Source organism: Variovorax sp. GW458-11-26-14-LB1, assembly GCF_059423965.1.
In genome coordinates, this window is sequence record NZ_JBWKYW010000010.1 from 54,012 (window position 1) to 134,902 (window position 80,891).

Here is an 80,891-nt window from a genome sequence, read left to right on the forward strand (position 1 = left end):
TCCTGATGCGCTTGATAATAATGCGGCGTACAAGTCAAAGCTACTAAATCTTAGAGATGATCGTAATCTGTGTGATTACAATCATTTGGCGACAGAGCAAGACCTGTTGATTCCGTTGATCGATTGCGAGAAGATTGTCTCTGACTTCTTGGTTGATGCCAAAAAATTTCTTGATTCGCAAGGTGTTAATTTATGAATAAGCATGTTGATATCACCGATGAGGTAGGGCAAATTGTTGAGGCATTTGCCAATCTTTTGGGTGGAACAACCCCCACATTTTCAATTAAAAATCGACCTGATGGGGATTTTATTGTATTTGAAATGGCGGAGCCATCGCCACAGCATTTTGAGCTTTTAAATGCTGTGAATGAAGAGATCGGGAGTGGGAATGGATTTAAAGACAGAATTGGATTGATCAAGCGTAGAGTCAAGCCCTCGGAGGTTTTGGATTTGCCAGAAACAGTAATGCTTCAAAAGGAGTTGTCAAAAAGCCTTACCGTCGATAAGGACACCTTTGGAGAGGAATTCTTGGCGCGCTATACAGAATCTGTCACCGAACTGGAAAAACAAATCGTTGTTGAGGCCAATCACGCGGTTTATGGACGGCGTGGATCGGGAAAATCAAGCTTGTTGGCATTTGCAATGCATCAACTGCGCAAGAGGCAGCAGCCCTACGCATGGGTAGCGATGCAAGCGTATGCTGGGAGAGATGAGCCGCAAGCGATCGCAGGAGTATTGAGTGAAATACTCGCCGAAGCAGGATCTTCTCTGTCGACGCTAGATTCTGGCTTTCAAGAATTGTCCGAGGAGTTGTTGATTCTTGGTGAAACAGATGACTCGGAAAATGTTCGCACTCGATTGAAAAGACTTGTCCCTCGCATCAGAAAGATGTTTAAGGATGCCCTTCCGAAGAATAAAATATTTACTATATTTTTAGATGATCTTCATGTGGTTGGAAAAGAGCTTCAGCCGGAACTTTTGGGTTCGATCTACGCTATAACGCGGCAAAATAGATGTTATATAAAAATATCTGGTATTGAGCAGTTGACTAATCTTTGGAATGCGGTTTTGAAGCAAGGAGTTGAGCCTGGAAATGATATTCAAACATTGAAGCTGGATCACAACTTGACCGCGCCAGATCAATCCAAGTCTCATATTGAAAGCATTCTCGATCGCCATGCAAAGTTTTGTGGATTTCCAGGAATTCGTTATTTGACGAATGACGATTTTTTAGATCGGCTTGTACTTTCTGCTGCTGCGGTGCCGCGAGATGCGCTTACCTTGTTTTCAAAATCCATCGGTCGGTCATTGCTAAAAAAGCAAAAAACAGTATCGGTATTGAGTTTGAATGCTGCCGCTTCCGAAGCAATCGAAGAAAAATTGAAAGATATTCAAAAGGATCTCGGAAGTGGTGAGCAGGCGGAAATCGCAGAAATGCTCGCACGGGTGAAAAAGTTTTGCATATCAAAAAATAAGACAAACGCTTTTTTGGTGGAAATCGCCAACTCCAGTGTTGAGTATGCCAGTGTGCAAAATCTTGTTGCCCTTCGCTTTATTCATGTGCTGCACGAAGGAATTACCCCTCATAAAGCGGGTGTTCGTTTTGTCGCGTTGATGCTGGATTATGGGTTTTATATCGGTATTCGTGCGGCGAAAAGTGTTACCTTGTTTCCTGAAAAGCCGCGTGTTTTGCTTGCGAAAGAACTGCGGAAATTGCCTATTCTTTCTTTGTAGATTGAATAGTTTTCTTGATTTCTTGGCGCCGAGAGTCTGGGAGCACGTGCAGCGGCTTTCGAGTCATGCGTCTGCACGTCGGTCGTAGTCCACGGCTGCTGCGATGTGGCTCGGGGCTTCACCACGGCTAGCTTGATATCTGTGGGTGCGGTGTAGGTGAGCGTGCCCGATGCGCCGGCGTCTTCGGCTGCGGCGAACGGCAGGAGCTCCGTGCGTGGATGTCGCATAGCCGACGGGCCAAGCCTTTGCCCGATGCTGGTGCGCGTGGCGTTGAACATGTGTTTTGGAGGCAAACCGAGATTTGCATGCGAACCAGATGTACCCTGAGACGAGCGTCGCGCTCGACGACAGGAGCGCATGCAGCGCGGGTAACCAGCCGGTGTTTCTGACGCGCGTGGACGATTGATTGGAGCCTGCGTCTCCCGCTGGGCGCTCTCAAGGGAAGAGGCTAGGCCGAAAAATCAGGAGCTCGAGCGCGGCGCCTCGACCAGGTCGTCGTCGATGTGCGGATCGGCCGGCTGCCCGCGCACCTTGCGCACGGTGCGGCGAATCCAGTGCTCGATGTCGTCCACGTAGGTGAACACCGCCGGCACCACCAGCAGGCTCAGCACCGTGGAGGTGATCAGCCCGCCGATCACCGCCATCGCCATCGGCGAGCGGAAGCTCGAGTCGGCGGTGCCGAAGCCCACGGCAATGGGCAGCATGCCGGCGCCCATGGCGAGCGTGGTCATGATGATCGGCCGCGCACGCTTGTGGCAGGCGTCGCGCAGCGCGTCCCAGCGGCTCATGCCGTGGTCGCGGCGCGCCACGATGGCGTACTCCACCAGCAGGATCGAGTTCTTCGTGGCGATGCCCATCAGCATGATCAGGCCGATCAGCGAGGGCATCGACAGCGCCTTCTGCCCGATCAACAGGCCCACGAAGGCGCCGCCCAGCGCGAGCGGCAGCGCGCACAGGATGGTCACCGGGTGCAGGAAGTCCTTGAACAGCAGCACCAGCACGATGTAGATGCACAGCACGCCCGTGAGCATGGCCAGGCCGAAGCTGGCGAACAGCTCGGTCATCACTTCGGCGTCGCCCACCTCGGCGATGCGCACGCCCGGCGGCAGCTTCTGGATCGAGGGCAGGGCCTCGACCGCGGTCTTGGCGTCGCCCAGGCCCACGCCCGACAGCTCGATCTCGAAGTTGACGTTGCGCGAACGGTCGTAGCGGTCGATGACGGCCGGGCCGCCTTCCATCGTGAGCGAGGCCACCTGGCTCAGCATGACGGGGCCGCGCGCGCCCGGCACCGACAGGCGCCCGATCAGGTCGAGGTCTTGCCGCGCGGAGTCTTCGAGCTTCACCACGATCGGCACCTGCCGCTGCGCGAGGTTGAGCTTGGCCAGCGCCTGGTCGTAGTCGCCCAGCGTGGCCACGCGCAGCGTCTCGGCGATGGCCGAGCTGGTCACGCCCAGGTCGGCGGCGCGCGCGAAGTCGGGGCGCACGGCGATCTCGGGGCGGATCAGGCTCGCGGTCGAGGTGATGTTGCCCAGGCCGGGAATGGTGCGCAGGTCTTTCTCGACCGCGCCGGCGGCAGCAGACAGCGCCACCGGGTCTTCGCCCGTGAGCACCAGGATGTACTTCTCGCCCGAGCCGCCCAGGCCCACGGTGCTGCGCACGCCGGGCAGGGTTTCGAGCGCGGTGCGGATCTCCTTCTCGATCACCTGCTTGCGCGGCCGGTCGCCGCGCGGGTCGAGCTGGATCGTCAGCGTCGCCTTGCGCGTCTCGGGCGTGCCGAAGTTCGCGAACGGGTCGCCGCCGGCGCTGCCGCCCGCCACCGTGGTGTAGACGCTCTTCACGTGGTTGATCTTCATCACGCGGCGGCGCGTTTCCTCGGCCGCGGCCGTGGTCTGCGCCAGCGTGGAGCCCGGCGGCAGCGACAGGTAGACCTGCGTCTGCGAGTTGTCGTCGGCCGGGATGAAGCCGGTCTTGAGCAGCGGGATCATCGCCAGCGAGCCGAAGAAGAAGAGGGTGGCCATCACCATCGTCTTGAAACGGTTGTGCGTGCTCCACGTCACGGCGCGCATGTACCAGCGCAGCCAGCCCGGCTCCTTCTCGGCGCCGACGATGGGCTTGAGGATGTAGGCCGCCATCATCGGCGTGAGCACCCGCGCCACCACCAGCGAGGCGAACACCGCGAGCGAGGCGGTCCAGCCGAACTGCTTGAAGAACTTGCCGGCCACGCCGCTCATGAAGGCCGTGGGCAGGAACACCGCGATCAGCGTGAAGGTGGTGGCGATCACGGCCAGGCCGATTTCGTCCGCCGCCTCCATGGCCGCCTGGTAGGGCGACTTGCCCATGCGCAGGTGGCGCACGATGTTCTCGACCTCCACGATGGCGTCGTCGACCAATATGCCGACCACCAGCGAGAGCGCGAGCAGCGAGATCACGTTGACCGAGAAGCCCAGCAGGTACATGCCGACGAAGGCCGGAATCACCGACATCGGCAGCGCCACGGCCGAGACGAAGGTGGCACGCCAGTCGCGCAGGAAGAGCCACACCACGATCACCGCGAGGATGGCGCCCTCGTACAGCAGGTGCAGCGAGCCGTCGTACTCTTCTTCCACCGGGTCGACGAAGTTGAAGGCCTCGGTCAGCTCGATGTCGGGGCGCTGCACGCGCAGGTCGGCCAGCGCTTTTTGAATGGCGCGGCCCACTTCGACCTCGCTGGCGCCGCGGCTGCGGGCCACCTCGAAGCCCACCACCGGCTTGCCGTTGAGCAGCGCGGCGGCGCGCGGCTCGGCGATGGTGTCGCTGATGCGCGCCACCTGGTCCAGGCGGATGCGGCGGCCGTCGCTCAGTGCGATCTGCATGTCGGCGAGCTGGTCGGCCGACTGCACGGTGGCCATGGTGCGCACCGGCTGTTCGCTGCCGCCCAGGTCGATGCGCCCGCCCGCGCTTTCGGTCTGCACCTGGCGCAGCTGGCGCGAGATGTCGGCGGCCGAGGCGCCCAGCGCCTGCAGCTTGGCCGGGTCGAGGTCGATGTGCACCTGGCGCGTGACGCCGCCCACGCGGTTCACGGCGCCCACGCCGGGCAGCGCGAGCAGCTTCTTGGTGATGTCGTTGTCGACGAACCAGCTCAGCGCCTCGTTGTCCATGCGCGACGAGGCGATGGTGAAGGCCAGCACCGGCTGGGCCGCGAAGTCGAGCTTGGTGACGACCGGGTCGCGCACGTCGGCGGGCAGGTCGGCGCGCACCTTCTGCACGGCCGAGCGCACGTCGTCCACGGCTTCCTGCACGGGCTTCTCGAGGCGGAACTCGACGATCAGCGTGGCGGCGCCGTCCTGCACCTTGGTCGTGATGTGCTTCAGGCCCTGGATGGTGGCGATGGAGTTCTCGAGCTTGCGCGCGACATCGGTCTCCAGCTGCGAGGGCGCGGCGCCCGGCAGCGAGGCCGAGACGGTGACGGTCGGCAGGTCGATGTCCGGGAAGTTCTGCACCTTCATGGCGTTGAACGACAGCAGCCCCCCGAAGGTGAGCAGCACGAACAGCATCACCGCCGGAATGGGGTTGCGTATGGACCAGGCGGAAACGTTCATGGCGTGTTCCTTGTGTTGGCTTACTTGGGCGAAGGCGCGGAGGCCCCCGCCTTCGCCGGGGTGGCGGCCGCGGCGGCCGCGGGCGTGGCGTCCACCACGCGCACCAGGTCGCCATCGTTGAGGAAGCCCGCGCCCTGCACCACGATCTGCACGCCCTCGGGCAGTGCGCTGGTGATTTCGACGCGGTCCTTCAGGCGGCGGCCGGTCTGCACCTTGAGCTGCGCCACGCGGCCGTCGGGCAGCAGCGTGAAGACGTTGTTGAAGCCGTCGCGCGGCACGATCGCGCTTTGCGGCACGGTCGGCGCGGAACTGCGGCCGAGTTCGAAGTCGCCGCGCGCGAACATGCCGGCCTTCACGCCGGTGTTCTGCTGCACGTTGGGCAGGTCGACGTAGACCAGCGCCGCGCGCGTCTGCGGATCGACCGTGGGCGCGATGCTGCGCACCGTGCCCTTCACCTGCGCGCCGCTGGCGCTGACCACGAAGGCCGGCGTGCCCACGGCGACGCGGCCCAGCTCGGCCGAGGTGACTTCGGCGCGCCACTCGAGTCGGCCCTGGCGGATCAGCCGGAACAGCTCGGTGCCGGCGCCCACCACGCTGCCCACCGTGGCGGTGCGCGCGGAGATCACGCCGTCGTCCGGTGCCAGCACCTGTGTGTTGCGACCGCGCACCTGCTGCGCGGCCAGCACGGCCTCGGCCGCCTCGGCGCGCGCCTTGGCGGTCTGCTCGGTGGTCTGGTACTGGTTGATCTGCTGCTGGCTCAGCGCGCCCGTGGCCTGCAGCGTGCGGGCGCGCGCGGCGTTGCCGGCGGCGTCGGCCGCCGAGGCGCGGGCCTCGGCCAGCGAGGCGCGCGCCTGCGCGATGTCGGCCTGCACCGTCTCGGGCGAGAACACCGCGAGCACCTGGCCCTTCTTCACGGTGTCGCCCACGTTGACGCGCACCTCGGCCAGCTTCAGGCCGTTCGATTCGGAGCCGATCACGGCCTCCTGCCAGGCCGCCACGTTGCCGTTGGCGGCCAGCGTGACCGTCAGCTCGGTGGCTTCGGGTTTGGCGACCGAGACGGTCAGCGCGGGGCGCTGGGCGGGCCCTTTTGCCGCAGGCGCGGCCTTGTCGTCGGCCGGCTTGCGGGTGAGCCACAGGCCTGCGGCAACGACGACGATCAGCGCCAGCAGCGCGATGAGAAGGGTGGAACGCTTCATTGTTTTCATGGCGACGTCGCGACCTTGGCGGCCGGGGTGGTGGTCATAGAGGACGATGCTTCGGCGGGGCGGCTCCAGCCGCCGCCCATCGAGCGGTACAGCGAAACCCAGGCTTCGGTGCTCTCGCGCTGCAGCGAGACGCGCGCGGTCTGCGCGGCGAACAGCGTGCGCCGCGAGTCCTCGAGCTCGAACAGGCTGGCCAGGCCGCTGCTGTAGCGGGCCTGGGTGGCGTCGAACGAGGCCTGGTAGTTCTTCACCGCGCTGTCGGCGTCGGTGCTGCGCGCGGTGGTGGCGTCGAGGTTCACCAGCGCTTCCTCGACCTCGCGCACCGCCTGGCGCACGTTGGCGCGGTAGAGCGACACGGCCTCGGCGTAGCGCGCCTTGGCGGCCTCGGTGTTGGCTGCGCGCGCACCGCCGTCGAGCAGCGGCACGGTGAGCGACAGCGGCCCGACCGTCCAGGTGTCGAGCGATTCGCGAAAGCCGCTGGTGCGGATCTGCATGCGGCCGATCGAGCCCGAGAGCGTGAGCTTGGGGTAGCGCTCGGCCTCGGCCGAGCCCACCTCGGCGCTGGCCGCGGCCACGCCCAGTTCGGCCGCGTACACGTCGGGCCGCTGCGAAAGCGCCTGCGCCGGCACGCTGGCGATGGCGCCGACCACCGGCAGCGCGCGCTGAGTGGGCGAGGCCGCGAGCTTCTGCGCCAGCGTGGGCTCGTCGAGCCCGCTGAGCGCCACCAGCGCCTTGCGCTGCACGGCGCACAGGGCGCGCTGTTGCGTGAGGCGGCCCGAGGCGTCGGAGGCGCGGGCGCGCGCCCGCGCGGCGTCGGCCGGCGCGGTGAAGCCGGCGCGCGCCGACAGGTCGGTGAGCCGCGCCGTTTCGCCGCGCGACTTGGCATCCGACTCGGACACGTTCAGCTGCTGCTGGCAGGCGCGTTCGGCGAAATAGGCGTTGGCCGTTTCGGCCGCCACGGCGACGCGGGCGTCGTGCCACTTGGCGGTGGCGCTGTCCAGCTTCTGCTGGGCCGCGTCGCGGTCGGCGCGCAGGCGGCCGAACAGGTCGATCTCCCACTTCGACTGCAGGCCGGCCTGCAGCGTGGTGACCGGCGCGGTGGAGGCGCTGCTGCTGCTGCTCGAAGAACCGCCCGCGCCGAACGACGAGCCCGAGACGCCGCGGCTGGCCGACGCCGTGCCGTCCAGGCTGGGCAGCAGCGCCGCGCCGGCCTGCACGCGCGTGGAACGCGCCTCGGCCACGCGTGCCGCGGCGCTCGCGAGGTTGGGGCTGGCGGTTTCGGCGGCGGCGATCAGCTCGACCAGCAGCGGATCGTCGAGCTGGCGCCACCACTCGGCCAGCGCGGCCAGCGAGCCGCCGTGGGGCAGGGGCGCGTGCCATTGCGCGGGGAAGGGCGCCTGCACCGAGGCGGGCGGGCGCGTCAGGCCGCAGCCGGCAAGGCCGAGGCCCAGCGGCAGGCTCAGAACAAGGGCAATCCGTCGGAGTCGTCTCATGGCTTCTTTCTCTGCTCGGCGGCCACCTGGCGGCGGCGTGCGGTTTCGGCCTGGACCAGCGCCATCGCGTAGCCCGTGAGCCGGTCGGCCCAGGTGTCGATGGCGCGCGGCGTGCGCAGCAGCGACGGGCGCAGGGCCTCGATGAAATCCTGGCTCACGTACAGCTGCATCGACAGCCCGGTGATCGCGAAGGTCAGGCGGTGGATGTCGTCGTCGGCGCGCTCCACCTGCAGGTGGCGGCACAGCAGCTCGACGATGGCGCGGTGCGGGCCCTTGATGTCGCGCTCCAGTTCCTTGGCCCACTGGCTGGTGGGTTCCAGCATCTCGCGCATGTGCAGCTGGATGCACTGGCGCACGATCTCGCCCTGCTTGAGCGGATCGATCATGGCCGCCATGCAGATGCGCAGCGTGTCCTCGAGCGACTGGCCGGGCACGTTGCAGGCGGCCACCAGGTCGTTCGAATCGCTGCCCATCGGCTCGTTGAAGGTGGCGGAGTACAGCCCCTCCTTGTCGCCGAAGTAGTAGCTTATGGCCGAGACGTTCACGCCGGCTTCGCGCGCGATCTCGCGGATCGAGGTCTTGGCGAAACCGTTCTGGGCGAACAGCCGCAGCGCGGTGTGCAGCAGGCGGTGGCGCGCCTCGGCGCCGTCGCTGCGGGGGGCGCGGCGCGGCGAGGGCACGGGCGTTGGCGTGAGGGGATCCCTGGCGTTCATCGGCGCGATTAGAGCATGATTGAAATCAAACGATTGATTTACTTAAGGCTTGCTGAAGGCTTTTGTTTTTGGTTGCATGTGGGCCTGCGCGCGGCAGGGGCGGGGGCCGCACACAGTACGATCCGCGCATGTCCGTCGCTCCCTCCGCCGCCGCACCGCCGCCCGTCTTGCCCCTGGACGCCGAAGGCATCCTCGCGCTCGCCGCGCGCTCGATGTTTCATCTGTTTTCGAGCATCAGCCAGGGCATGTTCCTGGTCGACCGCAGCGGGCGCATCGTCTGGGTGAACGAGGGCTACCGGCGCTTCCTGCCGGCGCTGGGCTTTTCGTCCATCGACGAGTTCATGGGCCACATGGTCGAGGACGTGATCCCCAACACCATGATGCGCCGCGTGCTCGAAACCGGCGAACCGATCCTCATCGACCTGCTGACCAACAAGGCCGGCACCTTCGTCGTGAGCCGCATCCCGCTGCGCGAGGAGCGCGAAGACGGGGAGGGCCTGGGCAAGGTCATCGGTGCCATCGGCATCGTGCTGTTCGACCAGCCCGAGACCACGCTGCAGCCGCTCATCAGCAAGTTCGCGCTGCTGCAGCGCGACCTCGACGACGCGCGCCGCGAGCTGGCCAGTCAGCGCAACAACCCGCTGTACCAGCACGCGCCCGACGGCCAGCGCCGTTCCAAGTACACCTTCGCGAGCTTCATCGGCAGCAGCCCGGCGGCCGTGGAGGTGAAGCGCCACGCGCGCCGCGCCGCGCAGTCCACCAGCCCGGTGCTGTTGCTGGGCGAGACGGGCACCGGCAAGGAGCTGCTGGCGCATGCGATCCACGCGTCGTCCACGCGCGCCAAGGGCCAGTTCGTCAGCGTCAACATCGCGGCCGTGCCCGACACGCTGCTCGAGGCCGAATTCTTCGGTTTCGCCCCCGGCGCCTTCACCGGCGCCGACAAGCGCGGGCGCGAAGGCAAGTTCAAGCTGGCCGACGGCGGCAGCCTGTTCCTCGACGAAATCGGCGACATGCCGCTGGGCCTGCAGGCCAAGCTGCTGCGCGCATTGCAGGAAGGCGAGATCGAACCGCTGGGCTCCAACAAGCTGATTCCCTTCGACGCCCGCGTGATCGCCGCCACCTCGCGCGACCTGCCCGAGCTGGTGCGACGCGGCCTGTTCCGCGAAGACCTGTACTACCGCCTCAACGTGCTGCCGCTGCGCGTGCCGCCGCTGCGCGAGCGGCGCAGCGACATCCCGGCGCTGGTCGAGGCGCTGGGCGAGGACATGGCGCTGCGCAGCGGCGAGGCGCCGCCCGAGCTCACGCCCGACGCGCTTGCGCTCCTGGCCGGCCAGCACTGGCGCGGCAACATCCGCGAGCTGCGCAACGTGCTGGAGCAGGTGACGATGCGCAGCGACTCGCAGCGCATCGACGCGGCGCAGCTCGAGCGCATCCTGCGCGAGGCGGGGCTGGAGCAGATCGAGGCGCCCGACACCTCGCACAGCCTGCGCGACGTCGACCAGGAAGCCGCGTTGCTGCGCCCGCTGTCGCAGCAGGTGGCCGAGCTGGAACGCAAGGCGATCGCCGCCGCGCTCGAAAGCACCGGCGGCAACAAGCTTGCGACCTCGCGGCTGCTGGGCATTTCGCGCGCCACGCTGTACGAGCGCATGACGGGGATGGGCCTGTCATGAGCGTGAAGGCGCTGCGTTCCACCTTCGGCCCGAACTGCCATTGGTGCGGGCTGCCGATGGACTTCGACGAGCCGCATGGCCGCCCCGAGTCGGCCACCATCGAACACCTGCTCGACGCCACGCTGGGCGGCGTGCGCCAGCAGAAGCACCGGCGCCTCGCGCACGCGGTGTGCAACCACACGCGCAACGAGCTGCGGATGCGGGCCGAGCGCGAGTTCGAAAGCTGGCTCGCAGCGCGCCGCGACTCTGCTGGGAAACCCTGACTGATCAGTAGACAGTTGTCTGAAATAAAGACAACGCGAATGCACTGAAATCAGGCGAAACCGGTTGCGCCCGAATGAGGAAGCCTTTGTTATCAATGGCTTAGGCGGGTGGCACGAACTGTGCAATATTCAGTCACCTTTATCAGGAGACAAGACATGCACCGTCGCCACCTCATCGCCCTGGCCGCCCTGGGCGCCACCGCCGCCACCATGCCCGCCTGGGCCCAATCGAACGAGATCCGCATCGCCCACGTCTACAGCAAGACCGGCGCGCTGGAGGCCTACGGCAAGCAGACGCAGACCGGCCTGATGATGGGCCTGAACTACGCCACCGGCGGCACGATGATGGTCAACGGCAAGAAGCTGGTGGTCATCGAGAAGGACGACCAGGGCAAGCCCGACCTGGGCAAGTCGCTGCTGGCCGCCGCGTACTCCGACGACAAGGCCGCGCTCGCGGTCGGCCCGACCGCTTCGGGCGTGGCACTGGCCATGCTGCCGGTGGCCGAGGAGTACAAGAAGATCCTGATCGTCGAGCCCGCCGTGGCCGACTCGATCACCGGCGACAAGTGGAACAAGTACATCTTCCGCACCGGCCGCAACTCGAGCCAGGACGCCATCTCCAACGCCGTGGCCATCGACAAGGCCGGCGTCACCGTCGCCACGCTGGCACAGGACAACGCCTTCGGCCGCGACGGCGTGAAGGCCTTCGGCGCCGCGCTGAAGAAAGCCAAGCTCGCGCACGAGGAATACCTGCCGCCCGCCACCACCGACTTCACGGCCGGCGCGCAGCGCCTGATCGACAAGCTCAAGGACCAGCCGGGCCGCAAGATCATCTGGATCGTCTGGGCCGGTGCGGGCAACCCGTTCAAGATCGTCGACCTCGACCTGAAGCGCTACGGCATCGAGATCGCCACCGGCGGCAACATCCTGCCGGCCATGGCGGCCTACAAGTCGCTGCCGGGCATGGAAGGCGCGGCCTACTACTACTTCGGCATCCCGAAGAACCCGGTGAACGAGGCCATGGTCGCGGCCCACTACAAGGAATTCAAGACGCCGCCGGACTTCTTCACGGCCGGCGGCTTCTCGGCCGCGATGGCGGTGGTGACGGCGCTGAAGAAGACCAACGGCGACACCAACACCAACAAGCTCATCAGCACCATGGAAGGCATGAGCTTCGACACGCCCAAGGGCAAGATGACCTTCCGCAAGGAAGACCACCAGGCGATGCAGTCGATGTACCACTTCAAGATCAAGGCCGACCCTGCGTTCGCGTGGGGCGTGCCGGAGCTGGTGCACGAAATCAAGCCCGAAGAGATGGACATCCCGATCAAGAACAAGCGCTGAACACGGCGCTGATCGTTCCCTGAACCCGCGGCGCGCATGCAGGCGCCGCCCCCTTTTCGCCCCGGATGGCCGCCGGGCGAAGCGCCAGCCTGCGTCCGCGCACGGCGGCGCGCTCCACGGTCGATTCGTCAGTCTGCAAGCAAGCGTTCGATACACAAACCAATAGGAGACAGCGATGCCAGCGATGCGATGGAACAACTGGAAGGGGTTTGCCGCAGCAGCGGTGATCACGGCGGCGGTGCAGGCCGCCACGGCGGCCGTGCCGCTGCCGGCACTGGGCGCCAACCCGGCGGAGGTGAGCGTGTCCGGCCTGTCGGCCGGCGGCTTCATGGCGGTGCAGCTGCACGTGGCCTACTCGGCCACCTTCAAGCGCGGCGCGGGCGTGGTCGCCGGCGGTCCGTACTACTGCGCCGAAGGCTCGGTGGTCAATGCCACCGGGCGCTGCATGACGCACAGCACCAGCATCCCGGTCTCCACGCTCGTGAGCACCACCAACAGCTGGGCCGCCAGCGGTGCGATCGACCCGGTGTCGAACCTCACGAACTCCAAGGTCTACCTGTTCTCGGGCACCTCCGACAACACCGTCAAGCAGCCGGTGATGGACGACCTGAAGACGTACTACCAGAGCTTCGTGCCGGCCGCCAACACGGTCTACAAGAACAACCTCGGCGCGGGCCACGCGATGGTCACCGACGACTACGGTGGCGCCTGCAGCACCACGGCCGCGCCGTACATCAACAACTGCGGTTTCGACCTCGCGGGCGAGATCCTCACGCAGCTGTACGGTCCGCTGAACCCGCGCAACAACGGCGCGCTGGGCGGCACCTTCACCGAGTTCAACCAGTCGGAGTTCGTCTCCGGCCACGGCGTGGCCGCCACCGGCTGGCTCTACGTGCCGCAGGCCTGCACCACCACCTCGTGCCGCGTGCACCTGGTGCTGCACGGCTGCAAGCAGAACTACACCGACGTGAGCGACCAGTACGTCAAGAAGACGGGCTACAACCGCTGGGCCGACACCAACAACATCATCCTGATCTACCCGCAGACCAGCACCGCGGCCACCAACAGCTGCTGGGACTGGTGGGGCTACGACAGCGCCAACTACGCCAAGAAGTCGGGCCCGCAGATGGCCGCCATGAAGGCCATGATCGACCGCGTCACCGGCTCGGCCGGCGGCGGCGGGCTGCCGGCGCCCACCGGCGTGGGCACCTCGGGCGCGACCAGCAGCAGCATGGTGATCGGTTGGGCCGGCGTCTCGGGCGCTTCGGGCTACAACGTGTACCGCGGCGGCAGCAAGGTCAACGCCTCGCCGGTGGCCGGCACCAGCTACACCGACACCGGCCTGGCCGCGTCGACCACCTACAGCTGGACCGTGGCCGCGCTGAACGCGAGCAACGTCGAGGGCGCGATGTCGGCGGCCGCCACGGGCGCGACCACGGCGGGCCCGGGCGGCGGGGGCACGTGCTACACCGCGAGCAACTACACCCACACCATCGCCGGACGCGCCTATGCGCTGTGGGGGCTGACCTATGCCAACGGCTCGGGCCAGTCGATGGGCCTGTGGAACATCTACGCCATGACCACGCTGAAGCAGACGGGCACCAACTACTACGTGATCGGCACCTGTTGAGGCCGTTCACCCTGCACTGATTTTTCGATTCGCAAGGACCTTTTCACAATGCTTGAGACCCGGGATCTGACCATCCGCTTCGGAGGGCACGTGGCCGTCAACAGCGTGAGCTGCGCATTCGCGCCAGGCACGCTGACGGCCATCGTCGGCCCCAACGGCGCGGGCAAGACCACTTACTTCAACCTGATCTCCGGGCAGCTCAAGGCCTCGGCCGGCACGGTGTCGCTCGACGGGCAACCGTTGTCGCACCTGTCGCCGTCGGCACGCACGCACGCCGGGCTGGGGCGCGCGTTCCAGCTCACCAACCTGTTCCCGAACCTCACGGTGCTGGAGAACGTGCGGCTCGCGGTGCAGGCCACGCGCGCCGGCGCCCACCGCCACGGGCTCAACCTGTGGAGCATCTGGAGCGACCACAGGGCGCTGACCGAGCGCGCCGAGCAGATCCTGGCCGACGTGGCGCTCGAGCCGCGCGCGCACGCCACGGTGGCCAGCCTGCCGCACGGCGACCAGCGCAAGCTCGAGGTGGCGCTGCTGATGGCGCTCGAACCCAAGGTCTTCATGTTCGACGAGCCCACGGCCGGCATGCATGCGGCCGAGGCGCCCGTCATCCTCGACCTGATCCGCAAGCTCAAGCAGGACAAGACCAAGACCATCCTGCTGGTCGAACACAAGATGGACGTGGTGCGCGAGCTCGCGGACCGCATCATCGTGCTGCACAACGGCACGCTCGTGGCAGACGGCGAACCGGCCGAGGTGATCGCCTCGCCGGTGGTGCAGGAGGCCTACCTGGGCATCGCGAAGGAGGCCGCATGAGCACCGACAACCTGCTGACCCTGGAAGGCGTGCAGACGCACATCGGGGCGTACCACATCCTGCACGGCGTCGACCTGGCCGTGCCCAAGGGCCAGCTCACCATGCTGCTGGGCCGCAACGGCGCGGGCAAGACCACCACGCTGCGCACCATCATGGGCCTGTGGCATGCGTCGCAGGGCAGGGTGCAGTTCGCCGGCAAGGACATCACGGCCCTGCACACGCCGCAGATCGCCGAACTCGGCGTGGCCTACGTGCCCGAGAACATGGGCATCTTCTCCGACCTCACGGTGAAGGAGAACATGGTGCTGGCCGCGCGCGGCGCCAAGAACGCCGACGCCATCGACGACACGCGCCTGAAGTGGATCTTCAAGCTCTTTCCCGCGGTCGAGAAGTTCTGGAACCACCCGGCCGGCAAGCTGTCGGGCGGACAGAAGCAGATGCTGGCCGTGTCGCGCGCCATCGTCGAGCCGCGCCAGCTGCTCATCATCGACGAGCCCAGCAAGGGCCTGGCGCCCGTGATGATCAACAACATGATCGAGGCCTTCGGCGAGCTCAAACGCAGCGGCGTGACGATCCTGCTGGTCGAACAGAACATCCACTTCGCCCAGCGCCTGGGCGACACCGTCGCGGTGATGGACAACGGCCGCGTGGTGCACAGCGGCTCGATGGCCGCGTTCTCCGCCGATGCGCAACTGCAGCAATCGCTGCTCGGACTCGCCCTATGAAACTCGACTTCGACTGGAAGCCACTGCTTCTTGCCCCCATCCTCGCGCTCGTCGCGTTGCCGCTCACCGGCTCGGTCTCGACCTGGCTCACGCTCACGGTGGCGGGGCTGGCGATGGGCATGATCATCTTCATCATCGCCTCGGGCCTCACGCTGGTGTTCGGCCTGATGGACGTGCTGAACTTCGGCCACGGCGTGTTCATTGCGCTGGGCGCCTTCGTGGCCAGCAGCGTGCTGGGCCTCATGGGCGACTGGACCGGCTCGGGCGAGCTGTGGCGCAACCTCGTGGCCGTGTTCCCGGCCATGCTGGCCGCGATGGCGGTGGCCGGTGCCATCGGCCTGGCCTTCGAGCGCTTCATCGTGCGGCCGGTGTACGGCCAGCACCTGAAGCAGATCCTCATCACGATGGGCGGCATGATCATCGGCGAGGAGCTCATCAAGGTGATCTGGGGCCCGGCGCAGATTCCGCTGCCGCTGCCCGAGGCGCTGCGCGGCTCGCTGCTGGTGGGCGACGCGGCCATCAGCAAGTACCGCCTGCTCGCGGTGGCCGTGGGCGTGGTGGTGTTCGGCGTGCTCGCCTGGACGCTGGGCCGCACCAAGATCGGCCTCTTGATCCGCGCCGGCGTGCAGGACCGCGAGATGGTCGAGTCGCTGGGCTACCGCATCGGGCGCCTGTTTGTCGGCGTGTTCGTGGTGGGCAGCGCGCTGGCCGGCCTGGGCGGCGTGATGTGGGGCCTGTTCCAGCAGAACCTGGTGCCGCAGATGGGCGCGCAGGTCAACGTGCTGATCTTCATCGTGATCATCATCGGCGGGCTGGGCTCGACCGGCGGGGCGCTGCTCGGCGCGCTGCTGGTGGGGCTCATGACGAACTACATCGGCTTCCTGCTGCCCACGCTCACGCAGTTTGCGAGCATCTTCCTCATGGTGGCCGTGCTGCTGTGGCGCCCGCAGGGCGTGTACCCCGTGGCGAACCGTTGAGGAGAAAGCCGTCATGTTCCTGAAACGACTTCTGTCCAACGACATGCCGCGCAGCCGCCTGCTGGCGCTGCTGCTGCTGGCCCTGTTCCTGGCGCTGGCGTTCGCGCCGTTCCTGTTCCCGGGCGTCAAGGCGCTCAGCGTCGCGGCCAAGATCCTGGTGTTCGTGGTGCTGGTCGCCAGCTTCGACCTGCTGCTGGGCTACACCGGCATCGTGAGCTTCGCGCACACGATGTTCTTCGGCATCGGCGCCTACGGCATCGCCATCTCGGCCTCGCGGCTGGGGCCCAACTGGGGCGCGGTGCTGGTGGGGCTGGGCGCGTCGCTCGCGATCTCGCTGGTGCTTTCGCTGGCCATCGGGTTGTTCTCGCTGCGGGTGCGCGCGATCTTCTTCGCGATGATCACGCTGGCCGTGGCCTCGGCGTTCCAGACGCTGGCTTCGCAGCTGTCGGACTTCACCGGCGGCGAAGACGGCCTGACCTTCAAGCTGCCCGAGCTGATCTCGCCGAGCTTCGAGTTCGCCGAAGAGCCGTTCCTCGGTGTCTCGCTCGACGGGCGCCTGCTGTGCTACTACCTGCTCTTCGTGGCGGCGGTGGTGCTGGTGCTGGCGATGCTGCGCATCGTGAACTCTCCCTTCGGCCGCGTGCTGCAGGCCATCCGCGAGAACGAGTTCCGCGCCGAGGCCATCGGCTACCGCGTGGTGGTGTACCGCACCACGGCGGCCGTGCTGTCGGCGCTGTTCGCCACGCTGGCCGGCGCGATGCTGGCCATCTGGCTGCGCTACAACGGACCCGACACCTCGCTGAGCTTCGAGATCATGATCGACGTGCTGCTCATCGTGGTGATCGGCGGCATGGGCACCATCTACGGCGCGGCCATCGGTGCGGTGCTGTTCGTGGTGGCGCAGAGCTACCTGCAGGACCTGCTGCGCCTGGGCAACGAGGCCGCCAGCGGCCTGCCGTGGCTCGCGGCGCTGCTGTCGCCCGACCGCTGGCTGCTGTGGCTGGGCGTGCTGTTCGTGCTGTCGGTGTACTACTTCCCGACCGGCATCGTCGGCAAGCTGCGGGCGAGGGCGGCGAAATGAGCGACGGCAACAACAACAGCACCATGACGCCGACATCGCACTACGCACAACTCGCAGGCCGTGAAATCCACTGGCTCGATTGGGGCCCCGCGAACGCCCCCGTCGTCATCGCCTGGCACGGCCTGGCGCGCACCAGCCGCGACATGGACGAACTGGCGCAGCACTTCGCGGCACGCGGCTTTCGCGTGATCTGTCCCGACACGTTGGGGCGCGGCCTGAGCCAATGGAGCCCGTCGCCCGACGAGGAATACACGCTCGCGTTCTACGCACGGCTGGCCAATGCGCTGTGCGACGAGCTGCGGCTGGGCCGCGTGCACTGGGTGGGCACCTCGATGGGCGGCGCGATCGGCACGGTCTGCGCGTCGGGCCTGTTCGAGCCGCGCATGAAGGCGCGCATCGCCAGCCTCACGCTCAACGACAACGCGCCGCAGCTCGCGCAGGCCGCCATCGAGCGCATCCGCGCCTATGCCGGCGACCCACCGGCCTTCGCCACGGTGGCCGAGCTCGAGGCCTTCTTCCGCACCGTCTACAAGCCCTACGGCTGGCTCAGCGACGCGCAGTGGCGCCGCCTGACTGAAAGCTCCACGCGCCGCCTGGCCGACGGCCGCGTCACGCCGCACTACGACCCGGCGATGGTCAGGCAGTTCAGCGCGCACGACAACGACTACCTGATCTGGCCGCACTACGACGTGATCGAAGCGCCGGTCCTGTGCCTGCGCGGCGCCGAGTCCGACCTGGTGCTGCCCGAGGTGATCGACGAGATGCACCGGCGCGGGCCGGGCGCGGCCGGGCGCCTGCAGGTGATCGAGGTGCCGGGCTGCGGCCATGCGCCTGCGCTCAACGTGCCGGAACAACTGGACCCGATCGAGGGGTTTATCCGCGCGGTCGGTCGTTGAGGGCGCGGCGCGCTCACAATCGCGCCGACTTCAACTCCAAGATCACCTCGCCATGGCCCTCTCGATGTACGACCTGTCCGTGCCGGTTTTCACCCGCGGACTCGGGCAACTCACCCACCTGCTCGACAAGGGCCTCGCGCACGCGAAGGCACAGGGCATCGACCCGGCGACGCTGGTCGAGGCGCGGCTGGCGCCCGACATGCTCACGCTGGCCGGCCAGATCCAGCGCGCGAGCGACGCTTCCAAGCTGGGCACGGCGCGCATCGCGGGCATCACGGCCCCGAGCTTTCCCGACGAAGAGAAGACCTGGGACGACCTGCTGGCGCGCATCGTGAAGACGCAGGATTTCCTGGCGACCGTGGACCGCGCGCTCATCGACGGCCACGAAGAACGCCCCGTGACCATCAAGGCGCGCGAAGGCGAGGCGCACTTCACAGCGCAGCGCTACCTGCTGCAGTTTGCGCTGCCGAATTTCTTCTTCCACGTGACCACCGCCTACGACGTGCTGCGCCACAAGGGCGTGCCCATCGGCAAGCTGGACTACCTCGGCCGCTTCTGAGTTCGCTCAGGCGCGGCGGGCCGCCAGCGCGTACATCAGCGGAATGCGCGGCATGCCTTCGGGCGGGGCCATGCGGCGTCCGCCGAGTTCGCGCATGCCCTCGAAGGGCTTCCAGCCGTTGGTGTACGGGTACTCCTCGAAGCGCTCGATGGCCAGGCCCGCCTGTGCGAGCGCGGTCGTCACCTGGCCGACGCCCCAGGTGAACTCGAAGCTCGGGTGCGGGTTGCGAAAGCCCTGCACGCCGGGCACCGGCCGGTCGTCGGCCACGAGGCCGTCGCCCGATTCGGCCACGTAGTCGCCCACGCCTTCCTCGGGCACGGGCGCGTCGTTGAAGTAGTCGTAGTGGAACTTCCACTGCGGGTCGAACACCAGCGCGAAGGGGTGGAACTCGACGATCACGAAGCGACCGCCGGGCTTGAGCAGCTGCGCCACGCCGCGCGCCCAGGCGCCGATGTCGGACAGCCAGCACAGCGTGCCGTACGAACAGAACACGAGGTCGTGGCGCTCTCCGCGCGCGGCGGCGGCCTCGAAGTAGTCGTAGACGTCCGCGCGCTCGAAGCGCGCCGCAACGCCCGACTCGGCCGAGAGCCGGGTGGCGAAGTCGATGGCTTCGTCGGAGATGTCGACGCCGGTCACGCGGGCGCCGCGGCGCGCGATGCTCAGGCTGTCCTGGCCCGCGTTGCACTGCAGGTGCAGCACCGAGAGGCCGTCCACGTCACCGAGCAGGGCGCTTTCCTCGGGGAACAACGTGGAGCCGCCCGCGCGGAAGAAGGCGGCCTGGTCGCCCTTGTGGCTGTTGTGCGCCACCGTGGCGGCGTTCCACGACTGGCGGTTGGCTTCGTGCAGGTCTTTCTTCATGGCGTGGTCGCGTCGGGTCGGGTGGGCCAGCCCGCCAGGTGGCGTTCGGCGATGCCCGCGAGCGCGGTGATCCACGCCGGGCTGTCGTTGAGGCAGGGGATGTAGCCGAAGCGCTCGCCGCCCGCGTGCAGGAAGGCTTCGCGGCCTTCCATGGCGATCTCTTCGAGCGTCTCGAGGCAGTCGGCCGGAAAGCCCGGGCACACCACGTCGACGTGCTTCACACCGCTGGCGCCGAGTTCGCGCAGGGTCGGCTCGGTGTAGGGCTCCAGCCACTTGGCGCGGCCGAAGCGCGACTGGAAGGTCGTGCGGTACTGCGTGGACGAAAGGCCCAGCCTCGCCGCGAGCAGGCGCGCGGTCTCGAGGCACTGCGACTCGTAGGGATCGCCCAGCGCGATGTTGCGCGCGGGAATGCCGTGGAAGCTCATCACCAGCAGTTCGCCGCGGCCTTCGGTCTTCCAGTGCTTTTCGATGCCTTGCGCGAGCGCCTCGATGTAGGCCGGGTCGTCGTGGTACTGGTTGACAAAGCGGAACTCGGGCATGTGGCGCTGACGGCGGCTCCAGGCGTTCACGGCGTCGATCACGCTGGCCGTGGTGGTGGCCGAGTACTGCGGGTAGGCCTGCAGCACCAGCACGCGCGTGGCGCCCTCGGCCTGCAGTGCGTCGAGCCGCGAGGCGATCGACGGGTTGGCATAGCGCATCGCGTCGCGCACCGTCACGCGGTGGCCGCGTTCGCCGAGCCAGCCGGCGAGCAGGGTGGCCTGCTTCTGCGTCCAGACCTTGAGCGGCGAGCCCTCGGGCAGCCAGATGCTGGCGTACTTCGCGGCCGACTTCGCGGGCCGCGTGCGCAGGATGATGCCGTGCAGGATCAGCGCCCACAGCGCCCTGGGAATCTCGACCACGCGCGGGTCGCCCAGGAAGTCGGCGAGGTAGGGACGCACCGCGGCGGCGGTGGGGGCATCGGGCGAACCCAGGTTGCACCAGAGCACGGCGGTGCGGTCGTTCTTGCGGTCAGCGGGGGCGAGAGGCATGCGATATTCTCAGGTATGAATTCCGCTTCCCCGGCGCCCGGCGGCGCCACGCCGCTCGACATCTCGCGCATCTCGGCGATCACGCTCGACCTCGACGACACCCTGTGGCCGATCTGGCCGACCATCGAACGCGCCGAGCGCGTGCTGCACGAATGGCTGCTGCGCGAGGCGCCCAAGACGGCCTCGCTGCTGCTCACGCCGGGCGTGCTGCGCGAGCTGCGCGAAGCCACCGCCAAGGAGCGCTCCGACCTCGCGCACGACCTGAGCGCGCTGCGCCGCGAGTCGATCCGCACGGCGCTCGTGCGCGCGGGCGAAGACCCGGCGCTGGCCGACCCGGCCTTCGACGCCTTCTTCGAAGAGCGCCAGCGCGTCACGCTGTACGACGACGCGCTGCCGGCGCTCAAGTGGCTCAGCGAGCGCTACCCGCTGGTGGCGGTGTCGAACGGCAACGCCGACCTCCACAAGACCGGCGTCGGCCGGTGGTTCCGCACCGCCTTCAATGCGCGCGCCTTCGGCAGCGGCAAGCCGCACGCGCCGATCTTCCGCGCCGCGGCGGCCTCGGTCGGCCTGCTGCCGAAAGACGTGCTGCACGTGGGCGACGATGCCGCGCTCGACGTGGTGGGCGCGCTCAACGCCGGCATGCAGGCCGCCTGGCTGGTGCGCGACGAGCGGCCGTGGGAGCACGGCGCGCGTCCGCAGCTGATCGTGCCCAACCTGCACGCGCTGTGCATCGCGCTGGGCGCTTGAACCTCAGCGGAACACGGGGCGGAAGAAGCTGCGTTCGTAGCTGACGATGCAGCGGGTCTCTTCGGCGTACCGGAAGGCGGCCTGGCAGTCGGCGTCCTGCATCGAATCGGCCCGGTAGGTTTCGTACGCGGCCAGGCTGGGGAAGCTGAACATCGCCAGCGCGACGTTGTTCGCGCCTTCGGACGGCAGGAAGTAGCCGTGGTGCTGGCCGCCGAACTTCTCGACCAGCGGAATCCAGAGCTTGCCGTAGTGCTCGAATTCCTTGAGCTTGAAGGGATCGACGATGTAGCGCAGGTAGCAGGTGATCATGGGTGAGGAATGTCAGGGGACTATCGGCGCGGCCCGAGCGGCGCGCGGCTGCCCGGACTATAGTTTTGCGGCTGCCTTCTCACACCCCTTTCGCGCGAATTTCCTCCCATGCATCTCTCCACCTGGCTCCTCTTTTGCGGCGTGACCCTGGTCGTCGCCTTCACGCCCGGTCCGGCCGTGCTGCTCGCGGTCTCCAACGCCATCTCCGTCGGCCCGCGCCGCGCGATGATCAGTTCGCTGGGCAACGCCTGCGGGCTCTTCCTGGTCTCAGCCGCCGCGATGGGCGGGCTGGGCGTGGTGCTCAACACCTCGGCCACGGCCTTCATGGTGCTGAAGGTGGCGGGCGCGGGCTACCTCGTGTACCTGGGCATCCGGCAGTGGCGCAGCCGCACGAGCGTGTTCGCCGAGCTGCAGCCGTCGGCCGCGCCGGCACCTTCGCGTTCCGCGCGCCGGCTGTTCGGGCATGGCGTGACGGTGGCGCTGACCAACCCCAAGGGCATCCTGTTCTTCTCGGCGCTGTTCCCGCAGTTCCTCACGCACGACGCGCCGATCCTCACGCAGTTCGCCGTGCTCACCACGACCTTCGCGGCCGGCTCGGTGCTGGCGCATGGTTCGTATGTGCTGCTGGCGCGCCTGCTGAAGAAGCAGTTCGCGAACCCGAAGCGCGCGCAGCTGTTCAACCGCGTGTCTGGCGGCGCCTTCGTGCTGCTGGGGTTGAGCCTGCTGCGCTTGCGCAACAAGACCGCCTGAGAAAGCCTTCGACTTTTTTCAGTCGAGCCCGAAGTGCTCGCGCAGCGCCGCGCAGAAGTCGGCGGTGCCGCTGAGCGAGAGCGTGAGGGTGTCCAGGCGCGGGTTGTCCTCCCGCGTGCGCTGCACGTCGCAGTCCCACACCGCACCGTCGTCGAGCGCGCCGCGCGCACCGGGGAAGGTGGCCTCGGCCCAGGCCAGCACCTGCGCGATCTCGGCTTCCACCTCGGGCGTGCGCTCGGGCGGGGTCGAGGCCATGGCGTCGAAGGTGCCGTGGTCTTCGGTGTCTTCGCTGTAGTCGAAATCCAGGTAGCGCAGGGTCGTGGTCATGAGGTGGCAAGCGAGCGCGCGACGGCCAGTCCGTTGAGGACCGCACCTTCGAGGGTGGCGGGATAAGGGCCTTCGGTGTAGTCGCCGCAGGCCTGCAGTCCCGGCGCGATGGCGGCCGGCGGGCGGGCCAGGCCGGGCGTGCAGGCGAAGGTGGCGCGTTTTTCGACCACGGTCTGGATCGGCGTGAGGCCGGGCTGCCCGAGCTGCGCGCCGGCTTGCGCGAGCACCTGTTTCTCGAGCATCTCGCGCGGCGTCTCGTTGGCGCTCACGACGAAGGCGAGCACGCCTTCTGGTCCACCGAGCTGGCCGCGGTCGAACACGAACTGGGCCGGCGCGCTGCCCGGCTGGCTGCGCAGCGCGAGCATCGGTTCGGCCAGCGGCGCGGCGTCGCGTACGTAGACCGTGGCAATCGCCTCGAAGCGCAGCGATTCGGTGACGTTGCACCAGCGCGAAGCGGCCGGCAGGCCGGTGGCACGCACAAGGCGCGCGGCGTCCCAGGGCGCGCAGGCCAGCACGGCCTGGTCGAAGACCTCGTCATCGACGCGCCACCGGTCGCCCTCGGGCGCGATGGCGCGCACGCGGTGGCCGATGCGCGCGGTGGCGCCGTGCCGCGCGAGCCAGGCCAGCGCGGCATCGGGCAGCAGGGCGCCGAGGTCCACGCGCGGCAGCAGCAGGTCGGCGCCGCCGCGTCCACTGAACAGCGCGTCGTGCAGCACGCGCAGGAACACCTGGCCGCTCGATTGCGGCACGGGCGTGTTCAGCGCCGAGACGCACAGCGGCTCGATGAGTTCGTGCATCACGCGCGGCGTGAGGCCGGCGCACAGCGTGGCAACGCTGGTGCCGGGCGCGCAGCGAAAGCCCGCGAGACGCCAGCGCACGGCGGTGGCCAGCAGCGCGGCCTTGTCGCGCCAGGTCCAGCCGCGCGCGGTGAAGATGCCGATGAGCAGGTCGAGCGGCGGCGGCCGGCCCGCGGGCAGCTGCAGCCCGCCGCCGTCGGCAAAGCGCAGCGACAGCGGCAGGCGCTGCAGGGCGGTGTCGACATCGACCCCCACGTCGCGCATGAGCGCCAGCGTGGCGGTGTAGGCGCCGATCAGGATGTGCTGGCCGTTGTCCAGCGCCATGCCGTGCATGTGATCGACCCGCCGCGCCCGCCCGCCGGCCATCGGCGCGGCCTCGAACAGGGTGACGGCGTGGCCGAGGCGCGTGGCCTCGACGGCGCAGGCCAGGCCGGCCCAGCCGGCGCCGATGACGGCGAGCCTCATGGGCACGAAGGGTGGGGCGTCATATCCGGCCCAGCGCCTGGACTTTCCAGGCCAGCCAGAACTTGCGCACGGGCGTCAGGCTGATGCGCTGGTTGAGCACCTGGAAGTCGTCACGCTCGATCTCGCGCAGCAGCGTGCGGTAGATGCTGGCCATCATCAGGCCGGGCTTCTGGGTGCGGCGGTCGGCCAGCGGCAGCAGGGCCAGCGCCTCGTCGTAGGCGGCGTGGGCGCGCTGGGCCTGGAACTTCATGAGCGCGACAAAACGGTCGGAGTGCACGCGGTTCAGGATCTCGTGCGCCTTCACGTCGAACTGCTGCAGCTCGTTGACGGGCAGGTAGATGCGACCGCGCAGCGCGTCTTCGCCGACGTCGCGCAGGATGTTGGTCAGCTGCAGCGCCAGGCCGAGCTTGTGGGCGTAGGCGGTGGTCTGCGGATCGGTCTGGCCGAAGATGCGCGCCGCCACCTCGCCAACCACGCCGGCCACCAGGTGGCAGTAGCGCGCGAGGCCGGGGAAGTCGAGGTAGCGGGTCTGGTCCAGGTCCATCTGGCAGCCGTCGATCACTTCGTTGAGCTGGCGCGCCTCGATGCCGTAGGTGGCGGCATGCGGCATGAGCGCCTGCATGACCGGATGGCGCGGCGTGCCGGCGAAGGCCTGGGCGACCTCGGTGCGCCACCAGGCGAGCTTGGTGGCAGCCACGCCGGGGTCGGAGACCTCGTCGACCACGTCGTCGACCTCGCGGCAGAAGGCATAAAAAGCCGTGATCGCGGCGCGCCGCGGCTTGGGCAGGAACAGGAAGGCGTAATAGAAACTGCTGCCCGAAGCGGCGGCCTTGTCTTGCACGTATTGCTCGGGATTCATCGGGGAGGCGCTGCTTTCATGGGCCGTGATTGTCTCCGCATCCGCCATGCCTTCCAGAGCAGCACGGGCGCGTCGGCCTTGCCGACGGTGGGGCGCTGCGTGAAGGTGTCGAAGCCCAGGTCCTCGATCTTGTCGAGGATGCGCAGGCCGCCCTGCACGACCAGGCGCAGCTCCCAGCCCACGCGGCCCGGCAGGCGGTGCACGAGCGGGGCGCCCTCGGTCATGAGCTCGCGCGCCCAGAAGGCCACCACCGCTATCAGATTGATAGCTTCCTGCGGTGGCGGCGCGGAAGACAGCGGCGCGAAGACCTTGAAATGCTCGGACGTCAGGCCGCGCCGCGCGCAGTCGGTGCGCGGAAAGTAGAAGCGCCCGCGCGGCAGGTCGACGCTCGGGTCCTGCCAGAAGTTGATGAGCTGCAGCGCGCTGCAGATGGCGTCGCTCTGGGCCAGCGCCTGCGCATCGGTCACGCCGTACAGGTGCAGCAGCAGCCGGCCGACCGGGTTGGCGGAGCGGCGGCAGTAGTCGAGCAGCTCGGCGCGGTCGGCATAGGTGCCGCGGTCGCGGGTTTTCTCGATGTCCTGCATGAAGGCGCTGAGCAGGTCGGCGAGCAGGTCTTCGGGCAGGCGGTACTCGGTGATGGCCCAGGCCAGCGGGCCGAACACATGGGGCCAGCGCGAGTCGGACAGCGCGTCGCCGCGCGCGGCGGCGGCCAGTTCCTCGCGGTAGGCGCGCAACTCGGCCAGGCGCGCATCGGGCGAGGCGTCGCCTTCGTCGGCGATGTCGTCGGCGGTGCGGGCAAAGTGGTAGATCGCGGCAATCGGCGGGCGCAGGTGCGGCGGGCACAGCCACGAGGCCACGGGGAAGTTTTCGTAATGGGCCGGCGCGGCGGCATGACGAGGATTGGCAGGAGGAGTGGCGGACACGCCACGATTGTCGGCGACGTCATGTCCGGGCACTATGCTGGCGGCGTCGCCACTTTCCATCTCTCTTTCGCCCATGACGATGAAAGCAACTGCCGCGGCTTCCGGGACTGCGCTTCCCGCTTCGGGCGACACCGCACATCCGGCCGGGCCGGGGCTGATGATCGCGGCGCTGGGCGTCGTCTTCGGCGACATCGGCACCTCGCCGCTGTACGCCTTCAAGGAGACGATGAACCCCGAGCACGGCGTGCCGTTCTCGCCCGACGCGGTGCTGGGCCTGCTCTCGCTGATCTTCTGGGGCCTGATGTTCGTGGTGACGCTCAAGTACGTGGTGTTCGTGCTGCGCGCCGACCACGACGGCGAGGGCGGCATCCTGGCGCTGCAGGCGCTGGCGCGCAACGCCGTTTCCGGCCCGAAGACCCGGCCCTGGGTGTGGCGCGGGATCGGGGTTCTGGGCCTGGTGGGCGCGGCCATGTTCTACGGCGACAGCCTGATCACGCCGGCGATCTCGGTGCTGTCGGCGGTCGAGGGCCTGGAGGTGCAGGCGCCGGTGCTGCAGCGGGTGGTGATCCCGATCACGTTGGCCATCCTCGTCGGGCTGTTCATGGTGCAGAAGAAGGGCACGGGCGTGGTCGGCAGGATCTTCGGGCCGGTGATGCTGCTGTGGTTCCTGGTGCTGGGCGTGGCGGGGCTGTGGCAGGTGCTGCAGCAGCCGCAGGTGCTGGCGGCGCTCGACCCGCGCCGGGCGGTGGGCTTCCTGGTCGAGCACCGGGCGCAATCGCTGGCCGTGCTGGGCGCGGTGTTCCTGGCGTTCACGGGCGGGGAGGCGCTGTATGCCGACATGGGGCACTTCGGCGCCAGGCCGATCCGTCTCGCGTGGCTCTTCATCGCTTTGCCGGGGCTGGTGCTCAACTACTTCGGGCAGGGCGCGCTGGTGCTGGCGAACCCGGCGGCCATCGACAACCCGTTCTTCCGGCTCTTTCCGTCATGGGGCGTGCTGCCGATGGTGGTGCTGGCCGCCATGGCCACGGTGATCGCGTCGCAGGCGGTGATCTCGGGCGCCTTCTCGCTCACCGCGCAGGCGATGCGCATGGGCTACCTGCCGCGCATGCGCGTGGTGCAGACCTCGGGCACGGCCATCGGGCAGATCTACGTGCCAGCCGTCAACTGGCTGCTGATGGTCGGCGTGCTGCTGCTGGTGCTGGGCTTCCGCAGTTCGGGCGCGCTGTCGGCGGCGTATGGCATCGCGGTGTCGATCACGATGGTGACGACCACATTGCTGGCCGGCATCGTGGCCTGGGGCCTGTGGCGCTGGAACAAGGTGGCGGTGGCGGTCGGCGTGGTGGCCTTCGCTGCGGTCGACCTGACCTTCGTGGTGTCCAACAGCCTGAAGGTGGCCGAGGGCGGCTGGCTCACGCTGGCGGTGGCGGCCGGGGTGATGGTGCTGTTCACCACCTGGGCCAAGGGCCGGCGCCTGGGCCTGGAAGCGGCGGCGGCCGACAGCCTGCCGCTGCGCCCCTTCGTCGAGTCGCTGGCGCTGAACATGCCGCACCGGGTGAGCGGCACGGCCGTGTTCCTGAATCCTGACGCCACGGCGGTGCCGCACGCGCTGCTGCACAACCTCAAGCACAACCAGGTGCTGCACGAGCAGGTGATCGTGCTGCGCGTGCTCTCGTGCGATACGCCGCGCGTGGACGCGCGCCTGCGCATCGAGGCCGAGCAGCTGATGGACGGCATCTGGGTGGTCACCGCGCGGCACGGCTTCATGGAGCGCGCCGACGTGCCCGAGTTCATCCGCATCCTGGCCTACCAGAAGACCCTGGCCATCGACTCGATGAAGACCTCGTACTTCGTCTCCCGCGCCTCGGTGGGCGAGGAGAACCTGCCGGGCATGAACCCGGTGCGACGGGTGCTGTTCGGCTGGCTGCAGCGCAACGCGGGCCGGGCATCCGATTACTTCGAGCTTCCTGATAACCGGTTGGTCGAAATGGGGCAGAGAACTTAGCGTGAGCATGGTCAACTGACCGGCGGGTCATTGACACTGTTTAACGTTTACCCTAGATTACTAACCGGTGGGTCATTAATGGCCCGGTTCCTCTCTTCTTGGGTGTCTCATGACCGCCTCCGCCGCCTCACTCCGTGCCCGCAGCGCCGCCTGGCTGCTGCTTCCCGCCATCTTTCTGGCCGGCTGTTCGCCGAAACCGCCTGCCCAGGAGCCCGTGAGGGCGGTCAAGTTCGTGACCGTCGGGACCAGCGACTACGACGCCCAGCCCGAGTTCTCGGCCGAGGTGCGGGCCCGGGTCGAATCGCGCCTGGGCTTCCGGGTGGCGGGCAAGATCATCCGCCGCCAGGCCGAACTCGGCCAGCACGTGCAGGCCGGCCAGGTGTTGGCGCAGCTCGATCCGCAGGATTACCGCCTGGCCGCCGAGGCCGCCCGTGCCCAGCAGGCCGCCGCGCAGACCAACCGCGACCTCGCAGCCGCCGACCTGAAGCGCTACACCGAGCTGCGCTCGCAGAACTTCATCAGCGGCGCTGAACTGGAACGCCGCGAAACCACATGGAAGGCCGCGCAGGCCCAGCTTGAACAGGCGCAGGCGCAACTGGCCTCGCAAGGCAACCAGGCCAGCTACACGACGCTGGTGGCCGACGTGGCGGGCATCATCACCGCCATCGAGGCCGAGCCGGGGCAGGTGGTGCAGGCCGGCACGCCGGTCGTGCGCATCGCCCAGGACGGCGCGCGCGACGTGGTGTTTGCGGTGCCTGAAGACCGCGCCGCGCTGATCAAGCCCGGCTCGCCGGTCGCGGTGCGCGGCTGGTCCGGCGGCGAGGTGCTGCAGGGCCAGGTGCGCGAGGTGGCGGCCAGTGCCGACGCGGTCACGCGGACCTACTCGGTCAAGGTGTCGATCGACGCCGCGACCTCGCCGGCGCTCGGCGCCACCGTCTACGCCCGGCCACAGGCGCTGGCGCGCACCGACGTCGCGGTGATCAAGCTGCCGACCAGCGCACTGCGCCAGGAAGGCAAGGGCTCGGCGGTCTGGGTGCTCGACAAGGACAGCATGACCGTGCGCTCGCAGCCGGTGCAGGTGGTCACGGCCGACGGCAATGAGGCGGTGATCGGCTCGGGCCTGTCGACCGGGATGATGGTCGTGGCCGCGGGCGTGCACGTGCTGTCGCCGGGGCAGAAGGTCACCATCTACCAGTCGAAGGAGGCCATGGCGGCCGCCGCCAATGGCCAGCAACAGGCGCAGGCGAAGCAGCAGGCCGTCGAGGCCGTGGCCGCGACGAAGAAGGAGATCGCAACGGGTGCCGCCAAATGACGGAAGGCCCAGCGACCCCCGCAACCCCTGCGACAACTCCGGCGTCCGAGTACAAGTCGCCCGGCTTCAATCTTTCCAAATGGGCGCTGGACCACGCGCCCCTCACGCGCTACCTGATGGTGGTGCTGATGGTGCTGGGCGCCTTCGCGTACTTCCAGCTCGGCCAGGACGAAGACCCGCCGTTCACCTTCCGTGCGATGGTGGTGCGCACCTACTGGCCCGGCGCCACCGCGCAACAGGTGGCCGAGCAGGTCACCGACAAGCTGGAGCGCACGCTGCAGGAAGCGCCGTACGCCGACAAGATCCGCAGCTACTCCAAGCCGGGCGAGTCGCAGATCATTTTCCAGATCAAGGACTCGTCGAAGGCCGCCGAGGTGGCCAACGTCTGGTACACGGTGCGCAAGAAGATCGGCGACATGCGCGGCACCTTGCCCGCGGGCGTGCAGGGGCCGTTCTTCAATGATGACTTCGGCGACGTCTACGGCGTGATCTACGCACTGGAAAGCGAAGGCTTCAGCTACGCCGAGCTCAAGACGCTGGCCGACGACGTGCGCCAGCAGCTGCTGCGCGTGAAGGACGTGGCCAAGGTCGACCAGTTCGGCGTGCAGGACGAAAAAGTCTTCATCGAGATTTCGCAGAAGCGCCTGGCCCAGCTGGGGCTCGACTTCAACGCCGTGCTGGCCCAGCTCGGCTCGCAGAACGCGGTCGAAAGCGCCGGCACGATCCAGTCGCCGCTCGATGTGGTGCAGGTGCGCGTGGGCGGCCAGTTCACCAGCGTCGAGCAGCTGCGCGAAATGCCGATCCGCGGCAGCTCGGGCAACCAGATCAAGCTCGGCGACATCGCCGAGATCCGCCGCGGGTATGTCGATCCGCCGGCCGTCAAGGTGCACCACCAGGGCAAGGAAGTGATTGCGCTCGGTGTGTCGATGGCCAAGGGTGGCGACATCATCGCGCTGGGCAAGGCGCTCAAGGCCACCACCGCCACCATCGACCAGCGCCTGCCGGCCGGCGTGAAGCTGGCACAGGTGCAGGACCAGCCGGTGTCGGTGGCCAGCTCGGTCAACGAGTTCGTGGGCGTGCTCATCGAGGCCGTGGCCATCGTGCTGGCCGTGAGCATCATCGCGCTCGGCCTGCACAAGGGCGGGCGCTTCGGCTGGTACATCGACATGCGCCCCGGGCTGGTGGTGGCGATCACCATTCCGCTGGTGCTGGCCGTGACCTTCCTGGCCATGAACTACTTTGGCATCGGGCTGCACAAGATATCGCTGGGGTCGCTCATCATTGCGCTGGGCCTCTTGGTCGACGACGCGATCATTGCGGTCGAGATGATGGTGCGGAAGATGGAAGAGGGCTACGACAAGGTCCGCGCCGCCACCTTCGCTTACGACGTCACGGCCAAGCCGATGCTCACGGGCACGCTCATCACGGCGGCGGGCTTCCTGCCGATCGGCATCGCCAAGTCGGTGACGGGCGAGTACACCTTCGCGATCTTCGCGGTGACGGTGATCGCGCTGGTGCTGTCGTGGATCGTGTCGGTGTACTTCGTGCCGTACCTGGGCACGCTGCTGCTCAAGGTGAAGCCGCACGACCCCGACGCGCCGCCGCACGAGCTGTTCGACACGCCGTTCTACAACAGCTTCCGCCGCGCCGTGAACTGGTGCGTGCAGCATCGCTGGCTGACCATCGGCGCCACCGTGCTGATCTTTGCGCTGGGCATCGTCGGCATGGGCAAGGTGCAGCAGCAGTTCTTCCCCGATTCGAGCCGGCCCGAGATCATGGTGGACATCTGGTTCCCCGAAGGCACCTCGTTCGCCGCCAACGAAGAAGTGGCCAAGCGCGTCGAACAGCGCGTGATGAAGGAAGAGGGCGTGAAGACCGTCAGCACCTGGATCGGTTCCGGCGTGCCGCGCTTCTACCTGCCGCTGGACCAGGTCTTTCCGCAGACCAACGTGTCGCAGCTCATCGTGCTGGCCAAGGACCTGAAGGTGCGCGAGACGCTGCGCCTGCGCCTGCCCGCCTTGCTGGCCGAGGAGTTCCCCGAGGTGCGCGGCCGCGTCAAGCTGCTGCCCAACGGCCCGCCGGTGCCGTACCCGGTGCAGTTCCGCGTGATCGGCACCGAGCCCGCCCAGCTGCGCGCCCGCGCCGACGAGGTGAAGGCCGTGTTGCGCGAGAGCCCCAACATGCGCGGCGTGAACGACAACTGGAACGAGTCGGTCAAGGTGATCCGCCTGGAGATCGACCAGGCCAAGGCGCGTGCGCTCGGCGTGACCAGCCAGGCCATCGCCCAGGCTTCGCGCACCATGTTCAGCGGCACCACGGTCGGCCAGTACCGCGAGAACGACCTGCTGATCGACATCGTGCTGCGCCAGTCGGCCGACGAGCGCGAGGCCATCTCGGACATCGGCAACGCCTATATCCCGACGACCACGGGCCGTTCGATCCCGCTCACGCAGATCGCCCGTCCGGTGTTCACCTGGGAACCGGGCGTGATGTGGCGCGAGAACCGCGACTACGCCATCACCGTGCAGGGCGACGTGGTGGAAGGCCTGCAGGGCGCCACCGTGACCGAACAGCTGCTGCCGAAACTGCGTCAGCTCGAGGCCGGCTGGCATGCGGCCGGGCAGGGCGGCTACCGCATCGAGGTGGCGGGCGCCGTGGAGGAAAGCTCCAAGGGCTCGGCCTCGATCGTGGCGGGCGTGCCGATCATGCTGTTCCTGGTGTTCACGCTGCTGATGCTGCAGCTGCACAGCTTCAGCCGTTCGCTGCTGGTGTTCATCACCGGCCCGATGGGCATCGCCGGCGTGGCCGCCGCGCTGCTGCTGCTGAACCGGCCTTTCGGCTTCGTGGCGCTGCTCGGCGTGATCGCACTGATGGGCATGATCCAGCGCAACGCCGTGATCCTGATCGACCAGATCGAGCTCGACCGCGCCGCCGGCGTGCCGGCCTGGGACGCGATCGTCGAGTCGGCCGTGCGGCGCCTGCGCCCCATCGTGCTGACCGCCGCGGCGGCGGTGCTGGCGATGATCCCGCTGTCGCGCAGCGTGTTCTGGGGCCCGATGGCCGTGGCCATCATGGGCGGGCTGATCGTGGCCACCGTGCTGACGCTGCTGGCGCTGCCGGCCATGTATGCCGCGGCCTTCCGCATCAAGCGGGAGCCGCAAACCGCTGCCGCCTGACAAGGCGCTTTTCACGGGCCGTTTTCGCGCGGCCCGTATCCCTTGCGCGAGAGTGGGTGAAATCCCCCAAAGGGGGAAGCCGGAAGGCCCCCATTCTTGCGTTTAAAATGCGCGGTTGACCGATTTCAGGCGGACGGTCTTGGGCCAGCGGTTTTTCCGCAGCGCCGAGGCCGTCCGCCTTTGCATTCACCTGAAATTTGGCATCGCGCGGGTGGCGAAATTGGTAGACGCACCAGGTTTAGGTCCTGACGTTCGCAAGAACGTGCCGGTTCGAGTCCGGCCCCGCGCACCAGCCACACCCCTCACAAGGAAGACACCATGACCGTGAACGTTGAAACTCTCGAGAAGCTCGAACGCAAGATCACGCTGACCCTGCCGGTCGGCACCATCCAGAACGAAGTCGATTCGCGCCTCAAGAAGCTCGCGCGCACCGTCAAGATGGACGGCTTCCGTCCCGGCAAGGTGCCGATGAACGTCGTGGCCCAGCGCTATGGCTACTCGGTGCATTACGAAGTCATGAACGACAAGGTCGGCGAGGCCTTCTCGCAAGCCGCCAACGAAGCCAAGCTGCGCGTCGCCGGCCAGCCCCGCATCACCGAGAAGGAAGAGTCGCCTGAAGGCCAGCTCGCCTTCGACGCGGTCTTCGAAGTGTTCCCCGAAGTCAAGATCAACGACCTGTCGGGCGCTGAAGTCGAGAAGCTGTCGGCCGAAGTCGGCGACGAAGCCATCGACAAGACCCTGGACATCCTGCGCAAGCAGCGCCGTACCTTCGCCCAGCGCGCCCAGGACGCCGTGGCCGAAGACAACGACCGCGTGACGGTCGACTTCGAAGGCAAGATCGACGGCGAGCCCTTCCAGGGCGGCAAGGCCGAAGACTTCCAGTTCGTCGTCGGCGAAGGCCAGATGCTCAAGGAATTCGAAGACGCCGTGCGCGGCATGAAGTCCGGCGACAGCCGCACCTTCCCGCTGTCGTTCCCGGCCGATTACCATGGCAAGGACGTGGCCGGCAAGCAGGCCGACTTCATGGTCACCGTGAAGAAGATCGAAGCTTCGCACCTGCCCGAAGTCAACGAGCAGCTGGCCAAGTCGCTCGGCATCGCCGAAGCCACCGTGGAAGGCCTGCGCGCCGACATCAAGCGCAACCTCGAGCGCGAAGTGAAGTTCCGCCTGCTGGCCCGCAACAAGAACGCCGTGATGGACGCCCTGGTGGCCAACGCCGAACTCGACCTGCCCAACGCCAGCGTGCAGTCGGAAGTCGCCCGCATGATCGACGGCGCCCGCGCCGAGCTCAAGCAGCGCGGCATCAAGGACGCCGACAAGGCCCCGATCCCCGAGGAAGTGTTCCGCCCGCAAGCCGAACGCCGCGTGCGCCTGGGCCTGGTCGTGGCCGAGCTGGTGCGTGCCAACAACCTGCAAGCCAAGCCCGAGCAGATCAAGGCCCACATCGACGAGCTGGCCGCCAGCTACGAGAAGCCGCAAGACGTCGTGCGCTGGTACTTCAGCGACAACAACCGCCTGGCGGAAGTCGAAGCCGTGGTCATCGAGAACAACGTGACCGACTTCGTGCTGGGCAAGGCCAAGGTCAACGAAAAGTCGGTGTCGTTCGACGAACTGATGGCGCAGCAGCAGTAAGCTGGTTTCCGTCGCTGCATGCAGCAACGCCGATGGGGCTTGTGCTTTGCGGCACGAGCCCCATTTCACTCAGGCGTACAGTTCAATCAGAGCGAACGAATCCATTTTCCGGAGAGCAAATTCATGAGCGCACAGGAAATTCAAGGCCTCGGCATGATCCCGATGGTCGTCGAGCAGTCGGGCCGCGGCGAGCGGTCGTATGACATCTACTCGCGTCTCCTCAAGGAACGCATCATCTTCCTGGTGGGCGAGGTCAACGACCAGACCGCCAACCTCGTGGTGGCCCAGTTGCTGTTCCTCGAGAGCGAGAACCCGGACAAGGACATTTCGTTCTACATCAACTCCCCGGGCGGCAGCGTGAGCGCCGGCATGGCGATCTACGACACGATGCAGTTCATCAAGCCGTCGGTGTCGACCATGTGCCTGGGCTTCGCGGCCAGCATGGGCGCCTTCCTGCTGGCGGCCGGCGAGAAGGGCAAGCGTTTCTCGCTGCCCAACTCCAAGATCATGATCCACCAGGTGCTCGGCGGCGCACGCGGCCAGGCCACCGACATCGAGATCCATGCGCGCGACATCCTGCGCACCAAGGACCAGATGAACCGCATCCTGGCCGAACGCACTGGCCAGCCGCTGGAAAAGGTCAAGTCGGACACCGAGCGCGACTACTTCCTGACCGCCGACGAGGCCAAGGATTACGGCCTGGTCGACCAGGTCGTCTCCCAGCGCGGTTAATGCCGCCCGGCGCCTCGGGCGCCAGAATGGCAAAAACGGCGTTTCCCACACGGGAAACGCCGTTTTTGTTTAGTTATCATTGTCCATACCCTGTCACGAGGCAAAAGTCCATGGCCGAAAAAAAAGGCACCTCCAGCGAAAAAACGCTTTATTGCTCGTTCTGCGGCAAGAGCCAGCATGAGGTCAAGAAGCTGATCGCGGGCCCTTCGGTCTTCATCTGCGACGAATGCATCGACCTGTGCAACGAGATCATCCGTGACGAGCTGCCGGCCGGTGAGGAAGCGCGCGACGCGCGCAGCGACCTGCCCACGCCGCTGGAGATCAAGACCAACCTCGACAACTACGTGATCGGCCAGGAGCCGGCCAAGCGCATGCTGTCGGTGGCGGTCTACAACCACTACAAGCGCCTGCGCCACAAGGAAAAGAACACCAAGGGCGACGAGGTCGAGCTCAGCAAGAGCAACATCCTGCTGATCGGCCCCACGGGTTCGGGCAAGACGCTGCTGGCGCAAACGCTTGCGCGCATGCTCGACGTGCCCTTCGTGATGGCCGACGCCACCACGCTGACCGAAGCCGGTTATGTGGGCGAGGACGTCGAGAACATCATCCAGAAGCTGCTGCAAAGCTGCAACTACGAGGTTGAGCGCGCCCAGCGCGGCATCGTCTACATCGACGAAATCGACAAGATCTCGCGCAAGTCCGACAACCCCTCGATCACGCGCGACGTGTCGGGCGAGGGCGTGCAGCAGGCGCTGCTCAAGCTCATCGAAGGCACCATGGCCAGCGTGCCGCCCCAGGGCGGGCGCAAGCACCCGAACCAGGACTTCCTGCAGATCGACACGACCAACATCCTGTTCATCTGCGGCGGCGCCTTTGCGGGCCTGGAGAAGGTCATCGAAAACCGCACCGAGGCCTCGGGTATCGGCTTCGGCGCCGCAGTGAAGAGCAAGGCCCAGCGCAGCATCACCGAGGTGTTCCGCGAAGTCGAGCCCGAAGACCTGATCAAGTTCGGCCTGATCCCCGAACTCGTGGGCCGCATGCCCGTGGTCGCCTCGCTGGCCGAGCTGAGCGAAGACGCGTTGGTGCAGATCCTGACCGAGCCCAAGAATGCGGTGGTGAAGCAGTTCACCAAGCTGCTGCAGATGGAGGGCGTGGACCTCGAAATCCGTCCCGCGGCGCTCAAGGCGATCGCCCGCAAGGCGCTGGCCCGCAAGACAGGCGCGCGCGGCCTGCGCTCGATCCTTGAACAGTCGCTGATCGACACCATGTTCGAATTGCCGAACGCGACCAATGTCGACAAGGTGGTGGTCGAGGAATCGACCATCGACGAAAACAAGCCCCCGCTGCTCGTGTACCGCGAAACGGCGAAAAAGGCCTAAAGGACAAGGACGCTCATGTCTGGTCATACCCCATTGCCCCCCGAAGCCCTCGACCTGCCGCTGCTGCCGCTGCGGGACGTCGTGGTGTTTCCCCACATGGTGATCCCGCTCTTCGTGGGTCGCCCGAAGAGCATCAAGGCGCTCGAGCTGGCGATGGAGGCCGAGCGCCGCATCATGCTGGTGGCCCAGAAGGCCGCCGCCAAGGACGAACCCTCGGTCGAGGACATGTTCGAGGTCGGCTGCGTCTCGACCATCCTGCAGATGCTCAAGCTGCCCGACGGCACCGTGAAGGTGCTGGTCGAAGGCCAGCAGCGCGCCCGTGTGAACCGCATCGATGACGGCGAAACGCACTTCTCGGCCAACGTGACGCCCGTCGAGGCGCCCGAAGGCGGCGAGAAGGGCACCGAGGTCGAGGCGCTGCGCCGCGCGGTGATGCAGCAGTTCGACCAGTACGTCAAACTGAACAAGAAGATCCCGCCCGAGATCCTCACCTCGATCTCGAGCATCGACGACGCCGGCCGCCTGGCCGACACCATCGCCGCCCACCTGCCGCTCAAGCTCGACAACAAGCAGGCCGTGCTCGACCTGGACGACGTCAAGGCGCGCCTGGAAAACCTGTTCGGCCAGCTCGAACGCGAAGTCGACATCCTGAATGTCGACAAGAAGATCCGTGGCCGCGTGAAGCGCCAGATGGAGAAGAACCAGCGCGACTTCTACCTCAACGAGCAGGTCAAGGCCATCCAGAAGGAGCTCGGCGAAGGCGAAGAGGGCGCGGACATCGAGGAGATCGAAAAGAAGATCAAGCTCGCCAAGATGTCCAAGGAAGGCCTGAAGAAGGCCGAGGGCGAGCTCAAGAAGCTCAAGCTCATGTCGCCCATGTCGGCCGAAGCCACGGTGGTGCGCAACTACATCGACGTGCTCATCAGCCTGCCGTGGAGCAAGAAGACCAAGATCAAGCACGACCTGGCCAATGCCGAGGCCGTGCTCAACGCCGACCACTACGGCCTCGAGAAGGTCAAGGACCGCATCCTTGAATACCTCGCGGTGCAGCAACGCGTCGACAAGGTGAAGGCACCCATCCTGTGCCTCGTGGGCCCACCGGGTGTCGGCAAGACCTCGCTGGGGCAGTCGATCGCGAAGGCGACCGGCCGCAAGTACACCCGCATGGCGCTGGGCGGCATGCGCGACGAAGCCGAGATCCGCGGCCACCGCCGCACCTACATCGGCGCGCTGCCGGGCAAGGTGCTGCAGGGGCTGAGCAAGATCGGCACGCGCAACCCACTGTTCCTGCTCGACGAAATCGACAAGCTGGGCACCGACTTCCGCGGCGACCCGTCGAGCGCGCTGCTCGAAGTGCTCGACCCCGAGCAGAACCACACCTTCGGCGACCACTACGTGGAAGTCGACTTCGACCTGAGCGACGTCATGTTCGTCGCCACCTCGAACTCGATGAACATTCCGCCGGCGCTGCTGGACCGCATGGAAGTCATCCGCCTCTCGGGCTACACCGAGGACGAGAAGACCAACATCGCGATCAAGTACCTGCTGCCCAAGCAGATGAAGAACAACGGCGTGAAGGACGACGAACTGGCCGTCACCGAAGCCGCCGTGCGCGACATCGTGCGCTACTACACACGGGAAGCCGGCGTGCGTTCGCTGGAGCGCGAGCTCTCCAAGATCTGCCGCAAGGTGGTGAAGGGCCTGCTGCTCAAGCAACTGACGCCGAAGGTCACGGTCGACGGCGAGAACCTCAACGAGTTCCTCGGCGTGCGCAAGTACAGCTTCGGCCTGGCCGAGAAGCAGAACCAGGTCGGCCAGGTGGTCGGCCTTGCTTGGACCGAAGTCGGCGGCGACCTGCTGACGATCGAGGCCGTGACCATGCCCGGTAAGGGCGTGATCAGCCGCACCGGTTCGCTGGGCGACGTGATGAAGGAATCGGTCGAGGCCGCGCGCACCGTGGTGCGCAGCCGCTCGCGCCGCCTGGGCATCAAGGACGAGGTGTTTGAGAAGCGCGACATCCACATCCACGTGCCCGACGGCGCCACGCCCAAGGACGGCCCGAGCGCGGGCGCGGCGATGACGACGGCCTTCGTGTCGGCGCTCACGGGCATCCCGGTGCGTGCCGACGTCGCGATGACCGGCGAGATCACGCTGCGCGGTGAGGTCACGGCCATCGGCGGCCTGAAGGAAAAGCTGCTGGCCGCCCTGCGCGGCGGCATCAAGACCGTGCTGATCCCCGAAGAGAACGCCAAGGACCTGCAGGACATTCCCGAGAACGTGAAGAACGGCCTCGAGATCGTGCCGGTGAAGTGGATCGACAAGGTGCTCGAGATCGCACTCGAGAAGATGCCCGAGCCGCTGTCCGACGAAGAGGTGGCCGCTTCGGCTGCTGCAGTGGCCGAACTGGCCAAGCAGCGCGCTGGGGCGCCGGCCGTCGAAGGCTCGGTCAAACATTGATCGATTGATTGCAGAACTTGTGAAGCCTCAAAAAACTGGTATATAATTTGAGGCTCGAAACGCGGGAATAGCTCAGTTGGTAGAGCGCAACCTTGCCAAGGTTGAGGTCGAGAGTTCGAGACTCTTTTCCCGCTCCAGTTTTGAAAAAGGGAAGCAAGCAGCTTCCCTTTTTTTCGCAGTTCGATTTCGTTATTCAGCGTGGCGCGATAGCAAAGCGGTTATGCAACGGATTGCAAATCCGTCTAGCCCGGTTCGACTCCGGGTCGCGCCTCCACCCTCTCGTCAAGACCGATCGGCTCCGATACACAAGCCCCGCCAACCGACGTTGCCGGGGCTTGTTTCATTTGGGTTATCGTCGATGTTCAACCCGAGGCCCGGATGGTGAAATTGGTAGACACATCGGACTTAAAATCCGCCGCTTCCTTAATCGGGGCATACGGGTTCGACCCCCGTTCCGGGTACCACCATATTTACAAGGGAGTATTTGATGCCTCGCTACAACGCTCCATTTGAGATCCATGTGCATGGCGATGTGCCGCTGCGCTCGGACGTGAGCTTCGAGCAGATCCAGGAGGCGCTGCGGCCGCTCTGGAAATACGCAGGCGCCAAATCGCTGGCCGACGGTGCCACCAGCACCTACGAAGAAGAACCCGGCATCCGCTTCGAGCAGAAGGACCACACGCTGCAGATCTGCTGGACCGTGCCGGGCGACGAAGACTTCCGCCAGGCGCTCGACGAGATGTGCATGGGCCTGAACGAACTCTCCGAGCGCGGCGCCGCGATCGAAGTCACCTTCTACGACACCGATTTCGACGAAGAAGAGGGTGATCCCGACGAAGAATCGCGCGACGACTTCCTGATGCTGTTCGTGGGCCCCAACCCGGCCGCGATCATGCAGGTGCAGCGCGACCTGCTGGTCGAAGACGTGGTCAACCTCATGGAACGCCACTTCGACGGTGCCGAGTTGGGCGGCGTGGTTGCCGAAATCGACCGCCTCTTCAGCGACCGTTTCGACGCGCTCGTGAACTCGCTCGAAATCGGCAAGCGTCCGCGCGGTGCCGGTGGGGCCGGCGGCGGCAGCGGTGGTGGTCACGGCGGTGGCCGTCGTCCGCGCCACCTGCACTGACCTTTCCCTTACCGCCCGGTCCCAAGGCCGCATGGCCCTGTTTCCAGCCTCCGCGTTGCGCCCCGGCGTGCGCAAGCGCGAGGTGTTCGGCTGGGCGATGTACGACTTCGCCAACTCAGGCTACACCACGGTCGTGATCACGGCGGTGTTCGCCGCCTACTTCGTCGGCGGCATCGCCAAGGGCGCGCCATGGGCCACCTTCGCGTGGACCGCGGCCCTCAGCACCTCGTACGCCATCGTGATGCTCACGATGCCCGCCATCGGCGCCTGGGCCGACCTGCGCGCCGCCAAGAAGCGCGTGCTGGTCATGACGACCACGGGCTGCGTGCTCGCCACGGCGGCTCTGGCGCTCACGCCGGGCTTTGCGGGCGGCGCGATGGGCGTTGCGCTCGCGATGGCGCTGGTGATCGTCTCCAATGCTTTCTATTCCTACGGCGAGTCGCTGACCGGCGCCTTCCTGCCCGAGCTGGCGACGGCCGACGGCATGGGCAAGGTGAGCGGCTGGGGCTGGGCCTTCGGCTATGTCGGCGGCATGCTGGCGCTGGGGCTGTGCCTGGCGTATGTGCTGTGGTCACAGGCCCATGGGCTGCCGGCGGCGCACTTCGTGCCGGTCACGATGCTGATCACGGCGACGATCTACGGCGTGGCCGCCTGTGTCACCTTCGCGCTGCTGCCCGAACGCGCCGTGCCGCAAGCCCGCCGTGGCCAGGACAGCGCCTGGCGGCAATTGCGGGCCACCTTCCAGCAGGCGCGCGCCTACCGCGACTTCATGTGGCTGCTGGTCTGCACCGTCTGCTACCAGGGCGGCGTGGCGGTCGCGATCACGCTGGCGGCGATCTACGCCGAGCAGGTGATCGGCTTCGTCGCGAGCGAGACGATGGTGCTGATCTTCGTGCTCAACGTCGCGGCCGCGCTCGGCGCCTTCGCCTTCGGCTACGTGCAGGACCGCATCGGCCACAAGGTGTCGCTGGCCGCCACGCTGCTTGCGTGGATCGCGGTGTGCGTGATTGCCGCATGGGTCACGACCAAGGGCGGCTTCTGGTGGGCCGCCGCCATCGCGGGGCTGGCGATGGGCTCGAGCCAGTCGGCCGGGCGCGCGATGACGGGCTACCTCGCGCCGCCGCAGCAGCTGGCCGAATTCTTCGGCCTCTGGACCTTCGCCACACGCCTGGCGAGCATCATCGGCCCGCTGAGCTTCGGTGCGATCACCTGGGCCACCGGCGGCAACCAGCGCATCGCGATCCTCTCGACGGCCGCGCTGTTCATCGGCGGGCTGTTGCTGCTGCTGCCGATCGACATGCAACGCGGCCGCAAGGCGGCGCTGCACGACAAGGCTGCTGCGCGATAGCGGCGCCCCGGCGCCTCAGGGCGCTTGCTGCAGCGACTTCGGCACCTTGTAGCGCTCGCCGTCATAGCGCAGCGTCACGGTGCTGAACTTGGCGGGCAGCGCTTTCTCGACGCAACCCTGGTCTTCCTGTTCCTGCGCGCGGCTTTGCACCAGCGTGCGCGACAGCTGCAGATCGGCAAAGCCGTTGCTCGTGGTGCGGGCGACCGACAGCATGGTGCGCAGCTTCTCGAAGTGGCCGGTGCAGGTGGCGTCCCAGCCGCCGTTGTCGTGGTCGAGCTCGACCTCCTGCAGCACCTGCTGCAGCTTGTTGCCGCGCTGTACGTACAGGCGCACGGTCTCGCTGGCCTGCGGGCCCGAGGTCGGGCTGTTGCCGCGGTAGCGCACGCGCAGGCCGAAGGCGCGCGTGTCGGCCGACAGCACGTAGCGCGAGGTGTCGACGCGAATCTCCTGGATTGCGGTGGTGGCGTCTTCGTCGAGCGCCTCGGGCAGGAAGATCCGCCCGATCACCGTGTCGCGGTCGGTGTTGCCGTTGTCGGGCCGCTGGATCAGCAGCAGCGCGAGGTCGAAGACCTTGGCGCCCTTGTCCGTGGTTTCGCGCGGCATGGGCAGCACCACGATGCTGCGGCCGGGAAACGCCGGCCAGACCTTGCAGGCGGCCAGCCGCTCGTCGAGCGGCTGCTTCGGATAGAGCTTGGCGTGCATGCGTTCGGCCAACCCGCTTTCGCAGGCGGCGTGGCTCAGGCCGGCGGCCGAGGCCAGGCCCAGCAGAACGAGTGCATGACGCAGGAAGAGGAGGGCGCGCATGGCCGGTGAAGTGATGTCAGGCGGCGTTTGCCGCAGGCAGCGAAGCGTTTTGCGCGCGTGCGGGAAGCCAGCGCGCCGCGGCGGCTTCGAGCACCGCCAGGTCGCCGCTGCTCTCGAGCACCAGCGTGCCTTCGCTGCGACCGTCGGCCAGCCGTCCGAGCGACGTCAGCACGCGACGCGTCTGCTGCGCGACCGGTGCGCCGGTGTCGATGAAGCGCAGCGTCGGCGGTGCGTGGCGCTGCAGCTCGTCTTTCACGAGCGGGTAGTGCGTGCAGCCGAGCACCACGGTGTCGACCTGGCCCGCGCCGTCGCCGAAAGGGCCGGCCTGCGCCATGTAGCGCGCGCACAGCGCGGCGATGCCGGGGTTGTCGAAGCCTTCGATGGCCTTCACGAGGCCGTCGCAGGGCACGGGCCGCACCGTGGCCGAGCCGCCAAAGGACTCGCGCAGGGCCGCGTACCGGGCACTGGCCAGCGTGCCGCGCGTGGCCAGCACCGCGATGTGGCCCGTGCGGCTCGTTGCCACGGCGGGCTTGAGCGCCGGCTCCAGGCCCACGATGGGCAGCGCGGGGAATTCGGCGCGCAGCACGTGGATCGCCGCCGTGGTGGCCGTGTTGCAGGCCACCACCAGCGCCTTGATGTCGTGCGCGCGCAGCAGGTGTTCGACCACCTGGCGCGAGTGCGCGATGACGTAGGCGTCGCCGCGCTCGCCATACGGCGCGTTCGCGGTGTCGGCGAAGTAGACGAAGCGTTCCGTCGGCAGCTCGGCCTGCAGCGCGGCGAGCGTGCTCAGCCCCCCGACGCCGCTGTCGAACACGCCGACCGGGTTCAAGCGACTTCCAGCGGAATGGTCTTGAACTCGCCGCTGGCGATGCGCTTTTGCCACTCGGCCGGGCCGGTGATGTGCGCGCTGGTGCCGCCGGCATCGACCGCCACCGTCACGGGCATGTCGACCACGTCGAATTCGTAGATGGCTTCCATGCCCAGGTCTTCGAAGCCCACCACCTTGGCGGTCTTGATGGCCTTGCTCACGAGGTAGGCGGCGCCGCCCACGGCCATGAGGTAGGCGCTCTTGTGCTTCTTGATCGCCTCGATGGCGACCGGGCCGCGCTCGGCCTTGCCGATCATGGCGATCAGGCCGGTTTCGGCCAGCATCATCTCGGTGAAGCCGTCCATGCGCGTGGCGGTGGTCGGGCCGGCGGGGCCCACGGCTTCGTTGCCGACCGGATCGACCGGGCCGACGTAGTAGATGACGCGGTTCTTGAAGTCGACCGGCAGCTTCTCGCCCTTGGCCAGCATGCCCTGGATGCGCTTGTGCGCGGCGTCGCGGCCGGTGAGCATCTTGCCGTTCAGCAGCAGCGTGTCGCCGGGCTTCCAGCTCGCCACTTCGGCGGGCGTGAGCTGGTCGAGGTTGACGCGCTTGCTCTTCTTTTCGTCGGGGGCCCAGTTCACATCGGGCCACAGGTCGAGCGACGGCGGATCGAGGTAGACCGGGCCACTGCCGTCCATCACGAAGTGCGCGTGGCGCGTGGCCGCGCAGTTGGGGATCATCGCCACGGGCTTGCTGGCCGCGTGCGTGGGGTACATCTGGATCTTGACGTCGAGCACGGTGGCCAGGCCGCCCAGGCCCTGCGCGCCGATGCCCAGGGCATTGACCTTCTCAAACAGTTCGAGGCGCAGCGCCTCGACCTTGCTGAGCTCGGCGCCCGAGGCGGCCTTGGCCTGCAGTTCGTGCATGTCCAGGTCGTCCATCAGGCTTTCCTTGGCCATGAGCGCGGCCTTCTCGGCCGTGCCGCCGATGCCGATGCCCAGCATGCCGGGCGGGCACCAGCCGGCGCCCATGGTCGGCACGGTCTTGAGCACCCAGTCGACCACGCTGTCGCCGGGGTTCAGCATGACCAGCTTGCTCTTGTTCTCGCTGCCGCCGCCCTTGGCGGCCACCGTCACTTCGACGGTGTTGCCCGGCACGATCTCGGTGAAGATCACCGCGGGCGTGTTGTCCTTGGTGTTCTTGCGATCGAACTGCGGGTCGCCCACGACCGAGGCGCGCAGCGTGTTGTCGGGGTGGTTGTAGCCGCGGCGCACGCCTTCGTTGATGGCGTCGTCCAGCGAACCGGTGAAGCCGCCCCAGCGCACGTCCATGCCCACCTTGAGGAACACGTTGACGATGCCGGTGTCCTGGCAGATCGGGCGGTGGCCCGTGGCGCTCATCTTGCTGTTGGTCAGGATCTGCGCAATGGCGTCCTTGGCGGCGGGACTCTGCTCGCGCTCGTAGGCCTTGGCCAAATGGGCAATGTAGTCCGCGGGGTGGTAGTAGCTGATGTACTGGAGCGCGGCGCTGATCGATTCGATCAGGTCGGCCTGCTGGATCGTGGTCGTCATGGTGGGGAGTCTTCTTGGAGGGGGAACGCCCTCGATTATCTCAGCCACCAATACCGCAGGCCGGCGCCGGGCGAAAGGGCGCCGGCGCGGGTGTGAGGCCGTGTTACCGCGCCGCGGCGCGCGCCTGCGCAATCCACCCGTCGAACGTCGCCTGGTGCACCCGAATCCACCCGTCGGTGTGCCGCGTCACGTCCCGCATGCTGTTCGCGCCTTCGCTCATGCGCAGGTTCTGCGCGTTGATGTCGCTGATCGGCAGCTTCATCACCTCGAACAGGCGGCCGGCGGCGGGGTTCTTCTCGATGAAGGTCCGGTTGGCGACGATGCGCTGCTCGTTGGCCAGGAAGCCGTAGTTGCGGCCGTTGGGCAGCCGGGTGTCGACCTGTGCGCCGGCCTGCGCGGGCGAGAAGGGCACCTGCAGCCAGACCACGTCGGCGCCCGGGCGCAGCACGGCGCTGACCCAGTAGGGCGTCCATGTGTAGTACAGGATCGGCTTGTCCTGCTTGAAGCGCGCGATGGTGTCGGCCATGAGCGCGGCGTAGCTGCCCTGCTTGTGGGTCACGCTGTCGCGCAGCTGGTAGGCGTTCAGGTGGTTCTCGATGGCCAGTTCGCAGCCCCAGCCGGGGTTGCAGCCGGTGAGGTCGGCCTTGCCGTCGCCGTCGGCATCGAACAGCTTCGCGATGGCCGGGTCCTTCAGCTGCGCGAGGTTGGTGATGTTGTATTGCTCGGCGGTCTTGCGGTCGATCAGGTAGCCCTGCACCGCGCCGTCGGAGTACGTGCCCTGGCGCCACAGCCTGGCGTCGCCGCCGCTGTTCTTGTAGAAGTCGGCATGCAGCAGGCTCCAGTGGTTGGCCATGAAGGTGGCGTCGCCATTGGCAATGGCCAGGTGCTCGGTGGCGGGTTCCAGGTCTTTCATCGGCTCGACCTTGTAGCCGAGCTTCTCGAGCGCGCGCATCACCAGCAGCGTCTGGAAGGCTTCCTCGGCGAGCGAGCTTTTCAGCGGCTGCACGGTGATGCCCTGGCCGGGCAGGTCGTTGGCGGCCTGTGCGGTCGCACCGAAGGCGATAAGGCCCAGCGCCAGGAGGCCGCGGGCAAGGAAGAGGCGGGTGGTCTTCATGCGTGGTTGTCCTCCGTGACGGTCAGTGCGCTTGCGCGGAAAGGGCTGGCACGGCGTCGTCGGCGTGCGAGCCGCGCGAGGGCGTGCCCACGAGGCGCTGCAGCAGGCGCAGCGCGAAGCCGGCCGGGCCGGTGTGCCACCAGCGGTGGCCGGCGCTGCGGCGCGACTTGCCCATGGCCTGCGTCAGGCGGTCCAGCGTGATCGCCAGCAGCACGATGCCCAGGCCGCCGACGGTGGCCAGGCCCATGTCGAGCCGACCGATGCCGCGCAGCACCATCTGGCCCAGGCCGCCCACGGCGATCATCGAGGCGATCACCACCATCGACAGCGACAGCATCAGCGCCTGGTTGATGCCCGCCATGATCGAGGGCATGGCCAGCGGCAGCTTCACCTTCACGAGCATCTGCCAGGGCGAGGCGCCGTAGGCGCGCGCGGCCTCGATGAGGTCGGGGCGCACCTGGCGCAGGCCGAGGTTGGTCAGGCGCACCAGCGGGGCGAGCGCGAAGACGATGGTCACGATCACGCCCGGCACGTTGCCGATGCCGAACAGCATCACCACCGGCACGAGGTACACGAATGCCGGCGTGGTCTGCATGGCGTCGAGCACCGGGCGCATCACGCGTTGGGCGCGGTCGTTGCTGGCCAGCAGCACGCCCAGCGGCAGGCCGATGACCATGCAGAACACCAGCGAGGTCAGCACCAGCGACAGCGTGACCATCGCTTCGGGCCAGATGCCCAGCACGGTCACCAGCATCAGCGACACGACGGTGCCGATGGCCAGCGCGCGGCCGGCGAACTGCCAGGCGAGCAGGCCGATGAGCGCGATCATCGGCAGCGCGGGCAGGGCGGTGAGCAGGCCCTGCACCGAGTTGAGCGTGCTGTCGATCGGCAGGCGCACGGTCTGGAAGAAGGGCCGGAAGTGTTCCACCACCCAGCCCAGGCCCTGGTTGATCCAGGCCTCGACGGGCAGCGAACCGTCCCACAGGCGGTGCAGCGCGAAGCCGTTGGTGGCGGTGTCGGCTTGGCCCGCGAGGGCGTGCGCGGTGTTCGCCGGGGCGTCGAGCCAGGCGCTGGCGCTCGAGGTGTCAGGCGCGGCCGAAATGGCTTCCCACGGATCGAGGGCGGCAGGGGGCGCGGCGGGCGTGTCCAGGACGGGGGTGTCCAGCAGGGGCGCGTTCAGGTCGGAAGGCAATGTGGTGTCGTTCATCGTTCAAGGTCCTTCGTGAATTCAGTGCGGCTCGGCGGCGAGTGCGGGCGCGGCATGCGGCGAGACGGGTTCGATCGGCGGCGTGTCGCGGTCGAGGAAGCGCAGCAGCGTCGTCTTGCTGATCGCGCCGCAGAAGCGGCCGTCGCCGGCCACGACCGGCAGTGCGCACGGCGCCTGCGCGAGCTGGCCGATCAGGCCGGCCACGGGGGCTTCGGCGTCGATGCGCGGCAGGTCCTCGAGGAAGGCGTGCTGCAAGCCGAGCGGGCCCGAATGCCCGTCGAGCGCACCGCGCAGCGTGTCGGCCGACACCACGCCCAGGAAGCGCTTGGTCGGGCTGGTCACGTAGGCGAAGTCGCGGTCCTGGTCTTCGAGCAGCTTGAGCGCCGCGCGCGCGCCGCGCTCGGGGTGTTCGCACACCACGGTGAGCGACTTGCGCGCGATGTCGGCCGCCTTGAACACCGCCGCCGCGTCCACGCCGCGCACGAAGCTGCGCACGTAGTCGTTGGCCGGGGTGCGCAAAATCTCGTCGGGCGTGCCGACCTGGATCACGTGGCCGTCCTTCATGATCGCGATGCGGTCGCCGATGCGCATGGCTTCGTCCAGGTCGTGCGAGATGAAGACGATGGTGCGCCGCTGCACCTGCTGCAGCCGCAGCAGCTCCGACTGCATCTCGGTGCGGATGATCGGGTCGAGCGCCGAGAAGGCCTCGTCCATCAGCAGGATCGACGGGTCGGACGCCAGCGCGCGCGCCAGGCCCACGCGCTGCTGCATGCCGCCCGAGAGCTCGTCGGGGTAGCTGTCGCCCCAGCCCGAAAGGCCCACCTGCGCGAGCGCGAGGTCGGCCTGTGCGAGGCGGTCTTTCTTGCGCGTGCCCGACAGCTCCAGGCCGAAGGCGGTGTTCTCGCGCACCGTCATGTGCGGCATCAGCGCGAACGACTGGAACACCATGCTGATGTCCTTGCGGCGCAGCGCGCGCAGCTTGCTGTCGGAGTGCTCGTTGATGTCGGCGCCGTCGATCACGATGCGCCCGGCGGTCGGCTCGATGAGCCGGTTGAGCAGCCGCACCAGCGTCGACTTGCCGGAACCCGACAGGCCCATGATCACGAAGATCTCGCCGGCCTGGATCTCGAAGGTGGCATCGAACACGCCGATCGACTGGCCGGTCTTCGCCAGGATTTCCTTCTTGGAAAAACCTTGGCGGACCAGCTCGAGGGCTTGTTCGGGCGAGTCGCCGAACACCTTGAAGACATGGTCGATGAGAATTCCTTTGGCCATATGCCGGGGCTCCTTGAGTGAAGGGTGGACACAGCACCGCCCCGGAGGGCGGCAACGGCCACGCCATCAGCCCGATGAGGGAGCTGCCCGACAGCGCGCATGAAGATTGCGCATGCGCATGCAATGGCCCGGCGAGCCCCGAGGGCTGCCGACAGGCACTGAAGACGACTTGGCGACGAAGCCAGTGCCCGCCGGATGCTTCATTCGCAGACAACGGGCCTGGTCGAGGGGCGCCGCCTGGATGAGCGTGACGTGGCAATGGGGCCGGAAAAAAGATCCGGCCGGTTTGCCGGGCTGGGCCCGGCGTGAAGGGCCTTGCACCGCGACGGGATTCGCAGATCCGCGAGTAGTGCAAGGGTGACCAACATGACTTGTTGGTCGTCGGAAGCCGCTAATTATAACTTTTTGGCATGACGCGAGTCAACCCACGGGCGTATCGTGTCTGTGGGACCCGGGCGAAAGGCCTCGTCAGATGCGAGCCATTCTTATTGAGACCATACTCGGCACCGCGCCCGGTGAGCGGGCGCAACCATCCAAGACTGTGGAGCCATTTTTCTCATGACGACTTCTCCCAAGACCCGTGCCGAGCGCGACACCTTCGGCCCGATCGACGTGCCGGCCGACAAGCTGTGGGGCGCGCAGACGCAGCGCTCGCTGCAGAACTTCGACATCTCCGGCGAGCAGCAGCCGCGCGAAATCATCAAGGCGCTGGCCCAGGTCAAGCGCGCATCGGCCGTGGTCAACCACGCGCTGGGCCTGCAGGACGAGAAGAAGACCCACGCCATCGTGGCCGCGGCCGACGAGGTCATCGCCGGCAAGCACCCGGGCGAGTTCCCGCTCGTGGTCTGGCAGACCGGCTCGGGCACGCAGAGCAACATGAACGTCAACGAGGTGCTGGCCAACCGGGCCAGCGAACTGCTCGGCGGCGAGCGCGGGGAGGGGCGCCTGGTGCACCCGAACGACGACGTGAACCGCAGCCAGTCGAGCAACGACGTGTTCCCCACCGCCATGCACGTGGCGGCCGTCGAAGCCATCACGCACAAGCTGCTGCCCGCCATCGCCAAGCTGCGCGGCACGCTGGCGAAGAAGGCCGAAGACTTCGCCGACATCGTGAAGATCGGCCGCACCCACCTGCAGGACGCCACGCCGCTCACGCTGGGCCAGGAGTTCTCGGGCTACGTCGCGCAGCTGGCGCACGGCGAGGCGCACGTGCGCGCCGCGCTGCCGCACCTGTGCGAACTGGCGCTGGGCGGCACGGCCGTCGGCACCGGGCTCAATGCGCCCAAGGGCTATGCGGAGCAGGTCGCGGCCGAACTCGCGAAGCTCACGAACCTGCCGTTCGTGACCGCGCCGAACAAGTTCGAAGCCATGGCCAGCGTCGATGCGCTGGTGCATGCCCACGGCGCGCTCAAGACGCTCGCCGCCAGCATGAACAAGATCGCCAACGACGTGCGCTGGCTCGCGAGCGGCCCGCGCAGCGGCATTGGCGAACTGAGCATTCCCGAGAACGAGCCGGGCTCGTCGATCATGCCGGGCAAGGTCAACCCGACCCAGAGCGAGGCCGTGACGATGCTGGCTGCGCAGGTGTTCGGCAACGACGTCGCCATCAACATCGGCGGCGCCTCGGGCAACTTCGAGCTGAACGTGTTCCGCCCGATGGTGGCGCACAACTTCCTGCAGAGCGTGCGCCTGCTGGCCGACGGCATGGTGAGCTTCAACGATCACTGTGCCGTGGGCATCGAGCCGAACCGCGAACGCATCACCGAGCTGGTGCAGCGTTCGCTGATGCTGGTGACGGCGCTGAACACGCACATCGGCTACGACAAGTCGGCCTACATCGCGAAGAAGGCGCACAAGGAAGGCACGAGCCTGCGCGAGGCGGCGATTGCGTCGGGGCACCTGACGGCCGAGCAGTTCGATGCGTGGGTGGTGCCGGAGAACATGACCGGTCGCTGAGCCGCTCCCGCTCCGCAGCCCCATGAAAAAAGGACCCGCGAGGGTCCTTTTTCGTTGCCGGCCGGTCGATCAGTAGCCGATCGTGTAGCGCTGGCGCGAGTGTGCGGGCTTCTCGAGTTCGTCGATGAACGCGATCGCGTAGTCCTCGAACGTGATCCAGCTGCGGCCTTCGGCGCTCACCAGCAGGTCGTCCTTGCCGAGGCGGAACTTGCCGGTGCGCTCGCCTTCGACGAATTCGGCGGAGGGCGACAGGAAGGTCCAGTCGAGGTCCTTCTCGCTGCGCAGTGCGTCCAGGAACACGCCGCCGGCCGTGGCTTCGGCGCGGTAGGCATCGGGGAAGTTCGGCGTGTCGATCACCTTCAGGCTGGGCGCTGCGAACAGGCTGCCGGCGCCGCCGACCACCAGCAGGCGCTTCACGCCCGCGCGCTTGACGGGCTCGATGACGGCCGCGGGCGGCACGGTGGCGAAATGCGCGGCGCTGAACACGGCGTCATGGCCGGCCACGGCCTTTTCGAGGGCGGCGGCGTCGAGCGCGTCGGCATCGACGGTCTTGACGTTGGCACGGCCGGCCAGCTTGGCGCTTGCATGGCGGGCGATGGCCGTCACGGTGTGGCCGCGGCGCAGCGCTTCTTCGAGAAGGCGGCCGCCGGCACGTCCGGTGGCGCCGAGGATGGCGATGTGGCTCATGAGGGACTCCAGTCAAAAGTTGGGAAGGGGATGAACCGCATCTTAGGTTTCTGGTTTCGAAAGAAATACCTCGAATTCCGCGCTTCTTTATTCCTAAAATCGTTCGAATGGACCGATTGAACGCAATGCGGGTGTTCGTGACCGTGGTGGACGCGGGCAGCCTTTCGGCCGCGGCCGACAAGCTCGACCTGTCGCGCCCGGTGGTCACGCGCTACGTGGCCGAACTGGAGCAATGGACCGGCGCGCGTCTGCTGCACCGCACGACGCGCCGCCTGAGCCTCACGGCGGCGGGCGAAGAGCTGCTGCCGCGCTGCCGCCAGGTGCTCGAACTCGCGGGCGACATGCAGGCGGCGGTGCGCCACCCCGCCGAGGCGCCGAGCGGGCAGTTGCGCATCACCGCCAGCACCTCGTTCGCGCAGGCGCAGCTGGCCGGCGCGGTGGCCGACTACGTGCGGCGCTACCCGGGCGTGGCGGTCGACCTGGTGCTGCTCGACCGCGCGGTGAACCTGGTGGACGAGCGCATCGACCTCGCCATCCGCGTGTCGTCCGAGATCGATCCGAACCTCATCGCGCGCCGGCTGTCGGTGTGCCGCTCGGTGGTCTGTGCGACGCCCGATTACCTGAAGGCACACGGCCAGCCGCAGCGCGTGGAAGAGCTGGCGCAGCGCAACTGCCTCACGCACTCGTATTTCGGCCGCAGCCTGTGGAACTTCACCCGCAAGGCCGACGGCCTGCCGGTCTCGGTGGCCGTGGCCGGCAACCTCTCGACCAACGACGCGGCCAGCCTGATGGCGCTGGCGCGGGCCGGGGCGGGCATCGCGATGCTGCCCACCTATCTGACGTCGGGGTTGCTGCAATCGGGCGAGCTGGTGTCGCTCTTTCCCGATCACGAGCCGCAGGCGCTGGGGGTGTACGCGGTGTACGCCTCGCGCAAACACATGCCGTCTGCGCTGCGCACCTTGCTCGATTTCCTGGCCGAGCGCTTCACCGAAGTGCCGGCCTGGGACACGCCTTCTTAGTGATGGGCGTTGGCGGCTGCGGCCTCGTTCATCAGCTTGTCGGTGTAGGCGATGGCCATGGCCGAGAACAGGAACGCGATGTGGATCACGGTCTGCGCGATCAGCACCTTGTCGGTGTAGTTGTCCGCGTTGATGAAGGTCTTGAGCAGGTGGATCGAGCTGATGCCGATGATGGCGGTGGCCAGCTTCACCTTGAGCACCGAGGCGTTCACGTGGCTCAGCCACTCGGGCTGGTCCTGGTGGCCTTCGAGGTCCATGCGGCTCACGAAGGTCTCGTAGCCGCCCACGATCACCATGATCAGCAGGTTGGAGATCATCACCACGTCGATCAGCGCCAGCACCACCAGCATGATCACCGTCTCGTTGAGCGAGCCGACCGGTGCGGTGGTCTTGTAGCCGATGCTCGCGATCAGGGCCTGCAGCGCGTCCTTGTTGCCGAAGGCGGCTTCCACCAGGTGCAGCAGCTCGACCAGGAAGTGCACCACGTACACCCCCTGCGCCACGATCAGCCCCAGGTACAGCGGCAGCTGCAGCCAGCGGCTCGCGAAGATGAGCCGGGGCAGTGGCTTCAGCGGGGAACTGCGTGCTGGTACGGGCGCGTTCCGGGCGTCGAAAGGATCGGGGGCGGACATGGGAAGTAAGAAGACAGGTGTAAAAAGTCGGGCGATTCTAGAGGTCTCCCAGTGACGCACTCGTGATAACCCTGCGAACTAACATCGACCCCGTCAGTGGCCCGTAAGTGCGTGCCCCGACATTACGGCCGCATTCAATCAGGAGACAAGAGCATGAGCAGCGCATCGAAGAACATTGAATCCGTCCTGGTCGAGAACCGCGTGTTCCCGCCCGACGCCCGCGCCACCGAAGGCGCCCGCATTGCCGGCATGGCCGCCTACGAGGCGCTGTGCAAGGAAGCCGAACAGGACTTCGAAGGCTTCTGGACCCGCCTGGCCAAGGACAACCTCCAGTGGACGAAGCCCTTCACCCGCACCCTGGACGAATCGAAGGCGCCGTTCTACGAATGGTTCGGCGACGGTGAACTCAACGCCAGCGCCAACTGCCTGGACAAGCACATCGGCACCCCCGTCGAGAACAAGACCGCCATCGTCTTCGAAGCCGACGACGGCGCCGTCACCCGCGTCACCTACAAGGAACTGCTGGCCCGCGTGAGCCAGTTCGCCAACGCACTCAAGGCGCAGGGCATCAACAAGGGCGACCGCGTCATCATCTACATGCCGATGACCATCGAGGGCGTGGTCGCCATGCAGGCCTGCGCGCGCATCGGCGCCACCCACAGCGTGGTGTTCGGCGGCTTCTCGGCCAAGGCGCTGCAGGAACGCATCATCGACGCGGGCGCCGTGGCCGTCATCACCGCCAACTACCAGCTGCGCGGCGGCAAGGAACTGCCGCTGAAGGCCATCGTGGACGACGGCATTGCGCTGGGCGGCTGCGACACGCTCAAGACCGTGCTCGTGTACGAGCGCACGCCCACCGCGTGGAACCGCGTCGAGGGCCGCGACAAGACCTTCACCGAAGCGCTGGCCGGGCAGAGCACCGAGTGCGCGCCCGTGCCGGTCAATGCCGAGCACCCGCTGTTCATCCTCTACACCTCGGGCTCCACCGGCAAGCCCAAGGGCGTGCAGCACGCCACCGGCGGCTACCTGCTGTGGGCCAAGCTCACGATGGACTGGACCTTCGACATCCGTCCCGAAGACATGTTCTGGTGCACCGCCGACATCGGCTGGATCACCGGCCACACCTACGTCGCCTACGGCCCGCTCGCGGCCGGCGCCACGCAGGTCGTGTTCGAAGGCATCCCGACCTTCCCGCACGCGGGGCGCTTCTGGGAAATGATCCAGAAGCACAAGGTCAGCGTGTTCTACACCGCGCCCACCGCGATCCGCTCGCTCATCAAGGCGGCCGAAGGCGACGAGAAGGTGCACCCGAAGAACTGGGACCTGACCAGCCTGCGCATCCTCGGTTCGGTCGGCGAGCCGATCAATCCCGAAGCGTGGATGTGGTACCACCGGAACATCGGCGGCGAGCGCTGCCCGATCGTCGACACCTTCTGGCAGACCGAAACGGGCGGCCACGTCATCACGCCGCTGCCGGGCGCCACGCCGCTGGTGCCGGGTTCGTGCACCTTGCCGCTGCCGGGCATCATGGCCGCCATCGTCGACGAGACGGGCAAGGACCTGCCCAACGGCGCGGGCGGCATGCTGGTCATCAAGCGCCCGTGGCCCTCGATGATCCGCACGATCTGGAACGACCCCGAGCGCTTCAAGAAGAGCTACTTCCCCGAAGAGATGGGCGGCACCATCTACCTGGCCGGCGACGGCGCGGTGCGCAGCGCCGACCGCGGTTACTTCCGCATCACGGGCCGCATCGACGACGTGCTCAACGTGTCGGGCCACCGCCTGGGCACGATGGAAATCGAATCGGCGCTGGTGTCCAAGACCGACCTCGTGGCTGAAGCCGCGGTGGTGGGCCGCCCCGACGACGTGACGGGCGAGGCCGTGTGCGCCTTCGTCGTGCTCAAGCGTGCGCGCCCGACCGGCGAAGAGGCCAAACAGATCGCCAACGAGCTGCGTGCGTGGGTCGCCAAGGAAATCGGCCCCATCGCCAAGCCCAAGGACATCCGCTTCGGCGACAACCTGCCCAAGACGCGCAGCGGCAAGATCATGCGGCGCCTGCTGCGCAGCATCGCCAAGGGCGAGGCGATCACGCAGGACACCTCGACGCTGGAGAATCCGGCGATCCTCGATCAGCTGTCCGAGACGAACTGACCCCCCGGGATTGGCCGAATCCGGCCAATCCGGAACAGTTGTCACGAACGCGCTGTACAGAGGTGTAGGACATGGCCGTTTGTGCGGCCATGTGCACCAAAGCGGGCTCCTTGCTGAGGTAAAACCGATGTCGTCACCGCGTGCCCTGACAGGCGCGCGGCTTTTGTCATCGTGATCGGTTGTTTGCAAGGAGGCGCCACATGGGCGTGAGATCCGCTTTTCTTTTTGTCATCGTGCTGCTCATCGCGGGGCTTGCCGCGCTGAACTGGGGCACGCTGTCCGCACCCACCGACGTGTGGCTGGGCTTCATGAGCGTGTCGGCGCCGCTGGGGCTGATCATGCTGGGGCTCACGGCCGTGCTCGCAGCCTTCTTCCTCGTGTACGTGCTGTACCTGCACAGCTCGGTGCTGCTGGAGACCAAGCGCCACACGAAGGAAATGCAGACCCAGCGCGACCTCGCCGACAAGGCCGAGGCCTCGCGCTTCACCGAACTGCGCAACTTCCTGGAAGCGCAGGAGAAGCAGCACATGTCGCACAACGCCGACCGGCACACGGCGCTGCTGGCGCGCATGGATCAGCTGGAAAGCGCGGTCAAGCTGCGTTCGGACCAGACCGACAACACGGTGGCGGCGCACATCGGACAGCTCGAGGACCGCATCGAGCGCCGTCCGGTGCCCAGCGACATCAACCCGAGCATCTGAGCGGGCGCGCCGCCGCGCGCTTCGTTTTGCTGCTGCCGGTTACTTCGTCGACAACACCCAGGCTGCGAGCTTCTTCGCATCGGCTTCGCTGACCTGGTTGTTGGCCGGCATCGGCACCGGGCCCCACACGCCGGAGCCGCCCTTGATGATCTTGGTGGCCAGCGAGTTGGCCGCGCCCTTGTCGTCCTTGTACTTGGCCGCGATGTCCTTGAACGACGGCCCGAGCACCTTGCGTTCGACCGCGTGGCAGCTCATGCAGTTCTTCGACGTGGCAAGGGCCAGGTCGGCAAAGGCGGGCGCCGCGAGGCCGAGGCCCAGGGCTGCCATCAACATCGTTCTTTTCATGGGGACTGTTTTCGTAAGGGCTGAGTTACATTCGATCCAACGCGATTGTAGGTAGCGCGGTGCACACGCACCGGCGGCGATACCGACCAACTCGGAGGGTATTCGCGATGTGGTTTCTGCTCTTGGGCCTGCTCGGTGTAGCCCTCAAATATTTCGAAGTGGGCATGGTCGCCGGCTGGAGCTGGTGGATCGTGCTAAGCCCGTTCGCGCTGGCGCTGGCCTGGTGGGCCTGGGCCGATTCGTCGGGCTATACCAAGCGCAAGGTCATCGAGCGCGAAGAGCGGCGCAAGCAGGCGCGCATCGACCGCCAGAAGACCAACATGGGCCTGCGCACCAGCAACGGGCAGCAGCGCCCGCGCCGCTGACCGCGCGGCTCCGTCACCCGCGCCGCATGCCGACAGGACGCGCGCCATGGACGACGAAGCCGCCACCCACGCCTTGCTCGTCTTCGGGCTGTCGCTGCTGGTCGGGCCGGCCGTCGGCGCGCTGGTCGGGCGCTTCAAGACCTTCTTCTGGGGCGCCGGCATTGGCGCCTTGCTGATCGGCTGCGCCGGCCTGTACGGCGCGGTCACGGTGGGCTGGCAGCGCTACCAGTCGATCGCGGGCACGGTCAGCACGCAGGGCAGCCTGGTCGAGTTCGTGGAAGAGCGCAGCAAGGACAGCAAGGGCTACGTCACCATCACGCGCGCGCCCCTCGTCGAATACACCGCCGCCGACGGGCAGAAGCGCCGCGTCAAAGGGCTCGGTGGCAGCCTGTCGGACAAGGAGTGGGGCGATGCGGTCGAGGTGCGCTACAGCACCGCCGACCCGGCCCAGGCACTGGTGGCCGACTTCCAGAACATGTGGGGCATCGTCTGGGGGCTCGGCCTCTTCGGCGGCTTTCCGACGATGTTCGGCCTGTTCTTCACCGGCATGGCGCTCAAGGAAGGCCGCAGGGGGCGGCCGGCGCCGGTGCGCGAGCCGACGCCCACGCAGAAGAAATGGCGCACGCGCGGCACGGTGCTGGCGAACGTGGTGTTCCTGGCCGGCTTCGCGCTGGTGTTTCTCTATCCCGACGACAGTGCGATGAAGCAGTTCGGTGCGGGTTTTCTCACCATCGGCGCGGGGGCGCTGCTGCACTTCGTCGTGCAGAGCTTTCCCCCGGCGATGGATTTCGAAGCCCGGGCCATCTTCGCGATCGTCGGCCTGGGCTTTGCTGCCTTCGGCTACGGCGCGTGGATGATGGGCTGATGCCGTCTTAGAACTTGTCGAGCACCGCGCCCGAGCTCGCGCTCGAGGCATTGAACGCGAACTTGGCCTGCACGCCGCGCGTGTAGCGCGGGGCCGGCGGCGTCCAGCCTTCGCGGCGCTTGGCGAGTTCGGCTTCGGGCACGTTGAGTTCAAGCTTCAGTTCGTGCGCGTCGATGGTGATCGAGTCGCCTTCGTTGACGAACGCGATGGTGCCGCCCGCCGCCGCTTCGGGTGCGACGTGGCCGACCACCATGCCCCAAGTGCCGCCCGAGAAGCGGCCGTCGGTGATGAGGCCGACGCTTTCGCCCAGGCCCGCGCCGATCAGCGCACCCGTGGGGGCCAGCATTTCCGGCATGCCCGGGCCGCCCTTGGGGCCGAGGTAGCGCAGCACCATCACGTCGCCGGCGACGATCTTGCCGGCCAGGATGGCCTGCAGCGCCGACTGCTCGTCGTCGAACACGCGCGCCGGGCCGGTGATGACCGGGTTCTTCAGGCCGGTGATCTTGGCGACGGCGCCTTCGGGCGACAGGTTGCCCTTCAGGATGGCCAGGTGGCCTTCTTCGTACATCGGGTTGTCGATCGGGCGGATCACGTCCTGGTCGGCGCGCGGAACGTCGGGCACGTCCTTCAGGACTTCCTCGATGGTCTGGCCGCTGATGGTGATGCAGTCGCCGTGCAGCAGGCCGGCCTTCAGCAGCACCTTCATGACCTGCGGAATGCCGCCGGCCTGGTGCAGGTCGACCGCGAGGTACTTGCCCGAGGGCTTCAGGTCGCAGATCACGGGCACCTTCTTGCGCATGCGCTCGAAGTCGTCGATGGACCACTCCACGCCGGCTGCGTGCGCAATCGCCAGGAAGTGCAGCACCGCGTTGGTCGAACCGCCGGTGGCCATGATGACTGCCACGGCGTTCTCGATGGCCTTCTTGGTCACGATGTCGCGCGGCTTCAGGTCCTTCTTGATCGCCTCGATCAGCACCTTGGCCGATTCCTTGGCCGAGTTGGCCTTTTCGTCGTGCGGGTTCGCCATGGTCGACGAGTAGGGCAGCGAGATGCCCAATGCCTCGAACGCGCTCGACATCGTGTTGGCCGTGTACATGCCGCCGCAGGAGCCGGTGCCGGGAATGGCGCGCTTTTCGATCTCGTGCAGGTCTTCGTCGCTCATGTTGCCGGCAGCGTTCTGGCCCACGGCTTCGAACACGCTCACGATGTTCAGGTCCTGGCCCTTGTAGCGGCCCGGCAGGATGGTGCCGCCGTAGACGTAGATGGCGGGCACGTTGGCGCGCAGCATGCCCATGAGGCCGCCGGGCATGTTCTTGTCGCAGCCGCCGACCACCAGCACGCCGTCCATCCACTGGCCGCCGACGCAGGTCTCGATGCAGTCGGAAATGACCTCGCGGCTCACCAGCGAGTACTTCATGCCTTCGGTGCCCATCGCCATGCCGTCGGAGATGGTGGGCGTGCCGAACACCTGCGCGTTGCCGCCGGCTTCTTCGATGCCCGCGATGGCCGCGTCGGCCAGCTTCTGCAGGCCCGAGTTGCAGGGCGTGATGGTGCTATGGCCGTTGGCGACGCCGACCATCGGCTTCTTGAAGTCGCCTTCCTCGTAGCCCATGGCGTAGAACATCGAGCGGTTGGGGGCGCGGCTCTTGCCTTCGGTGATGTTCGCGCTGCGGCGATTGATCTGGATGGTCTTGGTGTCCATGGTGTCTCTTCTGTCGTGGGGAGATCGTGAGGGGGGAGCGCCAAGTATCGGACTTCTGATTGATTGGTTCCAATCCAATTTGAAGCGTGGATTGATATGCTTGGCATATGAATGAAGCCCTCATCGACCTGCGCGCCTGGCGCCAGTTCGTGGCCGTGGCCGAAGAACTGCACTTCGGCCGTGCCGCCCAGCGCCTGCACATGACGCAGCCGCCGGTCACGCAGGCCATTGCCCAGCTCGAGAAAACGCTGGGCGTGGTGCTGTTCGACCGCACGCGCCGCCGCGTGGCGCTCACGCCGGCCGGCGAGGCGCTGCTGCCCGACGTGCGCGAGCTGCTGGCGCGCGCCCAGGCGCTGCCGGCGCGGGCGCGTGCGGCGGCGGCGGGGCAGGTGGGGCGGGTACGCATCGCTTTTGTCTCGACCGTCGGTTTCGAACAGCTGCCGGCCTGGGTGCGCGAGTTCCGCGTGCTGTGCCCCGAGGTGGCGCTCGAACTGGTCGAAGCCACCGGCGACGTGCAGCTCGAAGCCTTCGCGCGCGGCGAGATCGACGCCGGTCTGATGCTGCATTCGCCGGGCGCCGCGCCGCCGGGGCTGGCCTGCCTGCCGGTCGAGGTGGAGCCGCTGGTGCTCGCGCTGCCCGCCCAGCACCGGCTGGCCGAGGCGCGGCCCGTGCCGCTGGCCGAGGTGCTGGACGAGCCGCTGGTGATCTTTCCGCGCCGCATCGTGCCCTCGCTGCACGACGCGATCTTCGACCTCTACCACGCGGCCGGCCGGACGCCGCAGGTGGCGCAGGAGGCGATCCAGATGCAGACCATCGTCAACCTCGTGTCGGGCGGCATCGGCGTGGCCTGGGTGCCGCACAGCGTGATGCAGTTCCGGCGCGCGGGCGTGGTCTACCGGCAGGTCCACGAGTTCAAGGGCGTGGGGCGCCGCCGCGTGACGCTGCCGGTGTGCGAGACCAGCCTCGTGTGGCCCGCGCAGGCGGCGCACCCGGCGCTGGCGCGCTTCGTGGCCTTCGTGCGCGAGCGGGCCGGTCGCGTGACGGTGTAAAGCTCAGGCGCTGCGCGCCGCCCGGCCGGCGGGCGAGGGCGCATCGAGCGTGGCCGCCAGCAGCGTGTCGAGCCAGCCCGCGAAGGCCTGCACCCGCCGCGACAGATTGCGCCGGTGCGGGTAGACGAGGTGCACCGGCAGCGGCTCGGCACGCGCGTCGGGCAGCACTTCCACCAGCTCGCCGGCCGCGAGGTGCTCGCGCACGTCGTAGGCCGGGATCTGGATCAGCCCCAGCCCCGCCAGCGCGCAGGCGATGTAGGTCTCGGCGTTGTTCGCCGCCACCTGGCTGCGCAGACGCAGCACCTGGGTCTCGCCGTCGCGCACTTGCCACTCCCAGGGCGCGGCCCGGCCGCTGGTCGGCGAGGCGTAGTTGACCGCCACGTGCTGCGGCAGGTCGGCCGGCGTGCGCGGCGTGCCGTGGCGCGCAAGGTAGGCGGGGCTCGCGCAGTTGATGAGCGTGAAATGCCCCAGCGGCCGGGCCACGAGGCTGCTGCTGGCGAGTGGGCCGACGCGCAACGCGCAGTCCACGCCTTCGAGCACGAGGTCGACCGCGCGGTCGCTGGAGCCCAGTTCGAGCTCGACCGCCGGATGGCGTGCAAAGAAGTCGGGCAGCGCCGGTGCGATCAGCAGGCGTGCGATGCGGCTGGGTACGTCGACCTTGAGCCGGCCGCTCACGCTGCTGTGCGCGGGCTGGAACTGCTGCTCCATGTCTTCCATGTCGGCCACCAGCGCGCGGGCCCGCTCGAGCAGCACCTCGCCGTCGGGCGTGAGGCCGACGCGGCGCGTGGTTCGGTGCAGCAGGCGCGAACCCAGGCGCGCCTCGAGCTGCTGGATGGCGGTCGAGATCGTGGCGCGCGGCAGGGCCAGCCGGTCGGCGGCGCGCGTGAAGCTGCCGGTTTCGGCCACGCGCAGGAAGACCTGGAGGAGTTCGATGCGGTCCATGGCGGCGGGGCTGATTGTTCGTGGTTTTCAGAACAGTCTAGCCTTGAATGAATGATTTATCTGCAACTTGGCGATCAATAGACTGGCGGCTCGTCACGCATCCCGTCCCGGGTCTTTCACTCACTCAGAGGAATCCATCCATGTCCGCACGCACGCTCACGAACAAGGTCGCCGTCATCGCCGGCGGTGGCAAGAACCTCGGTGCCCTCATCGCCCACCAACTGGTCGACGGCGGCGCCCGCGGCGTCGCCATCCACTACAACAGCGACGGCTCGCGCGCCGAGGCCGAGCAGACGGCCGCCGCGCTGAAGGCCAAGGGCGCCGACACGCTGCTGGTGCAGGGCGACCTCGCGGTGGTCGAGAACAATGTGAAGCTGTTCGACCAGGCCGTGAAGCACTTCGGCCAGGTCGACCTGGCGATCAACACGGCGGGCGTGGTGATCAAGAAGCCGATCCTGGACATCACCGAAGCCGACTACGACAAGAGCTTCGACGCCAATGCCAAGGCGGCCTTCTTCTTCATCCAGCAGGCCGGCCGCACGCTGGCCGACGGCGGCAGCATCGTGACCCTGGTGAGCTCGCTGCTGGCGGCCTACACGCCGTTCTATGCGATCTACCCGGCGGCCAAGGCGGCGGTGGAGCACTACACGCGCGCGGCCTCCAAGGAGTTCGGCGACCGCGGCATCTCGGTGAACGCCATCGGCCCGGGCCCGATGGACACGCCGTTCTTCTACGGCCAGGAAAGCCCCGAGGCCGTGGCGTACCACAGCAGCGCCGCCGCGCTCAGCAAGTACTCGAAGAAGGGTCTCACCGACATCGAGGACATCGCGCCCATCGTGCGCTTCCTGGTCACCGAAGGCTGGTGGATCACGGGCCAGACCATCTTCGCCAACGGTGGCTACACCACGCGCTGAAGCGCCGATATCCGGCAAGATGCGACCAGGAGGACAACGCAGATGCACACAGTCATGGTGATGGGGGGCGGCTTCGCGCTGCTGGTGGTGTTTCTTCTGGCCGGCCGCTTCATGGGCGACGGCTCGACGATGGCACTGGCCGCGGCGGCCAAGTGGTTCGTTCCGGCGTGGTTCGTCGGCGCGGGCATCAACATGGCCGTGGGCGTGCTCAAGGCCGGGTACTCGGTGGCCGAGGAGCTGCCGATCTTCCTGTTCATCTTCGCGGTGCCGGCCCTGGTGGCGGGGTTGCTCTGGTGGAAGTTCGGGCGCTGACATTGCCCTGAATGCCCCCGTGGCGGCGGCGTCATTGCGCCACGGCACAATCGTCGGATGCTCATGTATCCGCAGATCAATCCCATCGCCTTGCAGCTGGGGCCGGTGGCCATCCACTGGTACGGCCTGACCTACCTGGCGGCCTTCGCGCTGTTTTATTTCCTGGGCACGCGCCGCCTGCACCACGAGCCGTTCCGCTCGCTGGCCACGGCCGGCGTGTGGCAACGCAAGGACATCGAGGACATCCTGTTCCTGGGCGTCATGGGCGTGATCGTCGGTGGCCGGCTCGGCTACTGCCTGTTCTACAAGCCCGAGTACTACCTCACGCACCCGCTCGAGATCCTGTACGTGTGGCAGGGCGGCATGAGCTTCCATGGCGGCCTGCTCGGCGTGGTCGGCGCGATGGTGTGGTTCTCGCGCTCGCGTGCGCGGCCGTTCTGGCAGGTGATGGACTTCGTCGCGCCCTGCGTGCCGACCGGCCTGGCCGCGGGCCGCGTGGGCAACTTCATCAACGGCGAGCTGTGGGGCCGCTTCAGCAGCCCCGATCTGCCCTGGGGCATGGTGTTTCCGCAAAGCGGCTCGATGCTGCCGCGCCATCCGTCGCAGGTCTACCAGTTCCTGCTCGAAGGGCTGCTGCTGTTCGTCGTGATGTGGCTCTACGCGCGCAAGGAGCGCAAGCAGGGCCAGGTGGCTGCGGTGTTCCTCATCGGCTATGGCGTGCTGCGCTTCGTGGCCGAGTACTTCCGCGAGCCCGACGATTTCCTGGGCCTGCGCGCGCTCAGCCTGAGCCAGGGCCAGTGGCTCAGCGTGCCGATGGTGATCGCCGGCATCGCGCTGTGGTTCTGGTTCGGCCGCGCCGGCAAGATGGGCAGCACCGCGCGCGCCTGACCTCTCCACACCCCGCACAACGCGGCGCGGCACCTTCGGGTCCGCGCCGTTTTTTCGTCGGTCTCAGGGTAATTCCGGGCGGCAAGGGCAGGGCGCAGCCCTTGCATTGCGTTAACCATGCACTCACAATTATGCGTAATTACAGGAAATTACGCGAAACGCCCACCGACTTTCCGAGTCCTTCACGCATGCGCCTGGTCCCCAATTCCCTCCACGACGAAGTCGCCGCCACGCTGCGCGAGCAGATCTTCGACGGCACGCTGTCGCCCGGCAGCTTCGTGGACGAGGTGGCCCTGTGCGAGCGGCTGTCGATCTCGCGCACGCCGCTGCGCGAGGCACTGAAGGTGCTCACGGCCGAAGGCCTGCTGCGCCACGAGCCGCGCCGCGGCTGCTTCGTGAACGAGGTGACCGAGCGCGATCTCGACGAAATCTTTCCGGTCATCGCGCTGCTCGAAGGGCGCTGCGCCTACGAGGCCGCGCGCAACGCCAGCGACGCCGAGCTGAACGAACTCGACGCGCTGCACGAGCGCCTGGTGCGCCACGCCAAGGCGCGGCGCATCAACGACTACTACGCCACCAACCACATCATTCACGAGGCGATCATCAAGCTCGCCGACAACAAGTGGCTGGCGCAGGTGATCGGCGACCTGCGCAAGATCCTGAAGCTGGCGCGGCTGCAGCAGCTGCACGCGCCGGGGCGGCTCGACCAGAGCCTGTCGGAGCACCTGGCCGTGTTCGCCGCGCTCAAGGCGCGCGACAGCGAAGGCGCCGATGCCGCCATGCGCACCCACATGACGCGCCAGCGCGAAGCCTTGCGCGAAGTGATGCAACAGCAGAAATCCAGGGTGATGCCGTGACAGGCGCCACCCATCCAGCCAACGGCACAGGAGCAGATCGATGAGTGCGACCGAGTGGTTCCAGGCGCGCCTGCGCATGGGCGAATCGTCCAAGGTTCCCGTGGCGAGCAACGGCGCCACGAAAGGCCCGGCCCGCCACACGCCCAAGCCCAGCGCCCGCACCACCGCCGAGCGGCTGCAGGCCACGCTGCGCAAGGCCGACGAGGCGCTGTCGCCGCGCACGCTGCGCCGCGTGCTGGCCGAGCTGCAGGCCGTGATCGATCCGCGCGTGAGCGAGGTCGAGGGCGGCCGCCGCGCCCATGCCATCGCGCAGGCCTACGCCGGCGCCTCGCCCGAAGAGCGCCGCGACTACTGGGCGCTCATGAGCGAGCATTTCGCCGCCGACGCGGGCAAGCTCAAGAGCGCGCGCGACCAGCACCAGAGCGCCGTCGGCACGCCCGACGAAGGGCAGGCCGAGCTGCGCCTGCGCCGCGCGCTGGTGTCGCCGCGCATGCGGCTGCTGCAGCGCTTCGCGGTCGAGCCCGGCGGCATGCGCTTTTTGGTCGACCTGCGCGCCGACCTGCTGCCGTGCCTGAAGTCCGACAAGCGCCTGCTCGCGCTCGAGGCCGAGCTGGAGCACCTGTTTTCCACCTGGTTCGACGTGGCTTTTCTCGAGCTGCGCCGCATCGACTGGAACTCGCCGGCCTCGCTGATCGAGAAGCTCATCCGCTACGAGGCGGTGCACGACATCAAGAGCTGGTCCGACGTGAAGAACCGGCTCGATGACAGCGACCGCCGCTGCTACGGCTTCTTCCATCCGCGCCTGCCGAACGAGCCGCTCATCTTCGTCGAGGTGGCACTGGTCGACCGCATCAGCGAAGGCATCATGCCGCTGCTCGACGAGGCCGCCGTGCCGGTGCAGCCGGCCAAGGCCACCACCGCGATCTTCTATTCGATCAGCAACACGCAGACGGGCCTGCGCGGCGTGAGCTTCGGCGACTCGCTCATCAAGCGCGTGGTCGAGACCCTGCAGGACGAGCTGCCGCGCCTGAAAACCTTCGCCACGCTGTCGCCCATTCCGGGCCTGCGCGCATGGCTCGCCAAGAACGCTGGCGAGCTGCTGCCGCGCCTGGACGAGAAGCGCGAGGCCGAACTCGGCCGCCTCGTCGGCTCGGTGCCGCCCACGGCCGAGCGGCTGCTGGCGGCGGTCGATGCGGCCGCAGAACTCGACGCGAAATCGCCGCTGCGCCAGTGGCTGCTGCAGGCCACCGCCGAGTACCTGGGTCGCACGCTGGTCGACGGCACGCCGGCCGACCCGGTGGCGCGCTTCCACCTGGGCAACGGCGCGCGCGTCGAACGGCTCAACTGGGCCGGCGATCCGTCGGCCAAGGGGCTCAAGCAGTCGTACGGCCTCATGGTCAACTACCTGTACGACCTCAAGCGCCTGGACCGGCATCGCGCCTGGCTGGCCGAAGGCAAGATCGCGGTTTCGGGAGACATCGAAGGCCTGTTCCTTAAAAAAGGCTGAGTCCGTTCGCTTTGCCGCGGCAGCGCTGCGGCCCGCACCTTGACCGCCGGAGGGCGGCAACATCTACAACGACGACGACAGGAGACGAGACAGATGACGCAACAGAGTTTTCAACGACGCGATGTGCTGCGCGTCGCCGCAGCAGCCGGGGCCGTGGCCCTGTGCGGTGGCGCACGTGCCCAGGGCTGGCCGACCAAGCCCGTGACCATGGTGGTGCCGTTCCCGGCCGGCGGAGGCACCGACGCCTTCGCGCGTCCGCTGTCGGCGCAGTTCTCCCGCGCGGCGGGCCAGACGCTGGTCATCGACAACCGCGGCGGCGCGGGCGGCACCGTGGGCGCGAGCATCGCGGCCAAGCTGCCGGCCGACGGCTACTCGCTCTTCATGGGCGCGGTGCACCACGCGATCGCACCGTCGATCTACCCCAAGCTCGACTACGACCTCGAGAAAGACTTCGTGCCCCTGATGCTGCTGGCCAACGTGCCTCAGGTGGTGGTGGTCAACCCGAAGCGGGTGCAGGCCGCGACCATCCAGGAGTTGATCGCCACCGCCAAGCGCAACCCCGGCAAGCTCAACTACGGCTCGGCCGGCTCGGGCACCTCGCACCACCTGGCGGGCGAGCTGTTCAAGCTGCAGACCGGCACCTTCATCACCCACATCCCGTACCGCGGCGCGGGCCCGGCGCTGTCCGACCTGATCGCGGGCAACGTCGACCTGATGTTCGACGGCCTGGGTTCCTCGGCGCAGCACATCAAGGGCGGTCGCATCAAGGCGCTCATGGTCGCCGGCGCCAAGCGCAATCCCGCGTTCCCCGACGTGCCCTGCGCCGCCGAGGTCGGGCTGCCCGACTACACCGTCACCACCTGGTACGGCCTGTGGGCGCCCAAGGGCACGCCGGCCGAAGCGCAGACGCAGATCATCGACACGATGAAGAAGGCGCTGGGCACCGACGAGCTGAAGGCCATCTGGGCCCAGAACGGCTCCGAGATCCCGAACGTCACGAACGCCGCCTACGGCCGCTTCGTCAACGCCGAGATCAAGCGATGGGCGACCGTCGTGAAGGCCTCGGGCGCCAAGCTCGAATGACCGAGCGGCAGGTCTCGCTGCGCCGCGAAGGCGCCGTGGCGCTCGTCAGGCTGTCGAACCCGGGGCGTCTCAATGCGATGACGCGCGCCATGTGGCGCGAGTTGCGCGCGGTGTTCGACGGGCTGCACAGTGACACCGCGCTGCGCTGCGTCGTCGTGCGCGGGGAGGGCGGTGCCTTCTGCGCGGGTGGCGACATCTCCGAGTACCCCTCGTTCCGCTTCGAGGAAGCGAGCCTGCGCGAATTCCACGAGAACGAAGTCTGGGCCGCGCTGCAGGCGATGCTCGACTGCCCGCTGCCGCTGGTGGCCCAGATCGAAGGCGCCTGCATGGGCGCCGGCGTCGAGATGGCGAGTTGCTGCGACATCCGCCTGGCCGGCGCGTCGTCGAAGTTCGGCGCACCGATCGCGAAGCTGGGCTTTCCGATGGCGCCGCGCGAAGCCGCGCTGGTGCATGGCGCCATCGGCGACGTGCTGGCGCGCGACATGCTGCTGGCCGCCGGCGTGCATGGCGCGCAGCGGCTGTACGACGCGGGTTTTCTCTTGCATGTGCTGCCCGACGCCGAAGTGCCGGCCGCCGCGCAGGCGCATGCGGCGCGCATTGCCGCGCTGTCGCCGCAGGCCGCGCGCCTGCACAAGGCCACCTTCACTGCGCTCAAGCGTGGCGGTGCGGCGGCGCAGCAGCTGCTGGCCACCGCGTACGACTACGCCGACAGCGCCGAGCACCGCGAGGGCATCGATGCCTTCCTGGGCAAGCGCCCTCCGAATTTCCGACCTTCCTGAGCCTGCCGTTTGATGATGACGAAGATGATGAAGACGAAGTCCTCCCCCAACGCCAACCTGTTCGCCGCCTTGCGCGCGGCCTTTCCCGCCGACCTCGACGCCATCGCGGTCGAGACCGACAACGGTCTGTACTATTCGTGGCGCGACCTCGACCGCGCCAGCGCGATGATCGCCAACCTGCTCGACGGCCTCAAGCTCGAGAAGGGCGCGCGCGTCGCGGTGCAGGTCGAGAAATCGGTCGAAGCCATGCTGCTGTACCTCGCGACCTTGCGCGCGGGCTACGTGTTTTTGCCGCTCAACACGGCCTACCAGAGCGCCGAGATCGAGTACTTCATCGGCAACGCCGAACCCGCCGTGGTCGTGTGCACCGGCCGCAACGCGGCCTGGGTGCGCCCCATCGCCGAGGCGGCCGGCACGCGCCATGTGTTCACGCTGGACGACGACCGCACCGGCACGCTGCTCGACGCGGCGGCGCGCTGCAGCGACCGCCACACCGTGGCCATCAAGAAGGCCGACGACCTCGCCGCCATCCTCTACACCAGCGGCACCACGGGCCGCAGCAAGGGCGCGATGCTCACGCACCGCAACCTGCTGTCGAACGCCGAAGTGCTCAAGGACTACTGGGGCTGGACGAAGGGCGACGTGCTGATTCACGCGTTGCCGATCTTCCACGTGCACGGCCTGTTTGTGGCGTTGCACGGTGCGCTGCTCAACGGCAGCAAGATCCTGTGGTTCTCGAAGTTCGACCCCAAGCGCATCGTCGCCAAGCTGCCCGAAGCCACCGTGTTCATGGGCGTGCCCACGCTCTACGTGCGCCTGCTGGCCGAGCCGGGCCTCACGCGCGAGGCGGTGCGCACCATGCGCCTGTTCGTCGCGGGCTCGGCGCCGCTGCTCATCGAGACCTTCGACGAATGGCGCGAGCGCACCGGCCACACCATCCTCGAGCGCTACGGCATGAGCGAGACCGCCATGCTCACGTCCAACCCGTACGACACCGCCAAGGGCGAGCGTCGCGGCGGCACCGTCGGCTTCGCGCTGCCCGGTGTGCAACTGCGCGTGCGCGACGACGAGGGCAAGGACCTGCCGGTCGACGAGATCGGTGGCATCCAGGTGAAGGGCCCCAACGTGTTCGCGGGCTACTGGCGCATGCCCGAGAAGACGAAGGAAGAGTTCACCGCCGACGGTTTCTTCAAGACCGGCGACGTGGGCAAGATCGATGCGCGCGGCTACATCACCATCGTCGGGCGCAGCAAAGATTTGATCATCAGCGGCGGCTACAACGTCTACCCGGCCGAGATCGAGGGCTACATCAACGAGATGGCCGGCGTGGCCGAAAGCGCGGTCATCGGCGTGCCGCATCCCGACTTCGGCGAGGTGGGCGTGGCCATCGTGATCCCCAAGGGCGGCGCCACGATCGACGCCGACGCCATCGTGGCCGAGCTCAAGGCCAAGCTGGCGAACTTCAAGATCCCCAAGCGCTGCTTCGTCGTGCCGGAGCTGCCGCGCAACACGATGGGGAAGGTGCAGAAGGCGTTGCTGCGGGCGGAGCACAAGGGGCTGTTCGCCGCCTGAGCCTCGCCGCGCGCCCCGGGCTTCAGGCGGCGGGTGCGAGCCCGTTCATCAGCCCGCTGCGCGCGTGGCAGTTGATGTACTCGTAGCTCTGCTCGTCGGCCTTGAGCACCGACACCTCGTGGTACAGGCGCAGGCGCAGCTCGAAGTTCAGCGCCTGCACGTAGCGCATGAAGCTGCCGAAGATCGCGACGTGCGTCGGGTGCGACTCGGCCCAGCGCTCCATGTCGGCCAGCGAGCGCCAGTAGCTCAGACCGAAGGACTTCTGCAGCGGAGCGCCGTGTGCGTCGAGGTGGTGCATGAAGCGGTTGCTGTAGCAGCCGATGGGCAGGCCCTGGTCGCGCAGGAAGTCCATGCCTTCGCGCAGCACCGGGGCCATGTCTTCCAGGTAGCGCTGGCGTTCCTGGCCGGTGGTCTCGGTCCATTCCTGGCCCGAACGGATCATCGCGAGGTGCGTGTGGCCCGCGATGCGCACGCGCTGGCCCGGTGCAGGCGTGCCGGCGATCACCGCGCGCGTGCCTGAAGGCGCGAGCGCGTCGGCCTGCGCGAGCGGGAGTCGATCGCGCATCGACCCCCAGTAGCCGTGCTCCTGCAGTTCGCCGCTCACACCGCCCATCACCACGCCGATGCCCTCGAGGCGGTCGGGCGTGCTGAACAGGGTCTCGAAGTGCGCAGCACGCGGGGATGCGATTTCGCGGAAGTAGCCGAGGCCTTCATGCAAGCGCTCGTCGGCGTTCCACCAGGCCTCGATGGCGGGCGTGGCACACCAACGCGCGAACGCCGCCGCATCGTGCCAGTAGGCGATGGCGATCATGTTGTCGCAGCCGTCGGCGTCGACACAGTGGGCCAGGTCGTGGTGGCCGGGGCCGTCGGGCAAGGCGAAGTCGCCAGCGATCTTCAGGAGCGCGGCGCAGGCCCGGCCCTGCATCGCCGGACCGCGCGACTGCACGCCGAAATAGCCCATCACGACCTGGGTCGTCGTCACGGGCGCGCGCGCCGACCAGCCGGGGTAGGGCGGGGTGTGGTCGTCTGCCACGCGGCGCTCGCGGGTGCGCGGGCAGCGCAGGTGCTCGGGGATGGCCGATTCCATGGTGCGGCTCCGTGGTCGGCTCAGGCCACGACCGGCTCGGGCACGCTGCCCTCGGGCTCCGGCGTGAGCTGCACCACCACGGGTGTGCGCCGCGTCTTGTTCAGCAGCAGCTGTGTGACGTCGGGCCGCGAATAGTGACCGCTCGGATCGGCCGCCGCCTTGGCGAGCGCGATCATGCCGAGGTCGATGTCGGCGATCACCAGGCCTTCGGCGTCTTCGGCCAGCGGCGTGCCCAGTGGCGAACCGTCCGGGCCGTAGATGCGCGCATGCCCGCCGCCGACGCCCAGCATCTGCCGCTTGCCGTCGTCGGTGCACATCAGCTCGCTCATCGCCTTCGACACCGTGGCGCAGGGTGCGATGACGAAGCAGCCGCCTTCGACCGCATACACCTGGCTCGCGGCGTTGTTGACCTCGTGGCCCAGCGCGTAGGCCGCGCCGCGGTAGAGCGAAAAGCTGGGCCACGCGCCGCAGTGGATCTGCTCGTTCTGCGCGTACATCGCGTACTTGCTCAGCGGCTGCAGGTGCTCCCAGCAGCACAGCGAGCCGATGTTGCCCAGCGGCGTCTGGACCACGTGCAGGTCGGCGCCGTCGCCTTCGCCGAACACGGTGCGTTCCACGTGTGTGGGCTTGAGCTTGCGGCGCGTCTGCACGGTGCGGCCCTGGTCGTCGATCAGCGCCTGCGCGATGTACAGGCTGCCCGCCGCTTTCTCGCTGTAACCGAGCGAGAGCCAGATCTTGTGCTGGCGCGCCGCCGCCTGCAGGCGTTCGAACTCGGGCGAGCCGATGACCAGCGAGTTGTCGTGGTAGCGCTGCACGAACTGCATACCCCAGGCCGGCGAATCGAGCCAGACCCACCACGGGTAGCCCGGCACCCAGGTCTCGGGAAAGGCGATGAGCTGCACGCCCTGTTTCGCGGCCTGCGCCATGAGGTCGATGGTCTTGTCGATGGTGGCGTCGAGGTCGAGGAACACGGGCGCGGCCTGCACGGCGGCGACGCGGAGCTGGGGGTGGACGGTGGTCGGCATGGGGTGTTCTCCAGGGGGCAATGAACGTAACGAAATCTCCACTGTGCGCACCGGGTTTGCGCGGTGGCATGCGGGTTGCATGAAGCGTAAATTCGCGCCGCCGGAACGCCTTGACCCGGATTGGCGGCGTTCTTGTTCCAGCGTTGCATGTGCCTTGCGAAGGCCTTCCGAGGACCCCGATGACCCCCTTGCTCAGCACCGATGCCGTCCCGCGCGACCAGCGGCTCGCGTACTGGACCGACATGATCTGCAACGTCTACGTGCAGCTCGAATGCGACGCGGTGCGCACCGGCGACGGCGGCGACTTCGAGGGCAGCATCCGCCAGCACGCACTGCCCGGCCTTGGCATGTCGGTCGTGACCTCGCGGGCGCAGAAGGTGATGCGTACGCCGGGCCACATCGCCGCGTCGAGCGACGACTGTTTTCTCGTGAGCATCCAGGCGCGCGGGCAGGGCGTGGTGCGCCAGGACGGGCGCGACGCCGTGCTCGGCGCCGGCGACTTCGCGCTGTACGACAGCACGCGGCCTTACCAGCTGCTGTTCGACCAGCCCTTCGAGCAGATCGTGCTCAAGCTGCCCGGCGAGCGGCTGCGCAGCGAACTGCGCGACACCGAAGCGCTCACGGCCACCACGGTGTCAGGGCGCGAGGGCGCGGGGCACCTGCTGTTGGGCATGATCCGCACGCTGCGCGAGGACTTCGACGCGCTGCAGCCGGCCTCGGCGCTGGCGGTGGCCCATGGCGTGCAGAACATCCTCGTGGCCGGCCTGCAGACGCTGCCTGCGGCGCACGCACCGGCGCTCAGCAAGCTCACGGCGTACCACCTCGCGCGCGTGAAGCAGCGCATCGACGAGCAGCTGGCCGATCCGACGCTGTCGGTGGGCACGCTGGCGGCGCAGCTGGGCATGTCGGTGAGCCACATCCACCGCGTGTTCAAGAGCGAGCCGCTGACGCCCTCGCAGTACATCTGGGAGCGCCGGCTCGACGCGTGCAGCCGCGACCTGCTGGAGCCGCGCCTGGCAGGGCGGCCCGTGGGAGAGATCGCGTACGGGAGGGGGTTCAACGACGCGGCGCATTTCAGCCGCGCGTTTCGCGAGCGCTTCGGATGTTCGCCGCGCGAATGGCGGCAGCAGCGCTCGCCGCAATGACCGCGGCCACGGCGCATCGGCCGTCGCCGGGGTGATCGGGTCTTCTTACTGGACCAGCAGCACCGAGATGTCGGTCTCGGCCACGACCTTGGTCGCGACCGAGCCCATCAGCGCGCGGCCCAGGATGCCGTGGCCGTGCGTGCCCAGCACGATCAGCTCGGCCTTCGATTCGGTGGCCGACTTGAGGATTTCCTCGGCCGCGTGGCCGTGGCGCGCGTCGGCGGTGAAGTTGGCCACGCCTTTCTCGGCGAACCAGGCCTTCACCGGGTCGAGCACCTTGGCGTTTTCCTCGGCGTAGTACTCGGTGACGATTTCCTTGCTCAGGTGGCGCGCCACATGGCCGGAGATGCCGGTGCAGACATTGACCACCACCAATTCATGGCCGTCCACGAACATGGCGCGGTTGGCGAGCAGGTAATTGAGGGCCTTTTGCGTGTAGGCGCTGCCGTCGACTGCAATGAGGATTTTCATGGCTTTCCTTCTACGACTGTGAACAAGTGCCGCATAGGATGGCACAGGAAAGCCACGGGGTGTTTGATATGCCTCAGCCCCGCAGGCCCTTCCAGAGCATGTAGGCGGCCAGCAGGTACAGGATGCTCGCGAACACGCGCTTGAGCTTCTTCACCGGCAGGCTGTGCGCGGCCCTGGCGCCCAGCGGGGCGGTGAACACGCTGCAGGCCGCGATCACCACGAGCGCGGGCAGCCAGATGTAGCCGAAGGCGCCGGCCGGCAGGCCCTGCACCGACTGCCCGCTGAGCACATAGCCCAGCACGTTGGCCACCGCAATGGGAAAGCCCAGCGCCGCACTGGTCGCCACCGCGTTGTGGATCGCCACGTTGCACCACGTCATGAACGGCACGCTGATGAAGCCGCCGCCCGCGCCCACCAGGCCCGAGATGAAGCCGATGGTGCCGCCCGCCGCGAGCTGGCCGCCGGTGCCGGGCATCTGGCGCGTGGGCTTGGGCTTCTTGTCGAGGAACATCTGCGTGGCCGAGAAGCCCACGAACAGCGCGAAGAAGATGGCCAGCGCCGTGCCCTTGAGCAGCGCGAACACGCCCAGGCTGCCCGCAAGGCTGCCGATGACGATGCCGGGTGCCAGGCGCTGCACGATGTCCCAGCGCACCGCGCCGCGCTTGTGGTGCGCGCGCACGCTCGATACCGACGTGAAGATGATCGTCGCCATCGAGGTCGCGATCGCCATCTTCACCGCCAGATCGGCCGGCACGCCGCGCTGGCCCATGATGATCGTGATGAACGGCACCATCAGCATGCCGCCGCCGATGCCCAGGAGGCCGGCGAGGAAACCGGTGCCCAGGCCGAGCGCGGCGAGTTCGGCGATCAGGAGCGGGTCGAGCAGGGCAGCGAGGTTCACGGGAGGATGGGGAAAGAACGAGCGGCTGAAAAAGCAACGGCCCCGTGCGGTGAAGCAGGGGGCCGTGGCGGGAAAAGGTGTCTGCAGATGGTGTGCCGGACCCGCATCCTGAACCAGGGTTCAGGTGGGCGAGGGCAGCAGGACTTCGGGTTCATCTGACGCGAGATGATCACGCCCGTCAAGCGATGTACCAAGCCCGGCTCCGGAGAGCATTGGAACAAGGAAATATTAAGCCCGACACGTCTGCAGACAAAACGGATTTTACGCCCCGGATGTGCCGGGCCGCGTGCCCTCAGAGCAAATGTCCATCGCCCGCCAGGGCCTGATCGAGTCTCTGAATGAGCTGGGCGGCCTTCGGGTCGGTGTCGGTGGCGGTTTCTTCGGTGGCTGCGGCAACGGCAGGGGCCGGTGCGGCGGCAGCAGCGGCCTGCTGGGCCGCGAGATCGAAAGCCAGGTTCAGCGAGGCGAGCACGGCGATGCGATCGCGTGCCTTCACCTTGCCCGCGTCGCGGATCTTGCACATGGCCGCGTCCACGCGGTCGACGGCCTCGCGCAGTTGCGCTTCGCCGCCGTCGGGACAGCCGAGCAAATAGCTCTGGCCCATGATCTGTACTTCAATCTGCTTCATGCGTGATGGGAATCTTCGGAAGGGGGTTCGGCCGGCAGCCGTTCGAGCAGGGCATCGAGGCGGGTGCGGGCCGCGGCGAGCCGCGACTTCAGGCCGTCGCGTTCACGCGTGAGCGCATCGACCTGTTCCTGCAGCAGCGCGTTGGTGCGCTGCACCTCTTCGTGACGCACGAGCAGGCGTTCCACACGCTCGGCGATCTGGTCGATGGGGCTGGAGGCGGGCATGGTTGGCGATTGTAGTTTCCCGGGAATTCGGAACATCCGGCGCACCGCGCGGGGCGCGCACCGGACGTGGCCGAGATTCTGGGGCCTGCGCCGCCTGCGATCAAACCCGGTGTGGCGTGTGCGCCCCGTGGGCTAGGGTGAATCGGCATTCAGACGGGGCCGCGTTGGCCCGCCTTGCACCCGGATGCGCGGAGGGCGGCGCAGGCCAGAGTCATCTCTGGTCAAGCCGGCCGACAAAGCAGGCGGGTGCAAGGCGGGCCAACCCGAAGGGAAGGACGAATACCGGGCGCATTGCGGCGTTGCGCTTCGCTTGCGTAGCCAAGCTACGCGGCGCTCACCGCGCCTTGCACTGCACCCGGTATTCGTCCTTCGCGGCCCCGTCTGAATGCCGATTCACCCTAAAATCTCGCCCGTTGGTGCTCGCGGCGTGGTTCGCACGGCGCAGTTCAACGGGAAGCAGGAGTGGACGCCCCCCGGGGCCGAAGCCGCCTGCGCTGCCCCCGCAACGGTCAAGCAGACGACGCCGCAACGCGTCACCCCTTTCCATCCAGCCACTGGGCGCCCTGAAACAGGTGCCTGGGAAGGCGGCAAAGGGTCGATCTGCCAGCCCGGATACCGGCCAACAAGGCGGCTGCCGCATCGGCAGCCATGACGCCCATGGCGCCGGCGGGGAAGCCGGCCAGGGCATAGAAGTTCGTTCGGTTCACCCCATGATTTCCTGTGTTTCCCTCTCCAGCGGCCGCGCCAGCGCGCGCCGCAACCGTCCCGCGTGCCTGCCGCTGACGCTCGCCCTGGCTTCGGCCTTCGGCGGCCTGGCCCTGCTGCCGCTGGCCGCGCAGGCGCAAGCCGCAGCTGCTGCAGCAGCACCTGCCACGCTCGACGAGACCGTCGTCACCGCCAACCGCACGCCGCAGGCGCTGTCGGACCTGGTGGGCGATGTCTCCATCGTCGACCGCAAGACCATCGAGCGCAGCGGCGCCACCGGCGTGGCCGACGTGCTGGCGCGCCTGCCCGGCATGGAGATCTCGCGCAGCGGCGGCGTGGGCAACGCCACCAGCGTGTTCATCCGCGGCGCCGAATCGCGCTTCACCGCGGTCTACCTCGATGGCGTGCGCATCGATTCGCAATCGACCGGCGGCGCCGGTTGGGAAGGCATTCCGCTCGCGCAGATCGACCGCATCGAAGTGCTGCGCGGCCCGGCCGCCGCCGTGTACGGCTCGGACGCCGTGGGCGGCGTGATCCAGCTCTTCACCAAGCGCGGCGAGGAGGGCGTGTCGCCCTACGCCGGCATCGGCTTCGGCAGCCACGGCCTGCGCAAGATCGAAGGCGGCGTGAGCGGCAAGTCGGGCCTGCTCGACTACTCGTTCGGTGTCGCGCATGAGGAAAGCAAGGGCTTCAACATCCAGCCGATCGCCAAGCGCACGCCCTCGAAGGACGGCTTCACCAACCCCGACCGCGACGGCTACCGCAGCACCTCGGGCAACCTGAAGCTGGGTTTCCAGATCACGCCCGACCAGCGCATCGACGCCACCTTGCTCACCAGCAACACCGAAGCGGCCTACGACCCGTCGGTGAGCTTTCGCACCAAGCCGCCGATCACCTTCCGCAACGACGTGTCGACCAACGAACTGCGCACCGCCGGCCTGACCTGGTCGGCCAAGTGGAACGACATCTACAGCACCCGCCTGCAGGTGACCGATTCGCAGACCGTCTACAAGACCCAGCCCTCGTTCTACCGCACCGAAACCCGCCTGCGCGGCTACCTGTTCCAGAACGAATTCCGCTTCGGCGCGCACCTGGTGACCGCCACGCTCGAGCGCCGCGAAGACGCGCTCGAGAACGCGCCGACCACCTCGGCCAAGCTGTTCTCGCGCGACCGCTCGCAGAACGCCGCCGCACTCGGCTACGGCTATGTGAAGGGCCCGCATTCGCTGCAGCTGCATGCGCGCCATGACGACGACAGCGAGTTCGGCGGCAAGACCACCGGCAGCGCCGCCTACGGCTACGCGATCACGCCGAGCCTGCGCGCCACCGTGTCGGCCGGCACCGCGTTCCGCGCGCCCACGCTGTACCAGCGCTTCAGCGAGTACGGCCTGGCGAGCCTGCAGCCCGAATCGAGCCGCAACGTCGAGCTGGGCCTGCAGTACACGGCCGGCGCCACGCAGGCCGGCATCGTGCTGTACCGCAACCGCGTGCAGAACCTGATCGTGTTCGACGGCAGCGCCAAGGGCTGCCAGTCGTCGTTCGGCTGCTATGCCAGCACGGCGCGCGCACGCTACCAGGGCGTGACGCTCACGGGCGGCCACCGCATCGGCGACGTCACGCTGCGCGCCTCGCTCGACTACCAGGACCCGCGCGACCTCGCCACCGACCACCTGCTGGCACGCCGCGCACGGGCCCACGGCACGCTGGGCGCCGACTGGCGTATCGCCGGCTGGACGCTGGGCGCCGAGCTCCAGAGCTCGGGCAAGCGCTACGACGACGCAGCCAACACCGTCAAGCTCGGCGGCTACACGCTGCTGAACTTGTCGGCCAGCAAGCAGGTCACGCGCGACCTGAACCTCGTGGCGCGCGTGGACAATGTGGGCGACAAGGACTACCAGTTCGCACGGCTCTACGCCACCGGGGGCCGCACCGCGTACGTCGGACTCAAGTGGACTCCGCAGTAAACACCCGCCGCTCCTCGCCCGGCGCAGCCGTCACCTGCGCCGCGGTGCTCGTGGCCGCGCCGGCTTCGGGGCAGGGCAAGACCACGGTCGCAGCCGCGCTCGCGCGGCTGCACGTGCGCCAGGGCCGCCGCGTGCGGGCCTTCAAGTGCGGGCCCGACTTCCTCGATCCGCACTGGCTCGCGCTGGCCACCGGCGCGCCGGTGCACTCGCTCGACCTGTGGATGACCGGCGAGGCCGACTGCCGCGCGCGCCTGCATGCCGCCGCGAGCGAGGCCGACCTGGTCATCGTCGAAGGCGTGATGGGCCTGTTCGACGGCACGCCCAGCGCGGCCGAGCTGGCCGAGCGCCTGGGCCTGCCCGTGCTGGCCGTGATCGACGCGCAGGCCATGACCGGCACCTTCGGCGCGCTGGCCTACGGCCTGCAGAACTTCCGCCCGGGCCTGCCCTGGGCCGGCGTGCTGGCCAACCGCGTGGCCGGCGAGCGCCATGCCGACATGCTGAAGGACGCATTGCGCGAACCCGCCGACTGGCTCGGTGCCTTGCCGCGCAGCGCCGATTTCGCGCTGCCCGAACGCCACCTGGGGCTGGTCGGTGCCGCCGAACTCGGCGATGCGATGGTGCGGCTCGATGCCGCGGCCGACGTGCTCGCCGCCACGCCGCTGGGGCAGCGCACGCCCGGGCAGCTGCCGCAGGTGCGCTTCGAGCCCGTACCGGCCGCGCCCGTCGCGCCGCTGCTGGCCGGACGCACCATCGCCATCGCGCGCGACACGGCGTTCTCGTTCATCTACCCGGCCAACCTCGAGGTGCTCGAAGCCCTCGGTGCGCGGCTCGCGTTCTTCTCGCCGCTGGCCGACGAACCGCTGCCGCCCTGCGACGCCGCCTGGCTGCCCGGCGGCTACCCCGAGCTGCATGCGGCCGTGCTGTCGGCCAGCGACCGGCTGCGGCTCTCGCTCGCCAACCACGTCACGGCCGGCAAGCCGATCTGGGCCGAATGCGGCGGCATGATGGCGCTGTTTGACGAACTCGCCACGCGCGACGACGCCGAGCCGACCGACGTGCACCGCCTCTGGGGCGTGCTGCCGGGGCGGGCCGTCATGCAGAAGCGGCTGGCCGGCCTCGGCCCGCAGCAGCTCGACCTGGGCGCGCATGCCCTGCGCGGCCACACCTTCCACTACTCGCGCTGCGAGACGCCGCTCGCGCCCGCCGCGCGCACCGTCGGCACGCGCGGCGGCGAGGCACTGTACGTGCACGGCCCCGTGCGCGCGAGCTACTTCCATGCGTGGTTCGCGTCCAGCCCGGAAGCGACCGCGCGGCTCTTCAGCGCCATGCCCCTCGAACTCGACAGCCACGCCGCACAGGCGCCCCCCGATGCCCCTCACTGAGCACGAATTCATCCTCGGCGGCCAGAAAAGCGGCAAGTCGCGCCGCGCCGAGCAGCGCGCGGCCGACTGGCTGGCTTCCGGGCCCGCATCGCGCCGCGCGGTGCTGATCGCCACGGCGCAGGCCCACGACGACGAGATGCGCGAGCGCATCGCGCGCCACCAGGCCGACCGCGCCGAGCGCGTGCCCGGTCTGCAGACCCTCGAGGAGCCCATCGAGCTGGGGCGCGCCATCGTCACGCAGAGCGCGCCCGACACGCTCGTGGTGGTCGACTGCCTCACGCTGTGGCTCACCAACCTGCTGATGCCGCTGCGCACCGAAGGCGCCGCAGTGGTCACGCGCACGCCCTCGGCACACGCCACGCTGCTGCTCATCGCGCTGCGCGAGGCGCGCGGGCCAGTGGTGCTGGTCGGCAACGAGATCGGCTTGGGCGTGATCCCACTGGGCCGCGAGACCCGCGCCTTCGTCGACGTGCTCGGCCGGCTGAACCAGGACGTGGCGGCCGCCTGCCATCGCGCGACGCTGATGGTCGCCGGCCTGCCGCTGACGTTGAAGGCGCCCGGCGCATGAGCTTCGATCGCATGAAGACCTGGTTGCGCGCGTCGCTGCTCGGGCTCGCCCTGGTGGTGGGCGCGCAGGCGGCGCAGGCCGTCGACGTGGTCGATGAGCGCAGCGTCACCGTGCACCTGGCGCAGCCGCCGCAGCGCATCGTCTCGCTGCTGCCGTCGCTGACCGAAGGCGTCTGCGCGCTCGGCGCCTGCGACCGCCTGATCGGCGTCGACCGCTATTCCAACTCGCCCGCGCAGGTGCGCGCGCTGCCGCAGCTCGGCGGCGGGATCGACCCGAACGTCGAAGCCATCGTCGCGCTCAAGCCCGACGTGGTGCTGCTCGCCAAATCGTCGCGCGTCACGCAGCGGCTCGAGGCACTGGGCCTGAAGGTGATCGTGCTCGAACCCAAGAGCCACGCCGACGTGCGCCGCGTGCTGGGCGCGCTCGACCAGGTGCTCGGCACGCACGAAGCGCCGGCCGTGTGGCGCGCCATCGATGCGGCCGTGTCGGCCGCGGCGCAGTCGCTGCCCGCCAGCGCCAAGGGCCTGCGCGTGTACTTCGAGGTCAACACCGGCCCCTACGCGGCAGGCGATTCGTCCTTCATCGGCGAGACGCTCGCGCGGTTGGGCGTGAAGAACATCGTGCCGGCGTCGCTCGGCCCCTTTCCCAAGCTCAACCCCGAGTTCGTGGTGCGCGCGAACCCCGATCTCATCATGGTCAGCGTGCGCAGCGCGATGGGTCTGGAGCAGCGACCCGGCTGGGGCGGCATCCGCGCGGTGCGCGAAGGCCGCGTGTGCCGCTTCGACGCCGAGCAGACCGACGTGGTTGTGCGCCCCGGCCCGCGCATGGACGAGGCCGCGCGCCTGATGGCGCAGTGCCTGGCGGACAAGGGGCGGTGAGCGGCATGCATTCCGCCCATCTGCGTCGCGTGTTGCTGCTCGGTGCCGGCTTGCTCGTGTTGGGCGCGGCGTTGCTGCTCTTCGGCCTGGGCATCGGCAGCACCGGTTTCCAGAGCCTGCTGTCCGCGCGGCACGACCCGGTGGCGCTGCAGATCGTGTGGGACATCCGCCTGCCGCGCACCCTCGGCGCGTGGCTGGCGGGCGCGCTGCTCGGGCTCGCGGGCGCGGTGGCGCAGGGCCTGTTCCGCAACCCGCTGGCCGACCCGTACCTGCTGGGCAGCGCCTCGGGCGCGTCGCTCGCCGTGGCGCTGGCGCTGATGCTGTTCGGCGGCTCCGTCACCAGCACGCAATGGGTGATGCGCCTGGGACTCACCGGCGCGGCCTTTGTCGGCGCCGTGGCCGCGGTGCTGCTCACGCTCACGCTGGCGCGCGGCGTGCAGCAGACCCTGCGGCTGCTGCTGGCGGGCGTGATCGTCGGCGTGGTGCTGGGCGCCGCCAAGGACCTCATCACCATCGCCTCGGCCGACATCCTCCAGGCGCTGCAGGGCTTCGTGCTCGGCAGCACCGGACTGGTCGGCTGGGCTGCCTGCGGCGTGATGGCGGCGGTCGGCGCGGTCTGCCTGCTGCTGGCCTGGGCGCTCGCGCCGGTGCTCGACGGGCTCGCGCTCGGCGAGGCCACGGCGCGCAGCCTCGGGTTGCCGCTGGGCGCCATGCGTGCCGCGCTGGTGGCCGTGCTGGCGCTGGCGACCGGCGCCGCCGTCGCGCAGACCGGCCTGATCGCTTTCGTCGGCCTGGCCGCGCCGCACCTGGTGCGCTCGGTGGTCAAGACCACGCATGCGCGGCTGATCGTGCTGTCGGCGTTGATGGGCGGGCTGCTGCTGATGGCCGCCGACCTGCTGGCGCGCTGGCTGATCGCACCGCAGGAACTGCCGGTGGGCGTGCTCACCGCGGTGCTTGGCGGCAGCTACCTGCTGTGGCTGATGCACCGACGCGGCGCGAAGGGAGGCGGCCTATGAGCCGCACGCCATCCGCCGCGCTCGAAGCGCATGGCCTCAGCGCCACGCTCGGGTCGGTCGAGGTGCTGCACGGCATCGACCTGTCGCTCGCGGCTGGTCGTTGGACCAGCATCGTCGGGCCGAACGGCGCCGGCAAGTCGACGTTGTTGAAAGCGCTGGCTGGGTTGCTCGCACATCGCGGCGAAGTGCGGCTCTTCGGCGAGGCGCAAGCTGCCGTGCCGGCCCGCGTGCGCGCACGGCGCCTGTCGTGGCTGGGCCAGAGCGGCACGGGCGAGGGCAGCGCCGACGACCTGATGGTCTACGACGTCGCCATGCTGGGGCGCCTGCCGCACCAGCGCTGGCTGGCTGCGCCTAGCGAAGCCGATCGCGATGCCGTGGAGCGCGCATTGCGCAGCACCCAGGCCTGGGACTGGCGTGACCGTCCGCTGGGACAGCTCTCCGGCGGCGAACGCCAGCGCGTGCTGCTGGCGCGTGCGCTGGCGGTCGAGGCTGAACTGCTGCTGATGGACGAGCCGCTGGCCAACCTCGATCCGCCGCATCAGGCGGACTGGATGCAGACGGCGCGTGCACTGGTGGCGGAAGGCCGCACCGTGGTCAGCGTGCTGCACGAACTGCCGATGGCGCTGGCTGCGGATGAACTGGTGGTGATGAACCGGGGGAGGGTGACGCATCACGGTGCTTGTTCCGACCCTGAGACTCACCAGGCGCTGGAGCAGGTGTTCGACCATCGCATTCGCGTGCATCGCGTCGCAGACCAATGGATCGCGTTGCCGCTATGAAGCTTCGCGCATCAAGTCATTCGGGGCGCGCTCCCGCCGACGGGGCACCTTGCTCCGCGAATGTCCCCCGGCCTGCGGCCTCCTCCTTGATTTCGCTGCGCAAGGCAC

Annotated in this window: 73 protein-coding genes, 4 tRNA genes and 1 riboswitch (1 of these 78 only partly in view); of the genes, 49 read left to right on the forward strand and 28 right to left on the reverse strand. The window is 67.9% G+C overall.

What is annotated here, in order from left to right; all coding sequences use genetic code 11:
* Both AC07YS_RS09600 and AC07YS_RS09605 read left to right on the forward strand, forming a co-directional pair.
* Positions 1 to 196: the 3' end of a hypothetical protein gene (locus AC07YS_RS09600; RefSeq protein WP_495267815.1), read on the forward strand. 314 nt of this gene lie to the left of the window's left edge; only the last 196 of its 510 coding nucleotides appear in the window; its start codon lies beyond the left edge, outside the window; it ends in the stop codon at positions 194 to 196.
* Positions 193 to 1,734 carry an ATP-binding protein gene (locus tag AC07YS_RS09605; RefSeq protein ID WP_495267816.1) on the forward strand — a complete coding sequence of 514 codons (1,542 nt, stop codon included), beginning with the start codon at positions 193 to 195 and terminating at the stop codon, positions 1,732 to 1,734. The genes AC07YS_RS09600 and AC07YS_RS09605 overlap by 4 nt, the downstream gene beginning before the upstream one ends.
* A 461-nt stretch (positions 1,735 to 2,195) precedes the next feature.
* Here the strand turns inward: AC07YS_RS09605 and AC07YS_RS09610 are convergent, their stop codons facing one another.
* The 4 genes from AC07YS_RS09610 to AC07YS_RS09625 are packed head-to-tail and all read right to left on the reverse strand — an operon-like array spanning position 2,196 to position 8,720.
* Entirely contained in the window at positions 2,196 to 5,312 is a 3,117-nt protein-coding gene (locus AC07YS_RS09610) for an efflux RND transporter permease subunit (RefSeq protein ID WP_495267817.1), read from the reverse strand.
* A gap of 20 nt (positions 5,313 to 5,332) precedes the next feature.
* A complete protein-coding gene (locus tag AC07YS_RS09615; RefSeq protein ID WP_495267818.1) occupies positions 5,333 to 6,517 on the reverse strand; it encodes an efflux RND transporter periplasmic adaptor subunit in 1,185 nt (394 codons plus the stop codon).
* Complete coding sequence (locus tag AC07YS_RS09620) at positions 6,514 to 8,007, reverse strand: efflux transporter outer membrane subunit (RefSeq protein ID WP_495267819.1); 1,494 nt, start codon at positions 8,005 to 8,007, stop codon at positions 6,514 to 6,516. Before AC07YS_RS09620 ends, AC07YS_RS09615 begins: the two co-directional genes overlap by 4 nt.
* On the reverse strand, positions 8,004 to 8,720 hold the full coding sequence (locus AC07YS_RS09625) for a TetR/AcrR family transcriptional regulator (protein ID WP_492742167.1): 717 nt from the start codon (positions 8,718 to 8,720) through the stop codon (positions 8,004 to 8,006). The genes AC07YS_RS09620 and AC07YS_RS09625 overlap by 4 nt, the downstream gene beginning before the upstream one ends.
* Before the next feature lie 128 nt (positions 8,721 to 8,848).
* On the opposite strand from AC07YS_RS09625, the gene AC07YS_RS09630 reads away from it, so the two are divergent.
* The 10 genes from AC07YS_RS09630 (at position 8,849) to AC07YS_RS09675 (ending at position 18,678) form a co-directional block, all read left to right on the forward strand.
* A complete protein-coding gene (locus AC07YS_RS09630; protein WP_495267820.1) occupies positions 8,849 to 10,390 on the forward strand; it encodes a sigma-54 interaction domain-containing protein in 1,542 nt (513 codons plus the stop codon).
* Positions 10,387 to 10,653 (forward strand): hypothetical protein, encoded by a 267-nt coding sequence (locus AC07YS_RS09635; RefSeq protein WP_070060447.1) that lies wholly within the window; start codon positions 10,387 to 10,389, stop codon positions 10,651 to 10,653. The genes AC07YS_RS09630 and AC07YS_RS09635 overlap by 4 nt, the downstream gene beginning before the upstream one ends.
* Before the next feature lie 156 nt (positions 10,654 to 10,809).
* Positions 10,810 to 11,997 carry a substrate-binding domain-containing protein gene (locus AC07YS_RS09640; RefSeq protein WP_492695916.1) on the forward strand — a complete coding sequence of 396 codons (1,188 nt, stop codon included), beginning with the start codon at positions 10,810 to 10,812 and terminating at the stop codon, positions 11,995 to 11,997.
* A gap of 175 nt (positions 11,998 to 12,172) precedes the next feature.
* Positions 12,173 to 13,627, forward strand: a complete 1,455-nt coding sequence (locus AC07YS_RS09645) for an extracellular catalytic domain type 2 short-chain-length polyhydroxyalkanoate depolymerase (protein ID WP_495267821.1) — start codon at positions 12,173 to 12,175, stop codon at positions 13,625 to 13,627.
* Between the two features lie 48 nt (positions 13,628 to 13,675).
* Positions 13,676 to 14,440, forward strand: a complete 765-nt coding sequence (locus AC07YS_RS09650; RefSeq protein ID WP_495267822.1) for an ABC transporter ATP-binding protein — start codon at positions 13,676 to 13,678, stop codon at positions 14,438 to 14,440.
* On the forward strand, positions 14,437 to 15,165 hold the full coding sequence (locus AC07YS_RS09655; RefSeq protein WP_062475883.1) for an ABC transporter ATP-binding protein: 729 nt from the start codon (positions 14,437 to 14,439) through the stop codon (positions 15,163 to 15,165). Before AC07YS_RS09650 ends, AC07YS_RS09655 begins: the two co-directional genes overlap by 4 nt.
* Positions 15,162 to 16,142 carry a branched-chain amino acid ABC transporter permease gene (locus AC07YS_RS09660; protein WP_070060451.1) on the forward strand — a complete coding sequence of 327 codons (981 nt, stop codon included), beginning with the start codon at positions 15,162 to 15,164 and terminating at the stop codon, positions 16,140 to 16,142. The genes AC07YS_RS09655 and AC07YS_RS09660 overlap by 4 nt, the downstream gene beginning before the upstream one ends.
* Positions 16,143 to 16,155: 13 nt before the next feature.
* Positions 16,156 to 17,223: a branched-chain amino acid ABC transporter permease gene (locus AC07YS_RS09665; protein WP_062475876.1), complete on the forward strand. Its 1,068-nt coding sequence runs from the start codon at positions 16,156 to 16,158 to the stop codon at positions 17,221 to 17,223.
* A gap of 23 nt (positions 17,224 to 17,246) precedes the next feature.
* Positions 17,247 to 18,119: an alpha/beta fold hydrolase gene (locus AC07YS_RS09670; protein WP_495267850.1), complete on the forward strand. Its 873-nt coding sequence runs from the start codon at positions 17,247 to 17,249 to the stop codon at positions 18,117 to 18,119.
* A gap of 52 nt (positions 18,120 to 18,171) precedes the next feature.
* The gene (locus tag AC07YS_RS09675; protein WP_495267823.1) at positions 18,172 to 18,678 is read left to right on the forward strand and encodes a DUF1993 domain-containing protein; all 507 of its coding nucleotides are present in this window, start codon (positions 18,172 to 18,174) and stop codon (positions 18,676 to 18,678) included.
* Positions 18,679 to 18,684: 6 nt separating this feature from the next.
* Here AC07YS_RS09675 and AC07YS_RS09680 read toward each other — a convergent pair whose 3' ends face one another.
* Positions 18,685 to 19,536, reverse strand: coding sequence for a class I SAM-dependent methyltransferase (locus AC07YS_RS09680; RefSeq protein WP_495267824.1), 852 nt, complete (start codon positions 19,534 to 19,536; stop codon positions 18,685 to 18,687).
* A complete protein-coding gene (gene hemH, locus AC07YS_RS09685) occupies positions 19,533 to 20,564 on the reverse strand; it encodes a ferrochelatase (RefSeq protein WP_495267825.1) in 1,032 nt (343 codons plus the stop codon). The genes AC07YS_RS09680 and hemH overlap by 4 nt, the downstream gene beginning before the upstream one ends.
* 15 nt (positions 20,565 to 20,579) lie before the next feature.
* Here hemH and AC07YS_RS09690 point away from each other — a divergent pair, with 15 nt between their 5' ends.
* The gene (locus AC07YS_RS09690) at positions 20,580 to 21,311 is read left to right on the forward strand and encodes an HAD family hydrolase (protein ID WP_369647240.1); all 732 of its coding nucleotides are present in this window, start codon (positions 20,580 to 20,582) and stop codon (positions 21,309 to 21,311) included.
* 3 nt (positions 21,312 to 21,314) lie between these two features.
* Here AC07YS_RS09690 and AC07YS_RS09695 read toward each other — a convergent pair whose 3' ends face one another.
* Positions 21,315 to 21,620, reverse strand: coding sequence for an NIPSNAP family protein (locus AC07YS_RS09695; RefSeq protein ID WP_062475864.1), 306 nt, complete (start codon positions 21,618 to 21,620; stop codon positions 21,315 to 21,317).
* Between the two features lie 108 nt (positions 21,621 to 21,728).
* On the opposite strand from AC07YS_RS09695, the gene AC07YS_RS09700 reads away from it, so the two are divergent.
* Positions 21,729 to 22,370: a LysE family translocator gene (locus tag AC07YS_RS09700; protein WP_062475861.1), complete on the forward strand. Its 642-nt coding sequence runs from the start codon at positions 21,729 to 21,731 to the stop codon at positions 22,368 to 22,370.
* 18 nt (positions 22,371 to 22,388) lie between these two features.
* Here the strand turns inward: AC07YS_RS09700 and AC07YS_RS09705 are convergent, their stop codons facing one another.
* Genes AC07YS_RS09705 through hpnC form a run of 4 tightly spaced genes read right to left on the reverse strand, consistent with a single transcriptional unit; the run spans position 22,389 to position 25,675 of the window.
* On the reverse strand, positions 22,389 to 22,697 hold the full coding sequence (locus AC07YS_RS09705; RefSeq protein ID WP_492742182.1) for a hypothetical protein: 309 nt from the start codon (positions 22,695 to 22,697) through the stop codon (positions 22,389 to 22,391).
* A complete protein-coding gene (hpnE, locus tag AC07YS_RS09710; protein ID WP_495267826.1) occupies positions 22,694 to 23,959 on the reverse strand; it encodes a hydroxysqualene dehydroxylase HpnE in 1,266 nt (421 codons plus the stop codon). The genes AC07YS_RS09705 and hpnE overlap by 4 nt, the downstream gene beginning before the upstream one ends.
* Before the next feature lie 19 nt (positions 23,960 to 23,978).
* Positions 23,979 to 24,818 carry a presqualene diphosphate synthase HpnD gene (gene hpnD, locus AC07YS_RS09715; protein ID WP_062475853.1) on the reverse strand — a complete coding sequence of 280 codons (840 nt, stop codon included), beginning with the start codon at positions 24,816 to 24,818 and terminating at the stop codon, positions 23,979 to 23,981.
* The gene (gene hpnC, locus AC07YS_RS09720; protein ID WP_495267827.1) at positions 24,815 to 25,675 is read right to left on the reverse strand and encodes a squalene synthase HpnC; all 861 of its coding nucleotides are present in this window, start codon (positions 25,673 to 25,675) and stop codon (positions 24,815 to 24,817) included. The genes hpnD and hpnC overlap by 4 nt, the downstream gene beginning before the upstream one ends.
* A 145-nt stretch (positions 25,676 to 25,820) precedes the next feature.
* On the opposite strand from hpnC, the gene AC07YS_RS09725 reads away from it, so the two are divergent.
* From AC07YS_RS09725 to AC07YS_RS09785, 13 genes are all read left to right on the forward strand, one after another.
* Complete coding sequence (locus AC07YS_RS09725) at positions 25,821 to 27,743, forward strand: potassium transporter Kup (protein ID WP_495267828.1); 1,923 nt, start codon at positions 25,821 to 25,823, stop codon at positions 27,741 to 27,743.
* A 109-nt stretch (positions 27,744 to 27,852) separates the two neighbouring features.
* On the forward strand, positions 27,853 to 29,055 hold the full coding sequence (locus AC07YS_RS09730; protein WP_495267829.1) for an efflux RND transporter periplasmic adaptor subunit: 1,203 nt from the start codon (positions 27,853 to 27,855) through the stop codon (positions 29,053 to 29,055).
* Positions 29,052 to 32,231, forward strand: coding sequence for an efflux RND transporter permease subunit (locus AC07YS_RS09735; protein ID WP_174250220.1), 3,180 nt, complete (start codon positions 29,052 to 29,054; stop codon positions 32,229 to 32,231). The genes AC07YS_RS09730 and AC07YS_RS09735 overlap by 4 nt, the downstream gene beginning before the upstream one ends.
* Positions 32,232 to 32,436: 205 nt before the next feature.
* A tRNA-Leu gene (locus AC07YS_RS09740) sits at positions 32,437 to 32,523 on the forward strand.
* A 26-nt stretch (positions 32,524 to 32,549) separates the two neighbouring features.
* A complete protein-coding gene (gene tig, locus AC07YS_RS09745; RefSeq protein WP_070060465.1) occupies positions 32,550 to 33,863 on the forward strand; it encodes a trigger factor in 1,314 nt (437 codons plus the stop codon).
* Between the two features lie 123 nt (positions 33,864 to 33,986).
* Positions 33,987 to 34,595, forward strand: a complete 609-nt coding sequence (gene clpP / locus AC07YS_RS09750) for an ATP-dependent Clp endopeptidase proteolytic subunit ClpP (protein ID WP_062475843.1) — start codon at positions 33,987 to 33,989, stop codon at positions 34,593 to 34,595.
* A gap of 110 nt (positions 34,596 to 34,705) precedes the next feature.
* The gene (clpX, locus tag AC07YS_RS09755) at positions 34,706 to 35,974 is read left to right on the forward strand and encodes an ATP-dependent Clp protease ATP-binding subunit ClpX (RefSeq protein WP_062475840.1); all 1,269 of its coding nucleotides are present in this window, start codon (positions 34,706 to 34,708) and stop codon (positions 35,972 to 35,974) included.
* A 15-nt stretch (positions 35,975 to 35,989) separates the two neighbouring features.
* Positions 35,990 to 38,431: an endopeptidase La gene (lon, locus tag AC07YS_RS09760; protein ID WP_139703709.1), complete on the forward strand. Its 2,442-nt coding sequence runs from the start codon at positions 35,990 to 35,992 to the stop codon at positions 38,429 to 38,431.
* A 61-nt stretch (positions 38,432 to 38,492) separates the two neighbouring features.
* Positions 38,493 to 38,568 (forward strand) — tRNA-Gly (locus AC07YS_RS09765).
* 63 nt (positions 38,569 to 38,631) lie between these two features.
* Positions 38,632 to 38,705, forward strand: a tRNA-Cys gene (locus tag AC07YS_RS09770).
* A 98-nt stretch (positions 38,706 to 38,803) separates the two neighbouring features.
* Positions 38,804 to 38,895, forward strand: a tRNA-Leu gene (locus AC07YS_RS09775).
* 23 nt (positions 38,896 to 38,918) lie between these two features.
* Complete coding sequence (locus AC07YS_RS09780; RefSeq protein WP_095745079.1) at positions 38,919 to 39,557, forward strand: DUF6806 family protein; 639 nt, start codon at positions 38,919 to 38,921, stop codon at positions 39,555 to 39,557.
* Positions 39,558 to 39,588: 31 nt separating this feature from the next.
* Positions 39,589 to 40,905: an MFS transporter gene (locus tag AC07YS_RS09785; RefSeq protein ID WP_495267830.1), complete on the forward strand. Its 1,317-nt coding sequence runs from the start codon at positions 39,589 to 39,591 to the stop codon at positions 40,903 to 40,905.
* Between the two features lie 15 nt (positions 40,906 to 40,920).
* Here the strand turns inward: AC07YS_RS09785 and AC07YS_RS09790 are convergent, their stop codons facing one another.
* The 6 genes from AC07YS_RS09790 to proV all read right to left on the reverse strand — a co-directional run bounded on the left by AC07YS_RS09790 (position 40,921) and on the right by proV (position 47,684).
* The gene (locus AC07YS_RS09790; protein WP_495267831.1) at positions 40,921 to 41,709 is read right to left on the reverse strand and encodes a PA3715 family protein; all 789 of its coding nucleotides are present in this window, start codon (positions 41,707 to 41,709) and stop codon (positions 40,921 to 40,923) included.
* A gap of 16 nt (positions 41,710 to 41,725) precedes the next feature.
* Positions 41,726 to 42,538, reverse strand: a complete 813-nt coding sequence (gene murI, locus AC07YS_RS09795) for a glutamate racemase (protein WP_495267832.1) — start codon at positions 42,536 to 42,538, stop codon at positions 41,726 to 41,728.
* A complete protein-coding gene (locus tag AC07YS_RS09800; RefSeq protein WP_062475824.1) occupies positions 42,535 to 44,088 on the reverse strand; it encodes a fumarate hydratase in 1,554 nt (517 codons plus the stop codon). Before AC07YS_RS09800 ends, murI begins: the two co-directional genes overlap by 4 nt.
* Before the next feature lie 103 nt (positions 44,089 to 44,191).
* Entirely contained in the window at positions 44,192 to 45,202 is a 1,011-nt protein-coding gene (gene proX, locus AC07YS_RS09805) for a glycine betaine/L-proline ABC transporter substrate-binding protein ProX (protein ID WP_495267833.1), read from the reverse strand.
* Positions 45,203 to 45,224: 22 nt separating this feature from the next.
* Entirely contained in the window at positions 45,225 to 46,409 is a 1,185-nt protein-coding gene (gene proW, locus AC07YS_RS09810) for a glycine betaine/L-proline ABC transporter permease ProW (protein ID WP_495267834.1), read from the reverse strand.
* 21 nt (positions 46,410 to 46,430) lie between these two features.
* Positions 46,431 to 47,684 carry a glycine betaine/L-proline ABC transporter ATP-binding protein ProV gene (proV, locus tag AC07YS_RS09815; RefSeq protein WP_495267835.1) on the reverse strand — a complete coding sequence of 418 codons (1,254 nt, stop codon included), beginning with the start codon at positions 47,682 to 47,684 and terminating at the stop codon, positions 46,431 to 46,433.
* A gap of 558 nt (positions 47,685 to 48,242) precedes the next feature.
* Between proV and fumC the strand changes: the two genes are divergently transcribed.
* Positions 48,243 to 49,640 carry a class II fumarate hydratase gene (gene fumC, locus AC07YS_RS09820; protein WP_095947781.1) on the forward strand — a complete coding sequence of 466 codons (1,398 nt, stop codon included), beginning with the start codon at positions 48,243 to 48,245 and terminating at the stop codon, positions 49,638 to 49,640.
* 69 nt (positions 49,641 to 49,709) lie between these two features.
* On the opposite strand, the gene AC07YS_RS09825 is transcribed toward fumC, so the two are convergent.
* Entirely contained in the window at positions 49,710 to 50,327 is a 618-nt protein-coding gene (locus tag AC07YS_RS09825; RefSeq protein WP_495267836.1) for an NAD(P)-dependent oxidoreductase, read from the reverse strand.
* A gap of 107 nt (positions 50,328 to 50,434) precedes the next feature.
* On the opposite strand from AC07YS_RS09825, the gene AC07YS_RS09830 reads away from it, so the two are divergent.
* A complete protein-coding gene (locus AC07YS_RS09830) occupies positions 50,435 to 51,346 on the forward strand; it encodes a LysR family transcriptional regulator (RefSeq protein WP_495267837.1) in 912 nt (303 codons plus the stop codon).
* Here the strand turns inward: AC07YS_RS09830 and AC07YS_RS09835 are convergent.
* The gene (locus tag AC07YS_RS09835) at positions 51,343 to 51,978 is read right to left on the reverse strand and encodes a YqhA family protein (RefSeq protein ID WP_095947778.1); all 636 of its coding nucleotides are present in this window, start codon (positions 51,976 to 51,978) and stop codon (positions 51,343 to 51,345) included. The genes AC07YS_RS09830 and AC07YS_RS09835 overlap by 4 nt on opposite strands.
* A 153-nt stretch (positions 51,979 to 52,131) precedes the next feature.
* On the opposite strand from AC07YS_RS09835, the gene acs reads away from it, so the two are divergent.
* A complete protein-coding gene (gene acs, locus AC07YS_RS09840) occupies positions 52,132 to 54,129 on the forward strand; it encodes an acetate--CoA ligase (RefSeq protein WP_495267838.1) in 1,998 nt (665 codons plus the stop codon).
* 200 nt (positions 54,130 to 54,329) lie between these two features.
* A complete protein-coding gene (locus AC07YS_RS09845) occupies positions 54,330 to 54,830 on the forward strand; it encodes a hypothetical protein (protein ID WP_062482638.1) in 501 nt (166 codons plus the stop codon).
* A 39-nt stretch (positions 54,831 to 54,869) separates the two neighbouring features.
* Here AC07YS_RS09845 and AC07YS_RS09850 read toward each other — a convergent pair whose 3' ends face one another.
* Positions 54,870 to 55,175, reverse strand: a complete 306-nt coding sequence (locus tag AC07YS_RS09850; protein ID WP_095745089.1) for a c-type cytochrome — start codon at positions 55,173 to 55,175, stop codon at positions 54,870 to 54,872.
* 107 nt (positions 55,176 to 55,282) lie between these two features.
* Here AC07YS_RS09850 and AC07YS_RS09855 point away from each other — a divergent pair, with 107 nt between their 5' ends.
* Both AC07YS_RS09855 and AC07YS_RS09860 read left to right on the forward strand, forming a co-directional pair.
* Entirely contained in the window at positions 55,283 to 55,540 is a 258-nt protein-coding gene (locus AC07YS_RS09855) for a TIGR04438 family Trp-rich protein (protein ID WP_062482640.1), read from the forward strand.
* Positions 55,541 to 55,586: 46 nt separating this feature from the next.
* Positions 55,587 to 56,405, forward strand: a complete 819-nt coding sequence (locus tag AC07YS_RS09860) for a DUF3592 domain-containing protein (protein WP_495267839.1) — start codon at positions 55,587 to 55,589, stop codon at positions 56,403 to 56,405.
* 7 nt (positions 56,406 to 56,412) lie between these two features.
* Here AC07YS_RS09860 and ilvD read toward each other — a convergent pair whose 3' ends face one another.
* The gene (gene ilvD / locus AC07YS_RS09865; RefSeq protein WP_369632648.1) at positions 56,413 to 58,107 is read right to left on the reverse strand and encodes a dihydroxy-acid dehydratase; all 1,695 of its coding nucleotides are present in this window, start codon (positions 58,105 to 58,107) and stop codon (positions 56,413 to 56,415) included.
* Positions 58,108 to 58,214: 107 nt separating this feature from the next.
* Here ilvD and AC07YS_RS09870 point away from each other — a divergent pair, with 107 nt between their 5' ends.
* On the forward strand, positions 58,215 to 59,156 hold the full coding sequence (locus AC07YS_RS09870; RefSeq protein ID WP_495267840.1) for a LysR family transcriptional regulator: 942 nt from the start codon (positions 58,215 to 58,217) through the stop codon (positions 59,154 to 59,156).
* Positions 59,157 to 59,159: 3 nt separating this feature from the next.
* Here AC07YS_RS09870 and AC07YS_RS09875 read toward each other — a convergent pair whose 3' ends face one another.
* On the reverse strand, positions 59,160 to 60,098 hold the full coding sequence (locus AC07YS_RS09875) for a LysR family transcriptional regulator (protein ID WP_495267841.1): 939 nt from the start codon (positions 60,096 to 60,098) through the stop codon (positions 59,160 to 59,162).
* 140 nt (positions 60,099 to 60,238) lie between these two features.
* Here AC07YS_RS09875 and AC07YS_RS09880 point away from each other — a divergent pair, with 140 nt between their 5' ends.
* The 8 genes from AC07YS_RS09880 (at position 60,239) to AC07YS_RS09915 (ending at position 68,010) form a co-directional block, all read left to right on the forward strand.
* Positions 60,239 to 61,012 (forward strand): SDR family oxidoreductase, encoded by a 774-nt coding sequence (locus tag AC07YS_RS09880; protein WP_095745094.1) that lies wholly within the window; start codon positions 60,239 to 60,241, stop codon positions 61,010 to 61,012.
* A gap of 42 nt (positions 61,013 to 61,054) precedes the next feature.
* Complete coding sequence (locus AC07YS_RS09885) at positions 61,055 to 61,324, forward strand: hypothetical protein (RefSeq protein WP_495267842.1); 270 nt, start codon at positions 61,055 to 61,057, stop codon at positions 61,322 to 61,324.
* A gap of 57 nt (positions 61,325 to 61,381) precedes the next feature.
* Positions 61,382 to 62,212 carry a prolipoprotein diacylglyceryl transferase gene (gene lgt, locus AC07YS_RS09890; RefSeq protein WP_495267843.1) on the forward strand — a complete coding sequence of 277 codons (831 nt, stop codon included), beginning with the start codon at positions 61,382 to 61,384 and terminating at the stop codon, positions 62,210 to 62,212.
* A 188-nt stretch (positions 62,213 to 62,400) separates the two neighbouring features.
* Positions 62,401 to 63,069, forward strand: coding sequence for a GntR family transcriptional regulator (locus tag AC07YS_RS09895; RefSeq protein ID WP_062480546.1), 669 nt, complete (start codon positions 62,401 to 62,403; stop codon positions 63,067 to 63,069).
* Between the two features lie 40 nt (positions 63,070 to 63,109).
* Complete coding sequence (locus tag AC07YS_RS09900) at positions 63,110 to 64,576, forward strand: malonyl-CoA decarboxylase (protein WP_493192465.1); 1,467 nt, start codon at positions 63,110 to 63,112, stop codon at positions 64,574 to 64,576.
* Between the two features lie 93 nt (positions 64,577 to 64,669).
* The gene (locus AC07YS_RS09905) at positions 64,670 to 65,659 is read left to right on the forward strand and encodes a Bug family tripartite tricarboxylate transporter substrate binding protein (RefSeq protein ID WP_062480542.1); all 990 of its coding nucleotides are present in this window, start codon (positions 64,670 to 64,672) and stop codon (positions 65,657 to 65,659) included.
* Positions 65,656 to 66,438 carry an enoyl-CoA hydratase/isomerase family protein gene (locus tag AC07YS_RS09910; RefSeq protein ID WP_495267851.1) on the forward strand — a complete coding sequence of 261 codons (783 nt, stop codon included), beginning with the start codon at positions 65,656 to 65,658 and terminating at the stop codon, positions 66,436 to 66,438. The genes AC07YS_RS09905 and AC07YS_RS09910 overlap by 4 nt, the downstream gene beginning before the upstream one ends.
* A gap of 27 nt (positions 66,439 to 66,465) precedes the next feature.
* Positions 66,466 to 68,010, forward strand: a complete 1,545-nt coding sequence (locus tag AC07YS_RS09915; RefSeq protein WP_495267844.1) for a malonate--CoA ligase — start codon at positions 66,466 to 66,468, stop codon at positions 68,008 to 68,010.
* Positions 68,011 to 68,032: 22 nt separating this feature from the next.
* Here AC07YS_RS09915 and AC07YS_RS09920 read toward each other — a convergent pair whose 3' ends face one another.
* Together AC07YS_RS09920 and AC07YS_RS09925 are read right to left on the reverse strand one after the other, a co-directional pair.
* A complete protein-coding gene (locus AC07YS_RS09920) occupies positions 68,033 to 69,097 on the reverse strand; it encodes a phenylacetaldoxime dehydratase family protein (protein WP_495267845.1) in 1,065 nt (354 codons plus the stop codon).
* Positions 69,098 to 69,117: 20 nt separating this feature from the next.
* Positions 69,118 to 70,122, reverse strand: coding sequence for a carbon-nitrogen hydrolase family protein (locus AC07YS_RS09925; RefSeq protein WP_492742217.1), 1,005 nt, complete (start codon positions 70,120 to 70,122; stop codon positions 69,118 to 69,120).
* A gap of 179 nt (positions 70,123 to 70,301) precedes the next feature.
* Here AC07YS_RS09925 and AC07YS_RS09930 point away from each other — a divergent pair, with 179 nt between their 5' ends.
* A complete protein-coding gene (locus tag AC07YS_RS09930) occupies positions 70,302 to 71,267 on the forward strand; it encodes an AraC-like ligand-binding domain-containing protein (protein WP_095745101.1) in 966 nt (321 codons plus the stop codon).
* A 45-nt stretch (positions 71,268 to 71,312) separates the two neighbouring features.
* On the opposite strand, the gene AC07YS_RS09935 is transcribed toward AC07YS_RS09930, so the two are convergent.
* The 4 genes from AC07YS_RS09935 to AC07YS_RS09950 form a co-directional block, all read right to left on the reverse strand.
* The gene (locus tag AC07YS_RS09935) at positions 71,313 to 71,738 is read right to left on the reverse strand and encodes a universal stress protein (protein WP_062480532.1); all 426 of its coding nucleotides are present in this window, start codon (positions 71,736 to 71,738) and stop codon (positions 71,313 to 71,315) included.
* 73 nt (positions 71,739 to 71,811) lie between these two features.
* Positions 71,812 to 72,639, reverse strand: coding sequence for a sulfite exporter TauE/SafE family protein (locus AC07YS_RS09940; RefSeq protein WP_062480530.1), 828 nt, complete (start codon positions 72,637 to 72,639; stop codon positions 71,812 to 71,814).
* 292 nt (positions 72,640 to 72,931) lie between these two features.
* Complete coding sequence (locus tag AC07YS_RS09945; RefSeq protein ID WP_095745104.1) at positions 72,932 to 73,267, reverse strand: cell division protein ZapA; 336 nt, start codon at positions 73,265 to 73,267, stop codon at positions 72,932 to 72,934.
* Entirely contained in the window at positions 73,264 to 73,491 is a 228-nt protein-coding gene (locus AC07YS_RS09950; RefSeq protein ID WP_056581479.1) for a hypothetical protein, read from the reverse strand. The genes AC07YS_RS09945 and AC07YS_RS09950 overlap by 4 nt, the downstream gene beginning before the upstream one ends.
* A gap of 398 nt (positions 73,492 to 73,889) precedes the next feature.
* Positions 73,890 to 74,129, forward strand: a riboswitch (cobalamin riboswitch).
* A gap of 72 nt (positions 74,130 to 74,201) precedes the next feature.
* Here AC07YS_RS09950 and AC07YS_RS09955 point away from each other — a divergent pair.
* From AC07YS_RS09955 to AC07YS_RS09980, 6 genes are read left to right on the forward strand one after another with little or no spacing between them, the layout of a single operon-like run.
* Positions 74,202 to 76,160: a TonB-dependent receptor domain-containing protein gene (locus AC07YS_RS09955; protein ID WP_495267846.1), complete on the forward strand. Its 1,959-nt coding sequence runs from the start codon at positions 74,202 to 74,204 to the stop codon at positions 76,158 to 76,160.
* Positions 76,145 to 77,542 carry a cobyrinic acid a,c-diamide synthase CobB gene (locus AC07YS_RS09960; RefSeq protein WP_495267847.1) on the forward strand — a complete coding sequence of 466 codons (1,398 nt, stop codon included), beginning with the start codon at positions 76,145 to 76,147 and terminating at the stop codon, positions 77,540 to 77,542. Before AC07YS_RS09955 ends, AC07YS_RS09960 begins: the two co-directional genes overlap by 16 nt.
* Entirely contained in the window at positions 77,529 to 78,110 is a 582-nt protein-coding gene (locus AC07YS_RS09965; RefSeq protein ID WP_159271953.1) for a bifunctional adenosylcobinamide kinase/adenosylcobinamide-phosphate guanylyltransferase, read from the forward strand. The genes AC07YS_RS09960 and AC07YS_RS09965 overlap by 14 nt, the downstream gene beginning before the upstream one ends.
* Positions 78,111 to 78,121: 11 nt before the next feature.
* Positions 78,122 to 78,988, forward strand: a complete 867-nt coding sequence (locus AC07YS_RS09970; RefSeq protein WP_495267852.1) for an ABC transporter substrate-binding protein — start codon at positions 78,122 to 78,124, stop codon at positions 78,986 to 78,988.
* A 5-nt stretch (positions 78,989 to 78,993) separates the two neighbouring features.
* On the forward strand, positions 78,994 to 80,004 hold the full coding sequence (locus AC07YS_RS09975) for a FecCD family ABC transporter permease (protein ID WP_495267848.1): 1,011 nt from the start codon (positions 78,994 to 78,996) through the stop codon (positions 80,002 to 80,004).
* Positions 80,001 to 80,783 (forward strand): ABC transporter ATP-binding protein, encoded by a 783-nt coding sequence (locus tag AC07YS_RS09980; protein ID WP_495267849.1) that lies wholly within the window; start codon positions 80,001 to 80,003, stop codon positions 80,781 to 80,783. The genes AC07YS_RS09975 and AC07YS_RS09980 overlap by 4 nt, the downstream gene beginning before the upstream one ends.
* The last annotated feature ends 108 nt before the right edge of the window (positions 80,784 to 80,891 follow it).

What these genes read in the sequence shown, in the direction of transcription:
- AC07YS_RS09605 (WP_495267816.1), top strand. Translation starts at nt 193, where the DNA reads ATGAATAAGCATGTTGATATCACCGATGAGGTAGGGCAAATTGTTGAG.
- AC07YS_RS09610 (WP_495267817.1), bottom strand. Translation starts at nt 5,312, where the DNA reads ATGAACGTTTCCGCCTGGTCCATACGCAACCCCATTCCGGCGGTGATG.
- AC07YS_RS09615 (WP_495267818.1), bottom strand. Translation starts at nt 6,517, where the DNA reads ATGAAAACAATGAAGCGTTCCACCCTTCTCATCGCGCTGCTGGCGCTG.
- AC07YS_RS09620 (WP_495267819.1), bottom strand. Translation starts at nt 8,007, where the DNA reads ATGAGACGACTCCGACGGATTGCCCTTGTTCTGAGCCTGCCGCTGGGC.
- AC07YS_RS09625 (WP_492742167.1), bottom strand. Translation starts at nt 8,720, where the DNA reads ATGAACGCCAGGGATCCCCTCACGCCAACGCCCGTGCCCTCGCCGCGC.
- AC07YS_RS09630 (WP_495267820.1), top strand. Translation starts at nt 8,849, where the DNA reads ATGTCCGTCGCTCCCTCCGCCGCCGCACCGCCGCCCGTCTTGCCCCTG.
- AC07YS_RS09635 (WP_070060447.1), top strand. Translation starts at nt 10,387, where the DNA reads ATGAGCGTGAAGGCGCTGCGTTCCACCTTCGGCCCGAACTGCCATTGG.
- AC07YS_RS09640 (WP_492695916.1), top strand. Translation starts at nt 10,810, where the DNA reads ATGCACCGTCGCCACCTCATCGCCCTGGCCGCCCTGGGCGCCACCGCC.
- AC07YS_RS09645 (WP_495267821.1), top strand. Translation starts at nt 12,173, where the DNA reads ATGCCAGCGATGCGATGGAACAACTGGAAGGGGTTTGCCGCAGCAGCG.
- AC07YS_RS09650 (WP_495267822.1), top strand. Translation starts at nt 13,676, where the DNA reads ATGCTTGAGACCCGGGATCTGACCATCCGCTTCGGAGGGCACGTGGCC.
- AC07YS_RS09655 (WP_062475883.1), top strand. Translation starts at nt 14,437, where the DNA reads ATGAGCACCGACAACCTGCTGACCCTGGAAGGCGTGCAGACGCACATC.
- AC07YS_RS09660 (WP_070060451.1), top strand. Translation starts at nt 15,162, where the DNA reads ATGAAACTCGACTTCGACTGGAAGCCACTGCTTCTTGCCCCCATCCTC.
- AC07YS_RS09665 (WP_062475876.1), top strand. Translation starts at nt 16,156, where the DNA reads ATGTTCCTGAAACGACTTCTGTCCAACGACATGCCGCGCAGCCGCCTG.
- AC07YS_RS09670 (WP_495267850.1), top strand. Translation starts at nt 17,247, where the DNA reads ATGACGCCGACATCGCACTACGCACAACTCGCAGGCCGTGAAATCCAC.
- AC07YS_RS09675 (WP_495267823.1), top strand. Translation starts at nt 18,172, where the DNA reads ATGGCCCTCTCGATGTACGACCTGTCCGTGCCGGTTTTCACCCGCGGA.
- AC07YS_RS09680 (WP_495267824.1), bottom strand. Translation starts at nt 19,536, where the DNA reads ATGAAGAAAGACCTGCACGAAGCCAACCGCCAGTCGTGGAACGCCGCC.
- hemH (WP_495267825.1), bottom strand. Translation starts at nt 20,564, where the DNA reads ATGCCTCTCGCCCCCGCTGACCGCAAGAACGACCGCACCGCCGTGCTC.
- AC07YS_RS09690 (WP_369647240.1), top strand. Translation starts at nt 20,580, where the DNA reads ATGAATTCCGCTTCCCCGGCGCCCGGCGGCGCCACGCCGCTCGACATC.
- AC07YS_RS09695 (WP_062475864.1), bottom strand. Translation starts at nt 21,620, where the DNA reads ATGATCACCTGCTACCTGCGCTACATCGTCGATCCCTTCAAGCTCAAG.
- AC07YS_RS09700 (WP_062475861.1), top strand. Translation starts at nt 21,729, where the DNA reads ATGCATCTCTCCACCTGGCTCCTCTTTTGCGGCGTGACCCTGGTCGTC.
- AC07YS_RS09705 (WP_492742182.1), bottom strand. Translation starts at nt 22,697, where the DNA reads ATGACCACGACCCTGCGCTACCTGGATTTCGACTACAGCGAAGACACC.
- hpnE (WP_495267826.1), bottom strand. Translation starts at nt 23,959, where the DNA reads ATGAGGCTCGCCGTCATCGGCGCCGGCTGGGCCGGCCTGGCCTGCGCC.
- hpnD (WP_062475853.1), bottom strand. Translation starts at nt 24,818, where the DNA reads ATGAATCCCGAGCAATACGTGCAAGACAAGGCCGCCGCTTCGGGCAGC.
- AC07YS_RS09725 (WP_495267828.1), top strand. Translation starts at nt 25,821, where the DNA reads ATGAAAGCAACTGCCGCGGCTTCCGGGACTGCGCTTCCCGCTTCGGGC.
- AC07YS_RS09730 (WP_495267829.1), top strand. Translation starts at nt 27,853, where the DNA reads ATGACCGCCTCCGCCGCCTCACTCCGTGCCCGCAGCGCCGCCTGGCTG.
- AC07YS_RS09735 (WP_174250220.1), top strand. Translation starts at nt 29,052, where the DNA reads ATGACGGAAGGCCCAGCGACCCCCGCAACCCCTGCGACAACTCCGGCG.
- tig (WP_070060465.1), top strand. Translation starts at nt 32,550, where the DNA reads ATGACCGTGAACGTTGAAACTCTCGAGAAGCTCGAACGCAAGATCACG.
- clpP (WP_062475843.1), top strand. Translation starts at nt 33,987, where the DNA reads ATGAGCGCACAGGAAATTCAAGGCCTCGGCATGATCCCGATGGTCGTC.
- clpX (WP_062475840.1), top strand. Translation starts at nt 34,706, where the DNA reads ATGGCCGAAAAAAAAGGCACCTCCAGCGAAAAAACGCTTTATTGCTCG.
- lon (WP_139703709.1), top strand. Translation starts at nt 35,990, where the DNA reads ATGTCTGGTCATACCCCATTGCCCCCCGAAGCCCTCGACCTGCCGCTG.
- AC07YS_RS09780 (WP_095745079.1), top strand. Translation starts at nt 38,919, where the DNA reads ATGCCTCGCTACAACGCTCCATTTGAGATCCATGTGCATGGCGATGTG.
- AC07YS_RS09785 (WP_495267830.1), top strand. Translation starts at nt 39,589, where the DNA reads ATGGCCCTGTTTCCAGCCTCCGCGTTGCGCCCCGGCGTGCGCAAGCGC.
- AC07YS_RS09790 (WP_495267831.1), bottom strand. Translation starts at nt 41,709, where the DNA reads ATGCGCGCCCTCCTCTTCCTGCGTCATGCACTCGTTCTGCTGGGCCTG.
- AC07YS_RS09800 (WP_062475824.1), bottom strand. Translation starts at nt 44,088, where the DNA reads ATGACGACCACGATCCAGCAGGCCGACCTGATCGAATCGATCAGCGCC.
- proX (WP_495267833.1), bottom strand. Translation starts at nt 45,202, where the DNA reads ATGAAGACCACCCGCCTCTTCCTTGCCCGCGGCCTCCTGGCGCTGGGC.
- proW (WP_495267834.1), bottom strand. Translation starts at nt 46,409, where the DNA reads ATGAACGACACCACATTGCCTTCCGACCTGAACGCGCCCCTGCTGGAC.
- proV (WP_495267835.1), bottom strand. Translation starts at nt 47,684, where the DNA reads ATGGCCAAAGGAATTCTCATCGACCATGTCTTCAAGGTGTTCGGCGAC.
- fumC (WP_095947781.1), top strand. Translation starts at nt 48,243, where the DNA reads ATGACGACTTCTCCCAAGACCCGTGCCGAGCGCGACACCTTCGGCCCG.
- AC07YS_RS09825 (WP_495267836.1), bottom strand. Translation starts at nt 50,327, where the DNA reads ATGAGCCACATCGCCATCCTCGGCGCCACCGGACGTGCCGGCGGCCGC.
- AC07YS_RS09830 (WP_495267837.1), top strand. Translation starts at nt 50,435, where the DNA reads ATGGACCGATTGAACGCAATGCGGGTGTTCGTGACCGTGGTGGACGCG.
- AC07YS_RS09835 (WP_095947778.1), bottom strand. Translation starts at nt 51,978, where the DNA reads ATGTCCGCCCCCGATCCTTTCGACGCCCGGAACGCGCCCGTACCAGCA.
- acs (WP_495267838.1), top strand. Translation starts at nt 52,132, where the DNA reads ATGAGCAGCGCATCGAAGAACATTGAATCCGTCCTGGTCGAGAACCGC.
- AC07YS_RS09845 (WP_062482638.1), top strand. Translation starts at nt 54,330, where the DNA reads ATGGGCGTGAGATCCGCTTTTCTTTTTGTCATCGTGCTGCTCATCGCG.
- AC07YS_RS09850 (WP_095745089.1), bottom strand. Translation starts at nt 55,175, where the DNA reads ATGAAAAGAACGATGTTGATGGCAGCCCTGGGCCTCGGCCTCGCGGCG.
- AC07YS_RS09855 (WP_062482640.1), top strand. Translation starts at nt 55,283, where the DNA reads ATGTGGTTTCTGCTCTTGGGCCTGCTCGGTGTAGCCCTCAAATATTTC.
- AC07YS_RS09860 (WP_495267839.1), top strand. Translation starts at nt 55,587, where the DNA reads ATGGACGACGAAGCCGCCACCCACGCCTTGCTCGTCTTCGGGCTGTCG.
- ilvD (WP_369632648.1), bottom strand. Translation starts at nt 58,107, where the DNA reads ATGGACACCAAGACCATCCAGATCAATCGCCGCAGCGCGAACATCACC.
- AC07YS_RS09870 (WP_495267840.1), top strand. Translation starts at nt 58,215, where the DNA reads ATGAATGAAGCCCTCATCGACCTGCGCGCCTGGCGCCAGTTCGTGGCC.
- AC07YS_RS09875 (WP_495267841.1), bottom strand. Translation starts at nt 60,098, where the DNA reads ATGGACCGCATCGAACTCCTCCAGGTCTTCCTGCGCGTGGCCGAAACC.
- AC07YS_RS09880 (WP_095745094.1), top strand. Translation starts at nt 60,239, where the DNA reads ATGTCCGCACGCACGCTCACGAACAAGGTCGCCGTCATCGCCGGCGGT.
- AC07YS_RS09885 (WP_495267842.1), top strand. Translation starts at nt 61,055, where the DNA reads ATGCACACAGTCATGGTGATGGGGGGCGGCTTCGCGCTGCTGGTGGTG.
- lgt (WP_495267843.1), top strand. Translation starts at nt 61,382, where the DNA reads ATGCTCATGTATCCGCAGATCAATCCCATCGCCTTGCAGCTGGGGCCG.
- AC07YS_RS09895 (WP_062480546.1), top strand. Translation starts at nt 62,401, where the DNA reads ATGCGCCTGGTCCCCAATTCCCTCCACGACGAAGTCGCCGCCACGCTG.
- AC07YS_RS09900 (WP_493192465.1), top strand. Translation starts at nt 63,110, where the DNA reads ATGAGTGCGACCGAGTGGTTCCAGGCGCGCCTGCGCATGGGCGAATCG.
- AC07YS_RS09905 (WP_062480542.1), top strand. Translation starts at nt 64,670, where the DNA reads ATGACGCAACAGAGTTTTCAACGACGCGATGTGCTGCGCGTCGCCGCA.
- AC07YS_RS09910 (WP_495267851.1), top strand. Translation starts at nt 65,656, where the DNA reads ATGACCGAGCGGCAGGTCTCGCTGCGCCGCGAAGGCGCCGTGGCGCTC.
- AC07YS_RS09915 (WP_495267844.1), top strand. Translation starts at nt 66,466, where the DNA reads ATGAAGACGAAGTCCTCCCCCAACGCCAACCTGTTCGCCGCCTTGCGC.
- AC07YS_RS09920 (WP_495267845.1), bottom strand. Translation starts at nt 69,097, where the DNA reads ATGGAATCGGCCATCCCCGAGCACCTGCGCTGCCCGCGCACCCGCGAG.
- AC07YS_RS09925 (WP_492742217.1), bottom strand. Translation starts at nt 70,122, where the DNA reads ATGCCGACCACCGTCCACCCCCAGCTCCGCGTCGCCGCCGTGCAGGCC.
- AC07YS_RS09930 (WP_095745101.1), top strand. Translation starts at nt 70,302, where the DNA reads ATGACCCCCTTGCTCAGCACCGATGCCGTCCCGCGCGACCAGCGGCTC.
- AC07YS_RS09935 (WP_062480532.1), bottom strand. Translation starts at nt 71,738, where the DNA reads ATGAAAATCCTCATTGCAGTCGACGGCAGCGCCTACACGCAAAAGGCC.
- AC07YS_RS09945 (WP_095745104.1), bottom strand. Translation starts at nt 73,267, where the DNA reads ATGAAGCAGATTGAAGTACAGATCATGGGCCAGAGCTATTTGCTCGGC.
- AC07YS_RS09950 (WP_056581479.1), bottom strand. Translation starts at nt 73,491, where the DNA reads ATGCCCGCCTCCAGCCCCATCGACCAGATCGCCGAGCGTGTGGAACGC.
- AC07YS_RS09955 (WP_495267846.1), top strand. Translation starts at nt 74,202, where the DNA reads ATGATTTCCTGTGTTTCCCTCTCCAGCGGCCGCGCCAGCGCGCGCCGC.
- AC07YS_RS09965 (WP_159271953.1), top strand. Translation starts at nt 77,529, where the DNA reads ATGCCCCTCACTGAGCACGAATTCATCCTCGGCGGCCAGAAAAGCGGC.
- AC07YS_RS09970 (WP_495267852.1), top strand. Translation starts at nt 78,122, where the DNA reads ATGAAGACCTGGTTGCGCGCGTCGCTGCTCGGGCTCGCCCTGGTGGTG.
- AC07YS_RS09975 (WP_495267848.1), top strand. Translation starts at nt 78,994, where the DNA reads ATGCATTCCGCCCATCTGCGTCGCGTGTTGCTGCTCGGTGCCGGCTTG.
- AC07YS_RS09980 (WP_495267849.1), top strand. Translation starts at nt 80,001, where the DNA reads ATGAGCCGCACGCCATCCGCCGCGCTCGAAGCGCATGGCCTCAGCGCC.